The sequence below is a fragment of the Microbacterium commune genome, from assembly GCF_014836945.1.
Classification (GTDB): domain Bacteria; phylum Actinomycetota; class Actinomycetes; order Actinomycetales; family Microbacteriaceae; genus Microbacterium; species Microbacterium commune.
Genome location: NZ_JACSPX010000001.1, coordinates 1,688,327 through 1,798,910, shown reverse-complemented (window position 1 = coordinate 1,798,910; position 110,584 = coordinate 1,688,327). Strand labels below are relative to the sequence as shown.

The following is a 110,584-nucleotide window of genomic DNA, read 5'->3' as shown; positions in this document are numbered from 1 at the left end:
TCACCACGCCGATCGCCGAGACACCGGTCGAACCCGTCGAGCCGGCGCAGCCATCCCAGCCCGACCAGTCCGAGGTGCAGGCCGACGTGCAGACCGCAGGCACCTCGCCGGCGGAGAAGGCCAGTGGGAACCCGAACGCCGGGCCGGGCAACAACTCTGGAAGCCCGCCCGAGACGAACTCCGGGAAGGCCGCCGGAAAGAGCGACTCCCCACAGGGCAAGGGAAACGGCAACGGCAGAAAGGACAAGTGATGCACCGCCTCCGGTGGGGGGGCAACGCTCTATGGTGGTAGTCATGGCTGACTCTTCGTTCGACATCGTCTCCAAGGTTGATCACCAGGAGGCCGACAACGCTCTCAACCAGGCACGCAAGGAGATCGAGCAGCGCTACGACTTCAAGGGCACCGGCGCCTCGATCTCGTGGAGCGGCGAGCAGATCGTGATCGTCGCGAACTCCGAGGAGCGCGTGAACGCCGTGCTCGACGTGTTCCAGTCGAAGCTGATCAAGCGCGGCATCTCTCTGAAGAGCCTCGAGTCGGGTGAGCCGGTCGCGAGCGGCAAGGAGTACCGCCTCACGTCGAGCCTGAAGGACGGCATCTCGAGTGAGAACGCGAAGAAGATCGGCAAGATCATCCGCGACGAGGGCCCCAAGGGCGTGAAGAGCCAGATCCAGGGCGACGAGCTGCGCGTGCAGTCGAAGAGCCGCGACGACCTGCAGGCTGTGATCGCCCTGCTCAAGAGCAGCGACCTCGACATCGACCTGCAGTTCATCAACTACCGCTGACACGCTCCTGTCTCAGCCGAGAGCCGCGCTCACCGGGTGAGCGCGGCTCTTGTGCTCCCTCCCCCTGACGAGCGCCGTGCGCGTCGCCTGACGGTCGCGTCGCGACGGCGCGGACAGCGCCGCCGGAGCCATGTCGGACCCGCTGAGTAGAATGCCGGTGTATGGGTTGTATGGGGCAGCCCGGGGACGCCGTGAGGCGTATTGGGGAGAGATACATGGTCGACGTCGAACGACCGCCGAGGGTCGATATCGCGGCAAGGAAGCAGCTTCTCGCCGAGGGCCTGTTCCATCTGATCGGTGAGCGCATCGTGAGCGGCGAGCTCGCCCCGGGGGCGCGGATCCGCGACAGCGAGCTGGCCGCCGAGCTGTCGGTGTCGCGCACGCCCGTGCGCGAGGCGCTGCAACGACTCGAGCGCATCGGTCTCGTCATGATGTATCCGAGCAGATACACCGAGGTGTCGTCGGTCACGCCAGATCAGGTCGAGACGGCGCACATCTTCGCCGGTCTGCAGGCGAGTCTCATCGTGCGCCTCGCCTGCCCGCGTCTCAAGCCCGGCGAGGTGAGGACGGTCGGCCGGCTCATCCGCGCCGTGGCCGCCGACGTGTCGGATCCGGTCTCGACCTCGAGTGCACGGCGCGCCGTGATCGAGTACCTGGCCGCCCGCACGGGCAACGCCCTGCAGCAGGCGGTGATCGACGAGGCCAGCCTCGCCCTCGCACGTGCGCTGAAGACGCACGAGGTGCCGGTCGAACGACGCCCGTCGGTGATCAGCGCGTGCGCAGAGCTGGAAGACGCGCTGCAACGAGGCGACGCGGATGCCGCCGAGCAGGCGTGTCGGCGGATGTACTGGCTCGTCTGAGCGCGGTGTCGGAGTGCGCCCACCCGCGCACCCAGCGGTCGAGGCGCGCGTATGCGTCGGCGCGCGCGTCTGGGCGTGAGAGGAAGACGTCGTGCAGTGCGCCATCGATCCGCTCGACGGTCACCGAGCGACCGAGCTTGAGCGCGGCTCGGGCGATGTCGTCGACCACGAGCACGCTGTCCGCCGACGTCAGCTCATCGGACCATCGGGTGGGCAGCGCCGACCGCGCCGAGAGGAGCACGCAGATCGGCGCCTCGATGTTCAGGCCCCGTGACACGGCGGCGTGCCCGGCGAGCACCGCCCGCAGCCAGGCGGCGTGCACGGTCATCGCCTGCTCCGGCCGCCACAGCGGATTCACCTCGACCGGATCGTCCGGATCCGCCACTTCGCGCTGCGCCCTCGTGTAGAAGCCGAGGTCGACCTGAGGCGCCGCCTCCATCGGACGCAGCCGGGCCTGCAGCTCGACCACCGGGGTGATCGCCGCGCGAGCAGCGCCGAGCTGGAACTCCAGCCACGGCGCATTGAGCACGACGGCGTCGACCTGACCCGGATGACGCGATGCCCACAGGCTGAGGATGAGCCCTCCTGTGGAGTGACCGAGCAGCACGAGACGCCGGCCAGCGGCATCCCCCCTCGCCTCGAGCGCCGCCGCGATGTCGGCGTCGTACTCGTCGAGATCCGTCGCGTATCCCGGTGTCTGCCCGGGGCGCAGGCTGCGACCGTACTTGCGCAGGTCGAGAGCGAAGAACCGGGCACCGCGATCGTTCCAGAACCGCGCGAGCCGCTTCTGGAAGAAGTAGTCCGACCACCCGTGCACGTAGAGCACGTCGACGTCGGCCAGCGGGCGGCGGTCGCCACCCGGCCGCCACCACGGGACGGGACGGGGCAGAGCGCGCACGACGGTCGCGACGATCTCCCCCTCGACGTCCTCTCCCAGCGGGAGGGTGAGCTGCTGGAAGCCCTCACCGAGCACATCGGGAACCCAGTCGGCCATGCCTTCAACCTACCGGGCGCGGAGATCTCACTCCCCGCGCGAGACGCGCACCATCTCGTCGCGCGGCACGAGCTTCACCCGTGCACGCTCGTGCGGCGCGCCGAGCTCGATCTCGTGCGCGTCGAGACGGTGCCAGCCCTCGAGGTCGGTCCATGCCACGCCGCGCTCGGCGAGCAGTGCCGGGATCGCCCCGTCGGACGGATCCTCGGGCTGCCACCACGAGCCCTGGTCGTTGATCAGATGCCGCACCGTCTCCATGGCATCCGACTTGGTGTGGCCGATCAGGCCGACCGGACCGCGCTTGATCCAGCCTGTCGCGTAGATGCCGGGCACGCGCTGGTTCGACTTCGTCTCGAGCACCTGTCCCTCGCGGTTGGGGATCACGCCGTGCTTCTTGTCGAACGGCACTCCGGGCAGCGGCGAGCCGAAGTACCCGATCGCGCGGTAGAGCGCCTGCATCGGCACCTCGCGCATCTCGCCGGTGCCGACCGCACCGCCGGCGCCGTCGGACGTCGTGCGCTCGTAGACGAGCGCCGCGACGCGGCCGTTCTCGTCCTTCCTGACCTCGACCGGGCGAGCCCAGAAGTGCAGGTGCAGGCGACGGGATGCCGTGCCACCCGCGTTGTTCACCGAGTCGAGCTTGCGCCACGACTGCATGATGCGATCCATCACCATGACCTGCTTGTTGCTGGTGACGGCCTGGCGTGACGCCTCGTCGTAGTCGAAGTCCTCGTCGTACACGACCATGTCGACATCGCGCAGCTCCCCCAGCTCGCGCAGCTCGAGCGGCGTGAACTTCACCTGGGCCGGGCCGCGGCGACCGAACACGTGCACGTCCGTGATGCGGCTGGCCTTCAGACCCTGGTAGACGTTGTCGGGCACCTCGGTGACGAGCAGATCGTCAGCGTGCTTGGCGAGCATCCGCGCGACGTCGAGCGCGACGTTGCCATTGCCGATGACGCCGACCGACTCGGCATCCAGACTCCACTCGCGGGGCACATCCGGATGCCCGTCGAACCAGCTCACGTACTCGGCCGCGCCGAACGAGTGGTCGGCGTCGATGCCCGGGATGTCGAGCGATGAATCGCGCACGGCGCCGGTGGCGAAGATCACCGCGTTGTAGTGGCGCTTCAGGTCGTCGATCGTGATGTCGGTGCCGAAGCGCACGTTGCCGAACAGGCGGATGTCACCGCGGTCCAGCACGTCGCGCAGCGCCGTGATGATGCCCTTGATGCGCGGGTGATCGGGGGCGACGCCGTAGCGGACCAGACCGTAGGGCGCGGGCAGCTGCTCGAACAGGTCGATGGAGACATCGAACTTGCGCTCGGCCTTGAGCAGGAGGTCGGCGGCGTAGATGCCTGCCGGTCCCGCCCCGACGATGGCCAGCTTGAGCTTCGTCATGGGGTTCCTTCCGTCAGCTGCTGCGATCAGCGAGAGTCTCCGCGAACCGGGTCAGCGCGTCGCGCACGGTGCCCTTGGGCAGTGGCGCGAGCGCGGCGACGGCGTCGGCCGTCCAGGTGCGGGCGAGAGTCAGAGTCTGTGCAGTGGCATCGTTGTCACGCAGCTCGGCGAGTGGTCCGTCGAGCACCGACGAGTCTGCACCCTCGGCGATGCGCGCGACGCCCTCATCGATACGGCGGGCGAGGTCGACGTCGTCGGGTGCGGTGCTCGTCTTCAGCAGCAGCGACGGCATGGTCGGCACACCGGCGCGCAGGTCGGTGCCCGGCACCTTGCCGGTCTCCTCTGCGTCGGCCGAGAGGTCGATCACGTCGTCGAGCAGCTGGAAGGCGACACCCACCTTCTCGCCGTAGACGCGCAGCGGCTCTTCGAACTCGGCCGGGGCGTTCGAGAAGATCGCACCGCCCTGTGTGGCCGCGGCGATCAGCGAGCCGGTCTTGTCGGCCAGAACCTGGATGTAGAAGTCGATCGGGTCATCACCGGGCTGCGCGCCGACGGTCTCGCGAAGCTGGCCGAGCACGAGCCGCTCGAACGTGTCGGCCTGCAGGCGCATCGCGCGATCGCCGTACCGCGACATGATCTGACTCGCCCGCGAGAACAGGATGTCGCCGGTGAGGATGGCGACGTTGTTGCCCCAGACCGCGTGCGCTGCGGGGACGCCGCGGCGGGTGTCGGCGCCGTCCATCACGTCGTCGTGGTACAGCGAGCCGAGGTGGGTGAGCTCGAGTGCCTTGGCGACGTCGATGACCGCGGCGGTGCCGCCGTCGCCGAGCTGGGCGGTGAGCAGGGTGAGCACCGGCCGGATGCGCTTGCCGCCGGCCTCGTAGAGGTAGCGGGCCGCGGCATCCGCGATGGAATCGGCCACCTTGACCTCTTCGGCGATGCCCGCCTCGACCAGGTCGAGACCGGCCTCGATGCGCGAGGCGACCCGCCGCGCACCGGGGCCGAGGAAGATGCGGTCGCTGAAGCCGAGTCGGCTCGCCAGTCGCGTGCCCGGGGTCGCGGGGCCTGAAGTCACGTAGTCAACCCTACCTTCGCGACAGAGGGCGACGGCACGACGGGCGCCCAGAAACCGCTCACGCGAGCGCGTCGACGAGCGGCCGGAATTTCACGCGCGTCTCCAGCAGCTCCGACTCCGGCTCGCTGCCCGCGACGATGCCCGCCCCGGCGTACGCCGTGACGCGCCTCGCGCCGGATGCCGCGCCGGGCACGTCACCGAACTGCGCGCAGCGCAGCGCGATCGCCCACTCGCCGTCCCCGGCTGCGTCGATCCAGCCCACCGGCCCGGCGTAGCGCCCCCTGTCGAAGGGCTCGATGCGCCGGATCGCGGCGATCGCGGCATCCGTCGGCGTACCCGCGACAGCGGCGGTGGGATGCATCGCCCCGACCAGATCGAGCGATGAGGCGCCGTCGCTGAGTCGCCCCGCGACGTCGGTCGCGAGGTGGAAGAGATTGGGCAGCTCGAGCACGAACGGCTCGGTGTCGGCGTCGAGCGCACTGGTGTGCGGGCCGAGCGCGGCGAGAACGCTGTGCACGGCGTACCGGTGCTCGTCGAGGTCCTTCCCGCTCGCGGCGAGCGCGGCGGACGCCGCGTGGTCCTCGGACGGGTCGGCCCCGCGGCCTGCCGTGCCGGCCAACACGCGCGCGGTGACCACCCGCTCGCGTGCGGTGACGAGGGTCTCGGGGCTCGCGCCGATGAGGCCGTCGACGGCGAACGTCCATGTGTCGGGGTACCCGATCGCCAGCGCACGCACGAGGCGGCGCAGGTCGGCGTCGCCGGGGACGGTGCCCGTCAGGTCGCGTGCGAGCACGACCTTGCTGAACGCGCCGGCGGCGATCTCGTCGAGCGCGCCGCGCACGGCATCCTGATACCCCTGCGGGGTCTGGGCGCCGGGTCCCACGCGACCGGCCCAGTGCGGACCGAGGACGGCCGGGGCGGGGAGCGAGGCGAAGCCGGCATCGGATGCGGGACGGATGCGGGTGATCCAGCTGCGTCCGTCCCGCAGCCCGATCACCGTCTGCGGCACGAGCAGCACGCTGTCGGACGAGGAGTCCTCATCGAAGGCCAGCGCGCCGAAGCCGACCAGCCCGGTGCCCGGCAGGCGCACCTCGTCGTCGATGTCGGCCAGCGCGGTGATCTCGCGCCAGACGTCGGCGATGACCTCGCTGCGCTTGCGGCCGCTGCCCGCGGGAGCGCGGACGACCGCGGCGATCCCGTCGCCGGCGGCCACGATGCCCTCGCCACGGCGCAGCCAGACGAGAGGCCGGACGGCGGAGGTGTGCGCCAGCAGATCCCCGACGGGTGGGATCTCGCGGGTCTCGGCGACCAGGCGGATGCTGCTCACCCGTACAGCCTATCCGCGCGGCGGGGGCGCGGGATCGGCGCGGCGGGCGTCACATTCCCCGTTTCGTCACGGGATGCGGGGGTCAGCGGTCGAGGCCGAGGGCGATGAGGCGGTCGAGCCACGGGTCGGCGGTGGCGTCGTCGAAGGGAGCCAGCTGCGCGCGCACCTGCCGCTCCAGTTCGAGGGCGCGACCCTCGAGGTGGTCGATGACCTCGGCCGGGTATCCGTAGCGGATGCTGTGCTCGGCCCACTCGTCGCGGTCGTCGACGTAGGTGCCCTGCTCGTTCAGGCGCCGCACGACGTCGAGATCCATGTCGATCGCGGTCGACACCCGCGGGTCGTCTGTCCAGCGCAGGTCCCACGCGAGGTCGATGTAGACACGCAGGCCGCGCGGGTGCCCGCGGTGCACGGTGAGCGCGAAGTCGGTGTGGTCGCGCGGCACGAGCGTGACGTTGGGCGACTCGGCGACGAAGTCGGCACCGGGCCGGTGGCTGCGCCAGCCGACCGGCTGGCCGACCCAGTCGCCCCACCCGTCGGCCCCCAGGTAGACGACGTGGTTGTTCCAGTGCGGCGACCCGTCCCACTTGCGCCAGGTCATGGCCATCGGCGTGCCGGGTGCGGGGCGGTTCGCGATCACGCGGCGAGTCTATGGGCGAGTGCGCGCTTTAGGATCGAAGCATGCAGCCGAACCGCGCCGATCTCGGCAAGAACCCCTCCCGTGTCAGCGGCATGTTCGACCAGGTCGCGAAGGGGTACGACCGCACGAACACCGTCATGACCCTCGGCAACGACGCCCTGTGGCGGGCGGCGACGACGCGTGCGGTCGCGCCGAGGCGCGGGGAACGGATCCTCGATCTGGCCGCCGGCACGGCATCCTCCTCCGCCTCCCTCGCCGCCGGCGGAGCGCAGGTCGTCGCCGCCGACTTCTCCCCGGGGATGCTGGCCGAGGGCCGCCGCAGGCACGGGCACCTGCACAACATCACCTTCATCGAGGCGGATGCCACGGACCTGCCCTTCGGCGACGAGGAGTTCGACGCGGTCACCATGTCGTACGGCCTGCGCAACGTGCAGGAGCCGAAGAAGGCGCTGCGCGAGCTGCTGCGCGTCACGAAACCCGGCGGCCGCATGGTGATCAACGAGTTCTCGACCCCTCCCGGGCGCTTCTTCCGCGGGTTCTACCGCTTCTACAACGCGCAGGTCCTGCCGCGCATCGCACGTCTGGCCGGCACCAACGGCGACGCCTACGACTACCTGAACGAGTCGATCCGCGACTGGCCCGACCAGCGCACCCTGGCGGGATGGATCCGCGAGGCGGGCTGGACGGATGTCGAGTACCGCAACCTGTCGTTCGGCATCGTCGCCCTGCACCGCGCCCGCAAGCCCCAGGCCTGAGCCTCCGGCTCAGCTGGCGGCGAGTCGCTTCTTCTCCGCCTCGACGTCGTAGTCGGCGAGCGGCCACTGCGGGTCGATGTCCTCCAGTGCGTCGATGAGCAGCTCCTGCACCGCGAGGCGCGCGTACCACTTGCGGTCCGCGGGCACGACGTACCACGGCGCCTCCGGTGTCGAGGTGCGGTCGAACGCGGTCTGATAGGCGTCCATGTAGTCGTCCCAGAGCATCCGCTCGTCGACGTCTCCGGGGTTGTACTTCCAGTGCTTGTCGTGGCGTTCCAGCCGCTCCATCAGCCGCTCCTTCTGCTCGTCGCGCGAGATGTGCAGCATGACCTTGACGATGCGGGTTCCGGATGCCGCGACGCGGCGTTCGAAATCGATGATCGCGTCGTACCGGCGCTCGATCTCGGACTCGTCGGCCAGAGCGCGCACGCGACCGATCAGCACGTCCTCGTAGTGCGAGCGGTCGAAGACGCCGATCATCCCCGGCCGCGGCAGCCGCTTCTCGACGCGCCACAGGAAGTCGTGCGCGAGCTCCTGCTCGGTGGGCGCCTTGAACGCCGCGAAGTCGACGCCCTGTGGATCGACTCCGCCGACGACGTGACGCACGATCCCGCCCTTGCCGGCGGTGTCCATCGCCTGCAGCACGAGAAGCACCGCGTCGTGCCCGTCGCCCACGCGGCTGGCTGCGAACAGGCGCTCCTGCAGCTCGTCGAGTCGCTGCTCGCGTTCCTCGAGCAGCGCGGTGCCGCTGCTCTTGTCACCGTCGAAGCCGGGGTGCGCGTCGGCGTCGACGTCGGCGAGCGAGAATCCCTCTCGCACTCTGAGCAGCTCTGCCGGTTCGGTCGTCCACGTGTGCGTCGCCATGCACACATCATGCCCCTGGAACGGGAATGTCGGCGCCCTGGTTCACAATCGGATGCATGGACACCGTTCTCGTCGTCGTCATCGCGGTGATCGCCGCCGCCCTCGCCGGAGCGCTCGGATTCGCGGTCGGCGCTCAGCGCGGCCGGTCGGCCGATGCCGACCAGCGTGCCGAGGCCGCTGCGGCGGTGCTGCGCGTCGCCGCCCTCGAGCGGGAGGCCGAGGCGCTGCGCGCCGAGACCGCCGCCCGGGTGCAGGACGAGCGGGCGCTGGCCGACCGTCGCGTGGCCGAGGGCAGGGAGCTGGCTGAGACCGCGCTGGCGGATGCCCGACGCGAGGCGCAGGAGCGGCTCGCGCACGAGCGTGCCGAGCACGCCCGTCGCCTGGCCGAGGTGCGCGACGAAGCCGACGCGGACGTGCTCGCGGAGCGTCGACGCGCGGCGGAGCGCCTTGACGAGCTGAAAGCCGATCAGAAGCGCCTCGCCGACGAGTTCGACGCGCTCAGCCGCAGGGCGCTGGAGGCCAACACGAAGGCGTTCCTGCAGCAGGCCGAGGAGCGGCTCAAGCGCAGCCAGAGCGAAGGTGCCGCTGAGCTGCAGAAGCGACAGGATGCCGTGCAGCAGCTCATCGAGCCGATCCAGAAGACGCTCGACACCGTGAAGTCGGAGATGACGACCGCCGAGAAGACACGGCTGGAGGCGCACGCCGCGCTCGCCGAGCAGCTGCAGATGATGCGCCAGTCGTCGGAGACGCTCGGCTCCGAGACCCGCAATCTCGTCAACGCGCTGCGCGCGCCGCAGGTGCGAGGCCGCTGGGGCGAGCTGCAGCTGCGACGCGTGGTCGAGGCCTCGGGCATGGTGAACCACGTCGACTTCGACGAGCAGCTGCACCATTCGACCGACGACGGTGCCCTGCGCCCCGACCTCGTGGTGCACCTTGCCGGCGACAAGCGCGTCGTCGTCGACTCGAAGGTCGCGTTCAGCGGGTATCTCGAGGCGATGGAGGCCACCGACGACACCGTCCGCACACAGCGCCTGCAGGCCCACGCGCGTCATCTGCGCAAACACATCGACGACCTGAGCACCAAGCAGTACTGGGATGTCGTGGCCGGGTCTCCCGAGTTCGTCGTGATGTTCGTGCCCGCCGAGCCGTTCCTGGCTGCCGCCCTCGATCAGGACGCCACGCTCTACGAGTACGCCTTCGAGCGGAACGTCGTGATCGCGACGCCGTCGACGCTCATCGCCCTGCTGCGCACCGTGGGGCACGCGTGGCGGCAGGACCAGCTGGCCCAGGAGGCGCAGCAGATCTTCACGGTGGGCAAAGAGCTGCACAAGCGGCTCGGCACCCTCGGTCAGCATCTGGCGAAGCTGGGCCGCAGTCTCAACTCGACAGTCGACGCGTACAACCGGTTCGCCGGGTCCCTCGACCGCAACGTCGTCACGCAGGCCCGCCGCTTCAGCGCCCTGCAGGGGCTCGACGACGTGCTCACCGAGACGCAGCCGGTGGAGGCCCAGGCGGTCGCTCCGCAGAAGAGCGACCTGTACGAGATCGAGGCGGCCGGCGCGGACGCTTCCGACGAGCGCTTCGCGAGCGCCGACCTGGGCGAGATCGCGCAGCGCCTGGACTGACCAGGCACTGGCCGGCGCGGTCCGCGCCGCAGCCGTCGGGCTCAGCGCTCGAGCGGCACCTCGATGATCTGCGGTCCTGTGATGGCGGAGGTCAGCGTCTGATCGAGCGCGGAGCGCGTCGTCACCCGCTCGTACTGCCACCCGTAGGCGGCCGCGAGCTCGGCCAGCTGCACCCGGTGCGGCGTGTAGAACGCACGATCGAGGTCGTCCTGCGCTGCGGATGCGGCGACCTCGAGCCCGTCGAAGATCGTGCCGCCCCCGTCGTTGCCGACGATCACCTGGATGCGCGGCGCCGGCTCGTCGCCCGGCAGCAGCAGCGCGCCGACATCGTGCAGGAAGGCGAGGTCGCCGAGCAGCACCCGGGTCACGCCCGGTGCCCCATCGGCCTGGCTGGCCAGGGCGATGCCGATGCTCGTCGCGACCGTGCCGTCGATGCCCGCCAGCCCCCGGTTCGCGTGCACCGGAACCTTCTTGCCGCCGAGCACCTGATCCGCCACGCGCACGAGACGCGACGACCCGAACACGAGCCGATCGTGCGGCCAGGTGGCGCGCCAGACGGCATCCACCAGGATCTGCCGGTCGACGCGCTTGCGCACCGCATCGAGCTCGGCGCGCACCGCGTCGAGGCGTTCGGCGCTGTGGTCGGAGTACAGGCCCTTCTGATCGGGTGCCGGGGCGCTCAGGTCGACCACCCGTGTCTGCGAGGCCGTCATCCACTCCCCCAGCCAGGCGCGATCCGCGACGCCTGGCTCGACGGCCAGCGCCGACGCGGCGCGCGTGCGCCCGTTCAGGTTCAGCGCTTCGCCGCCTCGACGCACGGCGACCACCTCGACGTCGGGTCGCGCGAGCAGCGCGGTGACCTCGCGGCTGAGGGTGGGATGCCCGAACACCACGACCCGCTGGATGCGGCCCCCGAGCGTCTCGTCTCGCAGCAGCTCTCGATACCCGTGCACGAGCAGGCGGCCGAAGCGCGACCCGCTGACGATCTCCGCGATGAGGGGCCAGCCTCCCGCGTGCGACAGCTCCTCGGCATCCGGCCCGGCGTCCGCCCCCGCGACGACCACCGTTCGGGGCCCGCGCGACAGCAGCACCGGCTCGACAGCGCCCGGGGTCGGCATCTCACCGGGTGTCGCTGCGACGTCGGCGGCCGCGGAGAGCGGCTCGCGACTGGGCAGGTTCAGGTGCACGGGGCCGTGGACTCCTGCCAGGCCGTCACCCTCGAGACCGAGCGCTGCGCGCACGGCTCGCTCGCCGAGCCCAGACCATGCCGTCGGCGAGGGCAGAGCGGCTCTCCCTCCGCGGGCGTGTCCGGGCACGGCGGCATCGATGTGCAGGCGCACGAACGGGCCGAAGATCCCCGGCTGGATGGTCGCCTGGTTCGCGCCGACGCCCCGCAGCTCAGGCGGGCGGTCGGCGGTCAGCAGCAGCAGAGGCACCCCGGAGTGGAAGGCCTCCATGGTCGCCGGCAGCAGATTGCCCGCTGCCGTGCCCGACGTGCAGACCACGGCCGCCGGAGCACCTGTCTCGCGCGCCAGCCCGAGGGCCGTGAATCCGGCCGCCCGCTCGTCGATGCGCACATGCACGCGCAGTGCCCCGCTCCGGGCGAGCGCGGTCGCCGCGAGGGCGAGGGCCTGGGAGCGCGAGCCGGGTGAGAGCACCAGGTCGCGCACACCGTGCGCGATGAGCTCGGCGATCAGATCAGCCGCCGCGTCGCTCGCCGGCGAGGCCGTCACGAGCGCGGATCCGTGCCGTCGGTTTCATCGTCGAGGCGCGCGAGCTCCTCTTCCAGCTGACGGATGCGGGCATCCTGCTCGGCCGTGCTCATGTGCTGCAGAGCCACCGGATCGTCGTCGGGGCCCATCACGAAATCGCTGACCCGTTCTCCGCGACGACGCCGCCCGATCCAGAACCAGAGGATGCCGCCGATGACCGGCAGCAGCACGACGATCAGGATCCAGGTGCCCTTCGACACTCCGCGATGCCGGTCGGCGGGCTGCGCCGCCACGTCGACGATGCTGAACACCCAGAAGATGACAGCCAGAAAACCGCCGACGATCAGGAGACGAGCCATACTCCCAGTGTAGATCTCCCAGAGCGCGCGGGTTCGGCCGGTCGCCGTACAGCGGGTGCCTAGACCCCGCTCGTAGACTGACGGCGTGAAGTTGCCACCTCTCCTCGTGTACACCGTGCTGCGGCTGCTCGCGTTCATCGTGCCGCTGGGGATCCTGTGGCTGTTCCCCGTCTTCCGCGAGTACTGGTGGCTCGCGGCGCTGTTCGCGGCGCTGATCGGCATGAGCATCTCGCTGCTGTTCCTGCGGGCGCCGCTGTCGCGGGCATCCCGAGAGATCTACGCCAAGCGCAACCGCGATCAGGACCGGAGTCAGAGCGACGAAGACGCGGAGGACTCGGCCTCCGGCGCCTGACGTGGGCGAGGACCTGGCGGATGCCGGATCACCGGCCGTGCCGTCCGTCCGGCGTCAGCCGACCAGTGCCCAGTAGACGACCCCCGCGTAGGCGAGCGCCGTGAGCGATGTGAGTCCGAGCGCGGCGACGAGTTCGCGCGGGTCGCGGTGGAACCAGACGATCACGATCGCCACCAGCCCGGAGAGCAGCGCGAGCATCGCCAGCCAGGCGATCGGATAGAGCAGCGCGATCCACGCGGCCAGCACGAACGGGATCAGCACGAACAGGGTGAACAGCACCTGCGTGGCGCGCCTGCCGATCAGCACCGACAGGGTGCGCTTGCCGACAGCTCGATCCTGATCGATGTCGCGCAGGTTGTTGGCGAGCAGCACGGCGCACGCGAACAGTCCGGCGGCGACCGCGACGACCCAGGCGACGGTCGGCAGGTACTGCACCTGCACCCACGTCGTGCCGAGCGTTGCGACCAGCCCGAAGAACACGAAGACGAACAGTTCACCCATCGCGTTGTAGCCGTAGGGGCGCTTGCCCCCGGTGTAGAACCAGGCGGCGACGATGCAGAGCGCGCCCACCGCGAGCATCCACCACTGCTGGGATCGGACGATCACGGCAAGCCCCGCCACGGCGGCGAGCGCGAAGAAGACGAGGGCGACCAGCAGCACCCGTTTGGCCGGGACGCGACCCGAGGCGGTCAGGCGGGCGGGGCCGATGCGCTCCGCGTCGGTACCGCGGATGCCGTCGCTGTAGTCGTTCGCGAAGTTGACGCCGATCTGCAGCAGCACGGCGACGGCGAGGCAGGCGAGCGCGATGGCCCAGTGGAAGAGGTGGTCGACGGTCTGCGCCGCACCCGTGCCGAGCACCACCGGGGCGATCGCGAGCGGCAGGGTGCGCAGGCGCGCGGCGCCGATCCAGTCCCGAGCGGTCACCGGCTCGAGGGCGAGCACGGGACGCTTCGCCGGGTTGCCGGTGCTGCGACGCCGCTGCGGAGCGCGCTTCTTGGTCTTCTTGGAGGAACCTGCCACGGCAGAGATCCTACTGTTCGCGTCTCTGCGCGCTGCCGCCTCGCTCAGGCGGTGGTGACGATCGGCCGGCGCTCGTAGAAGGTCTGCAGCACGACGGTCGTCCGGGTGCGGACGTTCGCCGCGCTCCTGATGTCACGCACGAGCTGCTCGAGGGCACGCGGTGACGCGACGCGCACGAAGAGCATGTAGGCGGCGTCGCCCGCGATCGAATGGCACGCCTCGATCGCACTGAGATGCTCGAGCAGCTCGGGGGCGTTGTCGGGCTGGGCCGGGTCGAGGGGCGTGATCTCGATGAACGCCGACAGGGGCGCCCCCACCTGCTCGGGATCGAGCACCGCCTGATAGCCGACGATCACTCCGCGCGACTCGAGTCGCTTCAGCCTCGACTGCACGGCGGAGGTGGACAGGCCGACGGTCGCGGAGAGCTGCGCGAGGGTTGCTCGCCCGTCGCGGGATATGGCGGCGAGGAGCGCATGATCGACAGAGTCATCCATAGGTGGAATAATAGAGGTGAAACATGTCTATCGCCGGAAATTTTCCGGCCTGTCACCCGATCGGAGGGTTCGATGTCCATCGTCACCAGCGCCACTCAGAGCCTCATCGGCGAGCCCGAGCGCCGCGCTGAGCGCGTCGAGGACGCCTCCACCGCCGAGCACAGCGCAGCGTGGGCGCTGCTCAAGGACGCCGCGATCGCGATCCGTCCGCTGCAGATCAAGGACGGCTCCATCCCGAACCCCGACGACCGCGACGCTGCGGCCGGTCACGTGGCGTCGATCGTCGCGGGCATCCGGGCTCTCGCCCCCGCCTTCCCGCACGACGCGGCCTACCTCGACGCCCTTGTCGTCGACTTCGAGCGCTGGGCCGACGACGGCTTCGGCGTGCCCGACTTCCTCGACTCGCTGATGGCGTTCCAGCCCCAGCAGCACCGCGTCGACGGCATCCGTCACCTCGTCGTCTTCCCGATGTACACGCAGAACGGCTCGAGCGACCGTCTGGTCGAGGCGCTGATCGTCGAGACCATCTGGCCCGAGTTCATCGCCGAGCTCGAGGCCGGCGATTACGGCAACAAGCTGTTCGTCTCGCTGCGCCTGATCGACTTCACCCCCGGCTACGACACCAACTCCGCGGTGCTCTTCCCCGAGACCGTCGCCATGCGCGAGATCCCCTCGTTCACGTGGGGCGCGATCTTCCAGGATCGGGAGGCGGCGCGCTACCGCCGGGTCGTGCGCGCGGCATCGGAGATCACCAACCTCGATCTGCCCGAGCGCGCGAAGGCGATGCTCGACGACCAGCAGATGACCGAGAAGACGTTCGTGATGTGGGACATCATCCACGACCGCACCCACATGCGCGGCGACCTGCCGTTCGACCCGTTCATGATCAAGCAGCGCATGCCGTTCTTCCTCTACTCGCTCGAGGAGATGCGCTGCGACATGACCGCCTTCCGCGAGTCGGTGCAGATCGAGCGCGCGTTCGACGCCCGCGTCGCGGCCGGCGAGACCCTCACCGAGACCGAGCAGGAGATGCACGACTACGCGCACCTCGTGCAGTACGCGGTCATCTTCGACCGCATCTTCCGCTTCGCGATCACCGGCACCCGGGTGCGCAACTACGACGCGGTCGGCGGGCAGCTGCTGTTCGCCTGGCTGCACCAGCGCGGCGTGCTGCACTGGACCGACACCGCTCTCGCCTTCGACTGGGACAACGTGCCCGACGCGGTGGTCGCCCTGGGAGACGCGATCGACGACCTGTACTGGCACTCGATCGACCGTCCGAAGGTGGCGCACTGGCTCGCCGCGTACGAGCTCGTGCGCGGCACGCTCACCCCGCATCCGGCATCGCAGTGGGCCCGGGGCCTGCCCGACGAGATCCTCGCCGGGGCGCCGAAGGGGTACACCGACGCCGTGCTGGATGACGAGTTCCCGCTGTCGATGTTCTTCGAGACGCTCGACAAGAAGATGAAGCCGGTCATCGAGTCGACCGTCGGCATCCGCGGCACCGACGACTGACACGCATCGGAGGGGGCGGGAGCAGATGGCCTCCCGCCCCCCTCTCGCACCGAGGAGCGAACCATGACCGCGACCCGCACCGTCGTCCTCGCCGGCGCCACCAGCGACGCCGGCCTGGCCACCGCGACCGCGCTGATCGCCGCCGGAGCGCGGGTGATCGCGACGGGTCGCGCGGCGGATCGTCTGACACCGTTGCGGGATGCCGGGGCGCAGACCGAGATCGCCGACGCCACCTCCTTCGTCGAGATGACCGCGCTGGCGGCGCGGCTGGGCACCGTCGACGCGGTGATCCCGCTGGTCGGCGGCTGGCGCGGAGGCGGGGGCCTCGCGGGGCAGAGCGACGAGGACTTCGACGCGCTGCTGCCAGCCCTGCAGGCGGTGCGCGCCACGAGCCGCGCCTTCGACGCGCCACTCAGAGCGTCGGATGCCGGTCGCTTCGCGATCGTGTCGTCCACCGTCGTCACCCGACCGCTCGCCGGCGGAGCGAACTACGCGGCGATGAAAGCCGCGAGTGAGGCGTGGACGCGGGCCGTCGCACAGGGCTACGCCAAGGCCGCGCGGGATGCCGGCGCCGAGCTGCGGGCGGCATCCGCCGTCTTCCGCGCTGAGGGGGCTCTGCAACCCGATGCTCTGGCACGCGCCGTCGTCGCCCTGTGGGATCGCGATGCCGCGGAGCTGAACGACACGGTCATCGCGCTGAGCTGAGCGTGCGCGGCCTCAGCACGCCGGTCACGTCGGCTCGTCGGCATCGATCGGCGCCGGCTCCGGCGCCGGCGCCAGGGCGTACAGCTCGGTGAGCCGGCGATAGGAGCGCGTGAGGAACGCCAGCCCCGCCGCGACCACCATGACCAGGCCGGCGAACAGGCAGATCAGGGCGATGCCGCGCGTCTCTCCCTCCCCGAGCAGCCAGCCCCACCGCATCCGCCCCTCATCGCCACGCATGTACGGGATGATCAGGAACTCCGCCAGCGGCGCGATCAGGAAGGCGGTCACCGGCGCAGCGGCGGCTTCCATCGCCTGCGCGACGCCGAAGACGCGGCCCTGCCTGGTGTACGGGACGACCTTCTGGATCACGGTCTGCTCGGCCGCCTCGACCGGCGGGATCATCATCATGTACACCCACATGCCGACCACGAACAGCGGCCACCACTCACGCAGCATGAACACGGCGCCGAGCACGCCCATGCCCGCGACGACGAGCAGCATCGTGCGCACGGGGCGTCTGCCGAGTCCGAACCTCGCGACCAGCGCGCCGCCGATGAGGAATCCGGTGGATGCGAACGCCAGCGCGATGCCCCACATCTGTGCCGAGAACAGCGTGAGCCCGTATGGATCCATCAACGCCATGTAGACGCCGCCGATGAGGTTGTTGAACGTCGAGAACACGATCAGCGCGAACAGCCCCGGCGCCTCGCGGATCGCCCGCACGCTGCCGCGGAAGTCGAGCGCGCTCGGCGCATCGGGATCGCGCTGCGGCGTCTGCTCGGGGATGCGCACGAACAGCAGGTGCACGAAGGTCGCCGCCATCGCGACGATGGCGATGATCAGCGTCCACCCCATGCCGAGGAAGCCGATCGACAGCCCCGAGAACACGCTCGTCACGAGGAAGGCGATGCCCTGCACCGTGCCGACCAGACCGTTCGCGTTGGCGTGCTTCTCCACGGGGATCAGCAGCGTCACCGTGGTCGACAGCGCGATGCTGCGCAGCTGCTCGATGACCCCGCCCAACAGGATGATCAGCGCGAACGCCCAGAACCACGGACGACCGATGTCGAGCAGCGCCGACTCGGGCTGCCACAGGTACAGCACGCCGGCCGCGGCGAACGCGACGGCGGACACGACGCTCGAGACGAGCATCACGGTGTGCTTGCGGTAGCGATCGACGATGGTGCCGAACACCATCGAGAAGAAGGCGATGAGCAGCATGTACGCGCCGCCGATGATGCCGGTGGCGAGCACGGACCGGGTCTCGATGTACACCCAAAAGGTGAGCGCGAACCACAGGAAGCTGGTCGTCACATTGGCGATCAGCGTGTTCACGAGGACATTCGCGAACGCCCTCGTCTTCGCGGCTGCGGTCACGGATCGAGGGTAGTCCTGGCCGCCGACATCCGACAGGTGCGGGTCCCGGACCCGTGCATCCGCCTACGACTACAGTCGGATGGTGAGCACTCTGCATGACACGGCCGTCCGCGGCTTCGCATCCGACAACTACTCCGGCATCCACCCCGAGGTGCTGGCGGCGATCGCGGCAGCGAACGACGGACATCAGATCGCGTACGGCGAAGACCAGTACACCGAGCGTCTGCAGGAGGTGTTCCGCTCGCACTTCGGCGAGCGGACGCGGGCGTTCCCCGTCTTCAACGGCACCGGCGCCAACGTCACCGGCCTGCAGGCGATGCTTCCGCGCTGGGGCGCGGTGATCTCCGCATCCACGGCGCACATCAACGTCGACGAGGGCGGTGCCCCCGAGCGCATCGGCGGCTTCAAGCTGCTCACCGTGCCCACCGACGACGGCAAGCTCACCCCCGAGCTCGTCGACCGCGAGGCCTGGGGCTGGGGCGACGAGCACCGCGCGCAGCCGCTGGTGGTGTCGATCACCCAGTCGACCGAGCTCGGCACCCTCTACACGGTCGACGAGATCAAGGCCCTCGCCGACCACGCACACGATCGCGGGATGAAGCTGCACCTCGACGGCGCACGCATCTCGAACGCGGCTGCGGCCCTCGACGTGCCGCTCAGCGCCTTCACCACCGACGCCGGCGTCGACGTGCTCAGCTTCGGCGGTACGAAGAACGGGGCGATGCTCGGTGAGGCGATCGTGGTGCTGAATCCGGATGCCGCCGACGGCCTGCTGTACAGCCGCAAGTTCAACATGCAGCTGTCGTCGAAGATGCGCTTCGTGTCGGCGCAGCTGATCGCCCTGCTCGAGGGGGATCTGTGGCTGCGCAACGCCCGGCACTCGAACGCGATGGCTCAGCGGCTGCGCACCGAGGTCGAGCAGGGCATCGCCGACGGAAGCATCAAGGGCGTCGGCTTCACGCAGCCCACGCAGTCGAACGGCGTGTTCGCGACGCTGCCCGACGGCGTCGCCGACCGTCTGCGCGAGAAGTTCCGCTTCTACGACTGGGATGCCGCGCGCAACGAGGTGCGCTGGATGTGCTCGTTCGACACCCAGGAGTCCGACGTCGACGCGTTCGTCGCCGAGCTGTCGCGCCTGACCTCGGCCTGACCGTCCGGGCGGGTCAGCGCAGCAGACCGAGGTGAGCGAGGGCCTGGCGGATCAGCGTGCCGCGACCGCCCTCGAGATCCGCCGCGAGCGCATCGGAGGCGGCTTCCTCGGGTGAGAACCAGGTGACCTCGAGGGCATCCTGCCTCGGTTCGCACGTACCGGTCACCGGCACCACGAAGGCGAGCGAGACGGCGTGCTGGCGGTCGTCGTGGAAGGCGCTCACGCCGGGGATCGGGAAGTACTCGGCCACGGCGAACGGCGCAGGCGACGCGGGCAGCAGCGGGAACGCCATCGGGCCGAGATCGTTCTCGACGTGCCGGAACAGCGCGTCGCGGATGGTCTCTCCGTACCGCACGCGACCGGACACGATGGTGCGAGTGATCTCACCGAGCGGCGTGGAGCGCAGCAGCACGCCGATCGAGGTGACCTGTCCCGACCCGTCGGTGATGACGGGGACCGCCTCGACGTACAGCATGGGCAGGCGCCGACGGGCCTCCTCGAGCTCGATGTCGGAGAGCCAGCCCGGGTTCGCGTCGACCGGCCGCGCGCCGTCGAAGCCGAAGTCGTCGTCGGGCTCGGGGCCGGGATCAGGAGTGCGCACCGCCATGGCTCATTTCTACCAGCGTCGAGGCGATCGACCGCACGTCGACGCGATCCATTCCGCCGGCGTCCGAGGCGGCTGGCAGGATGGCCTCGTGACAGTCTCGATCGATCCGTCCGTGACCCTGTGGTCACCCGAACCGCGCGAGGGCAAGCCTCTTCTCGTGCTGCTGCACGGCTACGGGGCCGACGAACGCGACCTGTTCGGGCTGATCCCCTACCTGCCCGAGGGCATCGCGGTCGCGGCCGTCGGCGCTCCGCTCACACCGCCCTGGCCGATGCCGGGCCGGTCGTGGTACGCGATCGATTCGCTGACCACTCGGGATGCCGTGGGCATCACCACGGCATCCCGAGTGGTCAGCTCGCATGGCTCGCCGAGGCTGCGGCCGACGCGAGCTCGGTGGCGCTGCTCGGGTTCTCCCAGGGCGCGGCCGTCTCGCTGCAGGCGCTGCGTCTGCAGCCGTCGCGGATCGACGCGGTCGTGGCGTTGAGCGGGTACGCCGCCGTGGGCGAGCTGCCGAAGGACGCTGTGCTGCAGGAGCAGCGTCCACCGGTGTTCTGGGGACGCGGAACACACGACGATGTGATTCCGGCCGGCCTGGTCGAGCACACCGCCCAGTGGCTGCCGGCGCACTCCGAGCTCTCCGGACGCGTCTACCAGGGACTCACCCACTCCATCTCGGAGCAGGAGCTCACCGACGTGCACGTCTTCCTGTCGCAGTGGAAGGACTCGGTCGAGAAGAAGACCGCGTGAGCGCGACACGCCCGGGTTGCGCTTCTTCGCGAGGCGGGGGTAATGTCGCAGAGTCCTGTCCGCCGTGTCTGGAAGTCCCTTGATCTGATTCGTCGCCTCTCCGCGTAACTCATCCACGCGCTGATCCGACGAACCCGCCTTCCGGCAGGACCCGCTCCGAATTCGAGCCCCTCTACGGGCTCTTCGATCCGACGTCGTCCGACGTCTCTCGCGAAGCCCTCTTCGTCGGCATCCGCGCACCCCACTTCCTGGAGTCGCTCATGTCATCACCGAACATCTTCACCACCGCCGCCGTCACGCTCGACCGGGTCTCCTTCGCCTGGCCAGACGGCTCCATCGCTCTCGACGCCGTCAGCGGCTCGTTCGGATCCGGTCGCACCGGGCTCGTCGGGCGCAACGGTGCCGGCAAGTCGACGCTGCTGCGCCTGATCGCGGGCGAGCTGACCCCGGCATCCGGGCAGATCCTGCGCTCCGACGAGGTCGCCCACCTGCCGCAGCGTCTCACCCTCGAGACGGACCGACGGGTCGCCGACCTGCTCGGGATCGCCGCTCCGCTCGACGCGGTGCGCGCGATCACCGCGGGCGACGTCGACCGCGCGCACTTCGATGCCGTTGGCGACGACTGGGACATCGAGGCTCGAGCCGAGGCATCCCTCGCCGAAGCCGGACTCGACCCGTCGTTCCTCGACCGCACCGTCGGAGAGCTGTCGGGCGGCGAGGCCGTGCTCGTCGCGGTCGCGGGCATCCGGCTTCGTCGTGCCGCGATCACGCTGCTCGACGAACCCACCAACAATCTCGACCGCGAGGCGCGGCTGCGACTCGCCGACATGGTGCGCACGTGGAAGGGCGCGCTCATCGTGGTCAGCCACGACGTGTCGCTGCTCGAGCTCATGGACGACACCGCGGAGATCTACGGCAGCGAGCTGAGCGTGTTCGGCGGACCTTACTCGCAGTGGCGAGCGTGGCTGGATGCCGAGCAGGGCGCAGCTCGCCAGGCCGAGCGCGACGCGGCGCAGGCGTATCGGAAGGAGAAGCGGCAGCGCATCGAGGCCGAGGCGAAGCTCGCCACCCGTGCGCAGATGGGCCGCAAGGCGTTCGATGAGAAGCGCGTGCCGAAGATCATCGCGAACGGCCGCAAGATGGCCGCGCAGGTGTCGGCCGGCAGGCTGCGCAACGAGGTGCGCGGCAAGGAGGACGCCGCTCATCAGGCCCTCGACGCGGCCGGTCGTCGCGTGCGCGATGACGACACCATGAGGATCGACCTGCCCGATCCCGAGCTGTCGGCGTCGCGGCGCATCGCCACCATCGGCGACGGGGAGCGGTCGTGGATCGTGCAGGGGCCGGAGCGGGTGGCCCTGGTCGGCCGCAACGGGGTCGGCAAGACCACGCTGCTGCGCCGGCTGGTGGCATCCGGGGCTGACAACTCCGGAGATCGGGGCGGATCTGACCAGGAATCAGCTGTCCCGGCGCAGATCCGGCCGATTCTCCGGAGTTCCGACGCGCACACCGACCGCATCGGGTACCTATCGCAGCGGGTCGACGGGCTCGACGATCGGGCCTCGGTGGTGCAGAACATCGCGGCGGCGGCGCCGCACGTGCCGGACAGGGAGCTGCGCAACCGGCTGGCACGGTTCCTGATCCGCGGAGCGACCATGGACCGGGCCGTCGGCGATCTCTCAGGTGGCGAGCGGTTCCGGGTCGCGCTGGCGAAGGTGCTGCTCGCCGAGCCGGCGCCGCACCTGGTCATGCTCGACGAGCCGACCAACAACCTCGACCTCGACACCGTCGACCAGCTGGTCGAGGCACTGCGTGCCTACCGCGGAGCCGTGCTGATCGTCAGCCATGACGATCAGTTCCTGGAACGGCTGGGACTGGATCTCACCCTCGAGCTGGATGCCGAGGGCCGGCTCAGCGAGGTCGGCTGAGGAGCCGGCCTGCGGCGCGGTGCGCGGCCGGGCACTCCCGGCCGCCCTCCCGCCCTCCGCTCAGCTGCGCCGGCTCGAGCGCATCGCCCGCTTGTGCTCGATCGACGGATCCGCGGCGAGCGCCGCATACTCCTCGGAGTCGCGCGGGAACATCGCGACGCGGCCCTGCTCGTCGTGGTGCGTGCCCCAGCCGTAGCGCTTGCTCAGCGGCGACGCGCGCAGGCAGGCCTGACCCTTTGAGAAGAACTCGGCCCTGGCATCCGCATCAGCCGGGTCGATGCCCTTGCGCAGCGCGTGCGCCTCGAACAGCAGGTCGTCTGAGGTGCGCGTGTACGGCTCGTCGCTGAGCAGCCGGTAGTGCAGGGCGGCGATCGAGAGGTTCTCGGCGATCGGAGGCTCGACGCCGTACTCGACTGGGCAGTCGTCGCTGACTTCGATGAACGTGTTGACGTAGTTCGTCGTGTGCGTCATGCGGCCAGCATCCCCTACCCCTCCGACCTTGTCGAGAGCAAGGCAGGGCTCGATGTCGGAAGGTGGCGTCAAGATGGAGGGATGAGCGATGTGCTCGACAGATTCACGCCCGCGACGCAGGACTGGTTCCGCGGGGCGTTCGACGCGCCCACTCCCGCGCAGGCGGGTGCGTGGGACGCGATCTCCGCCGGGCGCAACGCCCTCGTCGTCGCGCCGACCGGGTCGGGGAAGACGCTGTCGGCCTTCCTGTGGGCGATCGACAGCGTGTTCCGCGAGCGGACGTCCGGTTCGGGCGAGACTCCGGATGCCACTGAGCGGGCCTCGCGCACCCGCGTGCTCTACATCTCTCCCCTGAAGGCGCTGGGCGTCGACGTCGAGCGCAACCTGCGCTCACCGCTGATCGGGATCGGGCAGTCGGCGCGGCGCCTCGGCGTCGCGGCACCCGAGATCACCGTCGGCGTGCGCTCGGGCGACACCACCTCGAGCGACCGGCGGAAGCTCGTCAGCGACCCGCCCGACATCCTCATCACCACCCCCGAGTCGCTGTACCTCATGCTCACCAGCCGGGCCGGCGAGACCCTGCAGAACGTGCACACGGTGATCATCGACGAGGTGCACGCGGTCGCGGCGACCAAGCGCGGCGCGCACCTCGCCGTCAGCCTCGAACGGCTCGACGCGCTGCGCACCGCGCGTGGTGCCGAAGGCCCGGCACAGCGGATCGGCCTGTCGGCGACCGTGCGGCCCATCGATGAGGTGGCGCGATTCCTGGGCGGATCCGCGCCGGTCGACATCGTCGCGCCGCGCGCGGTGAAGACGTTCGAGCTCGGCGTGGTCGTGCCGATCGACGACATGCGCAACCCTCCTCCGCCGCCCGGCGCGGCGGCGATGCCCGACGAGCCGGCCGAGTACACCGAGATCACCGGATCGGTGTGGCCGCACGTCGAGGAGGCGATCGTCGACAAGGTGCTCGAGAACCGCTCGACCATCGTGTTCGCCAACTCCCGCCGCCTCGCCGAGCGGCTCACCGGTCGGCTGAACGAGATCTACGCCGAGCGGATCGGGACGCCCGTGCCCGAGGCGGCAGGGCCTCCCGCGGCGAGGGCCCACGGAGCAGAGGCTCCGGGCGGCGCGCATGCGCCGGCTGGACGGGCGAACGGCGCGGCACAGGCGGGCGCCACGGCCGGCGCCGAGCCGGTGCTCGCCAAGGCCCACCACGGCTCGGTGTCGAAGGAGCAGCGGGCGATCGTCGAAGACGAGCTGAAGTCGGGCGCGTTGCGCTGCGTCGTCGCGACGAGCAGCCTCGAGCTCGGCATCGACATGGGCGCGGTCGACATGGTCATCCAGGTGGAGGCGCCGCCGTCGGCGGCCTCCGGCCTGCAGCGCGTCGGACGCGCCGGTCACCAGGTCGGCGAGATCAGCCGGGCATCCCTCTTCCCCAAGCACCGCGGCGACGTGCTGCACACCGCGATCGTCACCGAGCGGATGCTCGCCGGGCAGATCGAGGCGATCGCCGTGCCTCGGAATCCGCTCGACATCCTCGCGCAGCAGACCGTCGCGGCATGCGCGCTCGACGCCATCTCGGTCGAGGAGTGGTTCGATACCGTGCGGCGCAGTGCGCCGTTCCAGACACTCCCCCGCTCGGCGTACGAGGCGACCCTCGACCTGCTAGCCGGCAAATACCCGTCGGACGAGTTCGCCGAGCTGCGCCCGCGCGTGGTCTGGGATCGTGATGCCGGGACGCTGACCGGCCGGCCCGGGGCGCAGCGCATCGCCGTGACCAGCGGTGGGACCATCCCCGACCGCGGCCTGTTCGGGGTCTTCGTCGCCGGCGAGACCACCGGCGCCCGCGTCGGAGAGCTCGATGAGGAGATGGTCTACGAGTCGCGGGTCGGCGATGTCTTCACCCTCGGCACCACGAGCTGGCGCATCGCCGAGATCACCCACGATCGCGTGAACGTGCTGCCCGCGTACGGGCAGCCGGGCAAGGTGCCGTTCTGGCACGGCGACGGCATCGGCCGCCCGTTTGAGCTGGGTGAGGCCCTCGGCCGGTTCTCACGCGAGGTGTCGACCGCCGAGCCCGCGAAGGCGCAGCAGCGTCTCATCGACGCGGGACTCGACGAGCGGGCCCGGGACAACCTGATGGGCTACCTCACCGAGCAGCGTGAGGCCACCGGCACCCTGCCCACCGATCGCACGCTCACGGTCGAGCGCGGCCGCGACGAAGTCGGCGACTGGCGGATCATCCTGCATTCCCCGTACGGCATGAAGGTGCACGCACCGTGGGCGCTGGCGTTGAACGCGCGGGTTCGCGAGCGGCTCGGCGTCGAGGGCTCGGCTGTGGCGAGCGACGACGGCATCATCGTGCGGATCCCGGATGCCGACGCGCAGCCGCCCGGAGCGGATCTGTTCGTCTTCGACGCCGACGAGCTCGAGCAGATCGTCACCGCTGAGGTGGGCGGATCGGCGCTGTTCGCCTCGCGCTTCCGCGAGTGCGCAGCCCGCGCGCTGCTGATGCCGCGGATGAATCCGAACAAGCGCACACCGCTGTGGCAGCAGCGGCAGCGCTCGGCGCAGCTGCTCGAGGTCGCGCGGCGGCATCCGACCTTCCCGGTGATCCTCGAGACGCTGCGCGAGGTGCTGCAGGACGTCTACGACCTGCCCTCGCTGCGCCGCCTCATCACCGACATCGCCGAGCGCCGCGTCCGGCTCGTCGAGACCGAGCCGGCGCAGCCATCGCCCTACGCCCGCGACCTGCTGTTCGGCTATGTCGGCGCCTTCATGTACGAGGGGGACTCTCCGCTCGCTGAACGACGTGCCGCCGCGCTGTCGGTCGACCCGGCGCTGCTGGGCGAGCTGCTCGGCACGGTCGAGATGCGCGAGCTGCTCGACCCCGACGTCATCGCCCAGTTCGAACGAGAGGCCCAGCGCCTCGACCCGCAGCGCCGCGTGCGCGGGGTGGAGGGTGTCGCCGACCTGCTGCGGATGCTCGGGCCGCTGGACGCCGAGGAGGTGGCGCTCAGGCTCGAGGGCGCGCTGGCCGCGGGGTCGGCGGGCGCGGAGACGGATGCCTCGACGGCGACGCCCCCGACCCCGGGACCGGCGACCGCCGCCGATGCTGCGGCCCTGCTCGCCGAGCTCGTCACTGCTCGCCGTGCGATCCCCGTCACGATCGCCGGCCGGTCGAGGTTCACGGTGATCGAGGACGCGGGCCGCCTGCGCGACGCGCTCGGCGTAGCTCTGCCCACGGGCATCCCGGTCGCGTTCCTCGACCCGGTGGCCGACCCGCTCGGCGATCTCGTCTCGCGTCACGCGCGCACGCACGGGCCGTTCACGACCGAGGACGTCGCGGGTCGCTTCGGTATCGGTGCGGCGGTCGCCAGGCACACCCTGCAGCGTCTGGAGTCGGCCGGACGGCTGACGAGCGGCTTCTTCCTACCGGCGGCGACCGCGGCCGTCGACGGGTCGAAGGAGTGGTGCGACGTCGAGGTGCTGCGCCGCCTGCGGATGCGCTCTCTCGCGGCGATCCGCGGCAGCGTCGAGCCGGTCAGCCCGCAGGCGTACGCGCGCTTCCTGCCCGACTGGCAGCACCTCACCCGGCCGACGGAGGGCGTCGACGGAGTGCTGAGCGTGATCGAGCAGTTCGCCGGGGTGCCGATCCCCGCGAGCGCCTGGGAGTCGCTCGTGCTGCCCGGCCGTGTTCGCGACTACTCCCCCGCGCTGCTCGACGAGCTCACGGCCTCCGGCGAGGTCGTGTGGTCGGGGCACGGCTCGCTGCCGGGTCGCGACGGGTGGATCTCGCTGCACCCGGCCGATCTCGCCCCCTTCACCCTCCCCGTGCCCGAGGAGTCGCCCGCCGCGGGATCACTGGAGGAGAGGGTGCTCGACGTGCTGAGGTTGAGCGGCGCGTCGTTCGCCGGCGCGCTCAAGGCGATGACGGGCGCCGAGAACCAGCAGTCGGTGCTCGAGGCGCTCTGGTCGCTGGCCTGGCAGGGGCACATCACCAACGACACGTTCGCGCCTGTCCGTGCCCTCATCGCCGGCGGTTCGCAGGCGCACAAGACCGCACGCCGCGCCCCGCGCACTCGCACCTATCGGGGCATCTCGCTCGCCCGGCCGTCGACTCAGCCGTCCACGGCCGGAGCGGGCGGCCGCTGGGCGGTGCTTCCGGAGACAGACCCGGATGCCGCACGGCGCGCGACCGTCACGGCGGGGCTGCTGCTCGACCGGTACGGCGTCGTCACCCGCGGCGCGGTGCAGGCCGAGGGCGTGCCGGGCGGCTTCGCGCAGGTGTACCGCGTGCTCGCCGGGTTCGAGGAGGCCGGGCACTGCCGCCGCGGGTACGTGATCGAGAAGCTGGGTGCGGCGCAGTTCGCGGCGTCCACCACCGTCGACCGGCTGCGCACCTTCGCCGGCCTGTCCGACCCGCCCCCGCTCAAGGCCGTCACGCTCGCGGCCACTGATCCGGCCAACCCCTACGGCGCGGCCCTCTCCTGGCCGAGGTTGGAGACCGTGTCACACCGTCCCGGCCGGAAAGCCGGCGGTCTGGTCGTGCTCGTCGACGGCGAGCTCGTGCTCTACCTCGAGCGGGGCGGTCGAACCGTGCTCGCGTTCGACGATGACCCCGACGTGCTGAAAGCCGCAGCGGCCGACCTGGGCGCGACGTCGCGAGCACGGCGACTCGAGACCCTCACCGTCGAGAAGATCAACGGCGAGGGCGTGTACGGCACGCCGTTCGCCTTCGCCCTGCAGGAAGCCGGGTTCGTGGCCACCCCGCGCGGCTACACCCTGCGCAAAGCCGTCTGATTGACTTCACTCATGGTCAGCGAGTTCTTCACCGGCATCCGCTGCCTCGGACGCGGCTTCGCGTACTGGCGGCGACGCCCGGGCCTGATGGCGCTCGGCCTCGTGCCCGGCCTGATCGCCCTCGCGCTGCTGGCCGCGGCGATCATCCCGCTGCTGCTGAATCTCGGTGGCCTCACCGCCTGGGCGACGCCGTTCGCCGATGGGTGGGAGCCGTTCTGGCGGGATGCCGTGCGTGCCGTCGTCGGGGTGGTCGCGACGATCGCCGTGCTGGCGCTGGCGAGCGTGACGTTCACCGCCCTTACGCTGCTGATCGGCGACCCCTTCTACCAGCGGATCTGGCGTGCGATCGAGACCGATCTCGGCGGCGAGGTGCCCGAGGGGGACGGCGGATTCCTCGTGGCACTCGGCGAGAGCATCCGCCTGATCGCCCTCGGCGCCCTCGTCGCCCTGCTCGCCCTCGCGCTGGGCTTCGTCCCCCTCGTCGGCGCCCCGCTCGCCGCGGTCGCCGGCGTGCTGCTCACCGGCCGTCTGCTCGCTCGCGAGCTCACCGGCCGCGCGCTGAACGCCCGCGACATCCCGACCGTCGACCGCTCGCGGCTCTTCGCGGGGCGTCGCGCGCGCCTGCTCGGGTTCGGCGCGGCCGTGCAGCTGTGCTTCATGGTGCCGCTCGGTGCGGTGTTCGTCATGCCGCCCGCGGTCGCCGGCGCCACCGTGCTGGCGCGCGACCTGCTGTCCGACCGCTCTACGACGGCGGCGGGCCATGCCTGAGGGCGACACCATCTACCGCGCCGCGAAGCGCCTCGACGCCGCGCTGCGCGACCAGGAGGTCACGCGCTTCGATCTGCGCGTGCCGCGTCTGGCGACCGCCGACCTCACCGGGCAGATCGTGCACGAGGTCGTCCCCCGTGGCAAGCACCTGCTGATGCGCATCGGCGAGTTCACCCTGCATTCCCATCTGCGCATGGACGGCGCCTGGTTCACCTACCGCCCGGGTGAGAGGTGGCGTCACCCCGCCTTCAAGGTGCGGGCGATCGTCGGCACCGCCGAGCACGACGCGGTCGGCGTCGACATCGCCGAGGTGAAGCTCGTGCCCACCCGCGACGAGGGCGCACTGGTCGACCACCTCGGGCCCGATCCGCTCTCCGATGCCTGGGATCGCGACGAGGCGATCCGACGGCTCGGCACCGATACCCGACCGATCCACGTCGCCCTGCTCGACCAGCGCAACGTCGCAGGGTTCGGCAACGAGTACGCCGCCGAACTGCTGTTCCTCCGCGGTGTCCGCCCCGAGACGCCGACCGCGGATGTCGATGTTCCCGCCCTGCTGGACCTCGGAGTGCGCACGATCCGGGCGAACCGCGACCGGATGGATCGCACCTTCACCGGTGACGCGAGACGCGGGTTCACCGACTGGGTCTACGGCCGGGCGGGGCGCGCGTGCCGGCGCTGCGGCACGCCCATCCGCAGGGGCGAACTGGGCGCGGATCCGACCCGCGAGCGCATCACATTCTGGTGTCCGAACTGCCAACGGTGAACTAATCCCAAACGGGGAATGAATCAAGCCCCCTCCCTGTTGTAGATATCTCCGGAAGACTCCGGACACGGGAGGAAACGTGGGTAAGAACTACATCGATATCGAGGACGACCAGGGCGCCACGCTGCGGTACCGCAAGCATGTCAACGGCCGCGGACTCGTCGCGCACGGCGCGAAGGTGCATCCGAAGGCTCTCATCGAAGCCGGCGCCTATGTCGAACCCGGCGCCCGAGTGGGGGCCGGAGCGCGTGTCGCGCGCGGCGCCTGGGTGGAGCCGGATGCCGTGATCGGCGAGAACGCGCGGATCGACGCACACGCACACATCGGCGCCGGAGCGGCGGTCGGCGACGGCGCGTGGATCGGCGTGCGCACCGAGATCGGCGCGGGAGCGCAGGTCGCGCGGGGCACGCGCATCGGGCACGACGAGAACGTGGCTCCCGGCCTCACGATCATCACCGACCGGAAGGGGCTCTGGCTCGCAGCCTGACCCCCTCCGCCTGAGCCCGCCGGTCGGCACCGACCGGCGGGCTCTTCTGCGCTCGCAGCAGCCACCGTCACGATCGGGAAGTGGCGGGGTCCTGGAGGAGAACGGCCTGGCGGCGGGTACGCTGAACCGGTGAAGAACGACCGGCGCCGCGCTCCGAAGGGCGGGCGGCCGCGCCCCGCGAAGCCGCAGAAGCCGCAGAAGCCGGCACAGAAGCGCACCCCTCGCCCTGCGGCGCAGCCCGCGCCCACGCCGCCTGTCGACGAGACGCCGCGCAGCTTCCGCCTCGGCATCATCCCCGGCGCCACGCCCGGCAAGTGGGTGGGTTCCTGGAAGCAGCGGATGCCGCACGTCGACATCGAGCTCGTCCCGATCGCCGTCGCCGTCCAGCGTGCAGCCCTCGACGACCTCGACGCGGCCCTCGTGCGTCTGCCGCTCGATGACCGTGACGAGCTGCACGTGATCCCGCTCTACGACGAGGTCCCGGTGGTCCTGGCATCCATCGATTCCTTCCTGATGGCGACCGACCGGATCGAGGCCGACGACCTCGCCGGGCAGGTGCTGATCACCCCCGCCGACGACGTGCTCGGTCCGCTCGACCTGCCCACCCGGGCACCGGATTTCCCGACGATCGAGACCACCGAAGACGCCGTCGCGACCGTCGCGACCGGCGTCGGTATCCTGATCGTGCCGATGTCGCTCGCCCGGCTGCACTACCGCAAGGACGTCGACTACCGCCCGCTCGTCGGCGGGCGCACCTCGACCGTCGCCCTCGCCTGGAAGCGGGAGGCGACGACGCCGGACGTCGAGACGTTCGTCGGAGTGGTGCGGGGACGCACCGCGAACTCGTCGCGCTGACCCCGGCGGGGTCGCGGGGCTCGGGGCCAATAGAATCGGCGCATGTCCTCGGTGCTGTACGTGTGCGTTCGACCCGAGCGGATGGCGGCCGATGCCGAGCACCGTTCGTTTCGCCGTGGGCTGGACCTGACGACACTCGACCGCGTCGATCTGCTGCACGCGTCGCTCGAGACGGTGGAGTGGCAGCAATACGACGGCTTCGTCGTCGGCGGGTCGCCGTTCAACGTGACGGATGCCGAGAAGGGCGAGCACCAGCGGGCGGTCGAGCACGACCTCGAGCGCATCGCCCGCCGAGCGCTCGACGGCCACGCGACCGCCCTGTTCACCTGCTACGGCATCGGGGTGGTGACGAGGATGCTCGGCGGTGGCGTGCACACCGATCAGCCCGAGCCTGCCAGCGCGACCACCGTGCAGCTGACCGACGCCGGCGTCGCGGATCCCGTGCTCGGCCCCGGCCCTGCACTGTCGGTGTTCACCGCGCACAAGGAGTCGGCGCGCGAGACACCTCCCGGCGCGGTGCTGCTCGCCACGAACGACGCCTGCACGGTGCAGGCCTATCGCGTCGGAGAGCGGCTGTACGCCACGCAGTTCCATCCCGAGGCGTCGCCGCAGGACTTCGCCGATCGCATGGCGGTGTACCGGGCATCCGGCTACTTCGACCCGCGCGACTACGAGCGCACCGAGCGTGCGATCCTCGACGCCTCCGTCGACGGCCACGACCTGCTCGCCCGATTCTCGCGACTGGTCGGCGACTGACCGCGCCACCCGCGGGCACGGTCAGACGGTCGAGAGATCGCTCGGGCGCCGAGGATGCGCTCAGCCGCCGAGCGCCAGAACGATCCGCTCGTCGAGATAGCCCTGCAGGGGCACGAGCGCGCCGCCCGGCGACCAGCGCACCCTCGGCACCTGATCGACCATGGCCAGCGGGCCGGACGCCCCGCCGGCGTCCACCGCCGCGACATCGAGCACGTGCCAGCCGACGTGCACGACCTCGCCCTCGGCGAAGCCTCCCCGGCGCGCCTGCGCCCGCCGCTCGGCTCTGGCACGGGCCGATTCGGCCGGGTACCCGCGGCGCACCGGCTCGGCAGCGCGCAGGATCTCGGCGGTGGACAGCACCTCGTCGTCGGTGAGCAGCAGCACGCCCAGATGCCACGCGGCACCCGCCCGCACGATCCGATCCGCGCGCCACCGGGAGGTGCGCTCGCGGCCGAGCGACTCGCGCGGGGCGCCGACGAGACGAGCCCTCGCATCCCGCAGCAGATCCTCGGTGGCGCCCATGCGTCAAGGGTAACGATTGGGCGCGCCCCGCAGGATGCGGGCAGAATCGACACACACCCCAGTTCAGGAGCATCCATGCCGCACACCGACACCGCACGCCTTCTCATCGCCTGCGACGACCAGCCGGGCATCGTCGCGGCCGTCGCCGGAGTTCTGGCGGCGCACGGGGCGAACATCATCTCCCTCGACCAGCACTCCACCGACGAGGAGGGCGGGCGGTTCTTCCAGCGCACGGTGATCCACCTGGAAGGCCTCACCGCGCGTCGTCCGGAGCTCGAGGCCTCGATCACCGAGGTCGCCGAGCGCTTCGGGATGGACTGGTCGCTGCACGACACCTCGAAGCGCAAGCGCGTGGCGATCTTCGTGTCGAAGTACGACCACTGCCTGATGGAGCTGCTGTGGCGGACGCAGCGTGGCGAGCTCGACATCGATGTGACCATGGTGATCTCGAACCATCCCGACCTGGCCGAGTCGGTGCGCTCGTTCGGGGTGCCGTTCATGCACATCCCCGCCGGCGACAAGGCCGCGATGGAGGCCCGTCAGCTCGAGCTGCTGCAGGGCAATGTCGACCTGGTCGTGCTGGCCAGGTACATGCAGATCCTCACCGACGACTTCATCGAGCGCCTCGGCGCCCCGGTGATCAACATCCACCACTCGTTCCTGCCGGCGTTCATCGGCGCGAACCCGTATGCGCGCGCCAAGGAACGCGGCGTGAAGCTCATCGGGGCCACCGCGCACTACGCGACCGCCGACCTCGACGAGGGCCCGATCATCGAGCAGGACGTCACGCGTGTCACGCACGCCGAGTCGGCGGCGGAGCTGCAGCGGCGCGGCGCCGACGTGGAGCGCTACGTGCTCGCGCGTGCCGTGAAATGGCACGCCGAGGACCGCGTGATCGTGCACGGTCGATCCACCGTCATCCTCTGAGGATCCACCGCGCGGTGGGTCAGGCGGGCAGACCCGCCACCAGCTCGGCGAACACCTCGGCGGCTGTGCGGCCGCGGGCCAGCGGAGCGGACTGGCCGAGCCACAGCGACTGCAGCTCGCCCATGCCGCGCTGAGCGGCCACGGCCCGGAAGCGGCCGGTCAGCCAGTTCTGCGCCGGGAACGGGGCGATGGTCGCGGATGCCTCGATCTGCCGCACAGCGCGATTGGCGGCTCCGCGTGACAGCCGTCCGCTCATCGCCCGGGTGAGCACGCTCTCGTCGGCGGCGGTGGAACGGATCGCCGCGCGGTGCGCGTCGTTGGCCGCCGACTCCGCGGTCACGAGGAAGGACGTGCCGACCTGCACGCCTGACGCTCCGAGCGCGAACGCGGCCGCGGCGCCGCGCCGGTCGGCGATGCCACCGGCGGCGATGACGGGCACGCGCACGGCATCCGCCACCTGCGGCACCAGCGAGACCAGCCCGACCAGCGACTCCTCAGCCGGTCGCAGGAACGACACCCGGTGCCCGGCGGCCTCGGCGCCCGTAGCGACGATGGCGTCGACACCCACCTGCTCGAGCGCGCGCGCCTCGGCGACCGTCGTCGCGGTGCCGATGACCCGGATGCCGCGGCCGCGGGCCTCGTCGACGAGCGCGTCCGAGGGCACGCCGAAGACCACGCTCAGCGCGGCGGGGGCGGCCTGCCAGATGGCGTCGAGCTGCTCGTCGAGGCTGGGCAGGTACCGCTCGGGGCGGGCCGGCACGTCGATGCCGACCTCATCGAAGAAGTCCGTGAGAGCGGCGGCGTGCCGTTCGTGCTCGTCGCCCGGTGCCACCTCGTCGCCCGTCGGCAGCCAGATGTTCAGGGCGAACGGCGCCGCGGTGGCGGCGCGCAGCGCGGCAGCGGTCTGTCGGATGCGATCGCCGTCGTATCCGTACAGACCGTACGAGCCGAGGCCACCGGCGCTGCTCACGGCTGCGGTGAGCTCGACCGACGAGAGGCCGCCGAACGGTGCGAGGACGACCGGATGCCGGATGCCCAGCAGGGCGCGCAGATCACTCATGACTCGAGGCTACGCGTCCCCCGCCGGTGTGTGTCGGTGGCCGTCCGGGCGGTTCAGAGCGGAGGGCGCCCGGGGATCGGCGACGGCTTCTGCGACCGGTTCGACGCGTTCGCGACGGCGAGGTCCAGCGCCTCGAACAGCTGCTTGAAGCCCCGGAACCGCGTCGTCCGCGGGCACGGGGTGCGCAGCCACAGCACGTCGAGCACGCCGGTCGGCGAGCGGTCGACGTAGGCGATCAGGCAGTCGGCGTCTGCATGACGTCGCGCCGGGTCGCAGATGCGCCAGCTGTCACGACCCAGCGGCGTGAGCTCCCAGTCCCCGTGCGGGGTGGCTGGTATCGGGTCGTCGAGCATGACGGTCATAGCGCCTTACCTCCTGTCACCGCGAGCACCGTGCCCGAGGTGTACGAAGACTCGGCTGTAGCGAGATACACGTACGCTCCGGCGAGCTCGGCCGGCTGACCGGCCCTGCCCAGCGGGGTGTCGCTGCCGAACTGCTCGACCTTCGTGTCATCCCAGCCCGTGGCCGGGATGAGCGGGGTCCAGATGGGCCCCGGTGCGACGGCGTTCACGCGGATTCCGCGCTCCCCCGCCTCTGCTGCGAGCGCCTTGACGAACGCCACCTGGGCCGCTTTCGTCATGGCGTAGTCGATGAGGCCGGGCGACGGGTTGTAGGCCTGGATCGAGGAGGTCACGATGATGCTCGCGCCGGCTTCCAGGTGCGGGTACGCCGCCCGCGCCGTGAACAGGGTGCCGAGGATGTTGGTGTCGAACACGCGGCGCATCTCGTCGGTCTTCAGCGATTCGAAGCCGTCGACGTCGTGCTGGTAGGCGGCGTTGAGCACCACGATGTCCAGACCGCCCAGGGTCTCCCTGGCGCGGGCGACGGCCTGCTCTGCGAACTGCTCGTCGCGCAGGTCGCCGGCGATGCTCAGCCCCTGACGCCCTGCGTCGCCCACCTGCGCGATCGTGTCATCGGCGTCCTTCTGCTCCTCCGGCAGGTGCACGATCGCGACATCCGCGCCCTCCCGGGCGAACGCGATGGCGACCGCGCGACCGATGCCTGAGTCTCCGCCCGTGATGAGCGCGCGACGCCCGGTGAGCCGACCGTGACCCCGGTATGACGACTCGCCGTGATCGGGCGTGGGCCTGGTCTCCTCGGTCAGACCCGGCTGGGTCTGCTGCTGAGGGGGGAACTTCTCATCGTGGTGCTGGTGGCGAGGATCTGGGGTGTTGTCGCTCATCGTGCGCCTCTCTGAAGTCGGTGGGGAGTGCCGGCACCTCTGCCAGTCTGCTCACCCTCTCCTCGCGCGAGCGGTCCGGCCAGGGGGTTGACAGCTCGCGCGACCCAGGGCACGCGCGAGGGCGGGCCGACGGCATCCTGTCAAGGGGCGTGCGACGTCCTCCCGGATCGCCCAGGCTGGGCATCCACGACGAAAGGACGGCATGATGAGCACCGATTCCCTGAATCCCGACGACGACTCCACCACTGAGATCCCGACGGCGGATGCCGCGGTCGCGGGGCGGCCGGATCTGCAACCCGACACGCAGGGTGACGAGCCCATCGACGCCGAGCTGGGAGACGACGGACAGGGCGACCTCGCCGAGGGAGACGAGCAGCTTCACTCGGGCGACGCACCCACCGACCTGCGCACCGAGGCGCCCTCAGGCGAGGTGCACGAAGAGACCGGTCGGTGACCGCAGGCCGGCGGCGGGATCAGCCCTCGAGACCGGCGTTCGGGTCGTCCGGCGGCTCGGGCACCATGTGCAGGCCGCTGGGGGTGTTGGCGGTGTAGGCGAGCGCCTCGATCCACGCGCGGTTGATGGCGGGCTGACGGCTGCCGAAGTACTTGAACACCAGCGAGCTGCTGGGCTGCACCCACACCGTGGTGCGTCCGCCGCCGACGCTCGCGTCTTCACGCCAGCTGAACGGGAACGGCTCGCCCCGGCGCAGTTTCGCCGTCATCACGAGCTGCAGATGGGTCAGGGCGCGGTCCTCGATCTCGGTCTTGACCGAGCCCTCATAAACGAACTTTCCCAACGAAGTGCACCTCTCAGACATCCGGAACTGCTCTGGCGTCTGCCGATCGCCTGCAGATAGCTTAGTCAGATGGGCATGCTCTTCTACGGCGCGAGTCCGGATCCCATCGAGATCGAGGATCGCGCGCTCGCCCACCTCAAGGTGGTGATCGCGATGAAGCTGCGACGAAACGAGTCGTTCACGCTGTCCTGGCAGCATCCGCACATCAACCCCACGGGTCGCTCGACGATCTGGCTGAACCCGTCGATCCCGCTGCGGTTCGTGTTCGACGAACCCGAGACGCCACCGCTGAGCACCACGTGGATCACGGCTCTGGCGAACTCGGCCAGCACCACCGGCGGGCTGTGCCTGCTTCCCGAGGACCTCGAGAACTGACAGCCCTGGCTCAGCGTGTCGATACCGGACCGGTTGGCGCGCGGCGACCGCCTGTCAACCCCATTAGCGCCGGCGGCGCGGATGTCTAGCGTCGAGGCAAGTGATCGAGACGGATGAACACCGAGACGGGAGCAGGCCGAGCATGAACCGGACACGAGACATCATGACACCGAACGCTCAGTGCATCGGAGTGAACGACTCCCTCTCGATCGCCGCGGAGAAGATGCGCGAACTCGACGTCGGCGCGCTTCCGATCTGCGGTGAGGACGGCCGCCTGAAGGGGATACTGACCGACCGCGACATCGTCGTGAAGGCGATCGCGACCGGCCTCGACCCGGAGACGACGAACGCGGGCCGTCTCGCCGACGGAGTGCCCGTGATGGCGACTGCCGACGAAGACATCGAGCGGGTGCTCGCGCTGATGCGGGAACACCGGATCCGCCGGGTGCCGGTGCTGGAGGGTCACCGACTCGTCGGCATCATCAGCCAGGCCGACATCGCCCGGCACCTCGCACCGTCGACCACCGGTGAGACGGTGGGAGTCATCTCCCGCTGACGCCGAGCGGGCAGCCACCCGCCGACCCACGACCACCCCACAGAGGAGGATCCCATGACCGACCAGACCACCGGCAGGACGCCCGCCCACAGCGCACCCGATGTCGAGGATCAGATCGATCAGCTCGCGCACTCGGACGACGAGCAGCCCACCACCACCCACGCCGAACGAGGCGCGGGCCACCCGCACCTGCGCATCACGAGCCCGGAGGGCGATCGCAGCCGCCTCGAGCTGACCGAGGAGCGAACCACCGTCGGCTCGGGAGCGGAGTGCTCGCTCGTGATCGCCGGCGCAGACCCCGTGCACGCGACGATCGTGCACGATGAGCGCGACGAGTACGTCCTGACACTGCACGGCGAGGGCCTGATGAATGCGAACCCGGCCGAGGGCATCGCCGGGGACCGCAGCGAGATCTTGCGCACCGGCGCGCGATTCACCGTCGCCGACTGGATCCTCGTCTTCGGCCGCGAAGAGTTCGCCGACCACGGTCGTCCGTTCGGCGGTCGCGAGGGCGGTGAGCTCGATGACCAGCCGCCGCAGCCGGCGCGCCCCGACTATGCGGACGGCGACGCCAACGGGCAGCACGGTGACCTGGAGGTCAAGGACGGCTGAAGCCCCCGGAGGGTGCGAAGGGCGAGGGGACGGCGGTCCTCTCGCCCTTCGCATGTCCGCGACCGGATGGAGTGGTAGCGTCGGGCCGGAAGGAGGGGTGATGATCGACGCGATCGGGACGCTGCTGAGAACGCTGCTCGTGGCGCTCGGCGCCGTGCCCCTCCCCCCTGGGCTGACCGCCGGAGGCATGCTCGGCATCGCCGCGATTCTCGTCGCAGCGACCGTGCTCGCGATCGCGCTCGCTCTGCTGACACCGCGGTTCGGCGTCCGTTCGGCGCCGTATCCGCGACGCGCCATCGGTGCGTCTGTGCTGCTCGCGCAGAGCGATCCGGACGCCGACGGTCATCCTCGTCCGCGAGCGCCGGGGGCAGCGCCCGCCGCCTGATCCGTCCTCGCACTCGCTGAGGGGCGGGTCTCGTGGCCTCCGGCCCACCCCCCTCCTGCGAACGGACGCTCATGGACATCTTCGCCATCCCGCCACTGACCCTTCTTCTCGACGCCGCGTACTCCGCTCTCCTCTCCCTCTCCGGGGTTCTCGACCCCGTCGCAAGCTCGGCGTCTGCCGCGCTGGCGGTGATGCTCGTGACCATCGGGGTGCGCGCCGCGCTCATCCCCGTCGGCATCTCCCAGGCCAGAGCCGAGCAGCTGCGCGCTCGACTCGCTCCGCGTCTGCGTGCTCTGCAGCAGCGGCACGGCAAAGACCGCGAGCGATTGCAGCGCGAGACCATGGCCCTGTACCGCGACGAGCAGACGTCACCCCTGGCCGGCTGCCTGCCGCTGATCGTGCAGGCCGCCGTCGTGGGCGTTCTGTACACGCTGTTCCTGCGCCCGGAGATCGCCGGGCACCCGAACGCGCTGCTGGCGCACGACCTGCTCGGAGCTCCCCTGGGCGACTCGCTGATCGCGGCGGTCGGCTCCGGCCTCAACGGGCAGACAGCCGCCGTCTGGGCGGTCGTGCTCGTGGTGATCGTGGTCGTCGCAGACGTCACGCGCCGCGTGTTCCGTCCGCAGGTGCCGGCAGACGGGCCGCTGGCGGCCCCGGGCGTGCTCGGCGTGATGAACACGATGCACTACCTCACTGCGGTCTTCGCGGTGTTCGTGCCGCTCGCCGCAGCCCTCTACCTCGTGGTGACCGTCACCTGGACGCTCGGACAGCGCTGGGCGCTGCGACGGCGCTACCCGCTGCCGGATGCGTGACGGGCGGGCCGCATCGGGACAGGCGGATTAGGCTCGTAGCCATGCCTGCCGTCTCCGCCGCCCACTCGCATGCCGCCGATCTCGCCGACTTCGTCGCCGCCTCGCCGTCGAGCTATCACGCCGCCGAGGAGGTCGCGCGTCGTCTCGAGGAGGCCGGATTCACCCGGCTCGACGAGACCGCGGAGTGGCCCGCACAGGCCGGCGGGCGGTTCGTCGTCGTGCGCGACGGCGCGGCGATCGCGTGGGCCGTTCCCGCCGATGCCGCGGCCACCACCCCGGTGCACGTTCTCGGCGCGCACACCGACTCCCCCGGCTTCAAGCTGAAGCCCAAGCCGACCACCGGGTCGCGCGGCTGGCTGCAGGCGGCCGTCGAGGTCTACGGCGGCCCGCTGCTGAACTCCTGGCTCGATCGGGAGCTGCGCCTCGCCGGGCGCCTCGCACTGGCCGACGGGCAGGTCGTGCTCGCGGCGACCGGACCGCTGCTGCGCCTGCCGCAGCTGGCGATCCATCTCGACCGCGGCGTGAACGACGGCCTGGCGCTCGACAAGCAGACCGGCACGCAGCCCGTGTGGGGACTCGGTGATGCCGAGTCCGCCGACATCCTCGCCGAGCTCGCGGCCTCAGCGGGAGTCGACGCCCTCGACATCCGCGGCTTCGATGCTGTGGTGGCGGATGCCGCTCGCGGCGCCGTCTTCGGCAAGGACGACGCGTTCTTCGCATCCGGTCGCCTCGACGACCTCGCGTCGGTGCACGCCGCGGTGGTCGCGCTGATCGACGCCGCAGGCCCGTCGACGGACGCCGCGCCCCAGGGCGACGCGGTGATCCCGGTGCTCGCCGCCTTCGACCACGAGGAGCTCGGCTCCGAGTCGCGCTCGGGTGCGGCAGGGCCCTTCCTCGAAGACGTGCTCGCGCGCGTGTACGCCTCGCTCGGCGCCGACGTCACCGAGCAGCGCCGCGCGTTCGCCGCGTCGTGGCACCTGTCGAGCGACGTCGGCCACTCCGTGCACCCGAACTACGCGCACCGGCACGATCCTGTCGTGCAGCCGGTGCTCGGCTCGGGCCCCATTCTCAAGATCAACGCGAACCAGCGGTACGCCACCGATGCCGTCGGCGCGGCGGCGTGGGCCCGGTGGTGCGAGAGCGCCGGCGTCGGCTCGCAGGAGTTCGTGTCGAACAACGCCGTCCCGTGCGGGTCGACGATCGGCCCGATCACGGCGACGCGTCTGGGCATCCGGACGGTCGATGTCGGCATCCCGATCCTGTCGATGCACTCCGCACGCGAACTGGCGGGCGTGAGCGATCTGTACGACCTGTCGCGCGTCGCCCGCGCGTTCTTCGCCGGCTGAGCCCGACGCGCGACGACGCGACGAGCGCGGGGCCGAGGCCAGACGGACGCTCAGACCAGTTCTCGCACCAGCGTCTCGATGCGCGAGCGGATCTCGTCGCGGATCGGTCGGACGGCGTCGATGCCCTGCCCGGCGGGATCGTCGAGCTTCCAGTCCTCGTAGCGCTTGCCGGGGAAGAACGGGCAGGCGTCGCCGCAGCCCATCGTGATCACGACGTCGGAGGCCTGCACGGCCTCGGTCGTGAGCACCTTGGGCTGCTCGGCGGTGATGTCGATGCCGACCTCGCCCATCGCCTCGACGGCGATCGGGTTGATCTGCTCGGCTGGCATCGATCCGGCAGAGCGGACCTCGATGCGGTCGCCGGCGATGTCGCGCAGGAAGCCGGCGGCCATCTGGGATCTGCCGGCGTTGTGCACGCACACGAAGAGGACGGACGGCTTGGACGCGGGGCTGGTCATGGGGGCTCCTCAGCGGCGGGTGATGGGAGAGGCTGGTCAGCCTGCGGTGACGGGACGAGAGCCGAGCGGGATGAGCGCGGGAGCGCAGCATCCGCCCTGCGGCGAGTCGAAGGCGCTCGCACCCCCGCAGACACCGGTGTCGGGCAGCACGAGCTCGGTGCGCTGCGCACCTTCGTGATCGCCGGCGAGATGGGCGACGACGCTGCGCACCTGCTCGAAGCCGGTCAGCGCGAGGAAGGTGGGCGCCCGGCCGTAGGACTTCGCACCGACGATGAAGAAGCCGTCCTCCGGATGCCGCAGCTGGCGCGCACCGGTCGCCGACACGGATCCGCAGGAGTGGATGTTCGGGTCGATCTCGGCGGCGATACCGGCGACCGCGTCGAGGGAGGGGTCGACGTCGATGCGCAGCTCGCGCAGGATGCCGAGGTCGGGGCGGAACCCGGTGAGCGCGACGACACGGTCGACCCCGGCGATCTCCCGACCCGCCTCTGAGACGATCACCAGTCCGGCGCCCTCTCGTCGGAACTCCGCGACCCGGAATCCCGTGACGACCTCGACGACGCCGGCCTCGATCACCTTGCGGGCGCGCGATCCGAGCACCGCGCGCTCAGCGAGCTCGTCCCGCTCGCCGCCGCCGAACAGATTCGTCGTGCTCCCGCGGCGCAGCAGCCACGTGATGCGCATGCTCGGGTCTCGGCGGGCGAGCTCGCTGAGCCGCAGCACCGCGTGCGTCGCCGAATGACCGGCCCCGACGACGGCCACATGACGGCCGGCGCACGACGAGACATCGTCCGGGATGCGGTACGAGATCCGTCCGGATGCCGCTGCTTCGCCGACCGCCGGGAATCCGTCGGCCCCCGCGGGGTTGGGCTGGTTCCAGGTGCCGCTCGCGTCGATCACCGCTCGCGCGAGGATACGCCCGTCACGCCCGTGCCGGTCCTGCGTGTGCACGACGAACGGCTGGCTCCTGCGGCCGCCGTCGACCACCTTGTCGCGCCCGCGACGAGCGATCCCGGTGACGGTCGTGCCGTAGCGCACGCGCTCGCCCAGGGCATCCGCGAGGGGTGCGAGGTAGTCGCGCACCCATTCCGCCCCCGTCGGGTACCCGCGATCGGGCGCCGCCCACCCCGATGCCTCGAGCAGGCGCCGAGCGGCGGCATCCATCAGCTCCGGCCACGCCGAGAAGAGCCTGACGTGTCCCCACTCCGCGACGGCGGCACCCGCGGAGCTGCCCCGTTCGACGACCACCGACGCAATCCCGCGCTCGGTGAGGTGAGCGGCCGCAGCCAGCCCCTGCGGGCCCGCGCCGACGACCACGACGGGAAGTCCGGACATCTCATCTCCTCAGATCGAAGAACGTCAATATGAAACGGTGCCGCACCTATCGAAGATTGTCAATACGTGTCAGGATATCGGCATGAGCCTGCCCGCGACCATCGACGAATCCGCCTGCTGCGTGCCGCGCGTCACGTCTCCGCTGACCGCACAGCAGACGGAGCAGGTCGCCCGGGTATTCAAGGCCCTCGGCGACCCGACCCGCGTCGCCCTCCTCTCGCTCATCGCGCGCAGCGAGGGGGGCGAGGCGTGCATCTGCGATCTCACCGATCCGGTCGGCCTCTCCCAGGCCACGGTCTCCCACCACATGAGGCTGCTCGCCGAGGCCGGGCTCGTCACCAGGGAGCAGCGCGGCAGATGGGCGTACTTCGCCGTGAACGGCAACGCACTCGCCGCGGCCGCCGACGCGTTGCGCCCCTCCTGACCTCGATCTGCCGCGCCGCGGTCCGCGGTGCCAGGATGAGGGCATGACCGACATCACGCCGCCCGCGCTCATCGAGCGAGCGGGCATCGAGATCATCCCCGAATCCCAGCGCACGGCGAGGCCCCGCGACCTGTTCTGGCCGTGGTTCGCCGCCAACGTCTCGGTGTTCGGCATGTCGTACGGCTCGTTCGTGCTCGGCTTCGGCATCTCGTTCTACCAGGCGACGGTCGTCTCGATCATCGGGATCGTCGTGTCGTTCCTGCTCTGCGGCCTGATCGCCATCGCGGGCAAACGCGGATCGACGCCCACCATGGTGCTCTCGCGGGCCGCGTTCGGCGTGCACGGGCAGAAGGTGCCCGGCATCGTGTCGTGGCTCACCTCGATCGGCTGGGAGACGTTCCTCGCGATCATGGCCGTGCTGGCCACCGCCACCGTGATCACCCGCCTCGGCGGCGACGGCGACAGCGTCACCCTGAAGATCATCGCCACGGTCATCGTCGCCGCCCTCATCGTGACCGCATCCGTGCTCGGGTATCACACGATCATGAAGCTGCAGTCGGTGCTCACCTGGGTCACCGGCGTCGTCACCGTCCTTTACGTGATCCTCGCCGCGCCCACCATCGACCTCGCCGCCGTGCTCGCCCAGCCGAGCGGCAGCGCGGCACAGGTCATCGGCGCGCTCGTGATGGTCATGACCGGGTTCGGGCTGGGCTGGATCAACATCGCCGCCGACTGGTCGCGGTATCAGAAGCGCACGGCATCCGACGGCGCGATCGTCTTCTGGAACACGCTCGGCGGGGCGATCGCCCCCGTCATCCTCGTGGTGTTCGGCCTGCTGCTCGCCGGCTCCGATGAGCAGCTCATGGCGGCCGTCGGCGCCGATCCGATCGGAGCCCTCGCCACGATCCTCCCGACCTGGGTTCTCGTGCCGTTCCTGCTGACGGCCGTACTCGCCCTCGTCTCGGGAGCCGTGCTCGGCATCTACTCCTCGGGCCTCACGCTGCTCAGCCTCGGCATCCGGATCCCGCGTCCGGCGGCGGCGGGCATCGACGGCCTCATCCTCACCGTCGTGACGATCCTCGTCGTCTTCGGCGACCAGGGCTTCCTCGGCCCGTTCCAGTCGTTCCTGATCACGCTCGGCGTTCCGCTGGCATCGTGGGCGGGCATCCTCATCGCCGACATCCTGCGCCGCCGGCGCGACTACGACGAGGCCGCGCTGTTCGATCCGAACGGACGCTACGGCGCCTGGGACTGGACCTCGATCGGCACCATGATCGTCGCGTCGGTCATCGGCTGGGGTCTGGTCGTGAACCTGTTCGCCGACGACGCGGCCTGGAACAACTGGCAGGGCTACCTGCTGCCGCTCATCGGCGGCAAGGACGGCGAGTGGGCGTACGCGAACCTCGGCGTCTTCGTCGCCCTGGTGCTCTCGTTCGTCGTCACGTGGTTCGCGCGCGCCGGACGCATCCGCCGTCAGGAGCGGGCGTGACGGAGGGCTGGCTGGTCGTCGTCGACCCGCAGAACATCTTCGCGTCGCCGCAGTCCGAGTGGGGGTCGCCCTTCTTCGCCGAGGCGATGGCGAACATCGGGCGACTGGCCGAGCGCTTCGGCGAGCGGGTGGTGGTGACCAGGTGGATGCCCACGGCCGACCGCTCCACGTCGTGGGGGGGCGTACTTCACCGCGTGGCCGTTCGCCGATCAGCCGGTGGGCGACGCCCTGTTCGATCTCGTGCCCGAAGCGGTGAGCCTGTCGGCGCGACCGACTCTCGATCTGCCGACGTTCGGCAAGTGGGGCGTCGAGCTCGAGACGATCGTCGGTCGCGGCGCGCACGTCGTGCTGGCCGGGGTCTCGACCGACTGCTGCGTGCTGTCGACCGCGCTGGCCGGAGCGGATGCCGGGGCGCAACTCACCGTCGCCACCGACGCGTGCGCGGGCTCGACAGCCGAGAATCACGCCGCCGCGGTGCACGTGCTGGGCCTGTATCCACCGCAGATCACCCTCGCGACGACGGCCGAGATCCTCGCGCTCGCCGAGGGCTGAGCGCGCTCACGCCGTCCAGCTGTGCACCGGCTCGCCGGAGTGCATGCGCTCGAGGTAGTCGTCGAGCATCCCGCGCAGCGCGTCGGGACGCGACGCTCCCGCGGCCTCGCTGGCGGCGACGTTCGCGCGCTGCCAGGTGGCGCCGTTGCGGCCGGTGACGCAGCGCTGCTCGATGATGCCCAGATAGCGGTCGCGCGTCTCGGCCGAGACGCCGTAGGCGTCGAGCCCCTCCGCGGCGAGCGGCAGCAGTCGGCGCAGCACCAGCTCACGCGGTCCGACCCAGCCCAGTTCGGGCCAGTACAGCTGCGACTCGATGCCCTGGCGCGCGGCGGAATGCAGGTTCTCCCGCGCGGCGTCGAAGGTCATCTGGCTCCACAGCGGACGCTCGCTGTGCGCGAGCGAGTGCAGCAGGCCGTAGTAGAACGCGGTGTCGGCCAGGGCATCCGCCATCGAGGGCGAGGCGGGCAGCACCCGGTTCTCGAGGCGCAGGTGGCAGCCGCCGTCCTGCGTGTCGTAGATGGGTCGGTTCCAGCGGTAGACGGTGCCGTTGTGCATCCGCAGCTCGCTGAGGTCGGGGGCGGTGCCCGATCGCAGCGTCTCGAGCGGGTCCTGGTCGGAGCTCTCCGGCAGCAGCGCAGGGAAGTAGCGCGAGTTCTCCTCGAAGAGGTCGAAGATCGATGTGATCCAGCGCTCGCCGAACCACACACGCGGTCGCACGCCCTGGTTCTTCAGCTCCTGCGAGCGCGTGTCGGTGGCCTGCTCGAACATCGGGATGCGCGTCTCGTGCCACAGCGCACGGCCCGCGAAGAACGGCGAATTGGCCGCCAGCGCCACCTGCACCCCGGCGATCGCCTGCGCCGCGTTCCAGTGCGCGGCGAACTCCTCTGGCTTGACCTGCAGGTGCAGCTGCATCGAGGTGCAGGCGGCCTCGGGCACGATCGTGTCGCAGATGATGTCGAGGTCCTCCGGGTCTGCGTCGTCGGTGAGGGGAACCCCGTCGAGTCGCAGCTCGATGTCCTCGCCGCGCGCGGCGAGGATCTGCTGTCCGAGCATCTTGTAGCGCGGTTCCCTCGACAGCCAGCGCTCGGTGAAGTGCGTCTCGTCGAGAGTGGGCAGCATGCCGATCATCGCGAGGTCGCTGCCGGCGCTGTGGGCCCGCTCGTCCGCGGCGGCGAACGCCGAGCCCAGCACCTTCTCGAGCTCGGTCAGGCTGTCGCCGCCGAGCGGCCGGGGAGCCACGTTGATCTCGACGTTGAACCGCCCGAGCTCGGTCTGAAACGCCGGATTGGCGATGGCATCCAGCACCTGCTCGTTGGTCATGGCGGGGTTGCGCTCGCCGTCGACGAGATTCAACTCGATCTCCAGACCGAGCTGCGGCTGCGAGGCCTCTTCGAACCAGCCGTCGCCGAGCATGTGCTCGAGCGCCTCCAGCCCGCGCTGCACCTGCTCGCGGAACCGCGCCCGATCCTGCCGAGTGAATCGCTGTGAGCTGATGCTGTCTCCCATGCTCGGAAGAATATCCGCTGCGGCCCGATCGCCCTGATCGGGCGGTGCCCCCTTGTCGCGGGTGCCCGATCGGTGCTAGCGAGCGGCATTTCACCGTTGTGACGACCGCAACAGAACTGATATGTTTCCGGGATGGCCACCGGCGACAACGAACGCGCGCTCGAAGACGGCATCGTCACCGACCTCGAGGATCGGATGACGTACGGCTCGTATCTCGACCTCGATCGGCTGCTCGGCGCTCAGCATCCGGTCTCGCGCCCCGAGCACCACGACGAGATGCTGTTCATCATCCAGCACCAGACCACCGAGCTGTGGCTCAAGCTCGTGCAGCACGAGCTGGGCACCGCGCGCGACCGTCTCGCCGCCGATGATCTGCGCTCGGCGCTGAAGCACATCGCCCGGGTCAAGCACATCCAGGAGGTGCTGACCCAGCAGTGGTCGGTGCTGGCCACCCTCACCCCCACCGAGTACGCGCAGTTCCGCGGCGCCCTCGGCAATTCCTCGGGATTCCAGTCGGTGCAGTACCGCGCTGTCGAGTTCGCACTCGGCAACAAGAACGAGCGGATGCTCGGCGTGTTCCGCGGCCACCCCGAGAACGTGGCGATGCTCACGGCCGAGTGGGAGCGCCCCACCCTGTACGACGAGTTCCTGCGGTACGCGTCGCGGCGCGGTCTGCCGATCCCGACCGAGGTGCTCGAGCGCGACGTCCGTCAGCCGTACCGCGAGCACCCCGAGCTCGTGCCGGCGATCCGCGAGATCTACGAGAACCCGCACGAGCACTGGGACCTGTACGAGGCGTGCGAAGAGCTCGTCGATGTCGAGGACAACTTCCAGTTCTGGCGCTTCCGGCACCTGCGCACCGTCACCCGCACGATCGGGATGAAGGTCGGCACCGGCGGGTCGAGCGGCGTGAGCTTTCTGCAGCGGGCTCTCGATCTCACGTTCTTCCCCGAGCTGTACAGCGTGCGCACCGAGATCGGCCGCTGAATGCGGGCGGTCACGTTCTTCGACGGCGACGGGATGCACGACGGCACCCTCGACGTGCGCGATGGTCGCCTCCGCCTCCTGCCGCGGGCCGCGCCGACCGACACCCCGCACCTGGATGGCGTGATCACCGGCCTGTTCACCGACCATCATGTGCATCTGCAGCTCGTCGACCCCGACCTGCTTCCCGCGTCGCGGCTGGGCCGCGTGATCGACCTGGGCGCCGACCCGGACTGGATCGCCGAGGTGTCGCGGCACCGTGTGACCGTGCACTACGCCGGGCCGTTCCTGACCGCGCCTGGCGGGTACCCGTCGGATCGCGCGTGGGCTCCGACCGGTTCGGTGCGGGAGATCGCGGATGCCGAGCACGCCGCGCGCACGGTCGACGAGCTCGCGGCGGCCGAGGTGTCGCTGATCAAGGTCGTGGCCCACAGCGACGCGGGCCCGGTGATCGACGACGACGCGTTCCGCGCCGTGGTGCGCCAGGCGGCCGTGCACCGCCTGCCCGTCGTGGCTCACGCCGAGGGTGCCGGTCAGGCGCAGCGTGCGGTGCGGCTCGGCGCCACCCGACTGGCACACGCCCCGTTCAGCGAGCGCCTGACCGATACGGAGATCGCCGCGCAGGCGGCATCCGCATCCTGGATCTCGACCCTGGCGATCCACGACGACGACGCGCGCGCCGTCGCGATCGACAACGTGCGCCGCTTCGTCGCGGCCGGCGGCGAGGTGCTCTACGGCACCGACATGGGCAACGGCACCACGCCGGTCGACCTGCGCGAGGCGGAGATCGACGCGCTGCGCGCCGCCGGGCTCGACGGGCTCGATCTGCTGACCGCCCTCTCGCCGGCCGACCCGCTCGCGGGCGGCGCCCTGCTGCTTCTCCCGGATGGCGACCCGAACCGGGCTCGCCGCCTCACCGCCGCCGACATCGACATCGACACCGACACCGACACCGACAGCACGGAGCCGTGACATGACCGACCTCATCGACGACCTGCTCGCCGAGGCACGCAAGCTCGACCAGGCCGACCCGCTCGCCCATCACATCGCCGAGTTCGCCGACGCCCCTGGCGTCACCGCGTACCTCGACGGGAACTCCCTGGGGCGTCCGCTGCGCGATCTTCCCGAGAAGGCCGCCGCCTTCATCCGCGACGACTGGGGCACGCGCCTCATCCGCTCGTGGGACGAGCAGTGGATGGCGCTGCCGATGCGGCTCGGCGATCGCATCGGCGCGATCACCCTTGGGGCCGCGGCCGGACAGACGGTGGTCGCCGACTCCACCAGCGTGCTGCTCTACAAGCTCATGCGCGCCGGTGTCGCCGCGCGTCCCGGGCGGGACGAGATCGTGATCGAGGCCGGCAACTTCCCCACCGACCGATTCATCGCCGCCGGCGTCGCGAACGAGACGGGCACCACCCTGCGCTGGGTCGAGCCCGATCCGATCCTCGGTGTCACCGCAGACCAGGTGGCGTCAGTCGTCTCCGAGCGCACCGCGCTCGTCGTGCTCAGCCACGTCGACTACCGCTCCGGCTCTCTGGCGGCGATGCCCGAGATCACCGCCGCGGTGCGGGATGCCGGCGCGCTGATGCTCTGGGATCTGTGCCACTCGGCCGGCGTCGTGCCGATGTCGCTCGACGAGTGGGGAGTCGACATGGCCGTCGGCTGCACGTACAAGTACCTGAACGGCGGGCCGGGCTCGCCGGCGTTCGGCTATCTGCGCGCCGAGCACCACGGCTCGATCGTGCAGCCGATCCACGGCTGGTGGGGCGCCGCCGACATCTTCGCGATGGGTCCCGAATACGCCCCGGTCTCCGGCATCCGGCAGCTGCTCAGCGGCACTCCCCCGGTGCTGTCGATGCTCGCGATGCAGGGCATGCTCGATCTGATCGAGCTCGAGGGGATCACGGCACTGCGGGTGAAGTCGATCACACTCACCGAGTTCGCGATCCGCGCGTACGACGCGCTGCTCGCCCCGCTCGGGGTGCGGCTGCTGTCGCCGCGCGAGGCGTCGCGTCGCGGCGGACACGTGACGATCGGGCACGACTCGTTCCAGGAGGTCACGACGCGGCTGTGGGCCGACGGGGTCATCCCCGACTTCCGCTTCCCCGACGGCATCCGGCTCGGCCTGTCGCCGCTGAGCACCTCGCACGAGGAGACGCTGCGCGGCGTGATCGCCGTGCGCGACGCTCTGCAGTCATGACCGCGCACGCGAGCACGGACATCGTGCTCGACGACATCGAGGCGCGTCCCGGCAGCACGACCTCGCTGCTGCGCACGGTGATCGGACTGTACCTGCGACCTCTCGGCGGGCATATCACCTCTGCCGCGCTCGTGCGCCTGGCCGGCGATCTCGGCATCCCGGCCGCTCGCGCGCGCACCGCGATCACCCGGCTCAAGCAGCGCGGCCTGCTGCTCGCCACCGCGGATCCCGGGTACGCCCTCAACCCGGCGGCGCTGCCCATGCTCGAACGCGGTGACCGACGCATCTTCGCGGTGCGCACGATGGCTGCGGACGACGAGTGGCTGCTCGTCTCGGCGACCATCCCCGAGACCCGTCGCGACCTGAGGCATCAGCTGAGGCGGCGGCTGCAGTTCCTGGGTGCCGGGGCCGTCACGGCCGGACTGTGGATCCTTCCCGGCCACCTGGCCGATGAAGCCGAGCAGCTGCTGGCAGAGCTCGATGCCCGCGTCTACGCCACCCTGTTCCGCACGAGCGACCCGATGCCCGCCGATCCGCTCGCCTGCGCCGCCGCCCGCTGGTGGGACCTCGACGCGCTGCGGGCGGAGCACGAGCGGTTCCTGGCATCCCTCGCCGATCTCGAGCACGCCGAGCCGTTCGCCGCGTACGTCCGCCTGATCGACAGCTGGCGTGTGCTGCCGTACGTCGACCCCGGTCTGCCCCGCACACTGCTGCCCGACGACTGGCCCGGCGAGCGCAGCGTGCGCGAGTTCGAGCGCCTGTCGCACGCGCTCGCCCCGGCGGCGCTCGCCCACGCGCGGGATGCCGTGCCGCGAGCTGACAGGATCGAGACATGAAGAACTCCGTCAGAGCCGTCATCATCACCGGCGGCCTGGTCATGGTGCTGCTGATCGGCGTGCTGGTGTGGGCCGTGGCGCAGCGCGCCGAGTCCGAGAACGACCCGAAGCCGCAGGTGCTGCGGGAGGAGTCGCACGTGCTCGACGACGGTGGAGCCGATGCCGTGACCGTGGTGGAGTTCCTCGACTTCGAGTGCGAGGCGTGCGGCGCGTTCCACCCCGTGGTCGAGGATCTGCGGCAGAGGTACGACGGGCAGATCACCTACGCCGTGCGGTACTTCCCGCTGCCGGGGCACGTGAACTCGATGGACGCGGCACTCGCCGCCGAGGCCGCAGCCCAGCAGGGCGAGTTCGAGGCGATGTACCAGCGGCTGTTCCAGACGCAGGCCGAGTGGGCCGGTGCCACCGAACCGACCCCGGCGGTGTTCCGTGCGCTGGCCGAGGAGATCGGCCTCGACATGGCGGCATACGACGAGGCCGTCGCCGATCCCGCCACCGCCGAGCGCGTGCGGCGCGACAGATCCGAGGGCACCTTCCTCGGTGTCGAGGGCACACCGACGTTCTTCGTCGACGGGCGGATGGTCGCGATCAGCGCGCCCGCTGATCTCGAGAGGGCGATCGTCGAGGCGCAGTCGCGCTGACCGCCGAGCGAGCACCGGGGGTGTGTTTCGCCGCGTGTCGGCGGTGATCGACGCATCACCGAGGCCGGACGTATTCTCGGTGCACCCGATCGTGAGGAGACCCACCGTGAACACGCCGCCGACCCGCCTTTCGCCCCTCGAGGTGCGTGAGCGTGCGGCGTGCATGTGCGACCACGGCGACGTGTGCTCCTCGTACGCGCCCGGTCACGCCCTGCACCTGATCCAGGCGCGGATGGCGGCGGCGACGCCCCTGGGCTGGACGGATGCCGTGGTGGAGACCGCCGACGCGGCATCCGGCGTCCTGGGTCTGCGCACCCTCGCCGGCGATGCGGTCTCGATCTGGAGCGCGGCCGGAGCCTCACTCGAGGCACCGGCGGGCACACCGGTCGCGCTGCATGCCGCGTACGACGTGCTGGCCGTCGGCCGCGTGCTCTACAACGTCGCGCGCTGACGCGAAGCGCTTTCGAATCGCTCGAATGGCGGCGTACGGCAGCCGAGGGCGACCAGATGAGCGATTCGAACGTGGCTTGCCTGCTTCGTCAGGAGGCCATCTTCGTCATGGCGTCGCGCATCTCCATGCAGGCGTCCATGCACGCCCTGCAGGCCTGAGCGCACATCCGGCAGACGTCACTGTGCTCGGCGTGCGCCTGGCAGTCGTCCATGCACATCCGACACATCGCGATGCAGGCGTCGAGCATCGACATCATGACCGGTGCGGTCATGCCCTGCATCCGCAGCATCGTGCGCATCATCGCGCCGCACATGTCGGCGCAGTTCATGCACGCGACGCTGCAGTCCATCATCTGCGTCGAGCAGACCGTGCACGCCTGCTCGCACGCCGCGCACGCGTCGATGCACGCCTGCATGACGGCCATGTCCATCATCTCCATGCCGGAGGTCTTCATCTCGGACGCCATCGCGTCCATCATCATCGAATCCATGCTTCGAACCGCCTTCGTCTTCGGCTTCACACCGGGATCTCAGACGGGGCAGGTCGTCCCGCCTCCGGCCAGGCTACGCCTGCTCGGGCCGCAGGTCGATGGCGGGAGTAGTGTCACCGTGTGCCCTCGTCCACCCCTGCGCCCGGATTCGACACCGTGCAGCGACTCGTCGTCGCCGTGGCCGTGCTGGCCTCGTTCGTCACCTTCCTCGACGGCACCGTGGTCACCGTCGCGCTGCCGGCGATCAGCCGCGAGCTGGGCGGCGGCATCGCCACGCAGCAGTGGGTGGTCGACGCGTATCTGATCACGCTGAGCGCGCTGATCCTGCTGGCGGGGTCGCTGTCGGATGCCTACGGCCGCGTGCGCGTGATGCGGATCGGTCTCATCGCCTTCGGCGTCGCCTCGGTCGCGGTCGCCGCGGCACCCGATCCGCTGGTGCTGATCACCGCCCGCGCGGCGCAGGGAGCCGCGGGCGCGCTGCTCGTGCCGAGCTCACTCGCCCTGATCACCGCCACCATGCGCGGCGAGCTGCAGTCGCGGGCGATCGGGGTGTGGACGGCATTCACCACCGCCGCGCAGCTGGTCGGCCCGCTGATGGGCGGTCTGTTCGTCGACCTGCTCTCGTGGCGTCTCGTCTTCGTCATCAACATGCTGCCGATCGCCGTGACGCTGCTGATGCTCGGCAGACTGGATCTGCCGGAGCACGAGCGCGACGTGGACGTGGATTGGACGAGCGGCATCCTCTGCGCGCTGGGCCTGGGAGCGGTCGTCTTCGCGCTGATCGAGCAGGAGCGGCTGGGCTGGTCGAGCCCGGCGATCTGGATGCCAGGACTCGCCGGCGCAGCGCTGCTCGCGGTCTTCCTGTGGCGCCAGGCCCGGTCGGCGCATCCACTGCTGCCGCTGTCGATGTTCGCGGTGCGCAACTTCGGGTGGGGCAACGTCTCCACCCTGTTCATCTATGCGGCGCTCTCGCTGAACGGGTTCGTCATCGGCGTCTACCTGCAGCAGGGGCCGGGGCTCAGTGCGACGGCGGCGGGGCTCGCGAGCCTGCCCGTGACGGTGCTGATGATCCTGCTCTCGGCGCGCGCCGGGGCGTGGGCTGGCCGGTTCGGACCCCGCCTGTTCATGACGGTCGGTCCGATCCTGATGGCGATCGGCGCCCTGCTGCTGCTCACCGTCGGCCGCGACTTCGACTACTGGTGGCAGGTGCTGCCGTCGATGATCGCGCTCGGCCTGGGCCTGGCGCTGACGGTCGCCCCGCTGACCTCGGCGATCCTCGGCGCTATCGACGAGCGTCGCAGCGGCATCGCCTCGGCCGTGAACAATGCCGTCTCGCGCGTCGCCGGGCTGCTCGTGGTCGCACTGCTGTCGACCATCGTCGGCGGGTCGCTCGACCTCGACGGCTTCCACAGCGCCGCGATCGTCACCGCCGCCCTGTTCGCGGCAGGCGGCGTGGTGTCGTGGATCGGCATCCGGCGCAGTCCCGCCGAGCCGGTCGAGCCGGCCTTCGACGCCGATCCGACTCACTGAGAACAGGAGAACGCGCGAGCGCAGGTCGAATTCGTCGCAGCTGTCCTGCTCTGGCGTGTTCTCCTGCGTCGGACGGGTGGGCGCTTCACGACCCGCGCGCAACCCCTCGCGCCGAACGCCCGCGGCATGATGTGCTGATCCCATGACACGCAGGCGGCGCGCACCACGGCACCGAGGTCGCGTGTCGGCCGCGTTCCTGGCATCCGGTCTCTGCTATACCGCCAACTGCGCGCTGGGCGCGGCGGTCGCGACCCGGATCATCGACACCAGGCGGTTCCGCTGGGTGCATCACGCCCTGTACATCGCGACGGTCTCGACGACGATCCTCGCGCTGATCGTCGGCGTGCGCAGCGACCGGAGGGCCGCGCTCGCCCTCGCTCCTGCGCTGGCCCCCCTCGCCGTCATCCCCTATGCGGGAACGCACACCCGCAGGCATCCCGTCATCGCCCTCACCGCCGCGCCGTTCATCGCCGCCGGCGTCTTCACCTCCCGCCGATAGGAGCAGCATGGAATTCCTCGACGTCGTCCGTCGCCGCAAGACCACGAACGGGCCGTTCCTGCCCGATCCGGTGAGCGAAGAGCACCAGCGGTTGCTGATCGAAGCTGCCAGTCGCGCGCCCTCGCAGCTGAACAGCCAGCCGTGGCGCTTCGTCGTGATCGAGCAGCGCGAGACCATCGAGCGCATCGCCCAGATCTCGGGCGAGAGCATGACCGAGGTGATGTCGAACGGCACGTTCTTCGAGCGGTACAAGCCGTACTTCCGCTTCAGCCAGGCCGAGATGGAGCAGAAGCGCAGCGGGATGCTGTTCGACAAGCTGCCCGCGGTGCTGCGCCCGTTCACGAGTCAGGTGTTCACCTCGCGCGGGCAGAAGCTGATGAACTCCCTCGGCGTGCCGAAGACGCTCGGCGCCGAGAATGCGAAGCTCGTCGCCGGCTCCCCGTTGCTGCTCGCCGTGATGCTCGACCGCAGCGAGTACCGCCCCGGCGAGCTGTCGTCGTTCTACTCGGTGTTCAGCATGGGCGCCGCGATGGAGAACATCTGGCTGACGACGGTGGAGCTCGGCATGGGCATCCAGTTCATCTCGTTCCCGATGGAGGCGCCGGGCCGCTGGGACGAGATCATCGAGCTGCTGCACGTGCCGGACGATCTCGAGCTGATGGCCGTGTACCGTCTCGGCTACCTGCCTGCCGAGCAGCGCCGCCCGGCCATCGACTGGTCGAGCTCCCAGCGCAAGCTGCCGTCGCAGTTCGTGTTCCGCGAGACGTGCGAGACGCCGCAGCAGGGCTGGGACGGGTAGCGGTGGCGGCTCGCGAGTCGGATGGGCCCGCGGATGCCCTGATCGCGCCACCCGAACCGCCCGACGTGCACGTCATGACGTTCAACATCCGCCGCGCCGCAGACGGCATGCTGCACCGCCGGGCCGACCGCTGGTCGTGGCGCGCACCTGCCGTGCAGCAGCTGCTGGCCTCGGAGCGCCCCACGCTCATCGGCCTGCAGGAGGCCCTGCCGCGCGTCATGCCCCTGGTGCGCGAGGCGCTCGGGGCCGATCACCGTGCCATCGGCGCCGGACGGGCCGCCGGGGGACGCGGCGAGGGCACCCCGATCGTGTACGACAGCACGCGTCTCGTGCTGCACGACGGGGGTCAGCGCGCTCTGTCCGACCGGCCGGAGCGGGCGGGCTCGATCGGATGGGGCAACCTCATCCCCCGCATCCTGGTCTGGGCCGAGTTCGTCGAGCGCGGCACCGGCACGCGATTCCTCGCGATCAACACCCACCTCGACCACCTCTCCGCATCGTCGCGGCGACGTTCCGCCCTCAGCATCCGCCGGCTCGTCATCGAGCGCGCCCTGCCCGCGGTCGTCTTGGGCGACCTCAACGCCGGCGCCGACTCCCCTGCGCTGCGCGAGCTGCAGGCCGGCCGTGCGCTGCTCGACAGCTGGGATGCCGCGGAGCGGAGGGCCGGTCCGCGATGGGGCACGTACCCTGGATACCGACGCCCTCGTGCCGGCGGGCGCCAGCTCGACTGGATCATGACGACGCCGGACGTACGGGTGCGCACGGTCGGCGCCAACGCCCGCACTCCCGGCGGGCGCCGGCCGTCGGATCACCTGCCCGTGCAGGCCGTGCTGCGATTCGGAGAGGATGCCAGATGAAAGAGGACTTCCTTCGCCCGCCGGCCACGGCCGCGGAGTGGACGGCAGATGCCCTGCGCGTCATCGGCATCCTGGGTGTGATCGCGGCCGCCATCTGGCTGAAGCCGACGGATGCCGGGATCACGGCCCTGGCTCTGCCCGCGCTGATGCTGCCGCGCATGCTGGGCATGCGCGCCTGGTTCGACACCGCATCCGGAGTCACCGTCCTCGCCGCAGCGTGGAGCAACGTGTTCGATCTCTATGCGGCGATCTCCCGGTGGGATCTCGTGGTGCACTTCGCGTGCACCGCGGTGCTGACGATCCTCGCGGCGGAGATCCTGACGCGAGCCGGCGTCGTCGGCATCACCGCATCGGCGCGCCCGAGGGCGCGGACCCCGCTGGTTCTCGCGCCGCTGATCGCCCTGGCTCTGAGCGCGGTCTGGGAGATGATCGAGTGGTTCGGGTCGGTGTACATCAGCGACCAGATCCACGTCGGCTATCAGGACACGATCGGCGACATGGTGCTCGGCGGCGTCGGTGGACTCGTGGCCGGCGGCATGCTGGCGCTGATCGATGTGCGTCGCTCACCCGGTCCGACGCAGCCTGCTGCGGAGCCGCAGCTGTCGGGGCGGCGCGGATGATACCCCTCGAGGTGCCGGCCGTCACGGCCCTGCCCCGATCACCCTCGGTCGGCTAATACTCGGGGCATGACTCACCACGACGGAAACCCTGACGACCTGCACGACGACGCCGCGGCGGACTCCCCCGACGCTGCGGGCGGAAACCCGCCGACCGCTGCCGAGGCGCAGCCCGACGGACAGTTCGACAGTCAGAACATGCCGACCACGGATGGCGAGCCGGCGTCCGGCGACGATTCCGCCGCGAGCGCCGGTGCGGAATCGCCCGAGGAGGGCGAGGCCGCCATGCGCGCGGCCGAAGAGGCGACGACGAACGACTGACCGTCCGCGCGATAGGGTCGCTCGCATGAGCGGAGCGGGCGACCTCGAGAAGATCGCCGCCGAGCTGTACGCCGGGTCGCCTGACGCGTTCATCGCCGCGCGGAATGCGCGCGCCGGTGCCGTCGACGACCCGGTGCTCTCGGCTGCGGTCCGAGCGCTGCGCAAGCCCAACGTCGCCGCCTGGGTGGTGAACCTCTTCGCCGGGGAGCGCACCGCCCGGCTCGAGCAGGCGCTGCAGCTCGCCGTCGAGCTGCGCGACGCCCAGGAGGATCTGGATGCCGCGACGCTCTCGCACCTCGGGCGGCAGCGACGAGCGCTGACCGACCAGCTCGCGGCGGAGGCCGCGACGCTCGCCACCGCGCGGGGTGCGCGGGTGAGCGACGCCACGCGGGAGGCGGTGCGGCGCACGATCTCTGCGGCGTTCTTCGATCCCGATGCGGCCGCGGCCGTGGCATCCGGACGCCTGGTGCGCGACCTCGAGCCGACCGGCTCGGTCGACCTCGAGGCGATCGTCGCGGGCGGGCGGCCGAGACCGCCGGCCTCGCAGGGCCGGCCGAACGACGAGGTGGGCGCCAGACGTCGGCAGCGCGCCGCCGAACGCACTCTGCGCGAAGCGGAGAAAGCACACGAGCGGGCTCTGCGAGCAGAGCGGCGTGCGGAGGACGAGGCGAGGGATGCCGTGCAGCGTGCCGGACGCCTCACGGAGCGCATCGCGGAGCTCGAGCAGGAGCTCTCCCGCGTCCGGGAGGATGCCGCCCACGCCAGGGAGGACGCCGACGCCGCCGACCGTCGCCGGCGCCGGGCCGCCGATGAGCTCTCGACCGCGGAGAAGACGCTCGCGGATGCTCGGCGTGCGCGAGACGCGCTCCGAGGTGACGCGAGCACGTGACGCGATCACCAGACCATGCGCAGGCGCCGAGCGCAACCCGCTCTGCCGATCCGGCGGAGCGGGTTAGCGTCGGAGAAACCGACAGGGGCGGCTGAGAGGCGTCGGCCCGATCAGGGAGGAATGAGCGATGGCCCGGAATGTGAGGGTGCTGCACTGCGCACCGGAAGACGTGTTCGAGGTGCTGAGCGACGGCTGGCTGTACCCGACGTGGGTGGTGGGTGCGTCGCGCATGCGGGCCGTGGATCCGACCTGGCCGATGCGCGGATCGCGGCTGCACCACTCGTTCGGCGTGTGGCCGATGCTCATCAACGACGAGACCATCGTCGAAGAGCACGACCCGCCGCGCAGCATGGTCATGCGAGCGCGAGGATGGCCGATGGGCGAGGCGCGGGTGACGATCGAGGTGCGACCGCGGGGAGACGACTGCTTCGTGCGCATTCAGGAAGAGCCCATCGCAGGCCCCGGCCGGTTCGTGCCCCGCCCGATCATGAACGCGCTGGTGCGCTGGCGGAATGCCGAGACTCTGCACCGCCTGGCCTATCTCTCCGAAGGCAGGGCGGCCGTTCGATCCCGGCGCGACTCGCCGTCGCCGTCGCCGTCGCCCTCGCCTTCGGCGGGACGGGCTTCGGATGCAGAGGCACAGCGATCGTGATCGACCGGCGTCGCCCCGGCGGGGATGACCTCGACGTCGTCGTCGTCGGCGCCGGGCCGAACGGACTCGCCGCCGCCGTGACGCTCGCCAGGGCCGGGCTGCGCGTGCGCGTCTACGAGCGCGACAGCCGGGCAGGGGGCGGGGCCGCCACGCGTGAGCTCACGCTGCCCGGCTTCCAGCACGACGTCTGCTCCGCCGTGCATCCGCTGGCGTTCGAGTCGCGCTTCTTCCGCGACTTCGGGTTGCGCGACCGGGTCGAGTTCGTCACCCCGGATGTGTCGTTCGCCCAGCCGCTGGACGGCGGCCGCGCGGGCATCGCCTACCGGGACCTCGACCGTGCCGCCGACGCGCTCGGTGCGGACGGCCGGGCGTACGCACGACTTCTGCGGCCGCTGGTCGAGCGGGCGACCCGAGTGGCCGACTTCACCGGCTCGTCCCTGCTTCGCATCCCGCCCGACCCGCTCACCGCCGTGCTGTTCGGGCTGCGCTCGCTCGAGCAGGGCACCCCGGCGTGGAATGCGCGCTTCCGCGACGACGTCGCCCCCGCCATGCTCACCGGCGTCGCCGCGCATACGATCCTCGCGCAGCCCAGCATCGCGGGCGCCGGGGCTGGCCTCGCGCTCACCACGTACGCCCACGCGCAGGGCTGGCCGATACCGATCGGCGGCAGCCAGGCGATCGCGGATGCCATGGTGGACGACCTGCGCCGGCACGGCGGCGAACTGGTGCTCGATCACGAGGTCGAGTCGCTGAGCGACCTGCCGGATGCGTGGGCGACGCTTCTCGACGTCACTCCCAGGGCGCTCCTGCGCCTGGCGGCCGATGTCGTGCCGCCCGGCTACCGGCGGGCGCTACAGCGGTTCCGATACGGAGATGGCGTCGCGAAGGTCGACTTCGCTCTGAGCGAGCCGGTGCCGTGGACGAACCCCGAGCTGCACCGGGCCGGCACCCTGCATGTCGGCGGCACGCGGGCGGAGATGGCGGATGCCGAGAATCAGGTGCACCGTGGTCGGCTGCCCGAGCATCCCTACGTGCTGGTGTCGCAGCCGACGCTGTTCGATCCCGGTCGCGCTCCGGCGGGGCAGCACACGCTGTGGGCCTACACGCACGTGCCGGCGGGCAGCACGGCGGACCGCCAGGACGCGGTGATCCGCCAGATCGAGCGCTTCGCCCCCGGCTTCCGCGACACCATCGTGGCGATCAGCTCGCGCAGCGCCCACGAGGTGCAGCAGCACAACCCGAACTACCCGGGCGGCGACATCGCGGCGGGCGCTCCGAACCTCTGGCAGCTGTTCCGACGGCCGGTGCTCAGTCCGGATCCCTGGCGCACTCCGATCCCCGGCGTCTACCTCGCCTCCGCCTCTGCCGCGCCCGGGCCGGGTGTGACCGGCATGCCGGGGTGGCTGGCGGCGCTGAGCGCGCTGCGCCACGAGTTCGGAATCCGGGAGCTCCCCGATCTGTCCCCCTGACCGCGGCGGGTCCGGTCCCCTGCGCGTCGGCCCTCCTGCCGGTCAGGCCGCGCGGATCGGCTGCTCGTGCACCTCGGTGCTCAGGTGCGTGCCGTTGAGCTCGAGATAGAGCTGACGCTCGGTGATCGAGACCGTCATCGTGTTGCGGCGCGCGAGGGCGGCTGTCGCACTGTCGAGGAAACCCGCGTCGAAGCTGTGCAGCACGATGGCGTCCGCGTCGTGGATCGTCTTGCCCGCCCAGTTGGCGACCACCTTGGCCGGGTCGCGGTAGGTGTACACGACCGTGCGATCGGCGAGCTTGCTGCCGTAGTGCAGGCGGGTGGCGTCGGGTGCGCCGACCTCGATCCAGGCCGTGACGCGGCCGGTGCGGTCACGCACGAGCACCGCCGGCTCGTCGGTCGCAGCCACGCCCTCGGTGAACGCGATGCCGTCCGCATACTCGAGGCAGTACGCCAGCAGCCGCGTGAGCATGTACGCGTCGGTCTCGGACGGATGCCGCGCGAGTCGCAGGCTCAGCTCGTCGTAGACGCCGCGGTCGACGTCGGCGAGCTGCACATCGAACGTGTGGATCGTTGCGCCTGCCGCCATGGGTTCGAGCTTACGCGTCGAACACCACGGCGGCAGGCGCCCTCCGGTCGCAGTCGGACCGACCGGGGGGGGTGAGCGATCAGATGGTCGTTGTCCCCACATCGACCATCGCGACGATGAGCCCGAACTCCGTCGCGGCGCCTCGGGTGGCGAGCCGCATTCCTCCCGCTTCGGTCTCGGCTGAGCAGGTGCGAGACCTGAGACCACCTTCTCATCGACCTCGTGCGAAAGGGGGCGTCAGCCGGGTTCCCGCACGGCTCCGGACGGACCCGGCCTGTGATGAATCGACGAGCAGTGCCGCACGGGCGTCCGTTCGACGATTCATGCCGAATCGTTCATACGTCTAGTGGCGCTCGGCCCGCAGCCCGCATCTGCCTCCAAGATCCCCTCCGCGACAGCTGAAGGAGATGGGCGGTCGAGTAGCAATCTGACATGTGCTATGTTACAGGCGTGCCACGGCCCGTCCGTGACCGCTCGCCCGTCGAAGATGCGGGCATCCGACCGAGAATCAAGGACGACTCTATGGCCCGCAAGAAGCTGTCCCCTCTGGCTCCCCTCATCGTCGCCTCAGCCTTCGCGCTCGTGCTCAGCGGCTGCTCGTCCGCTGGCGGCGGCGACGCCGACGCCGGCGAACCGCAGACCGGCGGCACCCTCAAGGTGCTCTCCAACGGCGACACCGATCGCATCGATCCGCAGCTGATCGCGTACGTGCCCTCGAACAGCATCACCCGCGTCATCTCCCGCTCGCTGCTCAGCTACGAGGCATCCAACGACGCCGAGAAGCGCTCCGCACTCGTCGGCGACCTCGCCACCGAGGTCCCCAAGCCGACCGACGACGGATTGACCTACACGATCACGCTGCGCGACGGCGCCACCTGGGATGCGCCCGACGGCGCCCGCCCGATCGTCTCGGAAGACGTGGAGCGCGGCATCAAGCGCATCTGCAACCCGCACATCGGTGCTGCCCTTGGCAGCTACTTCATCACGCTCATCGACGGCATGACGCAGTTCTGCGACGGCTTCGCGGATGTCGCCCCCGAGGCCGGCGCGATGAAGGAGTACATCGAGGCCAACGACATCACCGGAATCGAGACGCCCGACGACAAGACGGTCGTGTTCCGCCTCACCGAGCCCGCATCCGACTTCACGTCCATGCTCAGCCTGTCGACCGCCAACCCCGCCCCGGTCGAGGTGCTGGACTACCTGCCCGACTCGCCGGAGTACCGCAACAACTTCATCTCGTCGGGCCCGTACACGATCGACGAGCACAAGCCCGACGTGAAGCTCACCCTCACACGAAACAAGTCGTGGGACGCGAAGAGCGACCCGCTGCGCAAGGCGTACGTCGACAGCATCGAGATGACGATGGGCGTGGAGGTGGATGCCGCCATGCAGCAGCTCCAGGCGGGCTCCGCCGACATGCTGTTCGACATCCAGCCGGGACCTGCGAACATCCAGCAGCTCACCGCCGCCAATGACGAGAAGTTCTCGACCCTCGAGAACGGCGGGGTCGACCAGTTCATGTGGATCAACACCAAGACCGACAACAACGGCGGCGCGCTGCAGAAGCTCGAGGTGCGCCAGGCCCTGCAGTACGCGATCGACAAGAGCGCCGTCGTGCAGGTCATGGGCGGTACCGATATCGCCACGGTCACGAACGGCATCTTCGGACCCGGGATCAACGGGTACGAGGAGTACTCGCCGTACGGCGACAAGAGCGGGAAGGCCGCCCCGGAGAAGGCGAAGGAGCTGCTCGCGAAGGCCGGCGTGCAGAACCTCACTCTGAAGTTCCCCTACCGCAACCTCGGCTCGCAGCCCGACATCGCCCAGACCGTGCAGGCGAGCCTCGAGAAGGCCGGAATCACCGTCGAGCTCTTCCCCGTCCCGCCCACCGACTACTACGCCAACTTCATGACCAACCGCGAGAACGCGTCCGGCGGCGAATGGGACATCGCGCTGGTCGGCTGGTCGCCGGACTGGGTCGGCGGTGCCGCGCGCAGCGTGTACCAGCCGCAGTTCACCTTCGACGGGACGCCGCAGGCGTACAACTACGTCGACTACAACAACGACGAGGCGAACGCCCTGGCCGACCAGGCTCTGGCGGCCAGCACGCCCGAAGAGGCCGCCAAGCTGTGGCACCAGGTCGACCAGACGGTCATGAAGGACTCGCCCATCGTCAGCATCGCGGCGAAGAAGAAGGCCAACTACCACTCGGCGCGTGTGCAGAACTTCTCGATCTACGCTCTCGCGCAGAACGGCGACTGGGCCAACGTCTGGCTGACGAAGTAGCCGCTGCTCGACCTGCTGCTGCGGCGCGACCCGCTCGCGCCGCAGCAGCCCCACTCGGAAGAGAAGAGAACGAATGCCCATTCTCGAGGTGTCCCATCTGAAGGTCGACATCCCCACCGAGGGCGGCGACGTGCACGCTGTGAAGGACGTCTCGTTCGACGTCGCCGAGGGCGAGTTCTTCGGCATCGTCGGCGAATCCGGCTCGGGCAAATCGGTGCTCGTGCAGTCGGTGATGGGTCTCATCCCGCAGGCACGCACCTCCGGCGCGGTGCGCTTCCAGGGCGAGGACCTGCTGACACTCGATCCCGAGCGGCTGCGCCGCAAGCGCGGACGCGAGATCAGCATGATCTTCCAGGACCCGCTGTCCAGCCTGCATCCGCAGTACACCGTCGGATGGCAGATCGTCGAGCAGATCCGCGCACACGAGAACGTCTCCCGCCAAGCGGCGAAGGCGCGGGCGATCCAGCTGCTCGACAAGGTGCACATCAGCGATGCGGCGTCGCGGTTCGACGCATACCCGCACCAGTTCTCCGGCGGCATGCGTCAGCGCGTGATGATCGCCATGAGCCTCTCGCTCGACCCGGCGCTGATCATCGCGGATGAGCCGACCACCGCCCTCGACTCCACCGTGCAGGCGCAGATCCTGCAGCTCCTCGGTGAGATGAAGCAGGACTTCGGGGCGACGGTGCTGATGATCAGCCACGACCTCAGCGTGATGGCGAGTGTCGCCGACCGCGTCATGGTCATGTACCGCGGCGAGCAGGTCGAGGTCGGCACGAGCGACGAGGTGCTGCGCCGCCCACGAGAGCCGTACACGCGCGACCTGATCGCGTCGTCCGCCTTCACGCAGAGCGAGCGTCGGGCTCCGCTCGGTCAGCTCGCCGAGGCCGCCCCGGGCGATGCCGCCCCCGCCGCGGCCGGTCCGGTCACGGCTGCACCGATCGCCGAGGTGTCGGATGTCAGCGTCTCGTTCTCGGCGCGGCGCGGCGTCGAGCGCAAGGTTCTCGACGGCATCAGCCTCGAGGTGCGCCGAGGCGAGACGCTGGGCCTGGTGGGCGAGAGCGGATGCGGCAAGACCACGCTCGCCCGCACGATCGCCGGCCTCGTACCGCCGTCGGAGGGCACCGTGCGCTTCGACGGCACCGACCTGCGCACCCTCAACGGTGCGCAGTGGCGGCGGATGCGCCAGCGCGTACAGGTGGTCTTCCAGGACCCCTTCTCATCGCTCAACCCCAAGCGCCGCGTCGGATCGATCATCGGCGACCCGCTGCGCATCCACGGCGTGGGCACCCCACGCGAACGCGAACGCCGCGTCCTCGAGCTGCTCGAGCAGGTCGGCCTCGACCCCGACCACTACAACCGCTTCCCCGCGCAGTTCTCGGGCGGGCAGCGTCAGCGGATCGGGATCGCGCGCGCCATCGCGCTCAACCCCGATCTGATCATCCTCGACGAGCCTGTCTCGGCGCTCGATGTCACGGTGCAGGCCCAGGTGCTGCAGCTGCTCGACGACCTGCAGCGCGAGCTCGGGCTGACCTATCTGTTCATCTCGCACGACCTCGCCGTCGTCCGTCACATGTGCGACCGCATCGCCGTGATGGAGCACGGGCGCATCATCGAGCTCGGCGAGGCAGAGACCATCTACGACGCGCCGCAGCAGCCGTTCACGAAGAAGCTGCTGGCCGCGGCGTTCCTCGGCGCGCTCAGCGATGCCGGTGACCCCACCCCGTCGGAGGCGCACGCATGAGCCCGTTCTCGAAAGAGACCCTGACCCTGCTCATCCCGGCGAAGGGCGCCGCCGACGCGGCATCCGGGGTGAAGAGCTCGTGGCAGCTCACCCTCCGCCGGCTGCGCCGTGACCCGGCCAGCGTGGGCTCGGCCGTCGTCATCGTGCTCATCGTCATCTTCGCCCTCGGCGCGCCCCTGATCGCGCAGTGGACCGGACACGGTCCCACCGAGCAGTTCCGCGAAACCGGGCTGTCGCCCGCCGGCATGCCCGTGCCACCGAACGGCGAGTTCCTGCTCGGCACCGACCAGCTCGGCCGCGACCTGCTGGTGCGGCTCGCCTACGGCGCCCAGGTGTCGCTGCTGGTCGGCGTGGTCGCGTCACTGGCGGCCTCGGCGATCGGCATCCTGATCGGGATGACCGCCGGCTTCTTCGGCGGGGTGGTCGACACGGTGCTCAGCCGCGTCATCGATCTGGTGATGAGCGTGCCGTTCCTGCTCGTCGCGATCGCCACGGTGTCGGTGCTCGGGCCCAGCCTGCAGCTGTCGATCTCGGTGATCGTGTTCTTCAGCTGGGCGGGCCTGGCCCGCGTCATCCGCGGGCAGGTGCTCGCCCTGCGTGAGCGGGAGTTCATCGAGACGGCCCGCTCGCTCGGTCAGTCCCCCATCGCCACGATGTTCCGCGATGTGCTGCCGAACCTGGTCGTGCCGATCGTGGTGTACACGACGCTGATGATCCCCGCCGCCATCGTGTTCGAGGCCACGCTGTCGTTCCTGGGCCTCGGCACCGTGCCGCCCACGCCCAGCTGGGGCAACATGCTCGCCGACGCCTCCAACGGATCGATGTACATCGTCGCTCCATGGATGGTGCTCGTGCCGGGCCTCGCCCTGCTGGCGCTGACCCTCACGTTCAACCTCGTCGGCGACGGTCTTCGCGACGCGCTCGATCCGTCCTCTGCGAAGGGAGCGCGGGCATGATCCGCTTCCTGCTGTCGCGCATCGGGTTCGGCCTGCTGGTGCTGTTCCTGCTCAGCGTGTTCATCTTCGTGCTGTTCTACGTGACGCCCTCCGACCCGGCGCGGATCATCGCCGGCGACAAGGCGACCGAGGCGCTCATGGCGCAGATCCGGGCGAATCTCGGCCTCGACAAGCCGATCTGGGAGCAGTACCTCATCTTCATCGGCAACCTGCTGCAGGGCGATCTCGGCTTCTCGTACCGCTCGAGCCTGCCTGTCGCCGATCTCGTACTGGCACGGATCCCCGCGACCATGTCGCTGGTCTTCGGCGCAGTGGTCCTGTGGCTCGCGATCGGCATCCCGATCGGCATCGCCTCGGCCAAGCGTCCGGGCAGCGTCCGCGACCGCCTGGGTCAGGGGTTCGCGCTGGCCGGCATCAGCTTCCCCACCTTCGTGCTGGGCATGCTGGCCCTGTACCTGCTGTACTACCTGCCCACCCGGTTCGGGGTGAACCTGTTCCCGCCGTCGGGTTACGTGCCCTTCGCGACCGACCCTCTGCAGTGGGCGTGGCACCTGGCGCTGCCGTGGCTGACCCTCGCGATGGTCACCGCGGCGGTGTACGCGCGGCTCACCCGCGGGCAGATGCTCGACGTGCTCGGCGAGGACTATGTGCGCACCGCACGGGCGAAGGGACTCACCGAGCGGCGTGTGATCTACGTGCACGCCTTCCGCAGCGCCATGCCGCCGCTGGTCACCCAGCTCGGCATCGACATCGGGCTGCTGCTGGGTGGTGTGATCGTGATCGAGCAGGTCTTCGGCCTGCAGGGCGTCGGGGCGCTCGCGGTGACCAGCGTCGCCATGCAGGATCGGCCGGTCGTGATCGCCGTCGTGCTGCTCGGCGGACTGTTCGTCGTGCTCTCGAACCTCATCGTCGACCTCTTCTACGCGCTGCTCGACTCCCGGGTGCGCACCCGGGCGCAGTGAGCGCGGCACCGGTCACGGCGGGCGCGGCGCCACCGGACCCGGCAGCCCCGGGCAGACTGGATCGGAGCCTGCGAACCGCGGGCATCCCCATCGGAAGGCAAGGTGACCTGCGTGACCTCTGACAGCACGTACTTCGTCGGCAAGGACATCGTGGCCCGCGACGTGTGGACCACCGTGCCCCTGGACTGGAACGACCCCGACGGCGAGACCATCGAGATCTTCGCCCGTGAATTCGTCGCCGCCGAGCGCCGCCACGACGACCTGCCGCTGCTGCTGCACCTGCAGGGCGGTCCCGGCGGCAAGGGCGTGCGACCGGTGGGTCGGGGCGACTGGGTCGCCGCCGCGCTGTCGCGCTTCCGGCTCATCGTGCCCGACCAGCGCGGCACCGGCCGGTCGACGCCACTGTCGGGGTCGCGGTTCGCCGAGATGCCGGCCGAGGAGGCCGCGCGACGGCTGTCGCTGCACCGGGCGGACTCGATCGTGCGCGACTTCGAGGCGCTGCGCGCCGCACACTACGGCGGGCGCCGCTGGTGGACGATCGGGCAGAGCTACGGCGGCTTCCTCACACTGCACTACCTCTCCGCCTTCCCCGAGGCGATCGTCGCCTCCGCGGTCGCGGGCGGGCTCCCCTCGCTCGATCCCGACCCGGCGGAGGTCTACCGGCGCACGTTCCCGCGCGTGGTGGAGAAGAACCGGCAGTTCCGTGAGCGCGCCCCGCACCTCGCCGAGCGCATCGCGCAGGTCGCGGACACCCTGCAGGCGCAGGACGTCCGCCTCGCCGACGGCGACCGCCTCACCGTGCGCCGCCTGCAGACGCTGGGCTTCGACTTCGGCATGGGCCCGGGCTTCGATCGGGTGCACTGGCTCTTCGACGAGGCGTTCGCCGATCGGGCCGAGACACGCTTGAGCGACACCTTCCTCGCCTCGGTGGGCGCGGCCACCGCGTTCGCCGGAAACCCGCTGTTCATCGCCCTGCAGGAGAGCATCTACGGCGCAGGGCCGACGGGCTGGGCGGCGCAGCGCGAGCGGGAACGGCACCCGGAGTTCGACGAGGGTGCGCGGCCGGTGCTGTTCACCGGCGAGATGGTGTTCCCCTGGATGTTCGAGGAGGTCCGTGCGCTGCGCGGCTTCCGCGCGGGGGTCGAGCTGCTCGCCGCACGGGAATGGCCGATCGAGCTGTACGACACCGCGCGGCTCGGCGCGAACGAAGTGCCGGTCGAGGCGGTGGTGTACTTCGACGACATGTACGTCGACGCCGGGCTCTCGCTCGACACCGCGGCCCGCGTGGGCGGGCTGCACGCGTGGGTCACCAACGAGCACGAGCACGACGGCATCGTCATGGACGGCGTCGCCGAGCGGCTGTTCACCGCACTCGAATGGCGCCTCGGCGGGCGCGGCGGCGAACGATCCTGACCCGGCGGGTGCGCCATCCGCACCTGTTCCCCGCCCGACGACCCTCTGGAGACAGCATGAGCAATCACCACCACCAGCCCACCGGCTACGGCGCCGAGGTGCACGTCGTCGACTGGGAGAGCGGCATCCCGAACGCCCGCTCCGACTCGCAGGATCCACGGATGCCGTCACTCGCGGCCGCCTCGGGTTTCACCGACTGGATGAGAACCGGTTGGGGTGATGCCGACCGCACGCCGCGGGTGGAGCCCGGCGCCGCGCAGGCGGCCGCCCGTCACCGCGAGCGCCTCTCGACCGCCCTTCCGGGTCGCACCCTCGTCGTCGCCGCGGGGCGCGCACACGCGCGACTGAACGACTTCTTCTTCGACTTCCGCGCACACAGCGACTTCCTCTGGCTGGTGGGCTTCGGTGTGGAGGACGGGGTGCTCGTGCTCACCCCCCGTGCCGGAGGACATGACGCGACGCTGTACATCATCCCGCCCGCGCGTCCCGGCGCCGCCGCCTTCCATGCCGACCCCACCCACGGCGAGCTCTGGGTCGGTCCGCTCGCCGGCACCGCTGAGCTGGCCGACGCCCTGGACGTGCGCGTACGCGAACTGGACGAGCTCGCTGTGCCCGACGACGCGCTCATCGCGGGCAGTGCGGTCGTGGGCGCCGTGCCCGGTCGGCAGCTGGGCGCCCGGGCACGCTCAGCCGAGCTCGCCCAGACGCTCTCCGCGCTGCGAATGCAGAAGGACGCGTGGGAGCTCGCCGAGCTGCGCGCGGCCGTGCAGCACACCGTCGAGGGATTCGCCCAGGTGCGCCGAGAGATCCCCCACGCCGTGCAGCACGGCGGCGAGCGCTGGCTGCAGGGGACCTTCGACCGGCACGCCCGCACGGTCGGCCAGGCACCCGGGTACGCGAGCATCGTCGGCTCGGGAGCGAATGCGCCCATCCTGCACTGGGTGCGCGCCGACAGCCCGGTCGATCCCGAAGCGCTGCTGCTGCTGGACATGGGAGTGGAGAACCGCAGTGGATACACCGCCGATGTGACGCGAACGCTCCCGGCGAGCGGACGCTTCACCACGGCGCAGCGCGAGGTGCACGACCTGGTCGAGCGCTCGCACCGCGCCGGCCTCGCCGCGGTAGCACCCGGTCGCGACTGGCGGGACTTCCACATCGCGTGCATGGAGGTGCTCGCACAGGGTCTCTCCGACTGGGGGCTGCTGCCGGTCTCGGTCGACGAAGCGCTCGCGGCGAATGGTCAGCACCACCGCCGCTACATCGTGTGCGGCGTCGGACACCACCTCGGACTCGACGTGCACGACTGCGGGGCGTCATCGTACGCGCAGTACTTCGAGGCGAGCATGCAGCCGGGCATGGCGCTCACGGTCGAGCCGGGTCTGTACTTCCACGCGTGGGATGAGACCGTGCCGCCGGAGCTGCGGGGTATCGGCGTGCGCATCGAGGACGACGTCGTCGTGACCGACAGCGGGATCGAGGTGCTCAGCGACGCGCTGCCGATCGATTCCGCAGGGTTGGAGCACTGGATGGCCTCCGTACTGTAATATGTTACATATGACCAACGGCTTCAGCGCCGCGAAAGCTGGAAAGGAACAAAGATGTCTCAGAAGGCTCCCTGGCATGGCGTGATCGTCGCATCCGCCCTGCCGTTCAAGGACGACCTCTCGGTCGACTACGACCGTTTCGCCGATCACGTGCGCTTCCTCGCCGAGAACGGTTGCGACGGGATTGCGCCGAACGGCTCGCTGGGTGAATACCAGAACCTCAGCGAGCAGGAGCGCGCGAAGGTGATCGAGGTCGCCGTTGACGCCGCCCCCGAGGGCTTCTCGGTGATGGCGGGCGTCGGCGCCTACGGTGCGCTGCAGTCGGCGCACTGGGCCGAGCAGGCCGCGAAGGCCGGCGCGGACTGCGTCATGCTGCTGCCTCCGAACACGTATCGGGCGAACCGTGAGCAGGTGAAGCACCACTACGCCACCGTCGCAGCGGTGGGCCTGCCCATCGTGGGCTACAACAACCCCATCGACACCAAGGTCGACCTCGTGCCCGACCTGATCGCCGAGATCCACGAGGCCGGCCACATGGTGGGCGTGAAGGAGTTCACCGGCGACCCCCGGCGCATCTACGAGATCAAGGAGCTCGCTCCCGACATCGACATCCTGATCGGCACCGACGACAGCGTTCTCGAGGTCGGCATCGCGGGAGCCGTCGGCTGGGTGGCCGGCTACCCCAACGCCATCCCGCAGGCCACCGTCGAGCTGTTCCGCCTGTCGACCTCGGGAGACGTGCGCGACCTCGAGCGCGCCAAGGTGATCTACCGCGACCTGCACAAGCTGCTGCGCTGGGACACCAAGACGGAGTTCGTCGAGTCCATCAAGCTCTCGATGGACGTGCTCGGCCTGTACGGCGGCCCCTGCCGCCCGCCGCGCCTGCCCCTTCCGAAGGACGTCGCCGACCGCATCGTCGCCGACACCGAAGAAGCCGCCGCCAAGGGCTACGGCAAGTGATCCACGCCGTGGATGCGCGGGCGGCGTGCTGTCGCCGCGCATCCACGGCATCCGATAGTTTCGTAGGCAGTGCCATGCCGCATGGCACTGCCTACGCTTCTTGATCGGTGGTCGTTCATGACACTCCCCTCCGTCGTCACTCCCCTGCAGCCGGTGATGAATCTGCGTGAGCGCGTGGAGGTGGCGCTCGAGGCGGCGATCCGCGCCGGAGAGATGGCCCCCGGCGAGCTCTTCTCGGCGCCCGCGCTCGCCGCCCGATTCAACGTCTCGGCCACGCCGGTGCGCGAAGCGATGCTGAACCTCGAGAAGCTCGGCTTCGTCGAGGCGGTGCGCAACAAGGGATTCCGCGTCACCGAAGTGCGCGATGACGAGGTGGCGAACATCGTCGCGGTGCGGCGACTGCTCGAGCCGCCGGTGATGCGCGAGCTCGCGGGACAGATCCCGGCGGATGCCATCGAGAAGCTGCGCGCGACGGCGGATGCCATCGTCGAGGGCGCCTCCAGCGGCGACCTCACCACGTACCTCGAAGCCGATCGCGCCTTCCACGAGGCCATCAACGTGCATAGCGGCAACCCGCGCCTGGCCGCGCTCATCTCGCAGCTGCGCAAGGAGACCCGCCTGCCGGGCCTTGCCGGCCTGCTGGCGACCGAGCAGCTGTCGCGCTCGGCAGCCGAGCACCACGAGCTGCTGGACCTGCTCGCGGCAGGCGAGGGCGAGCGCGCGGAGCGCCTCATGCACCAGCACATCGGCCACGTGATCGGCTGGTGGGCGGGACGGCCCGAAGCAGGCAGCTGACGCCGCTCGCCGCGTGGCGGATCATCCGTGCGACGTACGCGGATACCTCGCACGCACGACGCGGCGCGGATCCGCTGCGGCGAGGCTAGAAGCATGAACGCACGCACAGTCCTCGCCACTTCCGCTTTGATCGCCGCAGCGGGGTTCTCCCTGACCGGATGCGCGGTGTACGAGGAGCTCGTCCACCAGCAGTCCACGCACACCTTCGACGACCTCGCCGCGTTCCGTGCGGAGGCCGAGGTCGACGCGCCGTGGCTCCCCGCGGATGCCACCGACATCACCGTGCGCACCTCGACGTCGGAGAAGTCCGATGACGTGGTCATCCTGCTCACCGGTGAATCCCCTCTCGCCGGCGACTGCGCGGATGTGGAGCGACGCTCGGCACCGGTGTGGACTCTCGACGACGCACCGGACCCTTACGCGGCGAAAACGGTCTTCGCCTGCGGCGACTGGAGCGTGATCCCCGCAGAGGACGGCTGGTTCGGCTGGACGCCGAACTCCGACGCGGAGCGCGCGGACGCGCGGGGGAAGTGACCGGTCGGCGAAACGCGCACCGTCTGGTCGCACGCCGCTGTCGGATACGGGAAAACCCCCGATTTCTCGGGGGTTTTCATGGCGGTGACGGTGGGATTTGAACCCACGGTAGGGGGTTACCCTACACAACTTTTCGAGAGTTGCACCTTCGGCCGCTCGGACACGTCACCGTCGTCCAGCTTACGACATCCCTCCCCCGCTTCGCCAATCGAGACGAGCACCAGCGAACGCGGTGATAGCGCGTGACATATTACTGTTTTGATCCTAGATTGGGAGCATGCCCGACGTCATCGCCGATCTCGCCCTGGTCAACGCGCAGCTGCTCGCCGAGCGGGTGAGCATGTCCGCCGCCATCGCGGCCGTTCAGAGCACGCTGCGAGACGGTTTCGACCCCGAGCACGACCTCACGCGTCAGATCCTCGACGTCCCCAACGGACAGCTGCTGCTCATGCCCGCTGCCGCGGGCGGCGCCGTGGGGCAGAAGTTCGCCACGGTCGCACCGGGCAACCCGGCGCGCGGTCTCGAACGCATCCAGGGCGTCTACATCCTCGTCGACGGCCAGACCCTCGCCCCTACTGCCATCCTCGACGGCACCGCGCTGACGAGCCTGCGCACCCCCGCGGTCTCCGCTGCCTGCGCGGACGTGCTCGCCGACCAGAGCGCCGGCGATCTCGTCGTCATCGGCACCGGTCCGCAGTCGGTCCGTCACGTCGAGGCGTTCGCGGCGATTCGCCCGCTGCGCTCGGTGCGCATCATCGGGCGGGATGCCGGACGCACGGCATCCGCCGTCGAGGTCTCCCGCTGCTACGCGCCCGACGCCGACATGCGCGCAGGCACCTTCGACGACATCGCGGCCGCCGACCTCATCGTCTGCGCGACCACGGCATCCGCTCCCCTGTTCCCCTCCGAATCGGTGCGCGACGACGCGACGATCGTCGCGATCGGCTCGCACGAGCCCGACCGCACCGAACTCGACCCCGCGCTCGTCGGCCGATCGCAGGTCGTGGTGGAGAGCCGCCGGGTCGCGGCATCTGAAGCCGGTGACGTGATCGTCGCGGTCGAGGCCGGGATGCTGCGCCTCGAGGACGTCGTGACCATGCACGAGCTGTTCACCGGCGCGACCCCCGCCGCGACCGACCGCCCGCGGATCGTCAAGACCTGCGGCATGGGTTGGCAGGATCTCGCCGTCGCCCGACTGGCCGTCTGAGCGCCGGACCGCGGAACCACCCGAGCATCGAAGGAGAACGCATGCAGTGGAGCACCGAGGACTGGCACACCGCGGGCGAGCCGTTCCGCATCGTCGAGGGCGCGCCCACGCACGGCGACACGGTCGCCGAGCGCCGCGTCGAGGCGATCAGCGGTGAAGCGGACGCCATCCGGCGGTTCCTCTGCCTCGAGCCGCGCGGCCACGACGACATGTACGGCGGGTTCATCACCCCTCCCGACGACGCCGGCGCGGACTTCGGCGTGCTGTTCTGGCACAAGGACGGGTTCTCGACGGCGTGCGGGCACGGCACGATCGCCCTCGGCGCCTGGGCGGTGCGCACCGGCCGAGTCCCGTCCGACCCCGACGGCGAGACGGCGGTGACGATCGACGTTCCCAGCGGACGCGTGCAGGCGCTGGTGCGCCAGAGCGCAGGGCGCATCGACGAGATCGTCTTCCGCAACGTCGAATCCCGGGTGCTCGCCCGCGGCATCCCGCTGCGCACCTCACGCGGCGACGTCGAGGTAGACCTCGTCTTCGGCGGCGCGGTCTACGCGACGCTGCCCGCCTCGGCCGTCGGGCTCGAGGTCACCCCGCAGCACACCACCGATCTCATCGCGATCGGCCGCGAGATCAAGTGGGCGCTCAACGAGCATCCGGCCGCGCAGCTCGAGGACGACCGTCTTTCGGGGGTCTACGGCACCATCCTGTTCGACGATCTCGGGCGCACCGACGCGGGTCCCCACCAGCGCAACGTGACCGTGTTCGCCGACGGCGAGGTCGACCGCAGCCCGTGCGGCTCGGGCACTGCGGCGCGAGTGGCGCTGCTCGCGGCGAGCGGAGCGCTGGCCGATGACGAGACGCTCACCCACGACTCGATCATCGGCACCCGCTTCCTCGCGCGCGTCGCCGAGCGCACGACAGAGGGGGTCATCCCCGAAGTCCGCGGCATGGCGCACCGGGTCGGCACCTGCACGTTCGAACTCGACGAGAACGACCCCGTCGCCGACGGCTTCAGCCTGCGCTGACCGAGAGAACCGAGGAGACATGAGCATGTCCGCACCCGCAGCACCCCTGACGATCTCCGGCGCCCAGGTCTGGGACGGCGAGCGCTTCGAGCGCCGCGACCTGCACATCGCCGAGGGCAGGGTGTGCGAGCACCCGCATCCCCGCGCCCAGACGCTCGACGCGGCTGACCTCTGGGTCGTCCCCGGACTCATCGATGCGCACTTCCACGCCTACGCCACGAGCATGGACGGCTTCGAGAACGAGCGGGGCCCGCTCAGCTATGCCGCACTCAACGGCGCGCGCCGGCTCGCGCGGGCGCTGCAGCGGGGCTTCACCACGGTGCGCGACGTCGCGGGCGGCGACATCGGGCTCGCTCAGGCGATCGATGCCGGACTGTTCCCGTCTCCGCGGTACCACTTCACCGGCCCCGCCCTCAGTCAGACCGGCGGGCACGGCGATCCGCGCGCCGCGCACGTGGACGTGTGCTTCTCGCACGGGCACATGTGCGAGGTCGTCGACGGCGTCGACGACCTGCGCGTCGCCGTACGCGAGCGGCTGCGCACCGGCGCGCACGCGATCAAGGTGATGGCCTCTGGCGGGGTGTTCTCGCTGACCGACCCGATCCGGATCCCGCAGTACTCGCCCGAAGAGCTGCGCGCCGTTGTCGAGGAGGCGACCCGCCGGGGCAGCTACGTCGCCGCGCACGCGTACTCGTCGGAGGCCGTGCAGCATGCCGTGCGCGCCGGCATCCGCTCGATCGAGCACGGCAACCTCATCGATGAGGCGACTGCCGTGATGATGGCCGAGGCGGGCGCTTTCCTCGTGCCCACCCTGGCCGCGTACGACGCGATGGACCGCCGCGGCGCCGAGATCGGGCTGAACGCCGTCTCCCTCGCGAAGAACGCCGAGGTGCTCACGAAGGGGCAGGATGCCGTACGGCTCGCCCACGCCGCCGGCGTGCGGGTCGGCTTCGGCAGCGACCTGATGGGTGACCTGGAAGACGACCAGCTCGCCGGGGTGCGTCTGCAGGTCGAGGCCAGCGGCGCCGCGCGGACCCTGCAGTCGATGACCGTCGTGAACGCCGAGCTGATCGGGGATGCCGCGCTGGGACACCTGCGACCGGGCGCGTACGGGGACGCCGTGCTGCTGGCATCCGACCCGCTCGCCGACCTCTCGACGCTGTGGCGCGAGGACGCACGCCTCGGCGTCATCCGCTCCGGCGTCCGCGTCTGACCACGCAGCCGACGACAGCCACGGTTCAGCGACACCCCCACCAAGGCCGAGACCCCCGCGTGCGCCTGCGCACACGTGGGGGTCTCGGCGTAAGGCGGGTCTCAGCTGACAGGCGAGACCCGCCGGCGGGTCAGCGGGCGAACGATCCCCACTCGTGCGAGCGACCGGCCTCGCTGCGCTGCTGCGGCACGTTCCACGGGTTGTCGTCGCGCAGCGGCGCGGGCAGCAGCTCCTGCGGGGCGCCCTGGTAGGCCACGCCGCGCAGGAAGCGGGTGATCGCGGCGGTGCCGACGCTCGTGGCATCCGTCGTGGTCGCCGGGTACGGGCCGCCGTGCTGCATCGCCGGAGTGACCGAGACGCCGGTGGGCCAGCCGCCGAACAGCACGCGTCCGCTGGTCTGCGCGAGCGCGTCGACGAGCGGGGCGAGGGATCCGTCGGCGAGCTCGTCCGGGCGGGCGTGCACGGTCGAGGTGAGGTTGCCGGGGAACAGCTCGACGTGCAGCTGCGGCAGCGCATCACGGTCGCGGTACTGCACGATCACCGAGAGCGGCCCGAACGACTCCTCGAGCAGCGCGTCGCGGTTGCCCATCAGGGTGTCGACGTCGACGGTCACCACGGTCGGGGTCGCGTAGGCCTGCCCCGCGTCGTCCGTGCGCACCTCGCCCCGTGCCAGCACGGTGACCCCGTCGGCGCCCAGCACGTCGTCGCGGCGCTGCGAGAAGGCGCGTCCGATGCCGGGGTTGAGCAGCCGGTGCTCGTCGACGGAGCCCGCGGCATCGGTCACCGCGCTGAGGTCGGCCCCCTCCGGCACGAACAAGAACCCGGGCTTGGTGCACAGCTGGCCGGCCGAGCCCGACACCGAGGTGACGAATGCCTCGAGCAGCTCGGAGTCGGCGTACGTCGCATAGACCGGGTTCACGCTGCCCAGCTCGCCGAAGAACGGGATCGGCACGGGTCGGGATGCCGCGATGTCGGCCAGCATCCGGCCGACGTGCGTCGAACCGGTGAACGCCCCGGCACGGATGCGCTCGTCTTTCAGCAGGGCGACGCCGTTCTCCTGCCCGCTGATCAGCTGGAAGGTCCCCTCGGGCATCCCCGCGCCCTCGAGGGCCGCGGCGACGATCTCGGCGGTGCGCCGCGACAGCTCCGGATGCCCGGAATGCGCCTTCACCACCACGGGGCATCCCGCCGCGAGTCCGGCGGCCGAGTCGCCGCCCGCGACCGAGAACGCGAACGGGAAGTTCGAGGCGGCGAAGTTGAGCACGGGGCCGACCGGCTCGAGCATCCGGCGCAGATCCGGGCGCGGACCGATGACGTACTCGGGGTCGGCGGCGTCGATGCGCACGTCGAGGTATCCGCCTTCGACGATCGTGTCGGCGAACAGCCGCAGCTGCCAGGCGGTACGCCGCAGTTCACCGGCCAGCCGCGCCTCGGTGAGGCCGGTCTCGCGCATCGCGATCTCGATGAGTTCGGGCGCTGCGGCCTCGAGCGCCTCGGCGACCGCGACCAGGGCCGCACCGCGCTCGCGGGGGCTGGTGCGGGCGAACGGGCGGGCGGCGGCGGCCGCGGCGGCGGCGACGGCGTCGATGGGGTTCTCTGTCACTGTGCTCTCCTCGTTTCGATGTCTGTCTGCGGTGTCCGCGCTGCGGTCAGAACACGAACCCCTCGGGGAACGGGTCGTCGGGATCGAGCAGGTACTGCCCGAGTCCGGTCACCCATGCGCGTCCGGTGATGGTGGGCACCACCGCGGGGCGGTCTCCCACGCGCGTCTCGGCCACCAGCGTGCCGGTGAACTCGGTGCCGATGAACGACTCGTTCACGAACGGCACGTTCAGGTCGAGCTCGCCTCTCGCGTGCAGCTCGGCCATGCGGGCGCTGGTGCCGGTGCCACAGGGTGAGCGGTCGAACCAGCCCGGGTGAATCGCCATCGCATGGCGGGATCGCACGGCATCCGAGCCGGGGGCGATGAACTCGACGTGGTGCACGTGGTCGGCGCCGCGCAGCACCGGATGCACGGGCGGGGCCTGGGTGTTGATGGCATCCATGATCGCGAGTCCAGCCGCGAGGATGTCGTCCTGCCGGGCGCGGTCGAAGGGCAGCGCCATCTGCTCGAGGTCGACGAGCGCGTAGTAGTTGCCGCCGAACGCGACCGAGTAGCTGATCTCGCCGATGCCCGGCACGTCGATGCGCTCGTCGAGGCGGTCGACGAAGCTCGGCACGTTCTCGATCGTGACGTCGACGGCCCGGCCGTCCTCCACGCGCACCCGCGCGATGACCAGGCCGGCGGGGACGTCGAGGCGGATCTCGGTGACCGGCTCGGTGACCTCGACCATGCCCGTCTCGACAAGCACCGTCGCCGCCCCGATGGTGCCGTGGCCGCACATCGGCAGGAACCCGGATGCCTCGATGAACACGATGCCCCAGTCGGCGTCGTCCCGCGCCGGCGGCTGCAGCAGCACACCGGACATGGCGGCGTGACCGCGCGGCTCATTCATGAGGAAGCCGCGCAGCCCGTCGAGGTGCTCCATCGCGTACAGGCGGCGGTCGTTCATCGTCGCGCCGGGGATGCGTCCCACCCCGCCGGTGACGACGCGTGTCGGCATCCCCTCGGTGTGCGAGTCCACGGCCTGGATCGTTCGACGCGCGCGCATCAGATACCTCCTGTGATTGTGGTCGTCGTGTCGGCGAGCGCGGCGAGCTCGCCGATCCGCACCGACGACAGCACGGGACGTCGATCGATGTCGAAGCGCGTCCCCAGCACATCCTCCACGCTGCGACCGCAGGTGCGGCCCTGGCAGGCGCCCAGTCCGGCGCGGGTGGACAGGCGCATGGCGCGCGACGAGGCGGACGAATACTCGTCGATCCGCGCCTTGGGCACACTCTCGCAGCGACAGATGATCGTGTCGTCCTCGAGCCATGTCGGCCACCCCCGGCCGATGCGGTGCACGTCCAGGCGCGCGGCGAACGCGCGCATCCGTCGCCGGGCGGCCAGCGGAGCCCTCCAGCGGCGGTCCGTTTCAGGCACTCCCGCGGCGGCCAGACCGGCGATCTCGCCCTCGGCGAGCGCGGCATCTGCACCGCCGATCCCGGTGATCTCACCCGCGGCGTAGACGCCGGCGACGCTGGTGCCCTGGTCGTCGCCGACGCGCACGAAGCGGTCGGCGCCGATCTCACAGCCGAACTGGATCGCCGCCTCGAGCCGCGGGGTGAATCCGTGTCCGAGGGCGACCGAGTCGCACTCGACGGTCCGCTCGGTCCCCGCGATCGGATGCCAGTCCGCGTCGATCCGCTGCACGGTGACAGCCTCCACCGCGGCGCCCCCATGGATGCGGGTGACCGCGCTGCCGAAGCGGTACGGCGTGCGGTGCCGCGCCAGCGAGACAAGATACGAGCCGAGCTCTCCGGCCTTGGCGGTGGCGGCGGTGAGCTCCCATGCACGAGCGCCCCAGCCGCGCAGCATCCGGCCGGTCGAGGTCGCCTCGACGACCTCGGCGACCTGCCCGCCCATCAGTGCCACGCTCTGCGCGACCGGCAGCAGGAACGGACCGGCGCCGGCGACCACGGTGCGCACGCCGGGTGCGAGCCCGTCGCGCTTGGCCAGCGCCTGTGCGGCGCCGGCGGAGGTGACGCCGGGAAGCGTCCACCCCGGCACGGGCAGGACGCGATCGTGCGCGCCGGTGGCGACGATGACCGCATCAGCCTCGATGGTCTCCGCGCGTCGGTCCGCCGCGTCGGCGGGGCCGATCAGCACGTGCGCGCGCAGCGGCGGGCCCGCCTCGACGCGCCACACGCTCGCCGACGAGATCACCCGAACATCGCGCAGGCGATCACGCAGATCGGTGAAGCGACGGCGTTGGTGCTGGAGGCGCTGGTCGGTGAGGGTGGGATGATGACGCCAGAACTGGCCGCCCACGCGCTCGCCCTCGTCGACGATCACCACGTCGGCGCCGGCATCCGCGGCGGCGGCCGCTGCTGCCAGACCGGCAGGACCGGCACCGATGACCATCACCCGGGGTGCGCTGGCATTCATGCGCGAATCTCCCTCTCGATCACGTCGCCGTCGCAGGCGGTGCGCTGACAGGCGCGGACGCCCTCGACGCCGTTGACGGTGAGCACGCAGTCCTGGCAGACGCCGATGCCGCAGAAGATGCCGCGTTCGCCGCCCTCGGCGGTGCGCCAGGTGCGGTGCCCGTGCGCAAGCAGCACGCCTGCGATGCTCTGGCCGTCGCGTCCTTCGAGCGTTTCGCCGTCGAGTTCGATGCGGATGCTCATGCCGCGACCCTCCCGCACCGCACTCGGGCGCTCACGCGGCTGCTCCCTGCAGGGTGAGCCGCGAGGGCAGGAAGGGCGTCGGGTCCAAGGGCGCCGGGACGCCGAGCACGGCGTGCGCGATGAGCGCCCCGGTCGTGGGCGCCAGGCCGATGCCGGCGCCCTCGTGACCGGCCGCGTGGAACAGTCCCTGCACGCGTGCGTCGGCACCGATTGCGGGCAGGTGGTCGGGTGCGTACGGGCGGAAGCCGAAGTAGGTGCGCAGCAGCATGGTGTCGCGCAGGAAGGGGAACAGCCGGCTCGCCTTCGCGGCGATCTCGGCGAGCGGCGCGAGCAGGCCGTCCTCCGAGAATCCGACGCGCTCGCGGCTCGAGCCGATCAGCACCGTGCCGGCGGGGGTGGATTCGACCACGGTCGACGTCTGCAGCGCGGCATCCGCAGACCCGACGGCGCCCACATAGTCGGCGTCGTACACCTTGTGGAACACACGCTGTGTCATCGCGGTGGTCACCAGGATCGTGCCGCGACGCGGGCGGATGTCGAGGGCGGCGCCGAACAGCGTGGCGATCTCACCGGCCCACGGACCCGCGCAGTTCACCACGGCATCCGCATCGATGCGGCCGGTCGAGGTGCGCACACCCCGCACCCGCCCGGCCTCGACGACGGCCCCGGTGACCTCGGTGATCTGCAGTTGCGCCCCGAGGTGACGGGCGCGGGCGAGCATCGCCTGGGTGGCCAGGCTCGGCTGCACCTGGGCGTCGTCGGGGTAGTGCACGCCGACGGCGATCTCGGGGGCGAGGTGCGGCTCGGCGGCGCGCAGCGCCGCGGCATCGAGCACGTCGGCCCGGATGCCCACCTCGCGCTGCGCCGCAGCGAAGGCCTTCAGCGCCTGGGCGCCCTCGGCGAAGGCGACGACGATCCCGCCCTTCGCCTCGAACTCGGTGGCCGGCTGCCCGGGCACGCGCTCCGCGTCGAGACGGGCCGCGAGCTCGCGCCACGCGCGGTTCGCCTCGACGGCCATGACCGCTTCGGCTCCCGGCTGCTTGTCGGAGACGAGGATGTTGCCCTCGCAGCGACTCGAAGTCTCACCGGCTACCCCGGTGCGGTCGAGCACCGTCACCTCGGCGCCGGCCTCGGTCAGGCTCAGCGCGCAGGCGGCGCCAACCGCGCCGGCTCCGATCACGATGATCCGCATCGATCACACCTCCTCGACCAGCTTAGTGCAATGTCACATGCTCACAATGCTTATCAGCCCCCGAGATAGGCGTCGATCACCCGGGCGTCCGCCGCAAGTTCCGCGGCCGGACCCGACAGGGTGGTCTGCCCGCTCTCGACGACGTACGCGCGGTCGGCGATCTTCAGCGCCGCGCGGGCGTTCTGCTCGACCAGCAGCACCGTGGTGCCCTGGGCGTTCACCGCCTGGATCGTCTCCATGACCTGCTTGACCACCAGCGGGGCGAGTCCCATCGACGGCTCGTCGAGCAGCAGCAGCTTGGGTCCGCCGATGATCGCGCGTCCGATCGCGACCATCTGCTGCTCGCCGCCCGAGAGCGTGCCGCCCTGCTGGCGGCGCCGCTCGGCGAGGCGCGGCATCAGCGCGTACACCTGATCGACGCGCTGGGCGATGAGCTTCGCGTCGCGCACGGTGTACCCGCCCAGCAGCAGGTTCTCGTGCACGGTCATCGTCGAGAAGATGCGCCGGCCTTCCGGCACGTGGATGAGCCCGGCTGCGACGATGTCCCACGGCTTCGCGGTGGCGAGGTCCATGTCACCCCAGCGCACCGTGCCCGACTTCGGGCGCACGAGCCCGGAGAGCATGTTCATCGTCGTCGACTTGCCGGCGCCGTTGTTGCCGAGCAGGCACACGATCTCGCCGTCCTGAACCTCGAAGCTCAGGCCGCGCAGGGCGTGCACACGACCGTAGTAGACGTCGGCCTCGTCGACCTTCAGCGTGCTCACGACCGCTTTCCCTTCCGGGTCCGGCCGGGGGTGTCGAGCGACGACAGGTTCACCGTGCCGGTCTGCAGCTTCGTCTCGTCGAGCGCCTCGTCCTCGACGCCGAGGTAGGCCTCGATTACCACGGGATCGTGCTTGATCTGCTCGGGTGTGCCCACCGCGATCTCCTTGCCGTAGTTGAGCACCACGATGCGCTCGGCCAGCTCCATGATCAGGCCCATGTCGTGCTCGATGAGCACGACGGCGATGCCGAGGTCGCGGATGCGGCGGATGAGCTGCATCAGCCCCTGCTTCTCGTTGAAGTTCAGCCCGGCTGCCGGCTCGTCCAGCAGCAGCAGCTTCGGCCCGGTGGCGAGCGCGCGGGCGATCTCGACGCGGCGCTGCTCGCCGTAGGGCAGCTGGGTGACGTAGAGGTTCTCGTCGCCGGTGAAGCCGACGAAGTCGAGCCATCCGCGCGCCTGCTCGGCGCACTCCTGCTCGGCGCGCCGGTACCCGGGGGTGTGCAGCAGGGTCGCCCAGAACCCCTCGCGCAGGTTGGCGTGCATCGCCGTCTTGATGTTGTCGAGCACGCTGAGCTCGCGGAACAGGCGCAGGTTCTGGAACGTGCGCGCCATGCCCCACTTCGTCACGCGCGAGGGCAGCACGCGGTAGAAGCCGAAGCTCTGCAGCAGGTCGACCAGGCGCAGGGTGCGGAAGATCCCGGGCGCTTCGCGCACGATGTCGTTGCCGTCGAAGACCACGGATCCGGATGTGGGCAGGTAGAACGCCGAGATGCAGTTGAACGCACTGGTCTTGCCGGCGCCGTTGGGCCCGATCACCGCGAGGATCTCCCCCGCCTCGACCGAGAAGCTCAGCCCGTCGACGGCCTTCACGCCGCCGAACTGCAGGCGCAGGTCCTTGACCTCCAGCAGCGCGCTCATCGGCTCTCCTCGCCTTCCACGGTCTCGAGGTCCTCGTTGGCGGTCGGCGGCACCGCCATGAACCCTGCGGTCGCCGGCGGCACCGGCCTGCGCTTCTTCAACCAGGGCAGCACCGCGGTCGCCGGCCACAGCCCGGAGGGGCGGAACAGCATGACCACCACCAGCAGCACACCGAAGATGAGGAAGCGCCATTCCGCGAAGTCGCGCAGCAGCTCGGGGGCGAGCGAGACGAACAGCGCGCCGATGATCACACCGGGCGTCGAGCCCATGCCGCCGAGCACGACGGCCATGAGGATGAGCGCCGAGTACAGGAACATGAAGCTGTTCGGGCTGATCGCCGATAGGTGCGTCGCCATGAGCTGCCCGGCGAGACCGGCCCAGACCGCGCCGATGATGTACGCCATGATCTTCGCGATGTAGGTGTTGATGCCCATCGCCTCAGCGGCATCCTCATCGTCGCGCACGGCCTTCCACGCCCTGCCCAGCCGCCCGCGGGCGAGGCGCCCGGCACCGATCACGCCCACGAGCACGACCACGGCGGCCACGAAGTAGTAGAACACCACGCGCTGCGGGAACTCCAGTCCGAACAGGGTGAAGCCGTCGGCGAAGCTCCAGTCGCCGAAGTGCCAGGTGGGGATGCCGTGGATGCCCGAGGGCCCGCCGGTGATGTCGAGGTTGTTCGCCGTGATGCGGATGATCTCGCCGAAGCCGAGCGTGACGATGGCGAGGTAGTCGCTGCGCAGGCGCAGGGTGGGCGCGCCGATGATGATGCCGGCGATGATGCACGCCAGAACCGTGGCCGGCAGGGCCGCCCACATCGGCCAGCCGAGCACCGTCGTGAAGATGCCGGAGGTGTAGGCGCCGACGGCGAAGAAGGCGATGTAGCCCAGGTCGAGCAGTCCGGCATAGCCGACGACGACGTTGAGCCCCATGCACAGCATGATGTAGATCAGCGCGCTCGTCGCGATCGACATCGTGTACCGCGACGCGTCGAGGAACGGCAGCACGAGCAGCAGCACGACGCTGATCGTGCCGAGCGCGCGCAGGAAGCCGGTGTTGGACGAGAGGATGCCGGCCGGCGTAGCCGGGCGGTCGAACAGCGGCGACGGGGCGCGCAGTGCGGCGTCGTCTCTGAATGCGGAGCGGGACATGTCACATCCTCTCGACGACGCGGGCGCCGAGCAGCCCGGTCGGTTTGAAGGTGAGGAAAAGGATGAGGAAGGCGAACGAGAAGACGTCGCGCCATTCGCCGCCGAACCAGGCCGAGCCGAACGACTCGAGCAGCCCGAGCAGCAGGCCGCCGAGCATGGCGCCGTAGAGGTTGCCGATGCCGCCGATGACGGCCGCGGTGAACGCCTTCAGGCCGATGATGAACCCCATCAAGAAGTCGATGGAGCCGTAGTAGGCGCCGGCCATCACGCCCGCCGCCCCGGCGAGTGCCGAGCCGATGAAGAAGACCGTGGCGATCACGCGGTTGACGTTGATGCCCATCAGCTGCGCACCCTGCGGGTCGAGGGCGATCGCGCGCATCGCGCGTCCCTGCCGGGTGCGCTCGACGATGTGCGCGAGCACGAGCATCAGCGCCGCCGCGATCACCACGAGCACGATCTGCGCGGCCGTGATCCGCATGCCCGCGAACTCGAAGCCCGAGGACTCCAGCCGCACCGGGAAGGCCTCGGGGTTGGGGCCGAAGATCTGGCGCACGGCGTACTCGAGTGTGAACGAGACGCCGATGGCCGTGATCAGCACGGCCAGGCGCGGGCTCTTGCGCAGCGGACGGTAGGCGATGCGCTCGATGCCGACGCCGATGAGACCGGTGGTCACCATCGACAGCAGCATGATGACCAGCAGCAGCGGGATGGACGACTCGTTCGAGATCCCGAATGCCGACATGGTCGCGAAGCCGGCGAATGCGCCGAGCATGTAGATATCGCCGTGCGCGAAGTTCAGCAGCTTGATGATCCCGTAGACCATGCTGTAGCCGAGCGCGACGAGGGCGTAGAACGAGCCGACGATGAGGCCGTTCCAGATGAGTTGCATCACTGCGGATGTCCTTGCTCGTCAGGGGCGGAAGGAAGCGTCCCGGTCGGATGCCGGGTGGGAGCGGGTCGGTGCCGCCGAGCGGGGCGGCTCGCACCGCCCCGCTCTGCCGATCTCATCCCTGGAGATCGTCCTCGAGCACGAAGCTGCCGCTCGCGGGATCGATGCCCACGATCACGAAGCCGCCGCCCGAGAGGGTGTGATCCTTGGTGAACGTCAACGGGCCCGCGAAGGTCTTGAAGTCCTTCAGCCCCTCGAGCGCCGCGACGACCTTGTCGAAGTCAGTGCTGTCGGCTTCGTCGATCGCCTCGGCGACCACGCGCACGGCATCGTACGACTGGGTGGAGTACGGGCCGGGCTTGCCCCCGGCCAGCTTCTCGTAGTCGGCGATCCACTTGTCAGCACCCTGGATCATGTCGGGAGTCTGGGTGAAGGTGCCGACCACGTTCTCGGTGTAGCCCTTGCCGGCGATCTCGGCGAACTTCGCGTCGACCGAGCCGTCGCCCACCAGGAACGCGCCCTCATAGCCGGCGTCGGTGGCCTGGCGGACGATCAGGCCGCCCTCCTGGTAGTACCCGGTCCAGTAGACGAGGTCGGGCTTCGCCGAGGCGAGCTGAGTGGCCACGGCCGAGTAGTCGTTCTCGCCCGGGGTGACGGTCGCCTCGAACGAGACGGTGAGGCCGGCATCCTTCGCCTGCTGCACGAACGAACTGGCGAGGTCGGTGGAGTACGCCGTTGCATCGTCGATCGCCGCGACGGTCTTCGCGCCGATCTTCTCGGCGTACGTCACCGCGGCCTTGGCCTGCTGGGTGCCGGTGCCGTTGATGAGGAATACGCCGGGCAGCTGCTGCTTGACGAGCTCGTTCGAGTTGGCTGCCGGGATGACCATGGGGATGCCGGCCTCGTCGAAGATCGGCAGCGTGGGAAGGGTGGCTCCCGAGCAGTAGCCGCCGACCGAGGCGACCACGCCGTTGGTGACGAGCTTGTTCGCGGCCGCGACCGAGGCAGTGGCGTCGCAGGCGTCGTCCTCCACCACCAGTTCGAGCTTCCGGTCGTCGATGCCGCCGTCGGCGTTGATCTCGTCGATCGCGAGCTGCGCGCCGTTCTTCATGTAATCCCCGAAAGCGGATTCGCTGCCCGAGAACGGCGCCAGCATCCCGAGCTTGATGGGCCCGTCGGAGTCACCGCCCCCGTCGTCGCCGGCGCCGAGGCCGCCCGAGCAGCCGGCGGTGATGATGATCGCGCCTAGGGCGGCGACGAGGGACAGCGTGCGTCGCAGACGCGGATTGCGGGTGTTCATGTGATGGTCCTCCTGGATGCCTCATTGCATGTGCCATCGGATAGTACGTGACACATTACTGCTGAGGTGGCCAGAAGGGAATCTCCGAGATCAATCTGTGACCGGCGACGCGTGGAACAGTCGATCAGCGCTCGTCGCGTCCGCTCCACACGCCTCCGACGTGACCGATATGCCGGCGCATGAGCGCCTCCGCTCCCTCGCCGTCGCCGGCGACCAGCAGATCGACCAGCTGCGCATGTTCGAGGGCGGTGGGCACGAGCGCGTCGGTCTCCACCAGATGCGCCAGCCCCACCAGGCGCGTCTGCTGACGAAGTTCTCGCACCACGTCGAGCAGTGTGCGGTTGCCCGCCTGCGCGAGGACTCGCAGGTGGAATGCGGTGTCCGCGGCCAGGAACTCCGCGAACAGCCCCGCTCGGCCCGCCTCGACGATGCGGTCGGCCAGCGCACGCAGCTCAGCGACCACGCCGTCGTCGAGTGTGCCTGCGATGCGACGCATGGGCGGCGCCTCGAGCAGCATCCGCACCTCGCACAGCTCGTTGAGCTCATCCTGAGAGACCTCGGTCACCGCGAATCCGCGGTTGCGGATGGGATTGAGGAAACCGCGGCGCGTGAGATTGAGCATCGCCTCGCGAACCGGAGTGGCGCTGACCCCGAAGTCAGTCGCCAGACGTGGCACGGTCAGCACATGTCCCGGCGGGATCTCCCCGGCGACGATGCGCGCCGACAGCTGGTTCTCGATCTGTTCGCGCAGGCTCTCGGTGGGAGCGAGGGGGGCGGCGAAGTCGCTCAGAGCATCCTGCAGCATCATGGCGACACACTACCCGCACCCGAATCGGCTGCGACGGCGCTGCTGCCCGGCCGTCCCCGAGTCGCCGGATGACCGTTCGCAATAGGATCGATCTGAGAGCGGATGCCGGAACGGAGACGCGCGATGGGATACCTCACCTCCCCTGCCCTGAGCGAGACGGGCTACGTCGTGCTCGACCGCCACGATCAGTCGGCCGATCCCGCCGAGTGGCGCGACCTCGAGTACGTCGGCTGGCGCTCGTCCGGCATCACCCGCTTCGCACCACTCGCCAGCCATGCCGGTGACATCGAGTGCAACGGATTCTGGAACCACACCCCGCCGCGCGCCGACAAGGACGGCGTATGGATCCCGTCTCAGGTCGCCAAGGCGCCGACCCTTCAGGCGCGGGCGCTGGAGCCCGGTGCGAACGTCGGTCGCTGCCGGGTGATCGAACTGCAGCCGAACACGTATGCCGACGCGATCTACAACCTGCACCAGGATGACAACAACCGGCTCAACACCGAGGGCACCGGGTGGGTCGTACGTGCGTGGCTCAACCTCACCGACGACCCCGATTCGCTGCTGATCCTGCGCTCGGACCGTTTCGACCCCTCGACCGAGATCCGCCTCCCGCTGTACGCCGGCTCCCGCATCGTCGTCGACACGCAGCGCTTCTGGCACGCCGTGTGGCATCAGGGCCCCGAGCCGCGCTACTCGCTGATCTGCTCGTGGACGTCGGGCCCCGAGCTCGACGCGTACCTGACCGCAGGCAACGCCGACCCGCATCCGGCATCCGTCCCGCTTCCGGCGGCCCTCGTCGCCGAGGCGCAGGCGGAGATGCACCGGCGCATCGAAGAGCGCCGTCAGGCGTTCGAGGCGCACGGGATCGTGATGGAGCCGACCGAGTCGCTGTACAGCTGACCGAGCACGTCGGGCGCACAGACGCCGGAGACCGGATCAGGCGGTGAGCCGAAGCTGAACCGTGCACTCCTCCGGCCGCCGCGCGACCTGCACGCACTCCGCTGCGACCGGTCCGCCGGCCTGCGTCAGCACACCCTGCATGAGCCCGAGGTGCACCTGGCACAGCATCGGGCGGTGCTCGGGCGAGCTCGCAGCGTGGGGGCACGGCGTGAGATCGACCGTCATGCGACCCTCGTCGACGATCGGCTCGAAGCCGCTCTCCTCGAGATGCTCGACCAGCGCGTCCAGCTGGTAGGTCGCCTCGCGGCCCAGCTCGGAGTCCGGCTCCGACAGGATGCGTCGCATCAGGTCGCCGCGGCGGGCAGCCTCCGCGACCTTGTCGCGCGCGATCGGGCTCGACGCCTCGGGGGCCCCGGTCGCCGCGCTGTACAGGGTGCGCGGGCGCCCGCGCGTGGTGCGGTGCTCGGCGGCCTGGATGACGTAGCCGCCCTCGATCAGCCGCTGCAGGTGCTCGCGCACGGTGTTCGCGTGCAGACCGGTCGCCTCGCACAGCTCGTCGATCGTCCGCTCGGCTCGCGTCTGCACGAGATGCAGGATGCGCACGCGCGAGTAGCTGGAGATGGGCCCGTACGAGACCGCAGTGGTGGTCATGCTCCCATGCTCCCAGAGCCGGCACGCGGGCGGGTGATCGAGGGCCGTGAATAATCCCGAACCACCCGCAGACGGGTGGCGCGGATAGTGTGGAGGCCATGATCCCCGCCGCCGTGCTCACCGTCTCCGACCGCTCGGCGGCCGGGGTGCGAGCCGACTCCGCTGGTCCGGTCGCCGTGCGCGCGCTGCGCGACGCGGGGTTCGCCTGCGCGGACGCGACCGTGATCCCCGACGGGGCGGATGCCGTCGAGCATGCCCTGCGAGAGCTTCTCGATGCGGGCATCCGGCTCATCATCACCAGCGGCGGCACGGGCGTCGGCCCGCGCGACGAGACGCCGGAGGGCACCACCCGCGTGATCGACCGGCATCTGCCGGGGATCGCCGAGGAGCTGCGCCGCGCCGGCCTAGCGGCCACCCCCGCATCGATGCTGACCCGCGGCCTCGCCGGGGTCGTCGGCGACGCACTGATCGTCAACCTGCCCGGCTCGCCGAAGGCCGTCGCCGAGGGCATGCCCGTCGTGCTCTCGGTCGCCGGGCACGTGCTCAGCCAACTCCACGGAGAGGACCACTGATGACCGTCCGCCTCGCGCGCATCTCAGATCAGCCGCTGTCACTCGACGAGCACATCACCGCCGTCGACAGCACCACAGCCGGTGCCGTCACGACCTTCGTGGGCCGGGTGCGCGATCACGATCCGGATGCCGCGGACGCCGTCGTCGCGCTGGAGTACACCTCCCACCCGGATGCCGAGCCGACGCTGCACCGCATCGCCGAGGTCGCCGCTGAGGGGACGGATGCCGTCGTCGCCGTCAGCCATCGGGTAGGGCGACTCGATGTGGGCGAGGCGGCCGTCGTCATCGCGGTGGCGTCATCGCACCGCGATGAGGCGTTCACCGTGTGCCGCGAGGTGATCGAGGCGATCAAGCGCGAGCTGCCGGTGTGGAAGCGACAGGTCGAGGCCGACGGCACGACCGCGTGGAAGGGCATCGGCGGCTGACCGCGAACGCGGCCTCACCCGTCGGCACACCTGCCGGCTCGCCCTCGACTCGCCGGGGCACACCCCCGGCCTCGCCCGCCGGCTCACCCGCCGGCGAACGGCGGGAGCACGTCGATGGTTCGCGCGTCGGCGAGCGCGAAATCGTCGTCGACGCGGGCGCCGTCGACGAGCACCGCGCAGCGCGACAGGATGCCGGTGAGCGCCGGATGCTCGGCGAGCAGCCGCTGCTTGAGCACGCCCAGGGTCGGGGCATCCGTCGTCAGCGAATCCTGACCGACCGCCTCCTGCGCCGCGGCGAAGAAGCGCACCGTGGCGCTCTGCGTCGTCGTCATCTCAGGACTCCTTCCAGTCGCCGGCCAGCTCGACCACCGCGGCGACGGCCTCACGAACCTGTTCCGGCGTGCCGCCGGCACGACCCGCGACCAGCCCGGCGACGAAGGCGCTGAACGGGGCGGCGGGCCGTGCGACGCCATTGGCGACGTCGCGTGCGAGGTCGAGGATGAGACCGATCGGCACGTCTTCGGCATCGAGGTCGAACCGCTCGCGCAGGGCGAGCGCCCACTCGTCGAGCGCCTCGGGGGGCAGGGTGCGGGATGATTCGCTCACGGTCTCCTCCTCGAATGCCGCGCGCATGCGCGCCAGGTCCGCCGGGGTGTCGATGTCGGCGGTGATCCCATCTTCGTCTGCCAGCCACGTTATATCGAGACGGCCGAGCAGGGCGCGGCACGACGAGTCGGCGAGCTCGCCGGTCGCCGCGCGGATCGAGGCGCGCAGGGCGTGAGTGCGGTACACGCCGGCCAGCCATTGCGGATGCCCGTCGGCGGTGAGCACGACCGCATCGGCATGCGGTGGGGCCGAGCTCGCCGCGCTCGTCAGACGCGTCACGACCCGGTCGGCGTGCGGCAAGTCGCCGGCGAGCACGAGCATCCATTCCGCGCCGCCGTCGTCGTCGCTGCCGCCGTCGCCTGCTCGATGCTCGAGGGCGGCCACCGCCGCGGCGATGGCCGCGGCCGGGCCCGAGAACGGCGGATCCTCGCGCACCCACCGCAGCCGCGGGTCAGGATCCAGCTCGGGGCCGACCGCCAGGATCGGCGCGCATCCGGCATCCGTCACCGCGGCCAGCGCCCGAGACAGCAGCGTCCGACCGCCCACCTCCAGCAGCGGCTTGACCCCGCCTCCCATCCGGGTGGCGCGTCCGCCGACGAGCAGGATCGCGCCGACGGTCGACGCGATCATTCGCCGGGCCGACGCCACGATCCGCTGCGACCGCCCTCCTTCGCGGTGATGCGCAGGTGCTCGATCGATGCGGACTTGTCGACGCCTTTGATCATGTCGATCACCGACAGCGCGGCGACCGAGACGGCGGTGAGCGCCTCCATCTCGACGCCGGTGCGGTCGGCGGTGCGCACGGTCGCCTCGATGGCGACGCCCTCGTCTTCGATGTCGAGGTCGACCACCGCGCCGTGCACGCCGATGACGTGCGCGAGGGGCAGCAGCTCGGGGGTGCGCTTGGCCGCCTGAATGCCGGCGATGCGCGACACGGCCAGCACGTCGCCCTTGGGCACCGAGCCGTCGCGCAGCAGGGCGACCGTCTCGGGCGCGCAGCGCACGAACCCGCGGGCAGTGGCGGCGCGGACGGTCGGCTGCTTCTCGGTGACGTCGACCATGCGGGCGTGGCCGGCGGAATCCAGGTGGGTGAAGGTCATCACAGCTCCATGACTTCGATGAGGTCGCCGACGGAGACCTGCTCCGTCTCGGCGGGGACGATCGCATAGGCCTCGGCCGCGCCGAGCCCCACGCTGAGGTGCGAACCCGACCCGCCGGCGGTCGCCGGGCGCACGACCGGGCGGGCCGGGTCGGTGCGGTCGATCACGGCGGGAAGGTACTGTCGGCGCGCGGGCGGGGTGCGCCAGTCGACGCCGGCGGCCAGGTGCTTGCGGGGCCGGTGGATGGCGCTGCGCGCCTGCATGCGCAGCAGGGCGGGGCGCACGAAGACCTCGAACGACACTGCGGCGCTGACGGGGTTGCCGGGAAGGCCGAACATCAGCATCCCGTCGGCGGCGGCGCCGAAACCCTGCGGCTTGCCGGGCTGCATGGCGATCTTCGTGAACTCCATGGCGTCGCCGAGGCTCTGTCTGACGACCTCGTAGGCCCCGGCGCTGACGCCGCCGGAGAAGATGATCGCGTCGGCGCCGAGCCGTCTCGCCTCGGCGACAGCGTCGGCGGGCCCGTCGCCCTCGTCGTCGACGACGCGGCGCAGCACGATCGCGGCGCCGGCCTCTGCGGCGAGCCCGGCGAGCAGGATGCCGTTGGACTCGGGGATCTGTCCGCGCTGCAGCGGCGTGCCAGGTGCGACGAGCTCGGAGCCGGTCGACACGATCGCGACCCGGGGTCGGGGGGCGACCTCGACGTGCGAGGTGCCAGCGGATGCCAGAGCCGCCAGCTGCCACGGACCGAGCAGGGTTCCCGCGCCGAGCACGACCGCACCGGCGCTGATATCGGCACCGGCGCGACGGATGTGCGCGTTCTGCGCCCTGGGCGCGCGCTGCACGACCGCCGTCTGGAGCGAGTCGGCGAGGCCCCCGGCGGTGTCTTCGAACGGCACGATCGCGTCGGCGTCGGTCGGCGTCGGCGAGCCGGTCATGATCCGCGCGGCCTCTCCGGGCGCGATCGCCGGGTCGATCGCGCTGCCGGCGGGGATGTCGGCGACGACGCGCAGCGTGACCGGATGTTGGGGCGTCGCGTCCGCGACATCCGCCCAGCGCACGGCGAAGCCGTCCATGGCGGAGTTGTCGAAGACGGGCACGGCGGAGGCCGCGTGCGCGTCGGATGCCAGGGTCAGACCGTGCGCGTCATCGAGCGGCACGGTGATGGGCGGGCGCTGCCGCACCTGTGCGAGCACGATCTCGAGCTGCTCTTCGACGGTTCTCATGCGTGGTCCTCCTCCCGTCGCCATCCCCACACCCCCACCCGCTGCCTCGCTCCGGTATGAGTTCGTGCCGTTCGCGGCGCGCAACGGCGGCACAAACTCATACCGGAGGGAGAAGCGGGGGTCATGGGGTGGGCTCCTGCGCGGTCCAGGCGTCCATGCCGCCGGAGAGCACCACGGCGTCGCGGCCGGCAGCACGCAGGGCTTCCGCCGCACGCCGCGCGCGCACCCCGGCCTGGCAGATCACGACGATCCGCTCGCCGTCGATCGCGCCGGGGTCGGCGAGCACCCGCGCGAGGGGCAGGTGGGTGGCATCGGGGATCATGCCGGTGGCGACCTCGGCATCTTCCCGCACGTCGAGCAGCAGCGCACCCGCCTGAGACTCGACGACGAGGTCGGCGACCGCGATGTGCGGAATCGTCCGCTTCGCCTCGGGCTCCGGCACCGCCCGAGCGCGAGCTCGAGTCGGACGCAGCGGCACCTCACCCATCTTGGCGCGCAGCGCGTCGATGACGAGCACTCTGCCCAGCAGCGGGTCGCCGATGCCGGCGATGAGCTTGATCGCCTCCATCGCGAGGATCGACCCGGCCTGCAGGCAGAGCGCTCCGAACACCCCGACCGCGGCGCACGTGGGCAGCTCGCCCACGCTGCCCTCCGGATACAGATCGCTCAGCACGACGGCGTCGACGCCCTCCGGCGGCGACGACCAGAAAACCGTGATCTGCGCGGCGAACTCCTGGATGACGCCCCACACCAGCGGGATGCCCAGCCGCTCGGCGGCGGCGGCGACCACCAGGCGCGTCTCGAACGTGTCGGTGCCGTCGATCACCAGGTCGGCTCCCGCCAGCAGGTCTGCCGCGTTGCCGGATGCCAGCCGCGCGCGCACCGGTCTGACGACGGTCTCGGGTGAGAGGTCGGCCGCGACGCGCACGGCACTGTCGACCTTCGGCCTGCCGACATCATCGAGCCGGTGCATCACCTGGCGCTGGAGGTTGGACAGCTCGACGTCGTCATCGTCGATGATCGTCAGGGTTCCGATCCCCGCTGCGGCGAGCGCGAGCACGACGGGCGCACCGAGTCCCCCAGCCCCGACGACCGCGACGTGGGCGGCGTGCAGGCGGCGCTGCCCGATCTCACCCAGCCCGGCGAGAACATGGTGGCGCGCGGTGCGCACGCGCTCGGCGTCGCTCAGGGCCTCGACGGGCTCGACGAGGGGCGGCAGGGGCATACTCCGAGCGTACGGTCCTCGTCGGCGGCGGGCCAGCACCGCTCGCCGGGGAAAGCCCGCACCCCGGGACCGAGGTTCCGCAGATGCGGCGTTTTTCTCGCCCAACGCACCCGGATGCGGGAGCACCGTGGCTAGAGTCGGCTCATGACCTCATATCGCATCGCCGACGCGGCCCGTCTGCTCGGCGTGAGCGACGACACGGTGCGGCGCTGGATCGACCACGGGGCGCTGCCGGTGACCGGCGACTCCCCCGCCCGCATCCCCGGGGCCGCTCTCGCCGAGCACGCTCAGCGCCTGGCCGACGCGCCCGCAGACGACTCCGACCCGTTCTCCAGCGCGCGCAATCGCTTCACGGGGCTGGTCACCCGGGTGCAGATCGACGGCGTGATGGCCCAGGTCGACATCCAGGCCGGTCCGCATCGCGTGGTCTCGCTGCTGTCGGCCGAGGCCGCCCGGCAGCTCGATCTGCAGCCCGGTTCGCTCGCGTCCGCCGTGATCAAGGCGACGAATGTGGTCATCGAGACGCCGAAGGAGATGCGGCGGTGAGGTCGCGGGTGGTCGGGATCGCCGCGCTGCTCGGCGTACTGCTGCTCACCGGATGCACGCCGGCGGCGCGCGGGGGTGACAGCCTCGACCCGAACGGCGAGGACTCCGGACCGGGTATCGAGCAGACCGGTGCGACCGGGGAGGTGACGGTGTTCGCCGCCGCGTCGCTGCGCACCGCGTTCGACGAGATCGCGGAGTCGTTCGAGCAGCAGCACCCCGCCGTCACCGTGAACCCGATCGTCTACGACGGCTCGAGCACCCTGGTGACGCAGCTGATCGAGGGCGCGCAGGCCGACGTGCTCGCCACGGCCGATGAGCGCAGCATGCAGTCGCTCGTCGACAGCGGGCTGGCGGCCGGCCCGCAGCTGTTCGCCACGAACACGCTGGTCGTGGCCGTGCCGGCCGGAAATCCCGGCGACGTCGAGACCCTCGCGGACCTCGCCGACGTCGTGACCGTGCTCTGCGCCCCTCAGGTGCCCTGCGGCGCGGCGACCGCCACGCTGCTCGAGACCGCGGATGTGCGGGTCTCCGCGGCGAGTCTCGAGCAGAACGTCACTGCGGTGCTGCAGAAGGTCGCCACCGGAGAAGCGGATGCCGGAATCGTCTACGCCACCGATGTGGTGGGCGACGATGCGGTGCAGAGTTTCGCACCGGATGGCGCGGACCAGGTCGTCAACCGCTATCCGATCGTGACGCTGGAGGATGCGGGCGAGGCGGCCGCCCTCTTCACCGCCTTCGTGCGCGGACCCGAGGGGCAGCGGATCCTGCAGCGGCTCGGATTCGGGGCACCGTGACGGCGCTCCCCACCACCGATCGTCGCTCGACCACGCGCCGCGGCGGCATCCGCGACACCGGCACCGGCACGCCTTTCACGCTGATCGCCCCGGCGGTGCTGGGCGTTCTGCTGCTGATCCTGCCGCTGCTGGCGCTGGTGACCCGCGCGTCCTGGGCGACGCTGTGGCAGGACATCACCTCTCCGGTCGCCGTCGACGCGCTGCGCCTGTCGCTCCTCAGCGGTCTGGCCGCCACGGCGCTCTGCCTGGTGCTCGGTCTTCCGCTGGCGCTGCTGATGGCGCGTTCGGGTCCTCGGGTGTCCGCCCTGCTGCGCGCGCTCGTCGCGGTGCCGCTCGTGCTGCCGCCGATGGTCGGCGGCGTTGCGCTGCTGTTCCTGTTCGGCAGGACCAGTCCGATCGGCCGGATGCTGTCTGATGCCTTCGACGTGACCCTGCCGTTCACCCCGACGGCGGTCGTGCTGGCGCAGGCGTTCGTCGCCCTGCCGTTCCTCGTGCTCGCGGTCGAGGGCACCATCCGCAGCGTCGGCGGCCGATACGAGCGCACCGCGGCGACGCTGGGCGCGAGGCCGTGGCGGGTGCTGTGGCGGGTGACGCTGCCGCTCGCGGCGCCCGGCATCGTCGTGGGCGTGATCCTGTGCTTCGCTCGGGCGATCGGCGAGTTCGGGGCCACGGCGCTGTTCGCCGGCAACGCCCCCGGGGTGACCCAGACGATGCCGCTGGCGATCTACACGGCGTTCAACGGGGCGGGCACCGGGCGCGAGACGGCGGTGGCGCTGTCGATCCTGCTGCTGGCGACCGCGGTCGTGGTGCTGCTGCTCGTGCGCGCGTGGCGACCGGGAGCGCTGAAGTGACGGGCGCTCTCGACGCGCACGTGATCGTCGACCACGCCGAGCTCGACGTGCGCCTGTCGCTGAGTCCCGGCGACGTGCTCGCGGTGATGGGCCCCAGCGGTGCCGGCAAGACGACGCTGCTGGATGCCATCTCGGGTCTCACCCGTCTCGACGCCGGGCACGTCGACATCGACGGCGATCGGCTGGCGGATGCCACGCGACACATTCCCCCGTCGCGGCGCGCGATCGGCCTGCTCGGGCAGGACCCGCTGCTGTTTCCGCACATGACCGCCATCGGCAACATCGCGTTCGCCGCGCGGTCGGCAGGTTCGTCGCGCGCCGAGGCGGTCGCGGTCGCCGCCGAGTGGATGCCGCACATCGGGCTGCCCGGACACGGTGATCGCCGCCCGGATCAGCTCTCCGGCGGTCAGCGTCAGCGCGTCGCCCTCGCCCGCGCCCTCGCGGCGCGCCCGCGGCTGCTGTTGCTGGATGAGCCGTTCAGCTCGCTCGACGTGCTCGCCGCCGCGCAGCTGCGCGAGGTCGTGCACGACCAGCTGCACGGCACCACGACGATCGTCGTCTCGCACACGGTCGCCGACGCTCACGCCCTGGCGGATCACCTGCTCATCCTCGAGCACGGCCGCGTCACCCAAGAGGGCCCCCTCCACGAAGTGCTGGCCACCCCGGACACCCCCTTCACCCAGGCGGTAGCCGCCACCCGCTGACCCCTTCTCCCCCCCTTTCTCCTTTCTTCACTCCCCACCGCCGCCCCGGCTGCACACCGAGTAGGGCGTAGGGACGTTCCCGGAGTGAGCATCGGGGAGGGACCCGCGAAGCGGGAGGGGCACCCGTTCTGCGAACGAAGGGAACGTCCCGGAGCCCGGCCCCGTTTCCAGAAACCTCCAGAACGTCCCGACCAGGGACGTCAGGGACGCCGCAGCCGCGCCGGGTCCGGCGTCGACACCGGATCCCAACCCCGCTTCGGCGACTGCGACCCGCGGTGGTCGTCACGCGAGCGGTACACGATGTACGGCCGGAACAGGTAGCCGACCGGCGCCGAGAACACGTGCACGAGCCGGGTGAACGGCCACAGGGCGAACAGCAGGCAGGCCGTGATGACGTGCAGCTGGAACAGCAGCGGCACCTCGAGCATGAGCTCGGGCCGAGGGCGGAAGATCATCAGCTCGCGCATCCACGGCGAGATCGTCTCGCGGTAGTGGAACCCCGATCCGAACACCTGGTACACGAAGGTCGCGAGCGTGCCGAACGCCAGCGTGGCGCCGAGGAAGACGAACATCACCTTGTCCATCACGGTCGTCGCGAGGAACACGGCGGGCACGGTGCGGCGGCGGAAGACGAGGATGGCGAGACCGGCGAGGGTGAGCACGGCGGCGAACGAGCCGAGCACGGTCGCGCCGATATGGTAGATCTCCTCGCTGATCCCGATGGCGTACAGCCATTCGCGTGGGATGAGCAGGCCGACGACGTGGCCGGCGATGACCATGAGGATGCCGAGGTGGAACATCGGCGATCCCCAGCGCAGCATCCGGTTCTCGTAGCTCTGCGACGAGCGCGTCGTCCAGCCGAACTTGTCGTACCGGTAGCGCCAGATGTGTCCGAGGATGAACACGGCCGCGCACACGTACGGCAGCGCCACCCAGAGCAGGAACGGCATGGTGTTCATGATCACTCTCCGGTTCGGCGGAAGGCGGGCATCGGCAGGCTCATCCCGACCGTCTCGGTCGGCGGGCCCTCGTTGACGAGTGCGAGCACGCGCTCGCGGGTGCGCTGGTCGACCTTCGGCAGCGACAGCGTGACCGCGCGCACGACCTCGGCCCACGGGCTGTCCATCCCCTCGAGCGCGGCACGCAGCACCTCGATGCCCTCGCGGTGCGCGGCGAGCACGGCGTCGGCGACCTCCGACTGCGACCGCGCCGAGAACTCCAGCACCGCGGGCAGGTAGTCGGGCAGCTCGGCCGCGTCGAACTCCCACCCCGCGGCGCGGTACGCGTCGAGGAACGTGACGAGCGCCGTGCCGCGGCGGCGGGTGTCGCCGGTCGCGTAGTAGCTGAGGTACAGCGAGCACTTGCGCTTGAGGTCGAAGGTGTTCACGTAGCGCTGCTGCCAGTCGGACGCTCCGGCGTCCCGCGCCTGCTGCAGGAACTGCTGCAGCGGCTCGGCGATGACCGTCGGCAGTGCGGCGGTGTGCGCCTCGAAGACGTCGAGCCGCGCGAACCACTGCGCGTCGGGGTAGTCCAGCAGCAGAGACGCGAGCATGTGCACGGTCTGCCGCTGCGGGCCGGTGAGGGATGCCGGCGCCAGGGCATCCGGCAGCCGTCGGCGCGGGGTGACGCGAGGGGGAAGGACGGTGCTCACGGCGCTTCCTCGTCGTCGTAATGGCGCGGCTCGGCGCGCTCGGAGGGCGGGAACAGCCCGTTCGGACGACCGTTGCCGTCCCAGTTGAGCAGGTTGACCCGTCCGGGCGAGGACGGCCGATCGGCGGTCTGCCGGTCGGCCAGCGCGTGGAAGTTCTCCACCGCGACCGGCACCGACGTGCCGCTGGCCGCGCCGAACGGCCCGCCGGCGCCGCCCATGCCGGGCCCGCCGTCGTAGTCGAGCGAGCAGGCCATCTCCTCGAGCTCGTGCGCGCGCTCGGAGTGCGCGGTGGGGATGACGTAGCGCTCCTCGTACTTCGCGATCGCGAGCAGCCGGTACATCTCCTCGATCTCCGCGCCGGTCATGCCGACCGCGTTCGCGATCCGCTCGTCCCGCTCGTCGTCGATGCTCACACCGCGCATGTACGAGCGCATGGCGGCGAGCTTGCGCAGCGACGCGTCGACCGGCCCGATGTCGCCGGCGGTGAACAGCTCGGCGAGGTAGCCGATCGGGATGCGCAGCTTGTCGATCGCCGCGAACAGCGTTCGGGCATCCTCCCCGTCGTTGCCCGAGCCGGTGACCACGTCGACCACCGGCGAGAGCGGCGGGATGTACCAGACCATCGGCATGGTGCGGTACTCCGGATGCAGCGGCAGCGCCACCTCGTAGTCGTGGATGAGGCGCCAGACCGGGCTGCGCTGGGCCGCCTCGATCCAGTCCTCGGGGATGCCGTCGCGACGCGCCGCCTCGATCACGGCCGGGTCGTGCGGGTCGAGCAGCACCGAGCGCTGCGCGTCGAGCAGCTCGTGCTCGTCCTCCACCGCCGCAGCCTCCGCGACCCGGTCGGCGTCGTACAGCACGAGTCCCAGGTAGCGCAGCCGGCCCACGCAGGTCTCCGAGCACACGGTCGGCAGGCCGACCTCGATGCGCGGATAGCACATGGTGCACTTCTCGGCCTTGCCGGTCTTGTGGTTGAAGTAGACCTTCTTGTACGGGCATCCGCTCACGCACATCCGCCACCCGCGGCAGGCGTCCTGGTCGACGAGCACGATGCCGTCCTCGGCGCGCTTGTACATCGCGCCCGACGGGCAGGATGCCACGCACGACGGGTTCAGGCAGTGCTCGCAGATGCGCGGCAGGTAGAACATGAAGGCCTTCTCGAACTCGGCCTTCACCTCCTCGCTCATCTTCTGCAGGATCGGATCGTCCTGCATGGTCTCGATCGAGCCGCCCAGATCGTCGTCCCAGTTCGCCGACCACTCGACCTTCATGTCCTTGCCGGTGATCAGGCTCTTCGGGCGCGCGACGGGCGTGTGGGCGCCACTGGGCGCGTTCACGAGCATGTCGTAGTCATAGGTCCACGGCTCGTAGTAGTCGTCGATCTCGGGCAGCTTCGGGTTCGAGAAGATGCGCGCCAGCTTCGCCAGGCGCCCGCCCGAGCGCAGCCGCAGCCGGCCGCGCTTGTCGCGCACCCAGCCGCCGCCCCACTTCTGCTGGTCCTCGTAGCCGCGCGGATAGCCGACGCCCGGTCGCGTCTCGACGTTGTTGAACCAGACGTACTCCACGCCGGTCCGGTTGGTCCACGCCTGCTTGCATGTCACCGAGCACGTGTGACACCCGATGCACTTGTCGAGGTTCATCACCATCGACATCTGCGCCATCACCTTCATCGGTACTGCACCTCCTGGTTGCGGCGGCGGATCGTGGTGACCTCGTCGCGCTGGTTGCCGGTGGGTCCGAGGTAGTTGAACGCCCACGCCAGCTGCGCGTAGCCGCCGATCAGGTGGCTGGGCTTGAGCAGGATGCGGGTGAGGGAGTTGTGGATGCCGCCGCGCTGACCGCTCATCTCGCTCAGCGGCACATCGACCGTGCGGTCCTTCGCGTGATACATGTACACCGTGCCCTCGGGCATCCGGTGCGAGACGTTCGCCCGGGCGACGACGACGCCGTTGCGGTTGTACGACTCGATCCAGTCGTTGTCGCGCACTCCGATCTTCGCCGCGTCCTGCGGGCTCATCCAGATCGTGGGGCCGCCGCGCGAGAGCGAGAGCATGAACAGGTTGTCCTGGTACTCGGAGTGGATCGACCACTTCGAGTGCGGGGTCAGGTAGCGCACGTGCACCTCGGTGTGGGTGCTCTTGCCTGGCACGACATCGCCGAACAGCCGGTGCATGTCGAGCGGCGGCCGGTAGATCGGCAGCGCCTCGCCGAGCTCGTCCATCCAGTCGTGGTCGAGGTAGAAGTGCTGACGCCCGGTGAGGGTGTGCCACGGCTTGAGGTGCTCGACGTTGATCGCGAAGGCCGTGTACCGGCGGCCGCCGTGCTCCGATCCCGACCACTCCGGCGAGGTGATGACGCTGCGCGGCTGCACCGAGACGTCCTGGAAGCTGAGGTGCGTGCCCTCGTGCTCGTCGGCGAGGAACGTCATCTTCTGCCCGGTGTGCTTCTCGAGCTTCTCGAATCCCTGCACCGCGAGGCGTCCGTTGCTCGTTCCCGACATCGCCAGGATCATCTCGCAGGCCCGCTTGTCGCTGTCCAGGCGCACGCTGCCCGCGTACGGGCCGGTGGTGACGGTGCCGTTGAGTCGCTTGAGGCGCTCGATCTCGGGCTCGGCACGATAGGTGATGCCCTTGGTCGTGAGTCCGAGCTTCGCGGTCAGCGGGCCGAGCGACTTCCAGCGCTCGGCGAGGTTCGGATAGTCGCGCTCGACGACGGTCAGCTTCGGCATGGTGACCCCGGGAACGCGGGGCAGATCCTGCACGCGCCCGTGCGGAGTCGCCATCACGTCGGGGGTGTCGTGCTGCCGCGGCGGCGCGACCACGTTGCGGCGCACGCCGAGGTGCGTGCGCGCCATCTCACTGAACTTCTCGGCCAGGATGCGGAACGTGTCGAAGTCGGTCTTCGTCTGCCACGGCGGCGCGATGGCCGGGTTGAAGGCGTGGATGAAGGGGTGCATGTCGGTCGACGACAGGTCGTGCTTCTCGTACCAGGTCGCCGCGGGCAGCACGATGTCGCTGAACAGCGTGGTGCTCGTCATGCGGAAGTCGGCCGTCATGAGCAGGTCGAGCTTGCCCTCGGGCGCCGTGTCGCGCCAGGTCATCGACACGGGACGCGAGTCCTCCGGCGCCTCGTGCGCGCGCACCGACGCGTCGGTGCCCAGCAGGTGCTTCAGGAAGTACTCGTTGCCCTTGCCCGACGAGCCGAGCACGTTCGCTCGCCAGATGTTCATCACGCGCGGGAAGTTCTCGGGGGCGTCCGGGTCCTCCACCGCGAAGCGCAGCGAGCCCTCGTCCAGGCTGTCGACGATGTGCTGCGCCGCATCCTTGCCCGCGGCTTCGGCCTCGTCGGCGAGATCGAGCGGGTTGCGGTCGAAGGTCGGGTAGCTCGGCATCCATCCGCGCTGCACGGACTCGACCAGGCAGTCGGCGGTGGTGCGGCCCTCGAACCTGCCCAGACCCAGCGGGGAGGCCAGCTGGTCGGCCGGCAGCCCGTCGTAGCGCCACTGGTCGGTGGCGAGGTAGAAGAACGCCGTGCCGATCGTGTGCCGCGGCGGACGCCCCCAGTCGGCGGCGGCCGCGTACTGCTGGTAGCCGGTGATCGGGCGCACCTTCTCCTGCCCGACGTAGTGCGCCCATCCGCCGCCGTTCACGCCCTGGCATCCGGTCATCGTCGTCAGGGCGAGGAAGGTGCGGTAGATCGTGTCGGAGTGGAACCAGTGGTTGGTGCCCGCCCCCATCAGGATCATCGAGCGTCCGCCCGAGCGGTCGGCGTTGTCGGCGAACTCGCGCGCGATGCGGATCGCCTGCGGCGCGGGCACCGAGGTGTGCTCCTCCTGCCAGGCCGGGGTCCCGGGGCTCGAGGCGTCGTCGTACCCGGTGGCCCACTGCCCGGGCAGGCCGTCGCGGCCGACGCCGTACTGCGCGAGCATCAGGTCGAACACGGTGGTGACGGTCTTGCCTGCGATCGTGCGCACCGGCACGCCGCGGGTGACCGCACCCGAGCCGCCGGCGTGCTCCTGCCCGGGCTCGGGATCGAGGTCGAAGCGCGGCAGGCGCACCTCGGCCGCCTCGCCCGCCCAGTCGGCCAGATCGGCGACCGACAGCGGCGGCACGACGTCGCCGAGGTCGAGGTTCCAGCGGCCCTCGTCCTCGGGGGTGAAGCGATGCCCGAGCGAGCCGTTCGGCACGACGGCGCTGCCGTCGGCATCCATCAGCACCGGCTTGAAGTCCGCGCGCGGCTGTGCGGCGGCGGCGCCGTCGAGGTCGGACGCGGTGACGAACTTGCCGGGTACGAGACCGCCGTCGCGCTGTTCGAGTTCGACGAGGAACGGCGCGTCGGTGAAGCGGCGCATGTAGTCCTCGAAGCGTGCGGTGCGCTTCTCGACGAAGTGCTCGCGCAGGATCACGTGCCCCATCGACAGCGCGAGCGCGGCATCCGTCCCGGGGTGCGGGGCGACCCACTCGTCGGCGAACTTCGTGTTGTCGGTGTAGTCGGGCGAGACGGTGATCACCTTCTGACCGCGATAGCGCGCCTCGGCCATGAAGTGCGCGTCGGGAGTGCGGGTGACCGGCACATTCGAGCCCCACATGATCAGGTAGCCGGCGTTGAACCAGTCGGCCGACTCGGGCACGTCGGTCTGGTCGCCGAACACCTGCGGGCTCGCGACGGGGAGGTCGGCGTACCAGTCGTAGAACGACAGCATCGTGCCGCCGATGAGGTTCATGAACCGGGAGCCGGCGCCGTGCGACACCATCGACATCGCCGGAATGGGCGAGAAGCCGGCCACGCGGTCGGGGCCGTACACCTTCACCGTGTGCACGTGCGCCGCCGCGGCGATCTCCATCACCTCGTCCCACGTCGTGCGCACCAGGCCGCCCTTGCCGCGGACGCGCTTGTACGACCGGGCCTTCTCGGGGTCTTCGACGATCGACGCCCACGCGTCGACGGGATCGGGATGCTGCGCCTTCGCCTCACGGTAGAGGCGGGCGAGCGTGTCGCGGATGTACGGGTACCGCACCCGGGTCGGCGAGTAGGTGTACCAGCTGAACGCGGCACCACGCGGGCAGCCGCGGGGCTCGTACTCCGGCGAGTCCGGACCGACGCTCGGGTAGTCGGTCTGCTGCGCCTCCCAGGTGATGATGCCGTCCTTGACGTACACCTTCCACGAGCACGATCCGGTGCAGTTCACCCCGTGCGTGGAGCGCACCACCTTGTCGTGCGACCAGCGGTCCCGGTAGAACGAATCGCCCGATCTGCCGCCCTGCAGGAACACCGCGCGCAGGTCGTCGGAGGTCTCGCCCGGCCGCACGAAGCGGCCCATGTTGAGAAGCGCGTCGGCGAGCGGACCATCGGTCGCGGCGTCGCGGTGAGTACGGGTTCCGGGGGTCATCTCTGTTCCTTCCGGAGGACGGCTGGTACTCCAGCATCCTGTCCGGATGCCCGGCCCGTTACAAGGGTTCACCGTTTTTATTCATTTCCGACCGGCAACTTCCGCACCGCTTTTCTCCGGCCCGCAACGTAGCCAAGTCGCCCGAAGCGCGCTACCGTCGCCGGTATCGAAGGGATGCACGATGACTGCCGCCACCACTTCCCCCGCAGGCACCTCGACCGAGCTCCGGGGCGGCCTCGGCCAGGTGCTGCTCGCCACCCTCGCCTCGACCATCGCGTTCTGGGCATGGATGTCGATCTCACCGCTGCAGAAGACCTACGCCACCGAGATGGGACTGGATGAGGGGCAGATCTCCCTCATGCTGGCGACGCCCGTGCTCGTCGGCGCGCTGGGCCGCATCGTCGTCGGTGCGATGACCGACCGCTTCGGTGGGCGCAAGATGTTTACGATCGTGCTGCTGCTCTCGGCACCGGCCGTGCTGCTGGTCGCCCTGGCCGGCAGCATCCGCAGCTTCCCGCTGCTGATGCTCGCCGGTTTCTACCTCGGCGTGGCCGGCACGATCTTCGCCGCCGGGGTTCCGTTCTCGGGCGCCTGGTTCCCGCCCGAGAGGCGCGGCTTCGCCACCGGCGTGTTCGGCATGGGCATGATCGGCACCGCCGTGTCGGCGATGTTCACCCCGCGGCTCGCGCAGGACATCGGCTACCTGCCCACCCACCTGCTGATCGCGGGGGCGCTGGTGGTGATGGCGGTGCTGGTGTGGTTCTTCATGCGCGAATCCCCCCAGTGGCAGCCCAACCACGAGAAGCTCGTGCCGAAGGTGATCGGCGCGCTCAAGCTGGCGGTGACCTGGGAGATGGCGTTCCTGTACGGCATCGTGTTCGGCGGGTTCGTGGCATTCTCGACGTTCCTGCCCAAGTACCTCACGACGATCTACCCCGACGACGTCGACGCGCTCGGCGCGGGCATGCGCACCGCGCTCTTCGCCGCGGCGGCGGTGGTGGCGCGCCCGATCGGAGGTGTGCTCGCCGACCGGTTCGGACCGAAGGTGATCTCGCTCGTGTCTCTGGGCGGGATCGTGAGCCTCGCGTACATCGTCGGCCAGCAGCCGGCCGAGGGCATCGTCACCGGTGTCACGTTCATCCTGATGGCGGCGGCGATGGGCCTGGGGATGGGCGCCGTGTTCGCCTGGATCGGCCCATCGACCCCGAAGGAGAAGGTGGGAGCGGTGAGCGGTGTGGTCGCGGCCGCCGGAGGCCTCGGCGGATACTTCCCGCCGCTCGTGATGGGCGCGACCTACGACGCGTCGACCAACTCGTACCACCTGGGCCTGTGGCTGCTGGTGCTGGTCGGAGCGTTCGCGCTGGTCGTCGCCGGCATGCTGCGGGATGTGGGTCGCAAGGGCGCCTGAGCGCGGGTGACCGGCCCGGCGCGCGTGACCGGCCCGGCACGGGTGACCGGCCCAGCGCAGGGTGACCGGTTCAGCGCAGGATGACGGGAAGCGTCGCCCACCCCGCCAGCGGCGGCAGATGCCGGGTGGGCGTCCGATCGGGCGCGAAGTCGATGCCGTCGGTGCCCGCCAGCAGGGCGACGGTGATGGCGCGCAGCTCGGCGTACGAGAGGTCGCGACCGGGGCAGACGTGCGGACCGGCGCCGAAGACGAGGTTGTGCTCGGCGTGCGCCTCGGGGTCGAAGCCGGGCGAGAACACGTCAGCGTCGCGGTTCGCCGCCGTCCAATCCAGCAGCACGGGCGAGTCGGCGTCGAGCGTCACGCCCGACGGCGTCGTCACCGGGCAGGTGGTGACCCGCTTGTTCGCCACGAACGGGTCGTCGAGGCGCAGGCACTCGCCGAGGATCGCGTCGAGCTCGGCGGTGGCGTGCGGTGCCTGCTGAGCCAGGGTCCGCACGCGCTGCTGCCAGCGCGGACGCTCGGCCAGCCGGTGCACCACCACCCCCACGCAGCGAGCCAGGGAGCCGAGGTCGCCCGCCGTCCAGTTGCGCAGGATCGAGACGATCTCGTCGTCGGAGAGCGGCCGCCCGTGCACGCGCTCGGCGAGCAGTCGATGGGTGGCATCGTCGGCGGCGCCGCCGGGCGTCGTCGCCTCGCGATGCGCGGTGACCTGTCGGGTCACGATCTCGTCGAACCACGCGGCCACGGCGGCGTTGCGTGAGCTGTCGCCCGCGCGCGCGGCGGCGTAGTTCTCGGCCATCCACTCGCGCAGCTCGCTCTCGAGGGAGTCGGGCCAGCCCAGCCAGCGGCACTGCGCGCGCACCGCGAACACCTCGCCGAGGTCTGCGACCGCGTCGATCGGCTCGTTCCTCGGCAGCGCGGCGACGACCTCTCGGGCCGTCGTCTGCAGCATCTGCTCGAGGGAGGCGACGAGCTCGGGAGTCATCTGCCGCTCCACGACGTCGCGGAACGCGCGATGCTCGGCGCCGTCCATGCCGTTCGGCACGTGCAGGTGGTGGGAGGTGCGGCTCGAGAATCGCTCGGGATCCTGCGCAGCCGCGATCACATCGGCGTGCCTTGTCAGTCGGACGGGTTCGGTCATCGTGTCTCCTTCGGCCGCCTTCAGGCTAACGGCGGGGGCGGAGAGCGCGACCGTGAGAAACCGGGTTCGCGGTCGAGACGTCCAGGCCGGCGGGGTTGCCGGCGGCATCCGCGAGCGGCATCCCGCGGTCTCGGATGCCATCGTGTCGGATGCCGGGGATAGCCTTGCTGCATGGCCACCCGCAGACCCGCCCCTCCCGCTTTCGTGTGCTCGGAATGCGGCTGGACGACGGCGAAGTGGGTCGGCCGGTGCGGCGAGTGCCAGCAGTGGGGCACGGTGCAGGAGCAGGGAGCGAAGACGGGGCTGGTGCGGCAGACCGAGGCCGTCGCGCCGTCCGCGAGCCGCGCCGCGCGGCCGATCACGCAGATCACGACCGCCGACGCGCCACGGCGCAGCAGCGGGGTCGGCGAGTTCGACCGCGTGCTGGGCGGCGGCATCGTGCCCGGCGCGGCGATCCTGCTGAGCGGCGAGCCGGGTGTCGGCAAGTCCACGCTGCTGCTCGAGGTCGCGGCATCCACCGCCCGCACCGGCCGCCGCGTGCTCTACGCCAGCGCCGAGGAGTCACCGGCCCAGGTGCGGCTGCGCGCCGAGCGCACGAACGCGCTGCACGACGAGCTCTATCTCGCCAGCGAGACCGATCTCGCCACCATCCTCGGTCACATCGACGACGTGAAGCCGGATCTGGTGATCGTCGACTCGGTGCAGACCGTGGCATCCGGTCTCATCGACGGAGCCGCCGGTCAGCCGAGCCAGGTGCGCGAGGTCGCCGCGACGCTGATCAGGGTCGCGAAAGACCGCGGCCTGCCGGTGATCATCGTCGGGCACGTGACCAAAGACGGGCAGGTCGCCGGCCCCCGGGTGCTCGAGCACCTGGTCGACGTGGTGTGCCACTTCGAGGGCGATCGGCAGACGGCGCTGCGGTTCATCCGCGCCCTGAAGAACCGGTTCGGGCCGACGGACGAGGTGGGATGCTTCGAGATGACCGGTGCGGGCATCGCCGAGGTGCCGGATCCGAGCGGGCTGTTCCTCTCGCAGGGCGCGGCAGAGCCGGGCACGTGCGTGGCGATCGCGCTGGAGGGGCGGCGCGCTCTGCCGGTCGAGGTGCAGGCGCTGACGATCGAGTCCAACGCCCCGAACCCACGTCGCGTGGTGCACGGTCTCGACGCGTCGCGGGTGGCGATGGTGCTGGCGATCCTCGAGCGGCGTGCCGGCATCCCGACCTCGAAGCTCGACGTGTACGTGTCGACCGTGGGCGGGGTGCGCTTCACCGAGCCGGCAGCCGACCTGGCCATCGCCGTCGCGGTGGCGGGGTCGATCCGGCAGTGGTCGGTGCCGCGCACCGTCGCGGCGGTGGGCGAGCTGTCGCTGGCCGGCGAGATCCGCCCGGTGACGCAGGCACCCCAGCGGCGTGGGGAAGCCGCACGGCTCGGCTACCAGCAGGTCGTCGACGACCGATCGAAGACGCTGCGCTCGGCACTGACCGACATCCGCGCCCGCGCCACCGATCGGCGGCCGGAGGCGTCGATCCCGCCGTTCTGACGGGGGTCAGGCGTCGAGCGCCTTGAGCAGCTCCGCGGGGGGCGCCTGCATCGGGTGGGGGCCGGCGATGTCGAGGAACACCGTGGTGATGGTGTCGCGGTGCGTGTTCAGGAACGACCTCAGCCATGTCGGCGAGTAGATGCCGACCCCGGGTGGCAGGTTGGCGGGCTTGTGCTTGGCATCGCTGAACAGCAGCAGCGCGACGTCGCCGGTGTTCGCGTCGCGGTACGTCCACACCTCGCCGCTGTCGAGCGGATTGTCACGGGCCCCGGGCTTGATCAGCGGGACGACCGTGTTGCCGTTGCGGAGCGCGAGGGCGACGGCCGCCATGTCCTGCTTCTCGAGGGCCTGGGCCAGAGCCTCAGAGCGGAAGTCCTCGGGTGCGGGGCGCTTGCTGCCTGACTTCTTCTTCGCCATGACACCAGCCTAAGAGTGGGGCCCTCTCGAGTCCTCCATTGGGGACTGGGGAACTCGAGAGGGCCCTCCGGTTCTCGGTCGCGGCGATTGTCGAAGCGCTGGGGACGCTGGTCTCGACACCACTGGGGATGGCTTGCTGCGACAGAACTGAGAACCTGACCTCCATGGTATCCCAAAATATCGTTCGTGTCAGCCACAGATCGAGAAAGAGTTCGAGTCCGCAGTGGCGTTTCGCTCAGCGCAGCATGATCTGCTTGGGCGTCTCGCTGCTGAAACCGCCGATCGACACGGCGACATGATACGAGGCTCCGCCTCCCGGTGCGCGAGGACGATTCTGCTCTGCACAGGTCTCGGTCGATGAGCGCGTGCGATCCCAGACGACCGGCGTCGCGCTGGTGACCGACGAGCCGGCTTCGAGGGTCACGATCATGTCGCTCGATTCCGACTGGCAGTGGGTCGAGCGCCACCACACATCGTCTCCGCTGCTGACAGTGAACGTCTGCGTGCTGGAGCCCACGTTGAGCGTGCAGTCGGCTGCGCCGCGGTTCGTCAGCGAGATCGACAGCTGCGGCAGCGCCTCGGCCGGATAGGTGTCGGCATCGGTGACCGCGGTCACGACCACGTCTTCCGCGGTGCACGCGGCGATGCCCGGGGTCTCGGTGGGCTCCGGGGACGGCGTCGCACTGGAGCTCTCGGGGGTCGGGGTGGTCGTGGCCTCGGGGTCTGGTGTCGGGTCGGCGGGCGCGGCGGCCGACCACGGCTGCGCGATCGCCAGCCACACTCCACCGCCGACGGCGGCGAGCACGAGAACGAGAAGCACCAGCACCGCGAGTCGGCGGCGACGGTAGACGGCGGCGGACTGGCGGGACATGAGTCCAGGCTAATTCAGGTGCTTGATCATCCTCGTGTTGCCGAGCGTGTTCGGCTTGACGTGAGCGAGATCCAGAAACTCCTCCACGCCCGCATCCCCGCTGCGCAGCAGCTGCGAGTACACGTCGGCGTCGACCACCTGCTCGCCGATCGGCTCGAAGCCGCGGCGCGAGAAGAACTCGGTCTCGAACGTGAGACAGAACAGCCGAGTCAGCCCGAGCTGTCGCGCGCGATGCTCGAGGTCGGTGACGATCGCGCGGCCGACGCCGTGGCGCAGGTAGTCGTCGCGCACGAGCAGGGTGCGCACCTCGCCCAGGTCCTCCCACATCACGTGCAGGGCGCCGCAGCCGATCAGCTGGCCGTCGGCCTCGGCGATGACGAACTCCTGCACGGCGCCGTAGAGCACGGCGAGATCCTTGCCGAGCAGGATGCGCTGGTCGACGAGCGGCTCCAGCAGCGCGTGGATGCCGATGACGTCTGTGCTGCGGGCGGGGCGGACGAGGAAGTCTGTCACGGCTCCACCCTAGATCGACCGACCCGCAGCGAATCCGCATGACCGCCGGGAGTCGGCATCCTCATATGATTGCTTGAGGCAACTACATGTAGAGTGAGAGCATGCCCGCCGACGCCCCATCCCCCGAGAGCGTGCTGGTGCAGGCGCTCACGCTTCTCGTCGCACGATGGTCGTCGCCGAACGTGCAGCGCGCCGTCGCGCAGAGCGCCGGCGTCACCGTCGACGCCGCCGACGTGTCGGCGCTGTACGTGCTGGGGCTGCACGGGCCGCTGCGCGCCGGCGATCTCGCGGAGGCGATGCACATCAGCCGGCCCACCGTCAGCAAGCAGCTGTCGCGGCTCGAGCGGGCGGGGATGATCCGTCGCGAATCCGATCCCGTCGACGGTCGGGCGACCATCGTCGGCCTCTCCGCCGAAGGCGCCGCCGCCCACCGGCGGCTGCTCGCGCAGGGCATCCGGATGATGCGTCACGCACTGCGCGACACGTCACGCGACGACGCCGCCGCCTTGGCCGCCCAGGTCGCCGAACTCGTCGCCCGGCTGGGCGTCACCGACTTCCCCGGCGACTCCGCCGGGGACACGCCGCGCCCCCACCCGGAGCGCAGATCTGAGGAGGATCAGTCATGAACCGCACCTATGTCGTCACCGGATCGGCATCCGGCATCGGCGAGACCACCGCGCGGCTGCTGCGCAAGCGCGGCGCCCGGGTGATCGGCATCGATCTGCGCGACGCCGACGTCGAGGCCGACCTCAGCACGGCGGAGGGTCGTCAGTCGGCGGCCGCCGCCGCGATCGAGCTCGCCGGCGGCACGGTGGATGCCGTGATCGCCTGCGCCGGCATCTCGGCCCCCATCGCGAAGACGCTCTCGGTGAACTACTTCGGCGTCGTCGAGCTGCTCGAAGCCCTGCGTCCCGCGCTGGTGCGCTCGTCGGCTCCGCGCGCGGCCGTGGTGTCGTCGATGGCCTCGCTGCAGCAGAGCCCGCCCGAGCTGGTCGAGGCGGCGCTGTCGGGCGACGAGGCGGCGACGCTCGCGATCGCCGAGCAGCTGACCGCGCAGGGTCCGCGCGAGGCGTACCAGGTGTACCCGGCGTCGAAGCGCGCGCTCTCGCGCTGGGTGCGCCGCCGTTCCATCTCGCCGGAGTGGGCGGGCGCCGGCATCCCGCTCAACGCGGTCGCCCCCGGCACCGTGCTCACCCCGATGACCGAGCAGCTGCTCGCCACCGAGGAGGGGCGCGCGATGGTCGACGCGGCGGTGCCGATGCCGCTGAACAGCCACCAGCCGCCCGAGTCGATCGCGAACCTGCTGATCTGGCTGACCGGGGTCGAGAACACGCACCTGGCCGGGCAGGTCATCTACGACGACGGCGGCGCGGATGCCACGCTGCGCGGCGACGACATCTGGTCGTGGAACGACCCGCGCTGATCTGAGCACAAGAAGAGGCCGGATGCCATGGCATCCGGCCTCTTCTTCGCTGTCTGACCGGTCGGGTCAGCCGGCCGCGATCTCGGGGGTGGTCGAGATGCCGCCGCCGGTGTTGATGCCGACCGACACCTTCTCGCCGCGCGGGGCGTGCTCGAAGGCGAACTTGCCGTCGACGACGTCGACCTTCACGTGGTCGCCGGTGTTCAGCTGACCGTGCAGGATGCGCTCGGAGAGCTGGTCCTCGATCTCGCGCTGCATGGCACGACGCAGCGGACGCGCACCCAGGGCGGGGTCGAACCCGATGTCGATGAGCTTGTCCTTCGCGGCATCCGACAGCTCGACGGTCATGTCGCGGTCGAGCAGGCGGTCGCCGAGCTGCTTCGTGAACAGACCCACGATCTGGCGCAGTTCGTCCTTGTTCAGCTGCGGGAAGACGATGATGTCGTCGAGACGGTTGAGGAACTCGGGCTTGAAGTGGCGCTTGAGCTCTTCGTCGACCTTGCCCTTCATCCGCTCGTACGTCGTCTGCGAGTTGCCCTCGATCTGGAAGCCGACCGGGCCACCGGCGATCGCCGACGAGCCGAGGTTCGTCGTCATGATGATCACGGTGTTCTTGAAGTCGACGATGCGTCCCTGACCGTCGGTCAGACGACCCTCTTCGAGGATCTGCAGCAGCGAGTTGAAGATGTCGGGGTGCGCCTTCTCGATCTCGTCGAACAGCACGACCGAGAACGGCTTGCGGCGCACCTTCTCGGTGAGCTGGCCGCCCTCTTCGAATCCGACGAATCCGGGAGGGGCTCCGAACAGACGCGACACGGTGTGCTTCTCACCGAACTCGCTCATGTCGAGGGAGATGAGCGCGGCCTCGTCGTCGAACAGGAACTCGGCGAGCGCCTTGGCGAGCTCGGTCTTTCCGACACCGGTGGGGCCGGCGAAGATGAACGAGCCACTGGGGCGCTTCGGGTCCTTGAGGCCCGCGCGCTGCCGGCGGATCGTGCGGCTGAGCGCGGCGATCGCCTCTTCCTGGCCGATGACGCGCTGGTGCAGCGCCTTCTCCATGAAGACGAGTCGGCTCGACTCCTCTTCGGTGAGCTTGAACACCGGGATGCCGGTGGCCTGGGCGAGCACCTCGGCGATCAGGCCCTCGTCGACGACCGCCTGGGTCGCGACGTCACCCGAGCGCCACTGCTTCTCGAGGCGCAGCCGCTCACCGAGCAGCTCCTTCTCCTGATCGCGCAGGGATGCCGCCTTCTCGAAGTCCTGCTCCTCGGAGGCTGCCTCCTTG

113 protein-coding genes, 1 tRNA gene and 2 pseudogenes (2 of these 116 cut by a window edge) are annotated in these 110,584 nt (G+C 70.5%); 66 read left to right on the top strand and 50 right to left on the bottom strand.

What is annotated here, in order from left to right; translation table 11 throughout:
* The 3 genes from H9633_RS08315 to H9633_RS08305 form a co-directional block, all read left to right on the top strand.
* On the top strand, positions 1 to 251 hold the 3' portion of the coding sequence (locus H9633_RS08315) for a serine/threonine-protein kinase (protein WP_191712769.1). The gene continues 1,129 nt to the left of window position 1, outside the view; only the last 251 of its 1,380 coding nucleotides appear in the window; its start codon lies off the left edge, out of view; it ends in the stop codon at positions 249 to 251.
* 43 nt (positions 252 to 294) lie between these two features.
* Complete coding sequence (locus H9633_RS08310) at positions 295 to 783, top strand: YajQ family cyclic di-GMP-binding protein (RefSeq protein ID WP_071640312.1); 489 nt, start codon at positions 295 to 297, stop codon at positions 781 to 783.
* A gap of 215 nt (positions 784 to 998) precedes the next feature.
* Positions 999 to 1,643, top strand: a complete 645-nt coding sequence (locus H9633_RS08305; protein WP_191712768.1) for a GntR family transcriptional regulator — start codon at positions 999 to 1,001, stop codon at positions 1,641 to 1,643.
* On the opposite strand, the gene H9633_RS08300 is transcribed toward H9633_RS08305, so the two are convergent.
* The 5 genes from H9633_RS08300 to H9633_RS08280 form a co-directional block, all read right to left on the bottom strand.
* A complete protein-coding gene (locus tag H9633_RS08300) occupies positions 1,552 to 2,637 on the bottom strand; it encodes an alpha/beta hydrolase (protein WP_191712767.1) in 1,086 nt (361 codons plus the stop codon). The genes H9633_RS08305 and H9633_RS08300 overlap by 92 nt on opposite strands.
* 27 nt (positions 2,638 to 2,664) lie before the next feature.
* Positions 2,665 to 4,038, bottom strand: coding sequence for an FAD-dependent oxidoreductase (locus H9633_RS08295; RefSeq protein ID WP_191712766.1), 1,374 nt, complete (start codon positions 4,036 to 4,038; stop codon positions 2,665 to 2,667).
* Between the two features lie 13 nt (positions 4,039 to 4,051).
* Complete coding sequence (locus H9633_RS08290; protein ID WP_191712765.1) at positions 4,052 to 5,113, bottom strand: polyprenyl synthetase family protein; 1,062 nt, start codon at positions 5,111 to 5,113, stop codon at positions 4,052 to 4,054.
* A 58-nt stretch (positions 5,114 to 5,171) separates the two neighbouring features.
* A complete protein-coding gene (locus H9633_RS08285; RefSeq protein ID WP_191712764.1) occupies positions 5,172 to 6,440 on the bottom strand; it encodes an isochorismate synthase in 1,269 nt (422 codons plus the stop codon).
* 82 nt (positions 6,441 to 6,522) lie between these two features.
* Positions 6,523 to 7,077: a DUF402 domain-containing protein gene (locus tag H9633_RS08280; protein WP_191712763.1), complete on the bottom strand. Its 555-nt coding sequence runs from the start codon at positions 7,075 to 7,077 to the stop codon at positions 6,523 to 6,525.
* Between the two features lie 41 nt (positions 7,078 to 7,118).
* Here H9633_RS08280 and H9633_RS08275 point away from each other — a divergent pair, with 41 nt between their 5' ends.
* Positions 7,119 to 7,832 (top strand): class I SAM-dependent methyltransferase, encoded by a 714-nt coding sequence (locus tag H9633_RS08275; RefSeq protein WP_071640324.1) that lies wholly within the window; start codon positions 7,119 to 7,121, stop codon positions 7,830 to 7,832.
* Positions 7,833 to 7,841: 9 nt separating this feature from the next.
* On the opposite strand, the gene H9633_RS08270 is transcribed toward H9633_RS08275, so the two are convergent.
* Entirely contained in the window at positions 7,842 to 8,696 is an 855-nt protein-coding gene (locus H9633_RS08270) for a polyphosphate kinase 2 family protein (RefSeq protein ID WP_191712762.1), read from the bottom strand.
* A gap of 56 nt (positions 8,697 to 8,752) precedes the next feature.
* Between H9633_RS08270 and rmuC the strand changes: the two genes are divergently transcribed.
* On the top strand, positions 8,753 to 10,321 hold the full coding sequence (gene rmuC / locus H9633_RS08265; protein WP_191712761.1) for a DNA recombination protein RmuC: 1,569 nt from the start codon (positions 8,753 to 8,755) through the stop codon (positions 10,319 to 10,321).
* Between the two features lie 41 nt (positions 10,322 to 10,362).
* Here rmuC and menD read toward each other — a convergent pair whose 3' ends face one another.
* Both menD and H9633_RS08255 read right to left on the bottom strand, forming a co-directional pair.
* Positions 10,363 to 12,054 (bottom strand): 2-succinyl-5-enolpyruvyl-6-hydroxy-3-cyclohexene-1-carboxylic-acid synthase, encoded by a 1,692-nt coding sequence (gene menD, locus H9633_RS08260; RefSeq protein WP_191712760.1) that lies wholly within the window; start codon positions 12,052 to 12,054, stop codon positions 10,363 to 10,365.
* Positions 12,051 to 12,392, bottom strand: a complete 342-nt coding sequence (locus H9633_RS08255) for a PLD nuclease N-terminal domain-containing protein (protein ID WP_071641546.1) — start codon at positions 12,390 to 12,392, stop codon at positions 12,051 to 12,053. Before H9633_RS08255 ends, menD begins: the two co-directional genes overlap by 4 nt.
* Positions 12,393 to 12,477: 85 nt before the next feature.
* Between H9633_RS08255 and H9633_RS08250 the strand changes: the two genes are divergently transcribed.
* Positions 12,478 to 12,744 (top strand): DUF4229 domain-containing protein, encoded by a 267-nt coding sequence (locus H9633_RS08250; RefSeq protein ID WP_071641549.1) that lies wholly within the window; start codon positions 12,478 to 12,480, stop codon positions 12,742 to 12,744.
* A gap of 54 nt (positions 12,745 to 12,798) precedes the next feature.
* Here H9633_RS08250 and H9633_RS08245 read toward each other — a convergent pair whose 3' ends face one another.
* Positions 12,799 to 13,764 carry a 1,4-dihydroxy-2-naphthoate polyprenyltransferase gene (locus tag H9633_RS08245; protein WP_071641551.1) on the bottom strand — a complete coding sequence of 322 codons (966 nt, stop codon included), beginning with the start codon at positions 13,762 to 13,764 and terminating at the stop codon, positions 12,799 to 12,801.
* Between the two features lie 44 nt (positions 13,765 to 13,808).
* A complete protein-coding gene (locus H9633_RS08240) occupies positions 13,809 to 14,258 on the bottom strand; it encodes an Lrp/AsnC family transcriptional regulator (RefSeq protein ID WP_191712759.1) in 450 nt (149 codons plus the stop codon).
* A gap of 72 nt (positions 14,259 to 14,330) precedes the next feature.
* Here H9633_RS08240 and H9633_RS08235 point away from each other — a divergent pair, with 72 nt between their 5' ends.
* A complete protein-coding gene (locus H9633_RS08235) occupies positions 14,331 to 15,773 on the top strand; it encodes a DUF6421 family protein (protein WP_071641555.1) in 1,443 nt (480 codons plus the stop codon).
* Between the two features lie 63 nt (positions 15,774 to 15,836).
* A complete protein-coding gene (locus H9633_RS08230) occupies positions 15,837 to 16,478 on the top strand; it encodes an SDR family NAD(P)-dependent oxidoreductase (RefSeq protein WP_071641557.1) in 642 nt (213 codons plus the stop codon).
* Positions 16,479 to 16,502: 24 nt separating this feature from the next.
* Here H9633_RS08230 and H9633_RS08225 read toward each other — a convergent pair whose 3' ends face one another.
* Positions 16,503 to 17,855 carry an MFS transporter gene (locus H9633_RS08225; protein ID WP_191712758.1) on the bottom strand — a complete coding sequence of 451 codons (1,353 nt, stop codon included), beginning with the start codon at positions 17,853 to 17,855 and terminating at the stop codon, positions 16,503 to 16,505.
* Between the two features lie 82 nt (positions 17,856 to 17,937).
* Here H9633_RS08225 and H9633_RS08220 point away from each other — a divergent pair, with 82 nt between their 5' ends.
* Entirely contained in the window at positions 17,938 to 19,005 is a 1,068-nt protein-coding gene (locus H9633_RS08220; protein WP_191712757.1) for a threonine aldolase family protein, read from the top strand.
* 13 nt (positions 19,006 to 19,018) lie between these two features.
* Here H9633_RS08220 and H9633_RS08215 read toward each other — a convergent pair whose 3' ends face one another.
* Positions 19,019 to 19,612 carry an NUDIX hydrolase family protein gene (locus tag H9633_RS08215; protein WP_071641561.1) on the bottom strand — a complete coding sequence of 198 codons (594 nt, stop codon included), beginning with the start codon at positions 19,610 to 19,612 and terminating at the stop codon, positions 19,019 to 19,021.
* Between the two features lie 88 nt (positions 19,613 to 19,700).
* On the opposite strand from H9633_RS08215, the pseudogene H9633_RS08210 reads away from it, so the two are divergent.
* Together H9633_RS08210 and H9633_RS08205 are read left to right on the top strand one after the other, a co-directional pair.
* Positions 19,701 to 20,359: pseudogene (locus H9633_RS08210) on the top strand (alpha/beta hydrolase).
* 260 nt (positions 20,360 to 20,619) lie between these two features.
* The gene (locus H9633_RS08205) at positions 20,620 to 22,284 is read left to right on the top strand and encodes an ABC-F family ATP-binding cassette domain-containing protein (protein WP_191712756.1); all 1,665 of its coding nucleotides are present in this window, start codon (positions 20,620 to 20,622) and stop codon (positions 22,282 to 22,284) included.
* 60 nt (positions 22,285 to 22,344) lie between these two features.
* On the opposite strand, the gene H9633_RS08200 is transcribed toward H9633_RS08205, so the two are convergent.
* The gene (locus tag H9633_RS08200) at positions 22,345 to 22,755 is read right to left on the bottom strand and encodes a DUF6157 family protein (protein ID WP_191712755.1); all 411 of its coding nucleotides are present in this window, start codon (positions 22,753 to 22,755) and stop codon (positions 22,345 to 22,347) included.
* Positions 22,756 to 22,836: 81 nt separating this feature from the next.
* On the opposite strand from H9633_RS08200, the gene H9633_RS08195 reads away from it, so the two are divergent.
* The 6 genes from H9633_RS08195 (at position 22,837) to H9633_RS08170 (ending at position 31,190) form a co-directional block, all read left to right on the top strand.
* Positions 22,837 to 27,558 (top strand): ATP-dependent helicase, encoded by a 4,722-nt coding sequence (locus H9633_RS08195; protein ID WP_191712754.1) that lies wholly within the window; start codon positions 22,837 to 22,839, stop codon positions 27,556 to 27,558.
* 12 nt (positions 27,559 to 27,570) lie between these two features.
* Complete coding sequence (locus tag H9633_RS08190; protein WP_191712753.1) at positions 27,571 to 28,326, top strand: EI24 domain-containing protein; 756 nt, start codon at positions 27,571 to 27,573, stop codon at positions 28,324 to 28,326.
* Complete coding sequence (locus H9633_RS08185; protein WP_191712752.1) at positions 28,319 to 29,092, top strand: Fpg/Nei family DNA glycosylase; 774 nt, start codon at positions 28,319 to 28,321, stop codon at positions 29,090 to 29,092. Before H9633_RS08190 ends, H9633_RS08185 begins: the two co-directional genes overlap by 8 nt.
* Before the next feature lie 79 nt (positions 29,093 to 29,171).
* Positions 29,172 to 29,579, top strand: a complete 408-nt coding sequence (locus H9633_RS08180) for a transferase (protein ID WP_071641573.1) — start codon at positions 29,172 to 29,174, stop codon at positions 29,577 to 29,579.
* A 129-nt stretch (positions 29,580 to 29,708) separates the two neighbouring features.
* Positions 29,709 to 30,434 (top strand): LysR substrate-binding domain-containing protein, encoded by a 726-nt coding sequence (locus H9633_RS08175; RefSeq protein ID WP_191712751.1) that lies wholly within the window; start codon positions 29,709 to 29,711, stop codon positions 30,432 to 30,434.
* 42 nt (positions 30,435 to 30,476) lie between these two features.
* Positions 30,477 to 31,190 carry a glutamine amidotransferase-related protein gene (locus H9633_RS08170; protein ID WP_191712750.1) on the top strand — a complete coding sequence of 238 codons (714 nt, stop codon included), beginning with the start codon at positions 30,477 to 30,479 and terminating at the stop codon, positions 31,188 to 31,190.
* A gap of 60 nt (positions 31,191 to 31,250) precedes the next feature.
* Here the strand turns inward: H9633_RS08170 and H9633_RS08165 are convergent, their stop codons facing one another.
* On the bottom strand, positions 31,251 to 31,712 hold the full coding sequence (locus tag H9633_RS08165) for a glutaminase (RefSeq protein ID WP_191712749.1): 462 nt from the start codon (positions 31,710 to 31,712) through the stop codon (positions 31,251 to 31,253).
* 75 nt (positions 31,713 to 31,787) lie between these two features.
* Here H9633_RS08165 and purU point away from each other — a divergent pair, with 75 nt between their 5' ends.
* On the top strand, positions 31,788 to 32,639 hold the full coding sequence (gene purU, locus H9633_RS08160) for a formyltetrahydrofolate deformylase (RefSeq protein ID WP_071641581.1): 852 nt from the start codon (positions 31,788 to 31,790) through the stop codon (positions 32,637 to 32,639).
* 19 nt (positions 32,640 to 32,658) lie between these two features.
* On the opposite strand, the gene H9633_RS08155 is transcribed toward purU, so the two are convergent.
* Genes H9633_RS08155 through H9633_RS08145 form a run of 3 tightly spaced genes read right to left on the bottom strand, consistent with a single transcriptional unit; the run spans position 32,659 to position 34,942 of the window.
* Positions 32,659 to 33,699, bottom strand: coding sequence for an NAD(P)H-dependent flavin oxidoreductase (locus tag H9633_RS08155; RefSeq protein ID WP_191712748.1), 1,041 nt, complete (start codon positions 33,697 to 33,699; stop codon positions 32,659 to 32,661).
* Between the two features lie 53 nt (positions 33,700 to 33,752).
* A complete protein-coding gene (locus H9633_RS08150; RefSeq protein ID WP_191712747.1) occupies positions 33,753 to 34,061 on the bottom strand; it encodes a hypothetical protein in 309 nt (102 codons plus the stop codon).
* Positions 34,058 to 34,942, bottom strand: a complete 885-nt coding sequence (locus H9633_RS08145) for an SDR family oxidoreductase (RefSeq protein WP_071641587.1) — start codon at positions 34,940 to 34,942, stop codon at positions 34,058 to 34,060. The genes H9633_RS08150 and H9633_RS08145 overlap by 4 nt, the downstream gene beginning before the upstream one ends.
* Positions 34,943 to 35,147: 205 nt before the next feature.
* Between H9633_RS08145 and H9633_RS08140 the strand changes: the two genes are divergently transcribed.
* Complete coding sequence (locus H9633_RS08140) at positions 35,148 to 35,396, top strand: hypothetical protein (RefSeq protein ID WP_191712746.1); 249 nt, start codon at positions 35,148 to 35,150, stop codon at positions 35,394 to 35,396.
* A gap of 19 nt (positions 35,397 to 35,415) precedes the next feature.
* Here the strand turns inward: H9633_RS08140 and H9633_RS08135 are convergent, their stop codons facing one another.
* Positions 35,416 to 35,739, bottom strand: a complete 324-nt coding sequence (locus H9633_RS08135) for a DUF7882 family protein (RefSeq protein ID WP_099195304.1) — start codon at positions 35,737 to 35,739, stop codon at positions 35,416 to 35,418.
* A gap of 69 nt (positions 35,740 to 35,808) precedes the next feature.
* Between H9633_RS08135 and H9633_RS08130 the strand changes: the two genes are divergently transcribed.
* The 6 genes from H9633_RS08130 (at position 35,809) to H9633_RS08105 (ending at position 39,825) form a co-directional block, all read left to right on the top strand.
* A complete protein-coding gene (locus H9633_RS08130) occupies positions 35,809 to 36,114 on the top strand; it encodes a DUF7882 family protein (RefSeq protein ID WP_191712745.1) in 306 nt (101 codons plus the stop codon).
* A 163-nt stretch (positions 36,115 to 36,277) separates the two neighbouring features.
* Positions 36,278 to 36,670, top strand: coding sequence for a CBS domain-containing protein (locus tag H9633_RS08125; protein ID WP_318247236.1), 393 nt, complete (start codon positions 36,278 to 36,280; stop codon positions 36,668 to 36,670).
* Between the two features lie 54 nt (positions 36,671 to 36,724).
* Positions 36,725 to 37,282 (top strand): FHA domain-containing protein, encoded by a 558-nt coding sequence (locus tag H9633_RS08120; protein WP_225211065.1) that lies wholly within the window; start codon positions 36,725 to 36,727, stop codon positions 37,280 to 37,282.
* Positions 37,283 to 37,382: 100 nt separating this feature from the next.
* Complete coding sequence (locus tag H9633_RS08115) at positions 37,383 to 37,667, top strand: DUF6412 domain-containing protein (RefSeq protein WP_071641610.1); 285 nt, start codon at positions 37,383 to 37,385, stop codon at positions 37,665 to 37,667.
* A 71-nt stretch (positions 37,668 to 37,738) separates the two neighbouring features.
* Positions 37,739 to 38,479 carry a YidC/Oxa1 family membrane protein insertase gene (locus tag H9633_RS08110; RefSeq protein ID WP_191712743.1) on the top strand — a complete coding sequence of 247 codons (741 nt, stop codon included), beginning with the start codon at positions 37,739 to 37,741 and terminating at the stop codon, positions 38,477 to 38,479.
* 41 nt (positions 38,480 to 38,520) lie between these two features.
* Positions 38,521 to 39,825: a M18 family aminopeptidase gene (locus H9633_RS08105; RefSeq protein WP_191712742.1), complete on the top strand. Its 1,305-nt coding sequence runs from the start codon at positions 38,521 to 38,523 to the stop codon at positions 39,823 to 39,825.
* Between the two features lie 50 nt (positions 39,826 to 39,875).
* On the opposite strand, the gene H9633_RS08100 is transcribed toward H9633_RS08105, so the two are convergent.
* Positions 39,876 to 40,283: an arsenate reductase ArsC gene (locus tag H9633_RS08100; RefSeq protein WP_191712741.1), complete on the bottom strand. Its 408-nt coding sequence runs from the start codon at positions 40,281 to 40,283 to the stop codon at positions 39,876 to 39,878.
* 36 nt (positions 40,284 to 40,319) lie between these two features.
* Positions 40,320 to 41,618: an NAD(P)-binding domain-containing protein gene (locus H9633_RS08095; RefSeq protein ID WP_191712740.1), complete on the bottom strand. Its 1,299-nt coding sequence runs from the start codon at positions 41,616 to 41,618 to the stop codon at positions 40,320 to 40,322.
* Positions 41,619 to 41,700: 82 nt separating this feature from the next.
* On the opposite strand from H9633_RS08095, the gene H9633_RS08090 reads away from it, so the two are divergent.
* From H9633_RS08090 to H9633_RS13270, 3 genes are all read left to right on the top strand, one after another.
* Positions 41,701 to 42,042: an ArsR/SmtB family transcription factor gene (locus H9633_RS08090; RefSeq protein WP_071641620.1), complete on the top strand. Its 342-nt coding sequence runs from the start codon at positions 41,701 to 41,703 to the stop codon at positions 42,040 to 42,042.
* A 43-nt stretch (positions 42,043 to 42,085) separates the two neighbouring features.
* Complete coding sequence (locus tag H9633_RS08085) at positions 42,086 to 43,531, top strand: purine-cytosine permease family protein (protein ID WP_191712739.1); 1,446 nt, start codon at positions 42,086 to 42,088, stop codon at positions 43,529 to 43,531.
* A gap of 216 nt (positions 43,532 to 43,747) precedes the next feature.
* Positions 43,748 to 44,083 carry a cysteine hydrolase family protein gene (locus H9633_RS13270; protein ID WP_318247235.1) on the top strand — a complete coding sequence of 112 codons (336 nt, stop codon included), beginning with the start codon at positions 43,748 to 43,750 and terminating at the stop codon, positions 44,081 to 44,083.
* A 6-nt stretch (positions 44,084 to 44,089) separates the two neighbouring features.
* Here H9633_RS13270 and H9633_RS08075 read toward each other — a convergent pair whose 3' ends face one another.
* A complete protein-coding gene (locus tag H9633_RS08075) occupies positions 44,090 to 45,589 on the bottom strand; it encodes a glutamate-cysteine ligase family protein (RefSeq protein ID WP_191712738.1) in 1,500 nt (499 codons plus the stop codon).
* Positions 45,590 to 45,721: 132 nt separating this feature from the next.
* Between H9633_RS08075 and kynA the strand changes: the two genes are divergently transcribed.
* From kynA to H9633_RS08045, 6 genes are all read left to right on the top strand, one after another.
* The gene (gene kynA, locus H9633_RS08070; RefSeq protein ID WP_191712737.1) at positions 45,722 to 46,576 is read left to right on the top strand and encodes a tryptophan 2,3-dioxygenase; all 855 of its coding nucleotides are present in this window, start codon (positions 45,722 to 45,724) and stop codon (positions 46,574 to 46,576) included.
* Positions 46,577 to 47,545: an amidohydrolase family protein gene (locus tag H9633_RS08065; RefSeq protein WP_191712736.1), complete on the top strand. Its 969-nt coding sequence runs from the start codon at positions 46,577 to 46,579 to the stop codon at positions 47,543 to 47,545.
* Position 47,546: 1 nt separating this feature from the next.
* Positions 47,547 to 48,773 (top strand): kynureninase, encoded by a 1,227-nt coding sequence (locus H9633_RS08060; protein WP_191712735.1) that lies wholly within the window; start codon positions 47,547 to 47,549, stop codon positions 48,771 to 48,773.
* Positions 48,770 to 49,609, top strand: coding sequence for a PaaX family transcriptional regulator (locus H9633_RS08055; RefSeq protein WP_191712734.1), 840 nt, complete (start codon positions 48,770 to 48,772; stop codon positions 49,607 to 49,609). The genes H9633_RS08060 and H9633_RS08055 overlap by 4 nt, the downstream gene beginning before the upstream one ends.
* Entirely contained in the window at positions 49,606 to 50,250 is a 645-nt protein-coding gene (locus tag H9633_RS08050; RefSeq protein WP_191712733.1) for a DsbA family protein, read from the top strand. The genes H9633_RS08055 and H9633_RS08050 overlap by 4 nt, the downstream gene beginning before the upstream one ends.
* Before the next feature lie 106 nt (positions 50,251 to 50,356).
* Positions 50,357 to 50,701: a hypothetical protein gene (locus H9633_RS08045; protein ID WP_083428621.1), complete on the top strand. Its 345-nt coding sequence runs from the start codon at positions 50,357 to 50,359 to the stop codon at positions 50,699 to 50,701.
* Positions 50,702 to 50,789: 88 nt separating this feature from the next.
* Here the strand turns inward: H9633_RS08045 and H9633_RS08040 are convergent, their stop codons facing one another.
* Positions 50,790 to 51,191, bottom strand: a complete 402-nt coding sequence (locus H9633_RS08040) for a hypothetical protein (protein WP_191712732.1) — start codon at positions 51,189 to 51,191, stop codon at positions 50,790 to 50,792.
* Positions 51,192 to 51,311: 120 nt separating this feature from the next.
* Between H9633_RS08040 and H9633_RS08035 the strand changes: the two genes are divergently transcribed.
* The 9 genes from H9633_RS08035 to H9633_RS07995 all read left to right on the top strand — a co-directional run bounded on the left by H9633_RS08035 (position 51,312) and on the right by H9633_RS07995 (position 58,824).
* Positions 51,312 to 52,721 (top strand): MFS transporter, encoded by a 1,410-nt coding sequence (locus H9633_RS08035; protein WP_318247234.1) that lies wholly within the window; start codon positions 51,312 to 51,314, stop codon positions 52,719 to 52,721.
* A 181-nt stretch (positions 52,722 to 52,902) separates the two neighbouring features.
* Complete coding sequence (locus H9633_RS08030; protein ID WP_256221016.1) at positions 52,903 to 53,220, top strand: hypothetical protein; 318 nt, start codon at positions 52,903 to 52,905, stop codon at positions 53,218 to 53,220.
* Positions 53,221 to 53,227: 7 nt separating this feature from the next.
* Positions 53,228 to 54,019 carry a nitroreductase family protein gene (locus H9633_RS08025; protein ID WP_191712731.1) on the top strand — a complete coding sequence of 264 codons (792 nt, stop codon included), beginning with the start codon at positions 53,228 to 53,230 and terminating at the stop codon, positions 54,017 to 54,019.
* Between the two features lie 74 nt (positions 54,020 to 54,093).
* On the top strand, positions 54,094 to 54,876 hold the full coding sequence (locus tag H9633_RS08020) for an endonuclease/exonuclease/phosphatase family protein (RefSeq protein ID WP_191712730.1): 783 nt from the start codon (positions 54,094 to 54,096) through the stop codon (positions 54,874 to 54,876).
* On the top strand, positions 54,873 to 55,496 hold the full coding sequence (locus tag H9633_RS08015) for a DUF2238 domain-containing protein (RefSeq protein WP_191712729.1): 624 nt from the start codon (positions 54,873 to 54,875) through the stop codon (positions 55,494 to 55,496). The genes H9633_RS08020 and H9633_RS08015 overlap by 4 nt, the downstream gene beginning before the upstream one ends.
* Positions 55,497 to 55,562: 66 nt before the next feature.
* Positions 55,563 to 55,814, top strand: coding sequence for a hypothetical protein (locus H9633_RS08010; protein WP_071641650.1), 252 nt, complete (start codon positions 55,563 to 55,565; stop codon positions 55,812 to 55,814).
* 25 nt (positions 55,815 to 55,839) lie between these two features.
* Positions 55,840 to 56,703, top strand: coding sequence for a transposase (locus H9633_RS08005; protein WP_191712728.1), 864 nt, complete (start codon positions 55,840 to 55,842; stop codon positions 56,701 to 56,703).
* A gap of 127 nt (positions 56,704 to 56,830) precedes the next feature.
* Positions 56,831 to 57,355: an SRPBCC family protein gene (locus H9633_RS08000; RefSeq protein WP_191712727.1), complete on the top strand. Its 525-nt coding sequence runs from the start codon at positions 56,831 to 56,833 to the stop codon at positions 57,353 to 57,355.
* Positions 57,352 to 58,824, top strand: coding sequence for a phytoene desaturase family protein (locus tag H9633_RS07995; RefSeq protein ID WP_318247233.1), 1,473 nt, complete (start codon positions 57,352 to 57,354; stop codon positions 58,822 to 58,824). The genes H9633_RS08000 and H9633_RS07995 overlap by 4 nt, the downstream gene beginning before the upstream one ends.
* Before the next feature lie 42 nt (positions 58,825 to 58,866).
* Here H9633_RS07995 and H9633_RS07990 read toward each other — a convergent pair whose 3' ends face one another.
* Complete coding sequence (locus H9633_RS07990) at positions 58,867 to 59,412, bottom strand: YaeQ family protein (RefSeq protein ID WP_191712726.1); 546 nt, start codon at positions 59,410 to 59,412, stop codon at positions 58,867 to 58,869.
* Positions 59,413 to 59,934: 522 nt separating this feature from the next.
* On the opposite strand from H9633_RS07990, the gene H9633_RS07985 reads away from it, so the two are divergent.
* The 9 genes from H9633_RS07985 to H9633_RS07945 all read left to right on the top strand — a co-directional run bounded on the left by H9633_RS07985 (position 59,935) and on the right by H9633_RS07945 (position 70,609).
* The gene (locus H9633_RS07985; protein ID WP_191712725.1) at positions 59,935 to 61,701 is read left to right on the top strand and encodes an ABC transporter substrate-binding protein; all 1,767 of its coding nucleotides are present in this window, start codon (positions 59,935 to 59,937) and stop codon (positions 61,699 to 61,701) included.
* Positions 61,702 to 61,774: 73 nt separating this feature from the next.
* Positions 61,775 to 63,445: an ABC transporter ATP-binding protein gene (locus H9633_RS07980; protein ID WP_191712724.1), complete on the top strand. Its 1,671-nt coding sequence runs from the start codon at positions 61,775 to 61,777 to the stop codon at positions 63,443 to 63,445.
* Positions 63,442 to 64,401, top strand: coding sequence for an ABC transporter permease (locus H9633_RS07975; protein WP_191712723.1), 960 nt, complete (start codon positions 63,442 to 63,444; stop codon positions 64,399 to 64,401). Before H9633_RS07980 ends, H9633_RS07975 begins: the two co-directional genes overlap by 4 nt.
* Positions 64,398 to 65,363 carry an ABC transporter permease gene (locus H9633_RS07970; RefSeq protein WP_099196616.1) on the top strand — a complete coding sequence of 322 codons (966 nt, stop codon included), beginning with the start codon at positions 64,398 to 64,400 and terminating at the stop codon, positions 65,361 to 65,363. The genes H9633_RS07975 and H9633_RS07970 overlap by 4 nt, the downstream gene beginning before the upstream one ends.
* 111 nt (positions 65,364 to 65,474) lie before the next feature.
* Positions 65,475 to 66,776, top strand: a complete 1,302-nt coding sequence (locus H9633_RS07965; RefSeq protein WP_191712722.1) for an alpha/beta fold hydrolase — start codon at positions 65,475 to 65,477, stop codon at positions 66,774 to 66,776.
* Between the two features lie 56 nt (positions 66,777 to 66,832).
* On the top strand, positions 66,833 to 68,320 hold the full coding sequence (locus tag H9633_RS07960) for an aminopeptidase P family protein (protein ID WP_225211064.1): 1,488 nt from the start codon (positions 66,833 to 66,835) through the stop codon (positions 68,318 to 68,320).
* A 54-nt stretch (positions 68,321 to 68,374) separates the two neighbouring features.
* Positions 68,375 to 69,280, top strand: coding sequence for a dihydrodipicolinate synthase family protein (locus H9633_RS07955; protein WP_071641672.1), 906 nt, complete (start codon positions 68,375 to 68,377; stop codon positions 69,278 to 69,280).
* 117 nt (positions 69,281 to 69,397) lie between these two features.
* Positions 69,398 to 70,075 carry a GntR family transcriptional regulator gene (locus H9633_RS07950; protein WP_191712721.1) on the top strand — a complete coding sequence of 226 codons (678 nt, stop codon included), beginning with the start codon at positions 69,398 to 69,400 and terminating at the stop codon, positions 70,073 to 70,075.
* 93 nt (positions 70,076 to 70,168) lie between these two features.
* Complete coding sequence (locus H9633_RS07945) at positions 70,169 to 70,609, top strand: hypothetical protein (protein ID WP_191712720.1); 441 nt, start codon at positions 70,169 to 70,171, stop codon at positions 70,607 to 70,609.
* A 79-nt stretch (positions 70,610 to 70,688) separates the two neighbouring features.
* On the opposite strand, the gene H9633_RS07940 is transcribed toward H9633_RS07945, so the two are convergent.
* A tRNA-Ser gene (locus tag H9633_RS07940) sits at positions 70,689 to 70,779 on the bottom strand.
* A gap of 107 nt (positions 70,780 to 70,886) precedes the next feature.
* On the opposite strand from H9633_RS07940, the gene H9633_RS07935 reads away from it, so the two are divergent.
* The 3 genes from H9633_RS07935 to H9633_RS07925 are packed head-to-tail and all read left to right on the top strand — an operon-like array spanning position 70,887 to position 74,054.
* Positions 70,887 to 71,816, top strand: coding sequence for an ornithine cyclodeaminase family protein (locus H9633_RS07935; protein WP_191712719.1), 930 nt, complete (start codon positions 70,887 to 70,889; stop codon positions 71,814 to 71,816).
* 41 nt (positions 71,817 to 71,857) lie between these two features.
* Entirely contained in the window at positions 71,858 to 72,841 is a 984-nt protein-coding gene (locus tag H9633_RS07930) for a proline racemase family protein (RefSeq protein WP_191712718.1), read from the top strand.
* Between the two features lie 25 nt (positions 72,842 to 72,866).
* Positions 72,867 to 74,054, top strand: coding sequence for a metal-dependent hydrolase family protein (locus H9633_RS07925; protein WP_191712717.1), 1,188 nt, complete (start codon positions 72,867 to 72,869; stop codon positions 74,052 to 74,054).
* 130 nt (positions 74,055 to 74,184) lie between these two features.
* On the opposite strand, the gene H9633_RS07920 is transcribed toward H9633_RS07925, so the two are convergent.
* The 11 genes from H9633_RS07920 to H9633_RS07870 form a co-directional block, all read right to left on the bottom strand.
* Positions 74,185 to 75,657, bottom strand: coding sequence for an aldehyde dehydrogenase (NADP(+)) (locus H9633_RS07920; protein ID WP_191712716.1), 1,473 nt, complete (start codon positions 75,655 to 75,657; stop codon positions 74,185 to 74,187).
* A 46-nt stretch (positions 75,658 to 75,703) separates the two neighbouring features.
* Positions 75,704 to 76,705, bottom strand: a complete 1,002-nt coding sequence (locus H9633_RS07915; RefSeq protein ID WP_191712715.1) for a proline racemase family protein — start codon at positions 76,703 to 76,705, stop codon at positions 75,704 to 75,706.
* Entirely contained in the window at positions 76,705 to 78,084 is a 1,380-nt protein-coding gene (locus H9633_RS07910; protein WP_191712714.1) for an FAD-dependent oxidoreductase, read from the bottom strand. The genes H9633_RS07915 and H9633_RS07910 overlap by 1 nt, the downstream gene beginning before the upstream one ends.
* Positions 78,081 to 78,326: a (2Fe-2S)-binding protein gene (locus tag H9633_RS07905; protein ID WP_191712713.1), complete on the bottom strand. Its 246-nt coding sequence runs from the start codon at positions 78,324 to 78,326 to the stop codon at positions 78,081 to 78,083. Before H9633_RS07905 ends, H9633_RS07910 begins: the two co-directional genes overlap by 4 nt.
* Before the next feature lie 31 nt (positions 78,327 to 78,357).
* A complete protein-coding gene (locus H9633_RS07900) occupies positions 78,358 to 79,518 on the bottom strand; it encodes an NAD(P)/FAD-dependent oxidoreductase (protein WP_191712712.1) in 1,161 nt (386 codons plus the stop codon).
* A 53-nt stretch (positions 79,519 to 79,571) separates the two neighbouring features.
* Complete coding sequence (locus H9633_RS07895; RefSeq protein WP_191712711.1) at positions 79,572 to 80,282, bottom strand: ABC transporter ATP-binding protein; 711 nt, start codon at positions 80,280 to 80,282, stop codon at positions 79,572 to 79,574.
* Positions 80,279 to 81,199: an ABC transporter ATP-binding protein gene (locus H9633_RS07890; RefSeq protein WP_191712710.1), complete on the bottom strand. Its 921-nt coding sequence runs from the start codon at positions 81,197 to 81,199 to the stop codon at positions 80,279 to 80,281. The genes H9633_RS07895 and H9633_RS07890 overlap by 4 nt, the downstream gene beginning before the upstream one ends.
* Positions 81,196 to 82,350, bottom strand: coding sequence for a branched-chain amino acid ABC transporter permease (locus H9633_RS07885; protein WP_191712709.1), 1,155 nt, complete (start codon positions 82,348 to 82,350; stop codon positions 81,196 to 81,198). Before H9633_RS07885 ends, H9633_RS07890 begins: the two co-directional genes overlap by 4 nt.
* A 1-nt stretch (position 82,351) precedes the next feature.
* Positions 82,352 to 83,239 (bottom strand): branched-chain amino acid ABC transporter permease, encoded by an 888-nt coding sequence (locus H9633_RS07880; protein WP_191712981.1) that lies wholly within the window; start codon positions 83,237 to 83,239, stop codon positions 82,352 to 82,354.
* 115 nt (positions 83,240 to 83,354) lie between these two features.
* Positions 83,355 to 84,539: a branched-chain amino acid ABC transporter substrate-binding protein gene (locus H9633_RS07875; RefSeq protein WP_191712708.1), complete on the bottom strand. Its 1,185-nt coding sequence runs from the start codon at positions 84,537 to 84,539 to the stop codon at positions 83,355 to 83,357.
* 124 nt (positions 84,540 to 84,663) lie between these two features.
* Positions 84,664 to 85,347 (bottom strand): GntR family transcriptional regulator, encoded by a 684-nt coding sequence (locus H9633_RS07870; RefSeq protein WP_225211063.1) that lies wholly within the window; start codon positions 85,345 to 85,347, stop codon positions 84,664 to 84,666.
* A gap of 123 nt (positions 85,348 to 85,470) precedes the next feature.
* On the opposite strand from H9633_RS07870, the gene H9633_RS07865 reads away from it, so the two are divergent.
* On the top strand, positions 85,471 to 86,247 hold the full coding sequence (locus H9633_RS07865; RefSeq protein WP_191712707.1) for a hypothetical protein: 777 nt from the start codon (positions 85,471 to 85,473) through the stop codon (positions 86,245 to 86,247).
* A 36-nt stretch (positions 86,248 to 86,283) separates the two neighbouring features.
* Here H9633_RS07865 and H9633_RS07860 read toward each other — a convergent pair whose 3' ends face one another.
* Positions 86,284 to 86,898, bottom strand: a complete 615-nt coding sequence (locus H9633_RS07860) for a helix-turn-helix transcriptional regulator (RefSeq protein WP_191712706.1) — start codon at positions 86,896 to 86,898, stop codon at positions 86,284 to 86,286.
* Between the two features lie 98 nt (positions 86,899 to 86,996).
* Here H9633_RS07860 and H9633_RS07855 point away from each other — a divergent pair, with 98 nt between their 5' ends.
* Both H9633_RS07855 and H9633_RS07850 read left to right on the top strand, forming a co-directional pair.
* On the top strand, positions 86,997 to 87,470 hold the full coding sequence (locus tag H9633_RS07855) for a MogA/MoaB family molybdenum cofactor biosynthesis protein (protein WP_071641707.1): 474 nt from the start codon (positions 86,997 to 86,999) through the stop codon (positions 87,468 to 87,470).
* Positions 87,467 to 87,895 (top strand): molybdenum cofactor biosynthesis protein MoaE, encoded by a 429-nt coding sequence (locus tag H9633_RS07850; RefSeq protein ID WP_191712979.1) that lies wholly within the window; start codon positions 87,467 to 87,469, stop codon positions 87,893 to 87,895. The genes H9633_RS07855 and H9633_RS07850 overlap by 4 nt, the downstream gene beginning before the upstream one ends.
* 83 nt (positions 87,896 to 87,978) lie before the next feature.
* Here H9633_RS07850 and H9633_RS07845 read toward each other — a convergent pair whose 3' ends face one another.
* From H9633_RS07845 to H9633_RS07825, 5 genes are all read right to left on the bottom strand, one after another.
* A complete protein-coding gene (locus H9633_RS07845) occupies positions 87,979 to 88,227 on the bottom strand; it encodes a MoaD/ThiS family protein (RefSeq protein ID WP_191712705.1) in 249 nt (82 codons plus the stop codon).
* Between the two features lies 1 nt (position 88,228).
* Positions 88,229 to 89,131, bottom strand: coding sequence for an NTP transferase domain-containing protein (locus H9633_RS07840; protein WP_191712704.1), 903 nt, complete (start codon positions 89,129 to 89,131; stop codon positions 88,229 to 88,231).
* A complete protein-coding gene (gene moaC, locus H9633_RS07835) occupies positions 89,128 to 89,601 on the bottom strand; it encodes a cyclic pyranopterin monophosphate synthase MoaC (protein ID WP_071641715.1) in 474 nt (157 codons plus the stop codon). Before moaC ends, H9633_RS07840 begins: the two co-directional genes overlap by 4 nt.
* Positions 89,601 to 90,827 (bottom strand): molybdopterin molybdotransferase MoeA, encoded by a 1,227-nt coding sequence (locus H9633_RS07830; RefSeq protein WP_191712703.1) that lies wholly within the window; start codon positions 90,825 to 90,827, stop codon positions 89,601 to 89,603. Before H9633_RS07830 ends, moaC begins: the two co-directional genes overlap by 1 nt.
* Positions 90,828 to 90,948: 121 nt before the next feature.
* Positions 90,949 to 92,052, bottom strand: coding sequence for a HesA/MoeB/ThiF family protein (locus H9633_RS07825; RefSeq protein WP_191712702.1), 1,104 nt, complete (start codon positions 92,050 to 92,052; stop codon positions 90,949 to 90,951).
* Positions 92,053 to 92,196: 144 nt separating this feature from the next.
* Here H9633_RS07825 and H9633_RS07820 point away from each other — a divergent pair, with 144 nt between their 5' ends.
* From H9633_RS07820 to H9633_RS13295, 4 genes and pseudogenes are all read left to right on the top strand, one after another.
* Positions 92,197 to 92,598 carry a TOBE domain-containing protein gene (locus H9633_RS07820; RefSeq protein WP_071641719.1) on the top strand — a complete coding sequence of 134 codons (402 nt, stop codon included), beginning with the start codon at positions 92,197 to 92,199 and terminating at the stop codon, positions 92,596 to 92,598.
* Positions 92,595 to 93,392, top strand: a complete 798-nt coding sequence (modA, locus tag H9633_RS07815; RefSeq protein WP_318247232.1) for a molybdate ABC transporter substrate-binding protein — start codon at positions 92,595 to 92,597, stop codon at positions 93,390 to 93,392. The genes H9633_RS07820 and modA overlap by 4 nt, the downstream gene beginning before the upstream one ends.
* A gap of 47 nt (positions 93,393 to 93,439) precedes the next feature.
* Positions 93,440 to 94,243: an ABC transporter permease gene (locus H9633_RS07810; RefSeq protein ID WP_071641822.1), complete on the top strand. Its 804-nt coding sequence runs from the start codon at positions 93,440 to 93,442 to the stop codon at positions 94,241 to 94,243.
* An 86-nt stretch (positions 94,244 to 94,329) separates the two neighbouring features.
* A pseudogene (locus tag H9633_RS13295) lies at positions 94,330 to 94,735 on the top strand (ATP-binding cassette domain-containing protein); the annotation flags it as partial.
* A 412-nt stretch (positions 94,736 to 95,147) separates the two neighbouring features.
* Here the strand turns inward: H9633_RS13295 and narI are convergent.
* Genes narI through H9633_RS07785 form a run of 4 tightly spaced genes read right to left on the bottom strand, consistent with a single transcriptional unit; the run spans position 95,148 to position 101,987 of the window.
* Positions 95,148 to 95,906, bottom strand: coding sequence for a respiratory nitrate reductase subunit gamma (narI, locus tag H9633_RS07800; protein ID WP_191712699.1), 759 nt, complete (start codon positions 95,904 to 95,906; stop codon positions 95,148 to 95,150).
* Positions 95,907 to 95,908: 2 nt separating this feature from the next.
* Positions 95,909 to 96,598, bottom strand: a complete 690-nt coding sequence (gene narJ, locus H9633_RS07795; RefSeq protein ID WP_318247231.1) for a nitrate reductase molybdenum cofactor assembly chaperone — start codon at positions 96,596 to 96,598, stop codon at positions 95,909 to 95,911.
* A complete protein-coding gene (gene narH / locus H9633_RS07790) occupies positions 96,595 to 98,268 on the bottom strand; it encodes a nitrate reductase subunit beta (RefSeq protein WP_191712698.1) in 1,674 nt (557 codons plus the stop codon). Before narH ends, narJ begins: the two co-directional genes overlap by 4 nt.
* Entirely contained in the window at positions 98,265 to 101,987 is a 3,723-nt protein-coding gene (locus H9633_RS07785; RefSeq protein WP_191712697.1) for a nitrate reductase subunit alpha, read from the bottom strand. Before H9633_RS07785 ends, narH begins: the two co-directional genes overlap by 4 nt.
* 181 nt (positions 101,988 to 102,168) lie before the next feature.
* Between H9633_RS07785 and H9633_RS07780 the strand changes: the two genes are divergently transcribed.
* The gene (locus H9633_RS07780) at positions 102,169 to 103,395 is read left to right on the top strand and encodes an MFS transporter (RefSeq protein WP_191712696.1); all 1,227 of its coding nucleotides are present in this window, start codon (positions 102,169 to 102,171) and stop codon (positions 103,393 to 103,395) included.
* Between the two features lie 70 nt (positions 103,396 to 103,465).
* On the opposite strand, the gene H9633_RS07775 is transcribed toward H9633_RS07780, so the two are convergent.
* Positions 103,466 to 104,536, bottom strand: a complete 1,071-nt coding sequence (locus H9633_RS07775) for a cytochrome P450 (protein WP_191712695.1) — start codon at positions 104,534 to 104,536, stop codon at positions 103,466 to 103,468.
* A 171-nt stretch (positions 104,537 to 104,707) separates the two neighbouring features.
* On the opposite strand from H9633_RS07775, the gene radA reads away from it, so the two are divergent.
* Positions 104,708 to 106,075 carry a DNA repair protein RadA gene (radA, locus tag H9633_RS07770; RefSeq protein ID WP_191712694.1) on the top strand — a complete coding sequence of 456 codons (1,368 nt, stop codon included), beginning with the start codon at positions 104,708 to 104,710 and terminating at the stop codon, positions 106,073 to 106,075.
* A 6-nt stretch (positions 106,076 to 106,081) separates the two neighbouring features.
* Here radA and H9633_RS07765 read toward each other — a convergent pair whose 3' ends face one another.
* The 3 genes from H9633_RS07765 to H9633_RS07755 form a co-directional block, all read right to left on the bottom strand.
* Positions 106,082 to 106,492 (bottom strand): dehydrogenase, encoded by a 411-nt coding sequence (locus H9633_RS07765; RefSeq protein WP_071641737.1) that lies wholly within the window; start codon positions 106,490 to 106,492, stop codon positions 106,082 to 106,084.
* Between the two features lie 235 nt (positions 106,493 to 106,727).
* A complete protein-coding gene (locus tag H9633_RS07760) occupies positions 106,728 to 107,363 on the bottom strand; it encodes a hypothetical protein (protein WP_191712693.1) in 636 nt (211 codons plus the stop codon).
* A 9-nt stretch (positions 107,364 to 107,372) separates the two neighbouring features.
* Positions 107,373 to 107,876 (bottom strand): amino-acid N-acetyltransferase, encoded by a 504-nt coding sequence (locus H9633_RS07755; protein ID WP_071641741.1) that lies wholly within the window; start codon positions 107,874 to 107,876, stop codon positions 107,373 to 107,375.
* Between the two features lie 101 nt (positions 107,877 to 107,977).
* On the opposite strand from H9633_RS07755, the gene H9633_RS07750 reads away from it, so the two are divergent.
* Both H9633_RS07750 and H9633_RS07745 read left to right on the top strand, forming a co-directional pair.
* A complete protein-coding gene (locus tag H9633_RS07750; protein WP_191712692.1) occupies positions 107,978 to 108,502 on the top strand; it encodes a MarR family winged helix-turn-helix transcriptional regulator in 525 nt (174 codons plus the stop codon).
* The gene (locus H9633_RS07745) at positions 108,499 to 109,299 is read left to right on the top strand and encodes an SDR family oxidoreductase (RefSeq protein ID WP_191712691.1); all 801 of its coding nucleotides are present in this window, start codon (positions 108,499 to 108,501) and stop codon (positions 109,297 to 109,299) included. Before H9633_RS07750 ends, H9633_RS07745 begins: the two co-directional genes overlap by 4 nt.
* A gap of 66 nt (positions 109,300 to 109,365) precedes the next feature.
* Here the strand turns inward: H9633_RS07745 and H9633_RS07740 are convergent, their stop codons facing one another.
* Positions 109,366 to 110,584: the 3' end of an ATP-dependent Clp protease ATP-binding subunit gene (locus H9633_RS07740; RefSeq protein WP_071641747.1), read on the bottom strand. It continues 1,301 nt past the right edge of the window; 1,219 of the gene's 2,520 nt are visible here — the last part of the coding sequence; its start codon lies off the right edge, out of view; it ends in the stop codon at positions 109,366 to 109,368.

Excerpts from the sequence above, each read along its gene's own strand:
- H9633_RS08310 (WP_071640312.1), top strand. The coding sequence starts at position 295 with ATGGCTGACTCTTCGTTCGACATCGTCTCCAAGGTTGATCACCAGGAG.
- H9633_RS08305 (WP_191712768.1), top strand. The coding sequence starts at position 999 with ATGGTCGACGTCGAACGACCGCCGAGGGTCGATATCGCGGCAAGGAAG.
- H9633_RS08300 (WP_191712767.1), bottom strand. The coding sequence starts at position 2,637 with ATGGCCGACTGGGTTCCCGATGTGCTCGGTGAGGGCTTCCAGCAGCTC.
- H9633_RS08295 (WP_191712766.1), bottom strand. The coding sequence starts at position 4,038 with ATGACGAAGCTCAAGCTGGCCATCGTCGGGGCGGGACCGGCAGGCATC.
- H9633_RS08275 (WP_071640324.1), top strand. The coding sequence starts at position 7,119 with ATGCAGCCGAACCGCGCCGATCTCGGCAAGAACCCCTCCCGTGTCAGC.
- H9633_RS08270 (WP_191712762.1), bottom strand. The coding sequence starts at position 8,696 with ATGGCGACGCACACGTGGACGACCGAACCGGCAGAGCTGCTCAGAGTG.
- rmuC (WP_191712761.1), top strand. The coding sequence starts at position 8,753 with ATGGACACCGTTCTCGTCGTCGTCATCGCGGTGATCGCCGCCGCCCTC.
- H9633_RS08255 (WP_071641546.1), bottom strand. The coding sequence starts at position 12,392 with ATGGCTCGTCTCCTGATCGTCGGCGGTTTTCTGGCTGTCATCTTCTGG.
- H9633_RS08240 (WP_191712759.1), bottom strand. The coding sequence starts at position 14,258 with ATGGATGACTCTGTCGATCATGCGCTCCTCGCCGCCATATCCCGCGAC.
- H9633_RS08235 (WP_071641555.1), top strand. The coding sequence starts at position 14,331 with ATGTCCATCGTCACCAGCGCCACTCAGAGCCTCATCGGCGAGCCCGAG.
- H9633_RS08230 (WP_071641557.1), top strand. The coding sequence starts at position 15,837 with ATGACCGCGACCCGCACCGTCGTCCTCGCCGGCGCCACCAGCGACGCC.
- H9633_RS08215 (WP_071641561.1), bottom strand. The coding sequence starts at position 19,612 with ATGGCGGTGCGCACTCCTGATCCCGGCCCCGAGCCCGACGACGACTTC.
- H9633_RS08205 (WP_191712756.1), top strand. The coding sequence starts at position 20,620 with ATGTCATCACCGAACATCTTCACCACCGCCGCCGTCACGCTCGACCGG.
- H9633_RS08200 (WP_191712755.1), bottom strand. The coding sequence starts at position 22,755 with ATGACGCACACGACGAACTACGTCAACACGTTCATCGAAGTCAGCGAC.
- H9633_RS08195 (WP_191712754.1), top strand. The coding sequence starts at position 22,837 with ATGAGCGATGTGCTCGACAGATTCACGCCCGCGACGCAGGACTGGTTC.
- H9633_RS08190 (WP_191712753.1), top strand. The coding sequence starts at position 27,571 with ATGGTCAGCGAGTTCTTCACCGGCATCCGCTGCCTCGGACGCGGCTTC.
- H9633_RS08185 (WP_191712752.1), top strand. The coding sequence starts at position 28,319 with ATGCCTGAGGGCGACACCATCTACCGCGCCGCGAAGCGCCTCGACGCC.
- H9633_RS08170 (WP_191712750.1), top strand. The coding sequence starts at position 30,477 with ATGTCCTCGGTGCTGTACGTGTGCGTTCGACCCGAGCGGATGGCGGCC.
- H9633_RS08165 (WP_191712749.1), bottom strand. The coding sequence starts at position 31,712 with ATGGGCGCCACCGAGGATCTGCTGCGGGATGCGAGGGCTCGTCTCGTC.
- purU (WP_071641581.1), top strand. The coding sequence starts at position 31,788 with ATGCCGCACACCGACACCGCACGCCTTCTCATCGCCTGCGACGACCAG.
- H9633_RS08155 (WP_191712748.1), bottom strand. The coding sequence starts at position 33,699 with ATGAGTGATCTGCGCGCCCTGCTGGGCATCCGGCATCCGGTCGTCCTC.
- H9633_RS08150 (WP_191712747.1), bottom strand. The coding sequence starts at position 34,061 with ATGACCGTCATGCTCGACGACCCGATACCAGCCACCCCGCACGGGGAC.
- H9633_RS08145 (WP_071641587.1), bottom strand. The coding sequence starts at position 34,942 with ATGAGCGACAACACCCCAGATCCTCGCCACCAGCACCACGATGAGAAG.
- H9633_RS08140 (WP_191712746.1), top strand. The coding sequence starts at position 35,148 with ATGAGCACCGATTCCCTGAATCCCGACGACGACTCCACCACTGAGATC.
- H9633_RS08130 (WP_191712745.1), top strand. The coding sequence starts at position 35,809 with ATGGGCATGCTCTTCTACGGCGCGAGTCCGGATCCCATCGAGATCGAG.
- H9633_RS08125 (WP_318247236.1), top strand. The coding sequence starts at position 36,278 with ATGACACCGAACGCTCAGTGCATCGGAGTGAACGACTCCCTCTCGATC.
- H9633_RS08120 (WP_225211065.1), top strand. The coding sequence starts at position 36,725 with ATGACCGACCAGACCACCGGCAGGACGCCCGCCCACAGCGCACCCGAT.
- H9633_RS08115 (WP_071641610.1), top strand. The coding sequence starts at position 37,383 with ATGATCGACGCGATCGGGACGCTGCTGAGAACGCTGCTCGTGGCGCTC.
- H9633_RS08110 (WP_191712743.1), top strand. The coding sequence starts at position 37,739 with ATGGACATCTTCGCCATCCCGCCACTGACCCTTCTTCTCGACGCCGCG.
- H9633_RS08105 (WP_191712742.1), top strand. The coding sequence starts at position 38,521 with ATGCCTGCCGTCTCCGCCGCCCACTCGCATGCCGCCGATCTCGCCGAC.
- H9633_RS08100 (WP_191712741.1), bottom strand. The coding sequence starts at position 40,283 with ATGACCAGCCCCGCGTCCAAGCCGTCCGTCCTCTTCGTGTGCGTGCAC.
- H9633_RS08095 (WP_191712740.1), bottom strand. The coding sequence starts at position 41,618 with ATGTCCGGACTTCCCGTCGTGGTCGTCGGCGCGGGCCCGCAGGGGCTG.
- H9633_RS08090 (WP_071641620.1), top strand. The coding sequence starts at position 41,701 with ATGAGCCTGCCCGCGACCATCGACGAATCCGCCTGCTGCGTGCCGCGC.
- H9633_RS08085 (WP_191712739.1), top strand. The coding sequence starts at position 42,086 with ATGACCGACATCACGCCGCCCGCGCTCATCGAGCGAGCGGGCATCGAG.
- H9633_RS08075 (WP_191712738.1), bottom strand. The coding sequence starts at position 45,589 with ATGGGAGACAGCATCAGCTCACAGCGATTCACTCGGCAGGATCGGGCG.
- kynA (WP_191712737.1), top strand. The coding sequence starts at position 45,722 with ATGGCCACCGGCGACAACGAACGCGCGCTCGAAGACGGCATCGTCACC.
- H9633_RS08065 (WP_191712736.1), top strand. The coding sequence starts at position 46,577 with ATGCGGGCGGTCACGTTCTTCGACGGCGACGGGATGCACGACGGCACC.
- H9633_RS08060 (WP_191712735.1), top strand. The coding sequence starts at position 47,547 with ATGACCGACCTCATCGACGACCTGCTCGCCGAGGCACGCAAGCTCGAC.
- H9633_RS08055 (WP_191712734.1), top strand. The coding sequence starts at position 48,770 with ATGACCGCGCACGCGAGCACGGACATCGTGCTCGACGACATCGAGGCG.
- H9633_RS08050 (WP_191712733.1), top strand. The coding sequence starts at position 49,606 with ATGAAGAACTCCGTCAGAGCCGTCATCATCACCGGCGGCCTGGTCATG.
- H9633_RS08040 (WP_191712732.1), bottom strand. The coding sequence starts at position 51,191 with ATGGATTCGATGATGATGGACGCGATGGCGTCCGAGATGAAGACCTCC.
- H9633_RS08025 (WP_191712731.1), top strand. The coding sequence starts at position 53,228 with ATGGAATTCCTCGACGTCGTCCGTCGCCGCAAGACCACGAACGGGCCG.
- H9633_RS08020 (WP_191712730.1), top strand. The coding sequence starts at position 54,094 with ATGACGTTCAACATCCGCCGCGCCGCAGACGGCATGCTGCACCGCCGG.
- H9633_RS08015 (WP_191712729.1), top strand. The coding sequence starts at position 54,873 with ATGAAAGAGGACTTCCTTCGCCCGCCGGCCACGGCCGCGGAGTGGACG.
- H9633_RS08010 (WP_071641650.1), top strand. The coding sequence starts at position 55,563 with ATGACTCACCACGACGGAAACCCTGACGACCTGCACGACGACGCCGCG.
- H9633_RS08005 (WP_191712728.1), top strand. The coding sequence starts at position 55,840 with ATGAGCGGAGCGGGCGACCTCGAGAAGATCGCCGCCGAGCTGTACGCC.
- H9633_RS08000 (WP_191712727.1), top strand. The coding sequence starts at position 56,831 with ATGGCCCGGAATGTGAGGGTGCTGCACTGCGCACCGGAAGACGTGTTC.
- H9633_RS07990 (WP_191712726.1), bottom strand. The coding sequence starts at position 59,412 with ATGGCGGCAGGCGCAACGATCCACACGTTCGATGTGCAGCTCGCCGAC.
- H9633_RS07985 (WP_191712725.1), top strand. The coding sequence starts at position 59,935 with ATGGCCCGCAAGAAGCTGTCCCCTCTGGCTCCCCTCATCGTCGCCTCA.
- H9633_RS07980 (WP_191712724.1), top strand. The coding sequence starts at position 61,775 with ATGCCCATTCTCGAGGTGTCCCATCTGAAGGTCGACATCCCCACCGAG.
- H9633_RS07975 (WP_191712723.1), top strand. The coding sequence starts at position 63,442 with ATGAGCCCGTTCTCGAAAGAGACCCTGACCCTGCTCATCCCGGCGAAG.
- H9633_RS07970 (WP_099196616.1), top strand. The coding sequence starts at position 64,398 with ATGATCCGCTTCCTGCTGTCGCGCATCGGGTTCGGCCTGCTGGTGCTG.
- H9633_RS07960 (WP_225211064.1), top strand. The coding sequence starts at position 66,833 with ATGAGCAATCACCACCACCAGCCCACCGGCTACGGCGCCGAGGTGCAC.
- H9633_RS07955 (WP_071641672.1), top strand. The coding sequence starts at position 68,375 with ATGTCTCAGAAGGCTCCCTGGCATGGCGTGATCGTCGCATCCGCCCTG.
- H9633_RS07950 (WP_191712721.1), top strand. The coding sequence starts at position 69,398 with ATGACACTCCCCTCCGTCGTCACTCCCCTGCAGCCGGTGATGAATCTG.
- H9633_RS07945 (WP_191712720.1), top strand. The coding sequence starts at position 70,169 with ATGAACGCACGCACAGTCCTCGCCACTTCCGCTTTGATCGCCGCAGCG.
- H9633_RS07935 (WP_191712719.1), top strand. The coding sequence starts at position 70,887 with ATGCCCGACGTCATCGCCGATCTCGCCCTGGTCAACGCGCAGCTGCTC.
- H9633_RS07930 (WP_191712718.1), top strand. The coding sequence starts at position 71,858 with ATGCAGTGGAGCACCGAGGACTGGCACACCGCGGGCGAGCCGTTCCGC.
- H9633_RS07925 (WP_191712717.1), top strand. The coding sequence starts at position 72,867 with ATGTCCGCACCCGCAGCACCCCTGACGATCTCCGGCGCCCAGGTCTGG.
- H9633_RS07915 (WP_191712715.1), bottom strand. The coding sequence starts at position 76,705 with ATGCGCGCGCGTCGAACGATCCAGGCCGTGGACTCGCACACCGAGGGG.
- H9633_RS07910 (WP_191712714.1), bottom strand. The coding sequence starts at position 78,084 with ATGAATGCCAGCGCACCCCGGGTGATGGTCATCGGTGCCGGTCCTGCC.
- H9633_RS07905 (WP_191712713.1), bottom strand. The coding sequence starts at position 78,326 with ATGAGCATCCGCATCGAACTCGACGGCGAAACGCTCGAAGGACGCGAC.
- H9633_RS07900 (WP_191712712.1), bottom strand. The coding sequence starts at position 79,518 with ATGCGGATCATCGTGATCGGAGCCGGCGCGGTTGGCGCCGCCTGCGCG.
- H9633_RS07890 (WP_191712710.1), bottom strand. The coding sequence starts at position 81,199 with ATGAGCGCGCTGCTGGAGGTCAAGGACCTGCGCCTGCAGTTCGGCGGC.
- H9633_RS07885 (WP_191712709.1), bottom strand. The coding sequence starts at position 82,350 with ATGTCCCGCTCCGCATTCAGAGACGACGCCGCACTGCGCGCCCCGTCG.
- H9633_RS07880 (WP_191712981.1), bottom strand. The coding sequence starts at position 83,239 with ATGCAACTCATCTGGAACGGCCTCATCGTCGGCTCGTTCTACGCCCTC.
- H9633_RS07875 (WP_191712708.1), bottom strand. The coding sequence starts at position 84,539 with ATGAACACCCGCAATCCGCGTCTGCGACGCACGCTGTCCCTCGTCGCC.
- H9633_RS07870 (WP_225211063.1), bottom strand. The coding sequence starts at position 85,347 with ATGATGCTGCAGGATGCTCTGAGCGACTTCGCCGCCCCCCTCGCTCCC.
- H9633_RS07865 (WP_191712707.1), top strand. The coding sequence starts at position 85,471 with ATGGGATACCTCACCTCCCCTGCCCTGAGCGAGACGGGCTACGTCGTG.
- H9633_RS07860 (WP_191712706.1), bottom strand. The coding sequence starts at position 86,898 with ATGACCACCACTGCGGTCTCGTACGGGCCCATCTCCAGCTACTCGCGC.
- H9633_RS07855 (WP_071641707.1), top strand. The coding sequence starts at position 86,997 with ATGATCCCCGCCGCCGTGCTCACCGTCTCCGACCGCTCGGCGGCCGGG.
- H9633_RS07845 (WP_191712705.1), bottom strand. The coding sequence starts at position 88,227 with ATGACGACGACGCAGAGCGCCACGGTGCGCTTCTTCGCCGCGGCGCAG.
- H9633_RS07840 (WP_191712704.1), bottom strand. The coding sequence starts at position 89,131 with ATGATCGCGTCGACCGTCGGCGCGATCCTGCTCGTCGGCGGACGCGCC.
- moaC (WP_071641715.1), bottom strand. The coding sequence starts at position 89,601 with ATGACCTTCACCCACCTGGATTCCGCCGGCCACGCCCGCATGGTCGAC.
- H9633_RS07830 (WP_191712703.1), bottom strand. The coding sequence starts at position 90,827 with ATGAGAACCGTCGAAGAGCAGCTCGAGATCGTGCTCGCACAGGTGCGG.
- H9633_RS07825 (WP_191712702.1), bottom strand. The coding sequence starts at position 92,052 with ATGCCCCTGCCGCCCCTCGTCGAGCCCGTCGAGGCCCTGAGCGACGCC.
- H9633_RS07820 (WP_071641719.1), top strand. The coding sequence starts at position 92,197 with ATGACCTCATATCGCATCGCCGACGCGGCCCGTCTGCTCGGCGTGAGC.
- narI (WP_191712699.1), bottom strand. The coding sequence starts at position 95,906 with ATGAACACCATGCCGTTCCTGCTCTGGGTGGCGCTGCCGTACGTGTGC.
- narH (WP_191712698.1), bottom strand. The coding sequence starts at position 98,268 with ATGAAGGTGATGGCGCAGATGTCGATGGTGATGAACCTCGACAAGTGC.
- H9633_RS07785 (WP_191712697.1), bottom strand. The coding sequence starts at position 101,987 with ATGACCCCCGGAACCCGTACTCACCGCGACGCCGCGACCGATGGTCCG.
- H9633_RS07780 (WP_191712696.1), top strand. The coding sequence starts at position 102,169 with ATGACTGCCGCCACCACTTCCCCCGCAGGCACCTCGACCGAGCTCCGG.
- H9633_RS07775 (WP_191712695.1), bottom strand. The coding sequence starts at position 104,536 with ATGACCGAACCCGTCCGACTGACAAGGCACGCCGATGTGATCGCGGCT.
- radA (WP_191712694.1), top strand. The coding sequence starts at position 104,708 with ATGGCCACCCGCAGACCCGCCCCTCCCGCTTTCGTGTGCTCGGAATGC.
- H9633_RS07765 (WP_071641737.1), bottom strand. The coding sequence starts at position 106,492 with ATGGCGAAGAAGAAGTCAGGCAGCAAGCGCCCCGCACCCGAGGACTTC.
- H9633_RS07760 (WP_191712693.1), bottom strand. The coding sequence starts at position 107,363 with ATGTCCCGCCAGTCCGCCGCCGTCTACCGTCGCCGCCGACTCGCGGTG.
- H9633_RS07750 (WP_191712692.1), top strand. The coding sequence starts at position 107,978 with ATGCCCGCCGACGCCCCATCCCCCGAGAGCGTGCTGGTGCAGGCGCTC.
- H9633_RS07745 (WP_191712691.1), top strand. The coding sequence starts at position 108,499 with ATGAACCGCACCTATGTCGTCACCGGATCGGCATCCGGCATCGGCGAG.